Genomic DNA, 88223 nt, shown 5'->3' on the forward strand with positions numbered 1-88223 from the left:
ATCCTCATCGATAGCCGCGAGCTCAACGCCTTCGCGGCCCCTGGCGGCATTGTCGGGGTCAACGGTGGGCTGTTCCTCAACGCCCAGAGCGAAGGCGAGTATGCCTCGGTACTGGCGCACGAACTGGCGCACTTGTCCCAGCGCCACTTTGCCCGTGGCGTCGAAGCCCAGCAGCGCATGCAGCTGCCGATGATGGCTGCGCTGCTGGCCGGTATCGTGCTGGCTGCAGGTGGCGGCGGCGATGCCGGTATCGGCGTGATTGCCGGCACCCAGGCAGCGGCCATCCAGGAGCAGCGGCGCTTCTCGCGACAGAACGAGCAGGAAGCCGACCGCATTGGTATCCAGAACCTTGAGAAGGCAGGCTATGACCCGCGCAACATGCCTTCGATGTTCGAGCGCCTGGCGCGTCAGTACCGCTACGACGCCAAGCCACCAGAATTCCTCCTGACTCACCCGGTGACCGAGTCGCGTATCGCCGACACCCGCAACCGCGCCGAGCAGGCGCCCAAAGGCGGCGTGGAAGACAGCCTGCGCTACCAGCTGATCCGCGCCCGGGTGGCGTTGACCTATGAGGGCACACCGGGCCTGGCGGCCAAGCGTTTCCGCGCCCAGCTCGACGAAAACCCGAACATGGACGCCGCCCGCTACGGCCTGGCCTTGGCCCAGATCAAAGGTGGCCAGCTCAACGAAGCGCGGGAAAACCTCAAGCCACTGCTGGCCAAGGCGCCCAACGACATCACCTACAACCTGGCGCAGATCGACCTGGACATCACCAACAACCGCCTGGCCGATGCCATGCAGCGGGTGGAGCGGATGCGCGGCCTGTACCCAGGCAATTACCCGTTGAAACAGGTACGCGCCGATCTGCTGGTCAAGCAAGGCAAGCCGGCCGAGGCGGAGAAGGTATTGGATGATCTGCTCAAAAGCCGCCCGGATGACCCAGACGTGTGGTACGACGTGGCCGAAGTGCGCGGCTTGTCTGGCAATACCATTGGCTTGCATCGGGCCCGTGCCGAGTATTTCACCCTGGTGGGCGATTTCGACCAGGCCATTCAGCAGCTCGATTACGCCAAGCGCCGCGCAGGTAGCAACTTCCCGTTGGCGTCGCAGATTGACCAGCGCCAGCGCGAGGTGATGGAGCAGCAGCGGATGGTCAAGGACATGATGGGGCGTTAAAGGGGGCTGCTATGCAGCCCATCGCCGGCAAGCCGGTTCCTACAGGTATTGCAGCCCTTCAGGGCTAGACGGCACCTGTGGGAGCCGGCTTGCCGGCGATTGTCCCTCAGGCGTTACCGGACAGCTTCAGACGCGCCGCTTGAGTGAAGTCCAGCATCCGGTTCAGCGGCTTGATCGCCTTTGGCACCAGCGCCGGGTCCACGAAGATTTCATTGCTGCCGTTGCGCAGACAGTCCAGCACCCGCTCCAGGGTGTTCATGGCCATCCACGGGCAATGCGCGCAGCTACGGCACGCGGCACCGTTACCGGCGGTGGGCGCTTCGACGAACTCTTTGTCCGGGCACAGCTGCTTCATCTTGTAGAAGATGCCGCGGTCGGTGGCGACGATGAAGGTCTTGTTCGGCAGGGTCTGCGCAGCCTTGATCAACTGGCTGGTGGAGCCCACCGCATCGGCCAGCTCGATCACCGACTCCGGCGATTCCGGGTGAACCAGAATGGCGGCGTCCGGGTACAACGCCTTCATGTCGGCCAGCTGACGCGACTTGAACTCTTCGTGGACGATGCAGGCACCGTCCCACAGCAGCATGTCGGCACCGGTCTGCTTCTGGATGTACCGCCCCAGATGCTGGTCCGGCCCCCAGATGATGGTTTCACCGTTGTCCATCAGGCTTTCGACGATTTCCAGCGCACAGCTGGACGTCACCACCCAGTCGGCACGCGCCTTCACGGCGGCGGAGGTGTTAGCGTACACCACCACGGTGCGCTCGGGGTGCTGGTCGCAAAAGGCGGAGAATTCCTCAACCGGGCAACCCAGGTCGAGCGAGCAGGTCGCTTCCAGGGTCGGCATCAGCACGCGCTTTTCCGGCGTGAGGATCTTGGCCGTCTCGCCCATGAAGCGCACGCCAGCGACAATCACGGTTTCGGCCGGATGGTTCTTGCCAAAGCGGGCCATTTCCAGGGAGTCGGACACGCAGCCACCGGTCTCTTCGGCCAGCGCCTGGATGACCGGGTCGCAGTAGTAATGGGCAACCAGAACAGCGTTCTGGGCCTTGAGCTCGGCAGCGATGGCCGCACGGTATTCGGCCTCCTGCTCGGCTGTCAGCGGGTTGGGCTGCTTGGCGTCAAGATGGGCCTGAACCAACAGGCGTTCGGAAATCTGGGTCATGATCGCTGGACCTGCAGGCGCGCATGCGCGTCATATCGAGTGTATCACCCGGCCCTGACAGATCGGCTAGGGGTGCCGGACGGCTGGCATGCCGCCACGGCCCTCTGCGGGCGCGGATTATTATCGGACGCCGAAGGCTACAGACAATCAAGGGAATTCAAAAGCGGTTTTTGTGTTACCTGCACTGGCATATCGCAGGCTGCGCCAGCTCCCACGGGGTTACCACAGCCCTGAAGCACTGTAGGTAATCCGTGGGAGCTGGCGAAGCCTGCGATGAGGCCGGCAGCAATAACCCAGTGAGAGGGTTCAGCCCTGAGGCTGCATCGCCGCGAAGTGCGCTGCCAGAATCATGGCGAACTCTTCAACGGTCATCTTCTTGCCGTTGAAGTCGACCATGCCATCGGCGTAGTGCAGGCTCGACACCACGTCGGTCCCTTGCACAGTGGCCATGCCGCTCTCCAGTGCCATCATGCCCAGCATTTCGCCGGCCTGACTGGACTGCATGGCGATGGCCTGGGCGTCGGTCTGGCCGTCGAGCAGCGCCTGCAGGGTAGCCAGGTCACCGACCATCGGCTTGGACAGCGACAGTTTGCTCTTCACCTCGGTAATCAACTGCTTGCCCAACTGGTCGGGCGGCAGGTCGAACGAGGCCGGCTTGGCGAAATCCATCGACAGGCTGAAACGGCTCTCGCCATTGGCGGTCTTGAACGACAGGTTCTCCAGGGCCACCTGTGGCTTGGAAGCCAGCAACTGCTGCACATCGCCCTGGAACTTGGCCTTTTCCGCCTCGTCCATCTCAATCACCGGCAGCGCCTGGCCGGCAGCCGCCGCCTGCTGGAATTCAGGCATGTGCGCCTGGTACCACTTCGACAGCGCCTGCATGGCCGGGGCATTGAACGACTTTAGGCTGACCGCCATTTGCGCGCTGCCTACCGCACGGCCATCCCAGGTGATGTCCTGCAGCTTGTAGTCGACGCGCCCACCGATGGTGTCCGGGCCATCCAGGGCCTGCACGGCTTTCTGTTCAAAGCCCTTGAGCAGCAACACTTGCTGTTTCGGCCCCAAGGTAGCCTTGGCTTCGGCCAGCAACATATCGAAATTGCCGACGTAGATCGCGTCGTGCTCAGTGGCCGCAAGGTTGCCATCGACGGTCAGGCCCTTGAGTTCGAACGTGGCGGGCGGGTGATCGTCGCCTACCAGCTTCATCTCGAAACGCTCGGCAGTGCCGTGGAACTTCGATGCCTTGCCTTCCTGGTCACCACTGATCGCCAGGCGCATGCCGGAGAAATCCAGGGTGGAGCCGTTTTCTTCAGTCACTTTGACCGGTGCCAGGAGGATGTCGCCCTGCACACTGCCGTCAAAGCCGATGCTGGTTTGCGAGGTCAGGGGCGCTTTGTCCCCCGCCGCGGCGTACCAGGCCTCGGTAAAATCGTCTTTGTCCAGCGCACTGTTGCTGGCCGCCATGACTGGCAGCAGCTTGAACGCTTTTACCCGCGACCATGGAAACGGGCCATGCTCGATATGGTCGGTGACGCCCAGCTCGAAATTGACGGTCTCGCCATTGGAGAGGTGAATATCCTTGGCCTTGACGCGATAGTGCGCGGTGCTGCTGAAAAAGTGCTGCTCAAGCGAGGCCACTTCGACAGTCATGCTACCACCTAGGCCAATCAGGGCTTTTTGCACCTGTACGTTGGCCCGTTCGACGGAGCGCTCCAGCTCCGCTGGCAATTGCTTGCCGGTGTACCAGGCGCCTGCGGTGGTTGCGACGGCGATGGCGATAGCCAGGCCGGAAAGAATGCCTACTGATTTCTTCATGAATAGAACCGATTGATGTCCATATGGGCGTGCACGCAACCAAGCGCCGCGTGGCTGCGAAAGAATATCACCGCCACCCTCCCGTGGTGATGGCCAAGCGGGAGAAATCCCGTTTTTAGGAAACGCCTGACTGCGAAAATAGCAACGTCCTATTCGTCAATTTTTTCGAACATCGCAATTGATCAAAACCGCAAAAAAACGCGCAAAAAGCGAACAAACAGGGCTTTTGATCGATAAATATTTCAATTTCGTAACATCTTGTCATGTTTAACTTGACACCCACCCCGCCCATCGTTTTTTATTTTTCCCACCTTGCCCAGCGCCCGATCCACCAAGAAGAAAAGTCGCGCCGTGATCATGCCTTTCCGCACCAACCCGCACGCACCACCGTCCTAGCTCCAGGACTCGCCACACCCGACACCGGCGCCCGTCCGCGCCTATTCCTGCTCCACACAATAAAGGTGAACAACATGGAGCCCACCCGCTCGCCCTTGCCGCACGCGCAGCACGCCACGCCCGCCGTCCACGCTCAGCCGCAGGAGCCATGCCAGCATGCAGACTGACCACAGCGCCTCCGGCAGCCACCAGTTCCGCAAGTCCCTGCGTCTCTGGCACGTCGTGATCATCGGCCTCGCCTACCTGACGCCGATGACCGTATTCGACACCTTCGGCATCGTCTCGGGCATTACCTCCGGGCATGTACCTAGCGCCTACCTCCTCGCCTTGTTGGGCGTGCTGTTCACCGCCGTCAGCTACGGAACCCTGGTAAAACGCTTCCCACAATCGGGCTCGGCGTACACCTACACCCAACGCGCCATCAACCCACACGTGGGCTTCCTGGTGGGCTGGTCGTCGCTGCTGGACTACCTGCTGCTGCCCATGGTCAATGCCTTGCTGGCCAAGCTGTACCTGTCGGCGATGTTCCCCGAGGTACCGGAATGGATGTGGGTGGCGGGCTTCGTCAGCCTGATCAGCCTGATCAACATGCGCAGCATCAACCTGGTAGCGCACTTCAACCTGCTGTTCGTGTTGGTGCAACTGGCGATCATGTCGGTGTTCGTCTACCTCTGCGTGCGCGGCTTGAATCAGGGCGAAGGCGTGGGCACCGTCTGGAGCCTGACACCGTTCACCGACCCTCAGACTCAGTTCAGCGCCCTGGCGGCCGGCGCGACCATCCTGTGCTTCTCGTTCCTGGGCTTCGACGCGGTTACTTGCCTGTCCGAAGAAACCAAAGAGCCTGGCAAGATCATCCCTCGGGCGATCTTCCTTACCGCGCTGATTGGTGGCGTGGTGTTCATCTCCGTTTCGTACTTCATGCAAGCTTATTTCCCGAGCAATGCGCGCTTCCATGACCCGGAAGCGGCCCTGCCGGAAATTGCCCTGTATGTCGGCGGCAAGCTGTTCCAGTCGATCTTCATCGCCTGCACCGTGATCAACACCATCGCCTCGGGCCTGGCCTCGCAGACCAGCGTATCGCGCCTGCTGTACGTCATGGGCCGCGACAACGTGATCCCGAGCAGCGTGTTCGCCCGCCTGCACCCACGCTACAAGACCCCGGTGGTCAACATTGCCGTGGTTGGCCTGATCTCGCTGTCGGCGATCTTCTTCGACCTGGTCACCGCGACGTCGATCATCAACTTCGGCGCCCTGGTCGCGTTCAGCTTCGTCAACCTGTCGGTGATCAGCCACTGCTACCTGCGCGAAGGCAACCGCCAGGGGCTGGCGAACCAGATGAAGTACCTGGTCATGCCAACCATCGGCTTCTGCATCATCGCCAAGCTCTGGCTCGACCTGAACGGGCATTCGCTCCTGTTCGGCGGCATCTGGGCGTTGCTCGGCCTGCTGCACCTGGCCTGGCTGACCAAGGCCTTCCGGGTTGCGCCACCGAACTACATCGCTGAATGACGCTTGCCACCGACAACGCCCGCGCCTGACCGCGGGCGTTGCCATTGAACGAAAAGGAAAGCACCCATGCCGCTGCGCCGCCTCTCCATCCAGTGGAAGATCACCCTGCTCGCCGGCCTGTGTTTGCTGGCAGTCGTCGCCCTGCTGGTCTCGACCTCGCTGACCCAAGCCCGACGCAGCGCGGCGCTGGTCAACCAGGCCAATACCGAGCTGCTGGACCACAGTGCGCGCCTGCGCCTGCAGGCCCACGCCGAGACCCAGGCCTTGCGCATCCAGCGCTACTTCATGGACGCCTACCAGTACGGCAATGGCTTCGCCCGCCTGGTGCAGGCGCTCAAGGCACGAGGGGACGCCGACCTGCGCGCCAGCCTCACCCAGCATGCCAAAACCGCACTGGCGGCAAACCCCGATCTGTTCGGCCTGTACCTGGTGTTCCTGCCCAATGCCTTGGATAACCAGGACGGCCAGCACATCGCGCGCAGCAGCGAAGGCAGCAACGAATCCGGTCGATTCTCGCTGTACTGGTCGCAGCCACGCCCAGGCGCCCTGGAACTGGAGGCCATGCCGGAGTCGATGCTGGCAGACACCACGCTGGGCGTCGCCGGCTTCCCCAGCAACCGCTGGCTGACCTGCCCCCTGGAAACAGCCAAGCCCTGCGTGCTCGACCCCTACTTCGACGAGGTCAACGGCCGCCAGGTGCTGATGACCAGTATCGCCCTGCCGCTACTGGAAAACGGCAAGGTGGTCGGCGTGGTCGGCGTGGACATCGGTCTGGACAACCTTCAGCAACTGGCCCTCGATGGCCGCAAGGAGCTGTTTGACGGCCAAGGCCAGGTCAGCATCGTCAGCCCGGCCGGCCTGCAAGCTGGTAACAGCCGCGACAGCAGCCAGCTTTCCAAACCCTTGAGCCAGACGCCTGCCGACGGCCTGCTGCGGATTGCCCGAAGCTTTGCCCCCATCCCCAACGCGGCGCCTTGGCAGGTCATGCTGGAGCTGCCCGAGGCGGTACTGCAAGCACCGGCAGTGGACCTGAATCAGCGCCTGGACGGGCACAACCAAAGCGCCAACCTCACCAGCCTGCTGATCGGCCTGGGCGCTGCTGTGGTCGGCCTGCTGTTGGTGTGGCTGACCGCCCGCGGCGTTACCCGGCCGATTCTGGCCGTGGCGGCGCGCCTTGAGGACATCGCCAGCGGCGAAGGCGACCTGACCCGTCGCCTGGACTATGCCCGTCAGGACGAACTGGGCCAGCTTACCGGCTGGTTCAACCGCTTCCTCGACAAGCTTCAACCGGTGATCGCTCAGGTCAAGGGCTCGCTGCAAGAGGCTCGCGGCACTGCCGACCAGTCTGCCGCCATTGCCAGCCAGACCAGTGACGGCATGCAACAGCAACAGCGGGAAATCGAGCAGGTAGCCACCGCCGCCAACGAGATGAGCGCCACCGCGCAGGACGTTGCCCATAACGCCGCCCAGGCGGCGCAAGCGGCACGGGGCGCCGACCAGGCCAGCCGTGAAGGCCTGCAACTGATTGCCAGCACGCGTCAGACCATCGACCAGCTGGCCGCCGACATGGACGCGGCGATGCACGAAGCGCGCACCCTGGAGAGCCGTAGCGAGCAGATCGGGTCGGTGCTGGAGGTGATCCGCGCCATTGCCGAGCAGACCAACCTGCTGGCACTCAACGCAGCCATCGAAGCAGCCCGCGCGGGTGAAGCCGGCCGCGGCTTTGCGGTGGTGGCTGACGAAGTGCGCAGCCTGGCGCAACGCACCCAGGTGTCGGTGGAAGAGATCCGCCAGGTGATCGAAGGCCTGCAGCAAGGCACCCAGGATGTGGTGGGTGCCATGCACGAAGGCCAGCGCCAGGCCAAGGACAGCGCCACGCGCATGGAGCAGGCGCTACCGGCGCTGCAGCGCATTGGTGAAGCGGTGGCCGTGATCAGCGACATGAACCTGCAGATCGCTTCGGCCGCCGAGGAGCAAAGCGCGGTGGCTGAAGAGGTGAACCGTAACGTTGCGGGTATTCGCGACGTTACCGAGTCGTTGTCGGGTCAGGCCGACGAGTCGGCACGGATCAGCCAGGCGCTGAACCGGCTGGCCAACCAGCAGCAGGCGCTGATGGAACAATTTCGCGTTTGATCAATACTGGCCCTATCGCCGGCAAGCCGGCTCCCACAGGTGCAGCGCTGTACCTGTGGGAGCCGGCTTGCCGGCGATAGGGCCATCACAGTCGAGCTCAACTCATGGAAACACCCAACAAAACCCCATTCTTCGACCTGGCCAGTGAACAGGGCCTGCTGCGCGCCTCGATCGCCGTCACCCTGTTCATCGCCACCATCGGCATCGCTTTCGGTGTGGCCTCAGGCTCGTTCTCGATCGTCTTCGACGGTGTCTATTCGCTGGTCGACGCCAGCATGAGCGGACTGTCACTGGTGGTGGTCAAGTTGATCACCTCGCACACCACCTCACTGAACATGTCGCGCAAGCTGCGCGAGCGCTTCACCATGGGCTTCTGGCACCTGGAGCCCATGGTGCTGGCGCTCAATGGCATTCTGCTGTGCAGCGTGGCGATCTATGCGTTGATCAACGCCGTGCTCAGCCTGCTCGAGGGCGGGCGCCACCTGGAGTTCGGCATCGCGATCGTCTACGCGCTGGTCACCGTGGCTGCCTGCGTGGCCATCGCCGTGATCGAGTCCCGCGCCAACCGCAAGCTGGGTTCGGACTTCGTGCGCATGGATGTCAAAGGCTGGATCATGTCAGCCAGCATCACTGCGGCGCTGCTGATCGCCTTCTGCTTCGGTTACGCCGTGCAGGGCACGGCCTGGGAGTGGATGTCGCCCTACATCGACCCGGCAGTGCTGGGCCTGGTCTGCCTGGTGATCATTCCGCTGCCTGTGTCGGTGATACGCCAGGCCTTCGCCGAAATTTTCCTGGTTACGCCAAGCGACCTGAAGCTGCATGTCGATGAGGTGGCCAAGAACTTCGTTGCCCTTCATGGGCTGCAGTCCTACCGCGCCTACGTCGCCAAGGTCGGCCGCTCACGCGAAATCGAACTGTTCTTCATCGTGCCGCCGGGCATGGCTGCGAAAACCATTGCCGAGTGGGATGCGTGGCGCGACGAGGTGGGCAATGCCATAGGCGGCGAAGGGCCGGATCGCTGGCTGACGGTAGTGTTTACCGGGGACAAGGAGTGGGCGGAATAACGGGCCGCCTTGCACCCAATCGTCGGCATGCTGCTGGCGATTTGGCCGGAAAATTCAACGGTAAAACGACAAAGCCCGCGACCATTTCTGATCGCGGGCTTTGACTTACTGCATATGGTGGGTCGTGTAGGATTCGAACCTACGACCAATTGGTTAAAAGCCAACTGCTCTACCAACTGAGCTAACGACCCGTTGGATGGCGCGTATAATACTGATTTCTAACGAGAAATCAACACCCCATCGCAAAAAACTTTAAAAATATCGAGTCGGATCCTGTACACCGGCCGACTTGAAGCCTTCGGCACGCAGACGGCAGCTATCACACTTGCCACAGGCACGGCCCTCATCGTCAGCCTGATAGCAGGAAACGGTCAGGCTGTAATCCACGCCACGGGCGATACCCGCCTGGACGATCTGCGCCTTGCTCATGTTCTGCAGCGGCGCCTGGATGCGGAAGCCCTGCCCCTCTACGCCCGCCTTGGTGGCGAGGTTGGCCATGCGCTCGAACGCCTCGACGAACTCGGGACGGCAATCGGGATAGCCGGAATAGTCCACGGCGTTCACACCGATAAAGATATCGCGGGCTTCCAGCACTTCGGCCCAACCCAGCGCCAAGGACAGGAACACCGTGTTGCGTGCCGGTACATAAGTCACCGGAATGCCCTCACCTGGCGTTTCCGGCACATCGATGCTGCTGTCGGTCAGGGCCGAACCACCGATACCGTCAAGGTTGAGGCCGATCACCTTGTGCTCGACCACACCCAGGTCACGCGCCACTCGCGCAGCGGCATTCAGCTCGGCACGATGGCGCTGACCGTAGTCGAAGCTCATGGTATAGCAGCTGTAGCCTTGGGCCTTGGCCATGGCGACCACCGTGGCCGAATCCAGGCCACCGGACAGCAGAATTACCGCGCGTTTCTCAGTCATGTACTGCTACTCCTTCAATCAACGTCCGGGTTCGTCGTTCCACAGCAGCTTGTGTAGCTGCATCTGGAAACGCACGGGCAGGTTGTCGGCGACGATCCAATCCGCCAGGTCGGTGGCGCTCACCTGATGATGGCTTGGCGAGAACAGCACTTCACCCGCACGCTCGGCAAGGTTGTACTGGATCAGCTTCGACACTGCCCAGTCGTAGTCCTCGCGGGAACAGATGACGAACTTGACCTGGTCGTTGCGGGTCAGTTGCTCGATGTTCTCGTAGCGGTTGCGGTGAGACTCCTCGGAGCCTGGGGTCTTGAGGTCGACAACCCGGCTGACGCGGGTATCGGTGCCAGCGATGTCCAGGGCACCACTGGTCTCCAAGGAGACCTCATAGCCGGCATCGCACAGGCGCTGCAGCAGCGGCAAGGCGTTTGGCTGGGCCAATGGCTCGCCACCGGTTACACATACGTAACGCGGCTTGAAACCGGCCACCTGCTCAAGAATGTCGTCAAGGGTGCGGACAGTGCCACCACTGAAAGCATAGGCACTGTCGCAGTACTGACAGCGCAGGGGGCAACCGGTGAGGCGCACGAATACCGTGGGCAGCCCAGCCGTTCGCGTTTCACCCTGCAACGAGTAAAAGACTTCGGTGATGCGTAATGTGTCTTGCATGATCGCCACGGGCGTGACAGCTAAACAGGCTGTCCGCCTCCGTCAGGCACTGACGCGGACTCGACATGGCGTTATCCGCAGCAGCGTGTTTACGAAAAAAGGGCAGTGATTCTAACGAAGAACCGGGCAATTAGTCCAGAAGCCTTGATTTTATTGGGCTTGAGCCGTTTGTCAGTTCGTCGCGGCACGTCCGGTGCACAGGGCTTGTGCCCCTTGATAGCAGATAGCCGCTATGGTTTGATCAGGCCCCGACCTTACAACGCATGGGACGCACAATGAGCAAGGCAGAAGAACTGGCGAAAGCAATGCAGGCGAAGCAGACGCAAGCAGTCGATCAAGAGCAACAGGTAAAGACCTCCATCGCACGCTGGATCACCGATGTGCAGGAACTGCTCCTTGATATCGAGCGCTGGATTGATCCGCTGGCAAAGGCCGGTCTTAAGGTAACACGGCAGATGACGCATAAAAGTGAGTCACCACTTGATAAGCCGGTTAGTTACAACATTGAACGAATTCAACTGCAGTTCAACGGTAAGACAATCACCTTTGATCCCATGGCCAGATTCATCTTCGGCGGCAAGGGTCGAATCGACATTAGGGCCGACAAACAAGAGCTTATCCTGATCCGCTCCGCATCTGATGACACGGAAGACCAATGGGGCATCTGGTCAAAACCGGTACGCGGCGCAGTACGTCCCGATGTGATTCCTTTTGATGAGGACTACGTGCTCGACCTGATCCAAAAGACATTCAATCTATGATCAAGGGCGCCGATGGCGCCCATTCATTATCTGATGGAATCAGCATAAGCATTGAGCCCACCGCCGTGCACGACGCGGCGGCTCCGGTCCAGAGAGCTGTTGCCCACGGCAGCCTCCTGGAATCGGTGTGGCGTCCGGGCCAGGCGCTCGCTCACTTCACCCTGCAACTGCTCCAGGGCATCCGGGCTCAGTGCCACGAGTACACTGTGCGGCAGGACAACACGGCCCCCTTGGGTTTCGGCCTCACGGTAGAGGACGGCGCCACGGGTGCCCACCTTCACCAGCGACGTACCGGCACGGAATGCCAGGTCAGCGGCGGCCAGGCCAGCGCCAGGCAAGGTGGCCGGGATGATCTCGATCCCCGCCAGCGCTACCAGCACCTCAAGGTCGGTCAGCACCAGTTCAGCGGGATCAACGCCAGCGGCAAGGAGCACCATAAGGCCACGCCCAGCGGCCATGACAGGCAGATCGGCAGCACCAGCGGTGTTCAGCTTCTCGCGGGCTACGAGGTCCAGGGCGGTCGCCGCCATGGTCTTGTTACCAGCGGCAGCGGCATCCTGCACCAAGTCATCACCGAGGACTTCGCGAACGCTCAGCACGGCCAGCAGGTCGGCCAGCCAGGTCTGGATAGCCTCGGCCTGGCAGGCAGCGTGAGCGTCACTGGAGCGCAGATACTGTTCCTGCTGGCCACGGTATTGCACCATGGCGGAATCGTGGTCCAGGGCGGCGGGCAGGTCAGCCAGTGGCATACCCGAGCGGGCGGCTTGAGCGAGCACAGCACCCAACTCACGGGCTACGTCATCAGCGCCAGTACGCTTGCCTTCGGCTCGGGCCGGATCAATGAAGCGCTCAGCCATACGGCTGAGTCCGGCTTTCACGTCGGCATAGTTGCTGGGGACAGCGGGCGCGGTCAGCTCCGGCACCTCCAGGCGGTCCAGTGTAATGGCCGTGCGCAATGCGCCCAGCAGAGCCTGGGTGCGCGGGGATACGGTTGCGTTGATTACTGGCTTGTTGGTCTTGGTCATTTGTGGTCTCCGGTACGTGTTCGTCTACGTGGTTTGAATCGAGGTCGCTAATGCAGCAGGTCAGGTGTTAATGCCGAGCGAGGAGCCTGGGCGCTGGCGGCGAGTGTTAGCAGCGTTGCCCCCGGCCACCACCTCCAGGGTGTACTGCTCTACCGCTGCGCCGGTTGGGACCGATTGCGCAGCTTCGCGGGCTTGCCTAAGTTGGAAGGCCTGGGCCTGGAGGTCGGCTAGGTCCGCGTCAGTCAAGCCACGTTGCCGCCGGGCCTGGGCCGGTGCCCTGGCAGCTTCTGCCTCGGGTGTTTCCTGTAGCTGTGGGATGCCAAATAGCTGGTGGATCATGCGGCCACCGCTGGCGAGCGCTTCCATCTGCCGCGCTGGTTGATGTCGTTGCCCTCAAGCTGGAGCTGGGCCCGTGTGCAAAGCAGCCAGGCGATTGCCTGGGCCTTCTCCCCGAACGGGAACTCCTTTTGATGCAGCACGCCGTTACGCTGGACGTGGGCAACCCAGCACAAGCGGCGGGTAAGCGACAGGCCGCGTACTTTCTCTTGCGTCATCATGCCGAGGGCGACGGCCAGCGCCTTGTGGTTGAGGGTCATGCTGGCGGTAGGGTCGTCCTTGACGATGCGGTCGTATCTGGTAGCCATAGTGGTTCTCCTTTGGAATGGCGCCCACAGCCGCGCCTGAGCGTCTTTGGCTCATCGGCTGGGCGGTGGGGTAGGTTCTTGGTGGGTGCGCTGGAGCGCGCTGTGCGGGCCTGTGGCGGGCCTTGGTGGGTGGTCAGTTATGAGGCAGTGGCGGGAGTACGGCGGGTACAAAGGAGTACATGTACCCCCCTTAAAACTCGGTTTTGTGTAGAATTAAAAGACTACTAGCAGCCCTTGTTTTGGCGCTTGAGGTACACCTTCACAGTGTTCAACTTCTGGCCCGTGGCTTGTGCAATGGCTGACGGGCCTTGCCCTTCCGAACGCATGCGACGGGCTACGGTATGCCAATGCTCGCCAGCTTCGACAATCTCCAACCGCTTATTGGTTGCGGCCTGCTCGGCCACAAGGCTAGCCGTGGCCTTGGCGACTTCACGGCGTACCTGTTCCGTCAGCTTCTCGGCGTTGATGTAATGCGCCGCTACATTCTTGAGGCAACCGGACAGAGTTCCACGGTGCATGGCTGATACCTCCAATGCCGATTCGTCGATGGTGCGCAGTACCGTGTGCCCGGCCAGGCTTTGCAGCGCCTTAGCATTCTGGCTATCGTTGCGCAGGCTGCGCACCTTGTTGACGTACTCGACGCCCTTGCCTCGGTTGCGCAGATAGCGAGTACCGCTGGGTGCCCTGCCCAGGGCGATATCATCCAAGCCTTCGAGAATGCACAGGTCGGTATCCTTCTGGCTGAGCCAGTGAGCCTTGCGACCATGCTGCCGCGCCAACTCCCGAGCCTCCTCCTTGTGCCGCTGGTGCATCTTGAATCGTTCTTGCTGGAAGGTGTTCTGCGGGGCGGTATACGAGCCGGTTGCCAGGTACAGCGCCTTGACTTGCTCGACAGCGCTTGACAGCGCCTGGCCATCCAAGCCGGGGTTCGCCTGGCGCACGAGGCGCACGGCGTACAGGTAGTCGAAGGGCTGCACGTCTGGCTGTACCTCAGCGCCAGCCTGGCCGCGTTGTTTCAACTCTTCTAGGTTTGTGGTCATGGTTCCTCCAGTCGAAGGCGCCAGGCCGTCGGTCAAGTAGTGGGATCGGTAATGCCGTACTCTGCGAGCAAGGCGGCACGGTCGGCGGGTTCATTTTGTGTTGGGGGTGCAGGGGTTGCAGGCGACGTGCGCTTCTCGGCGAACTGCGCCCGCAGTTTCTCTAGCTCGGCGGCGCTGTCGTCAGCACGGGCAGCCTTTGCCGCTTCGATAAGCTTGAGCAGGGATACGGACGCACTGATGGTCGCCGCATCTACGGGGTAGCCCCCTTCCTTCGCATCCTTGTAGCGTTGTTGAGTACCGTCAATAGTGGACGCCAGTAGCTCCAGGCCCAGCCGGTCAAGGTTGATCTTGCGTGGTCGAGCCATCAGCAGCCCCCGCGCTCATTCAACGCATCAAGCAATCGCGCCTCTGTCCAGGCATGCCGCCCTTGCTGTTCACGGTCCAGCATTCGCCAAGCGTTGAACGCCTGGGAGCCGGGGCAGTATTCGCGGATGTGGGTTCCGGGGAGGTATCGAGCTTGAAGACCGGCACGCCGGATGAGCGCTGCAATGGCATTCATCAGGCTACTACGTGGCACCTCGGGGAACGCCTCGCGGAGCACTGTAGTGGTGATTGGTTTCGGTGCAGGAAGGGCATAGTTAAGCCGCATAAAGCGGATGATTCGGGCAGCCGTGAGCGCTGGCCTGCCCTGCAACTGAGAGCTGTGGGTCATGGTCACTCCAATGGGATCAGGTAACAGTGTGCGTGAAGTCGAAAGCGTTCCCGCCCAGAGATTCAAGGTCTCCAGACAGGTAGTGTTTCGATGTGTACGGGAAGTATTCGGGCAGGCCTGGGTGTACCAGATGCCAGGGAAACTGGGCCGGATAGTCCACGCCCTTGCAGGTCTGCGCAGACAGCGACGGTGTTCGATGCGGGAAGTAAAAAGCACGGCGCCCACTTGGGGTGGCAGGCGCCGCGAATCACGTAGGTGTAACGTACAGCACCGGTCGAGATAGATTGACAGGTGTCTAACTATCTCTGGTGTATGGAACATTTACAAAATCTATCAAAGAACAAAACCTAATAGCCTTATGGAGTTGGTAATATCTGGCGGGCATTTAGCCCAGGAAGGGCCAGTAGAGGCCGCCAGGCGCGAGTCCTGCGCGGATTGGGCCGTGAGTGCAGGACCGCGACAACTGGCCCTGCAGCCGCTCCCAGGGCCTAGAAACGACAACGCCCAGGCTGCATGCCCAGGCGTTGTAGTCATACGGGCGAGGCTGCCTCAGGCGCTGGCTGTGCGCTCCCGCTTGACCCGCTGGACGGTGTTAGTCGAGCAGTCGAGCAGGTCAGCGATACCGCGCACCGACTTGCCGTCGTCCAACAACTGCGTGATTCGGCGGTGCAGGTCGGTATCCACCTGGCGCCCCTTATAAGCACCAGCCGACTTTGCTTTCTCGATGCCCTGCGCCTGCCGACGGCGCCGGTCCTCATAATCCTTTCTGGCGACTGCCGCCAGCATATCCAGCAGCATCGTATTGATAGCCGCCAGCATACGGCCTGTGAAGTCGTCGCCAGCCTTCGCCTGGTGCATCGCTTGATGCGAGGTCGGCAGGTCCAAGGCAACGACAAGCACACCTTTCGCCTGGAGGGTGGCCCGCAGAGCTGCCCAGTCAGCCTCATTCAATCGCGCCAATCGGTCTACCTGCTCGACCAGCAGAATGTCGCCAGGCTCGCTATCTGCCAACAAGCGGAACAGCTCCGGGCGCTGCAACGTGGCGCCGGATTCGTTCTCTACGTAGTAACCCGCAATGCGGTGGCCATGCTGCTGGGCGAACTCTCGCAACTGTTCCTTGGCGCGGCTGGCGTCCTGCTCGGCAGTAGAGGCACGGAGGTAAGCACGAATCATCATGATAGTCGCCCTGTAGCGGTTTGGATGTAGCGACTATATGTGTAGCGTTTAGATACGTCAAACAACAATATCGCTACACCAACACTTGATTGATGAACGGTAGCGCTTGAGGCATACCAATAACGCTACACAAAAAGGCGCAGCCAAAACATCTAGCCGCGCCATGAGGCTTTACTTCTTCTTAGGCGGAGACTTTGGCTTAGGCTTGTCAGTTTCCTTCACCGACTCCCGAGGATTGCGTTTAGCTTTGTCCTCGGTGATGTATTCACCAGTTACCGCATCACGATATCTCGTAGGCATATCAGCTCCTTGATAGCTCATCGCCACATGGCGACCCTTTCAAGGTAGCCCAGACAGCGGTGGGCGCAATCGATTCCCGGCAGTCGCCTGGCCAGCAGCGCACCAAGCCCCTACGGGGGATTCTGCACGTGATCGGGTCAGACCCTCCCCTCGCACGACTACAACAAATTTAGGCCGCTGGGCTTTCGAGCAACTGGCGCACCTTGTCCAATAGCTCCCGCTGGTCCTTCAACGCAGACTTGCCACCATAGATGCTGGTCATGCTCTGTTTACCAACGTGCCCAAGGATTGCCCCGGCTTCATGCTCAGAGGCACCGGCATGCCGCATCAGGTCAGCCACTGTATGCCGAACGCCATACAACGTGTAACCGGCAGGCAGGCGACGCCCCAACAGGTCATGCAATCGACGGACACGTTGCTCAGTCCTACGGCCCAGGTCGGCAGCCTCTCCCCTTTCGGCCAGCACCAGCCGGAACAGCCGGGCGTCATCGGCATGCACCGGGAGGTCACGGCGGCTGGCATCAGTCTTCCTACCGGATAACCCTGCCTGGAACACCAGTTCCTTACCGCCCATGATGTCCTCCCGCACCGTCAATGCCTCCGGTCCCTCCCGCAGTAGTTCAGACGGGCGCAAGCCGTACCGGGCCAGGATGAGCAACGCCGCACAGTCCACCTCGGGTGCCGTGTCCTGCATGTTCTGGATACAAGCCTTGAGCATTGCAACGGGGATCGGCTGGCGGGCCTCCTTCCTGGCGCCAGCACCGGAACGAATCGTCTTGGCTGTGGCATCGAGCTTCGGCAGCTTGATCCCCTCCCACCCAGGCATGCAGCGAAGTACGGCCAGAATGGCATTGGTGCTGGTATTGAGTGACGACGCTTTCATGCCCTGCTCAAGGCGCCGTTGGCCATAGTCGAGAATGCTTTGGACCTGCTCCGCTGGGGTGGCTGGCCAACGTAGGGCGTCCCGGCACAGCGTCTGCACCTGCTGTCCACGTCGGGGTGTAGCCTGGGCCAGGTACTTATCCAAGGTCCGCTGAAACTCGGCGGCGGTGGTCTGCCCATGCCGCGCCCGTTGAGCAGGGATTGCAGGTACAGAGTGCTCTGGAACAGGAGCAATAGAAGGCACAGCGTTAGCTGGCTCAGGCGTTGAGGGCTGCCCTAGCGTGGGCACCTCGCCCCTCTCCAGGGCCTCCAGGGCGCGCAGGGCGGCCAATGCCTCCATCGGGCTGTAGTCAGCCGCGCCGGGATGCTTCCCGTCGGCAATCGCCTGTAGTGCGGCCTTGCGCCATTCAAGCTCTGCCGCCCAGGTCGGGGCCTGCCGCTGGCTCGGTTCAAGGGCTTCGACAGCCGACCGGGTAGCATCGTCTACAACGGCCCGCAGACGCTCTAGGATGCGCTCTGCCGTTACCGCTGGGACATCCCCGCCAAGGGCCTGCATCGCCCCTGTACCGCCACCGCAGGCGCTCCCTGCCAGGGCTTCGGCGCAGGTACGGTCGAAGTCAACCGACACCACACGGGCAAGCTGTAGCGCTTCCTTGCGGTCGCTGGTGCCAAGCGCCTTTCGGAACTCGGTACGGCCCACAATGCTGGCAACTTCGACAGGGAAGCGGCGGCGGTAGATGAACCGCCCGTCTCGCTTCATCAGATGATCCGACATGGCGCAACTCCTGGTAGTGGGTCACGTGCACCGGTCATGCGCCCCGGTGAAATGGCCCTCTAAACGGCTGTTGTGCCCCGGTCAACCCAGGGCTGCAAGGCCCGCAGAATGCGGCCTGCGCCATAATCCGGCAAGGAGTTTGTGCACCATCCCTCTAACGAAAAAACCCGCGACAGGCGCGGGTTTCTTTCAAATGATGCAGCTTAGAGCTTCTGCAGGTCACGCTGAGCCAGTTGCGCGGCGGACGTGCCAGGGTACTGGGTGATGACTTGCTGCAGGATGCCCTTGACCTTGTCGGTGTGGCCCATGCGGCGCTCGACGTCAGCCAGTTTGTACAGCGAATCCGGCACCTTGCTGTGCTTGGGGTACTTCTGACCCACCTGGGCGAAGGCCTGGCTGGCACCTTGCAGGTCGCCCTTGGCCAGGTTGACCTCACCAAGCCAATACTGGGCATTGCCGGCGTACTGGCTGTTGGGGTACTTGCGCAGGAAGGCACCGAAGGCTTGTGCGGCCTTGTCGAAGTCCTTCTGCTTGATCAGGTCGAAAGCAGCATCGTAGTAGAGCTTCTCTTTCGCCGGATCGCCCGGCTCGCTGCTGGCGGCCGGTTGTTGTGCAGCAACGCCAGCGGCGCCAGCTGCAGCATCGACGGCAGCACCAGGTGCACCGCCGGTAGAAGAATTGTCAGGGGTCGCGGCAGGCGCGGCACCACTGTTGATGCGACGGTCCAGATCCTGGTAACGCTCCAGGTTTTCCTGCTTCATGCGGGCTACATCGTTCTGCAACTCTTCGATGATGCCCTGCTGGCGGGAGAGCTGGTCCTGCATCTGTTGCAGCTGCATGAACAGCTGGCCCTGTGCAGAGGCAGGGGTTGAAGCCCCTGCCCCGGCATAGGCGCCGCTCGTGCCATAACCCGAAGGTGGGTAAGCACCTGCGTTGTCATCTACCACAGGAACCTCAGCCCAGGCCGCGAGCGGCAGGCTGAGTGCGAGGACGGTTACTACACGGCGGCACATACGCATAAGAACTTACTTACGCAGTTCTACGCGACGGTTCTGAGCCCAGGACTGCTCGTCGTTGCCGGTGGCAACTGGACGCTCTTCGCCGTAGGAAACCAGTTCCAGCTGAGCAGGGGAAACACCCTGCAGAACCAGGTAGCGCTGAACGGCCTTGGCACGACGCTCACCCAGAGCCATGTTGTACTCGCGGGTGCCGCGCTCGTCGGTGTTGCCTTCCAGAACAACGCGGTTGCCGTTGGCTTTCAGGTCCTTGGCGTGAACGTCCAGGGCGCGCATGGCTTCTGGCTTCAGATCCGAGCTGTCGTATTCGAAGTAGAAGGTGGTGATTGCGCGCAGGGCAGCTTCTTCGCTCAGGGAGCCGTCGACAGCGCCAGTGTTGGCACCGTAGCCAGCGTTCGGGTCAACAGCGCCTTCACCAGCGTTGTCACCGCCCTTCGAGGAGCAACCTACAGCTACGGCCATGGCCAGAGCCAGCGCAGCAAATTTACCAAACTTCAGCATTTCCATCGTGAAACTCCTAATGAAACCCCAGTGTGTTAAGCAAAAGTATTACGCCGCAATCAGTTCAGGTAAGGGGACCAGGACGGTTCTCTGACTTCGCCTTGAGCGGTAGGAAGTGGGAGCCTCACGCGGCCATTAAGCGACACGAGCATCAAGACTCCCCGGCCCTGCTGGCGGGTGGCGTAGATTAGCATGGTGCCGTTTGGCGCAACAGTGGGAGACTCATCAAGACTTGTTTCCGAGAGAATCTTTACACTTCCACGTTGCAGGTCTTGTGCAGCCACTTTGAAGTTGGTGAAGCCCTGCTGACGATGAATCATGACCAGGGTCTTTTCATCCGCCGAAAGTTTCGGGTTGGCGTTGTAGTTACCCACGAAAGTTACGCGCTCAGCACCACCACCACCGACCGACTGCTTGTAGATCTGCGGTTTGCCGCCACGGTCGGAGGTGAAGTACAGGGTGTTGCCGTCTTTACCCCAGAACGGTTCGGTATTGATGCCTGGGCCGGCAGTGACGCGGCTGATCTGGCGCGAGGCGACGTTCATCACGTAGATGTCCGGGTTGCCATCCTTCGACAGAACGAACGCCAGGCGGGAGCCATCCGGCGACCAGGCCGGCGCACCGTTCAGGCCTTCGAAGTTGGTCACCTGCTCGCGGCGGCCGGTATCGATGTTCTGCACGAAGATGCGCGGGCGCTTCTGCTCGAACGAAACATAGGCGATACGCTTGCCATCCGGCGCGAAGCGCGGCGACAGGATCGGCTCACGCGACTGCAGCAGGGTCACTGCACGGGCACCGTCGTAGTCCGAACGCTGCAGCGTGTAGCGAGTGTTGTTGGCCGAGAAACGCTCAGCGGTCACGTACAGCATGCGGGTAGAGAACGCACCCTTGATGCCGGTAAGTTTCTCGAACGACTGGTCGGCAATGTAGTGCGCCATGTCGCGCAGCTGGTCAGTGCTGCCTGCCACGCTGCCGGTCAGCACTTGCTGTTCGGTGGCGACGTTGAACAGTGCGTACTGCACCTGCAGGCGACCGCCCGACGGCACGATGCTACCGACCATCACGTACTGGGCACCCAGCGCTTTCCAGTCACGGAAGATGACTTCGCTGCCCTGGGTAGGCTGGCTGATCATGTTCTGACGCGGAATCGGCGAGTAGTAGCCCGAGTTGCGCAGGTCGTTACCGATGATATCGGCCATGTCTTCTGGCAGCACACTGCCACCCTGCAGACCGAACGGCACTACCGCGATGGGCGTGGCCCGATCGCTGCCGCTGGTGACCAGGATGTTCTTTTCCTCTGCCATGGCCATACCAGCCACGCAGCAGAGCATGACCAGCATTCCTCGAAGGAGTTTAATCACAACGCTAGATCCTCAGGTGTAAATGTCATCTTGAACGAACGATAACGGTTGAAATCGCTCGGCTTCATACCCTGCATCTCGGTCAAACGACCAATGTTCTTCACTGCTGCCACCGCCGAACTGTCGAACGGACCGTCGCCACTGGACTTGATCACGTTGACACCGGTGATGGTGCCGTCCGGCAACATGTTGACCTGCAGGGTCACCGTCATGCCCTTTCGCGCGGAAGGCGGACGAGCCCAACCCTCGGCCGCGCGCAGACGGATCAGGTCGTCGAAGTCGCCGGCCACCTGGTCACCCTGCTCGTCGGCCAGGGCCTGCTGCCGCTCGGTGGTGTCGGACAACAGCTCGGCCAGTGCCTGAGCTTTCTTGTCTTCCGCTGCCTTGCGAGCCGCTTCCTGTGCCTTCTTCTTCTGGGCATCTGCCGCGGCCTTTTTCTTGGCCTCTTCAGCTGCCTTCTTCTTCGCTTCCTCGGCCACCGCTTTCTTCTTGGCGTCCTCGGCTGCTTTCTTCTTCGCCTCTTCGGCCGCCTTTTTCTTGGCGTCCTCGGCGGCTTGTTTCTTGGCTTCTTCCTCGGCCTGTTTCTTGGCCTCTTCCTCAGCCTTCTTCTTGGCGATGTCAGCCTGCTGCTTCTCAGCGGCCTTCTTCGCTTCCTCAGCCTTCTTCGACTCGGCGGCTTTCTTGGCCTCAGCGGCTTTGGCCGCTTCCTCGGCCTTCTTCGCTTCGGCGGCTTCGCGGGCCTCCTCGGCCTTTTGAGCGGCGTCGGCTTTCTTTTGTTCCGCAGCCTTCACGGCTTCCTGTTCAACCTTCTTCTGTTCCAGCTGCTCGACTTCGGTCTGGCGCGACGCGGTCTTCTTGGCTTCCCCGGCAATCTTCTGATTGGTCTGGGTGGTCGCCTGGCTCTTGGACTTGAGCTGATACAGCGTCGCCTGGACGATCGGCTTGGAAGGCGGCAGCTCAGGCGTCATCGCAAAACTGACGAACAGCATGGCAAACACCAGCACATGCAGGCCGATGGCCCAGACACTGGGCCAGAAGTAGCTTTCCGAGGCGGATGGCTCTCGCTGCTGCATCAGGGCGCCTCGGTAATCAGGCCAACGTTACCGACACCGGCCTTCTGCAACCCGCCCATGGCGCCCATGACGGCGCCGTAGTCGACAGCCTTGTCGCCACGAATGAAGACCTGGGTCTGTTTGCCCTGGTCGCGACCGGCGGCGATGATCTTAGTCACCGCGCTGGTCATTTCCGGCAAGGTCATGGCCTTGTCCATCTGCTTGTCGGTATCGACTTCACTGCCGAGGTTCCAGTAATAGGTTTTGTCGGCCTTGATGGAGATGGTCAGGACCTGGACGTTGTTGTCCTGCGGCAAGGCTTCACTGGAAACCTTGGGCAGATCGACCTTCACGCCCTGGTTGAGCATGGGGGCCGTCACCATGAAGATGACCAGCAGCACCAGCATCACGTCGATGTAGGGCACCACGTTCATCTCGGCGACCGGCTTGCGTTTGTGGCGAACTCGGGCCATGGGCTTCTACCTGATTACTCTTCGCTGGTGTGCACTTTGCGGTGCAGGATCGCCTGGAACTCGTCGGCGAAGGTGTAGTAACGGCCGATCAGCACTTCGCTGCGGGCAGCGAATCGGTTGTAGGCGATAACCGCTGGAATCGCTGCGAACAGGCCGATCGCGGTGGCGATCAGGGCCTCGGCGATACCCGGGGCAACGGTGGCCAGGGTCGCTTGCTGGGCACTGGCCAGGCCGCGGAAGGAGTTCATGATGCCCCATACGGTACCGAACAGGCCGATGTACGGGCTGGTGGAACCGACGGTGGCCAGGAACGGCAGGCTCTGCTCGAGTTTTTCTTCCTCACGGGAGATGGCGACGCGCATGGCACGACCGACACCTTCCATGACCGCGTCCGGGTCGACACCCGGCTGCTGGCGCAGACGCGAGAACTCTTTGAAGCCGGCACGGAAGACCTGCTCGACACCCGAGTCCGGGTCAGGGTTGCTGCCAGCCTGACGGTACAGCTTGGACAGGTCGATACCCGACCAGAAACGCTCCTCGAAGGCGTCCAGCGCACGACGACCGGCACGCAGCATGGTGCTGCGCTGGAAGATCATGATCCATGAAGTGACCGAGGCAGCCACCAGGGCCAGCATGACCAGCTGCACCACGATACTGGCATTGCTGACCAGACTCCACATGGAGGTATGGTCGACGACGTTAGCTTCCACGCTTATTCTCCTGCATTCGATTGAGTACCCGTGCCGTCCGCCAGGAAGGCGTCACGCAGCTCTGGGGGTATGGCCCGGGGTTTGAAAGTGTCGGCGCGCACGGCGGCCACCAGAAACTGCCCTTCGCAGAGCAGCGTTTCATCCTTTTCCCGCCAGACCTGCTGCACGAAACGCAGGCTGGCGCGATTGAGTTCAAGTACTTGCGCGGTGACCCGGAGTTCGTCATCCAAGCGCGCCGGCGCGTGATAGCGCGCTTCGCTGGAGTGGACCACGAACAGGAGGTTTTCCCCGGCCAGCTGCGCCTGAGAAAAGCCCAGGTGGCGCAACCGTTCAGTGCGCGCACGCTCCATGAATTTCAGGTAATTGACGTAATACACCACGCCACCGGCATCGGTATCCTCGTAATAGACGCGACAACGGTGTGCGAACGGTTCCAGGCCATTTTGCGCGCGCATACTCTAGTGCTTACTCCTCAGCTTGCCAATCCGCTGTGGCAACTGTTTTTTCTTCATTAATGTCTTATTGCCAGCAAGCCTGCGGCATGCCAGCGGTAGGACCACGAAAAGCCGGTTTTGATCTGTCATTCATCGGCTGGTGCGGAAAAGTCCGCTCCCTCCCCCAGCCTTCCGGGCACATTCAGGCCGAAATGCAGGTAGGCATGTCGGGTGACCACACGCCCGCGAGGGGTGCGCATGATGTAGCCCTGTTGGATCAGGTAAGGCTCAAGCACGTCCTCGATGGTATGGCGCTCTTCGCTGATGGCCGCCGCGAGGTTGTCCACGCCCACCGGGCCACCGTCGAACTTCTCGATCATGGTCAGCAGCAAACGACGGTCGGAATGGTCGAAACCACGCTCGTCGACATCCAGCAGGTTCAATGCCATGTCAGCCACGGCCTTGGTGATCTGCCCCTTGCCACGCACTTCGGCGTAGTCACGCACCCGGCGCAGCAGGCGGTTGGCGATTCGCGGGGTGCCGCGGGCGCGCCGGGCAATTTCGAAGGCGCCCTGGTCTTCTATCGAAAGGCCCAGGATATTGGCCGACCGGCTGACGATGGTTGCCAGGTCTTGGTTGTTGTAGAACTCCAGACGCTGGACGATACCGAAACGGTCACGCAACGGGTTGGTGAGCATCCCGGCGCGGGTGGTGGCGCCCACCAGGGTGAACGGCGGCAGATCGAGCTTGATCGAGCGGGCGGCGGGCCCCTCGCCGATCATGATGTCGAGCTGGAAGTCTTCCATGGCCGGGTACAACACTTCTTCGACTACCGGCGAAAGCCGGTGAATTTCGTCGATGAACAGCACGTCATGGGGCTCAAGGTTGGTCAGCATGGCCGCCAGGTCGCCTGGCCGCTCGAGAATCGGGCCCGAGGTGCTCTTGACCGACACCCCCATCTCTTGGGCGATGATGTTGGCCAAAGTGGTCTTGCCCAGCCCGGGCGGGCCGAAGATCAGGGTATGGTCAAGCGACTCGTTGCGACCGCGCGCAGCCTGGATGAACAGGGCCATCTGCTCGCGCACGACGGGCTGGCCGATGTATTCGTCCAGGCGTAACGGTCGAATCGCACGGTCCTGGACTTCTTCACGGTCGCGGCCACTGGCGGCGATCAAGCGGTCGGCTTCGATCACTTGGTAATCATCCCTTTAAGACTGCGGCGGATCAGTTCTTCGCTGCTCAGGCCAGCCTTGTCCTTGATGGCGGATACGGCCTTGCTCGCCTCCTGAGGCTTGTAGCCCAGGGAAACCAGCGCGCTGACCGCATCGGCCTCGGCACTGGATGCACCGCTGACCGGCACCGGGCCATCGGACACCAAGGTGAACATGGCCGGCGAGGTTTCCCAGGCCTTGAAGCGGTCCTTGAGCTCGACCAGCAAACGCTCGGCGGTTTTCTTGCCGACGCCGGGCACGCGCACCAGAGCGGAAGCGTCCTGAGCCTGGACACAACGCACCAGCTCATCGACCTCAAGGCCGGACATCAAGGCCAACGCCAGCTTCGGCCCTACGCCATTGAGGCGGATAAGTTCGCGAAACAGCTCGCGCTCGCGCTTTTCATGAAACCCGTACAGCAGATGCGCATCTTCGCGCACCACCAGATGGGTGTGCACGGTCACCGGCTCGCCCACCTTGGGCAGACGGTACAGCGTGGTCATTGGCACTTCCAGCTCATAGCCCACGCCATTGACGTCGATAATCAGGTGCGGCGGCTGTTTTTCCGCCAGGGTGCCACGCAAACGTCCAATCACGTTCCGATCCTTCCTCTCGGGGAGCCGATCAAAGACCGCTCAACCCTATCAGCAAAAGCAGCGGGTGAACGTTTCACCCGAGCAAAATGTGTATCAGCGCATGAAGCGCTTACAGACGCAAGCGTCCACCACGCCGCCGAGCCGTAGCCAGACCGTGGGGCACCAGGCTGGAGCGGGTATGGGCATGGCATAAGGCAATGGCCAGGGCGTCGGAAGCATCGATCTGCGGTTTTTGAGTCAGCTTGAGCAGGTGCATGACCATCATCCTCACCTGCTCCTTGTTGGCACCACCGGTACCGGCCACGGCCTGCTTGACCTGGGTGGCGCTGTACTCGGCGATTTCCAGGCCTGCCTCGGCGGCAGCGACGATCGCCGCGCCACGGGCCTGGCCGAGCTTAAGCGCAGAGTCGGCATTACGCGCCATGAACACCCGCTCGATGCCCATGGTCACCGGGCCATGCTGGCTGATGATTTCGCTTACGCCACGAAAGACGATCTGCAAACGCTCATGCAGCTCGCCACTGCCTGTGCGGATGCAGCCCGACGCCACGTACTCGCAACCACGCGCGGTTTGGCGTACCACGCCATAACCGGTGATGCGCGAGCCTGGGTCGATACCAAGAATCAGAGTCATAACACCTGCAGAGCTTTACAATTTTCACCGACCTATTCGCGGGCAAGCCCGCTCCCACATGGGTCGCACGGACACTGTGGGAGCGGGCTTGCCCGCGAATAGGCCCTCAAGGCCAAAGCAGGAACCTTAGCCAAGTTTCTCCATGATCTCGTCAGAAATCTCGGCGTTGGAATAGACGTTCTGCACGTCATCCAGGTCCTCGAGCATGTCGATCAGCTTCAGCACCTTCTCAGCGCCATCCTGGTCCAGTTCGGCACTGGTGGTCGGCTGCATGACGATTTCAGCGTCCGCGGCCTTGAAGCCAGCTTCTTCCAGGGCATTACGCACGGCATAGAAGCTGTTGAACGAGGTAAACACATCGAACGAACCATCTTCGTTGGCCACGACGTCATCGGCATCGGCCTCCATGGCCGCTTCCATGAGCGAATCTTCGTCAATACCCGGAGCAAAGCTGATTTGCCCCTTGCGCTCGAACAGGTAGGCCACCGAACCGTCGGTACCCAGGTTACCGCCACATTTGGTGAAGGCATGGCGTACGGCCGCTGCGGTACGGTTGCGGTTGTCGGTCATGGCTTCGACCATGATGGCCACACCGCCCGGGCCGTAACCTTCGTAGCTCAGCTCTTCGACGTTATCGTTTTCGTTGGTACCCGCACCGCGGGCAACCGCCCGATCGATGATGTCGCGGCTCATGTTGGCGCCCAACGCCTTGTCCAGCGCCAGACGCAGGCGTGGGTTGGAGGCCGGATCAGGCCCGCCTTGCTTGGCGGCGACCGTCAACTCGCGGATCCACTTGGTGAAGATCTTGCCTCTCTTGGCATCCTGGCGCTCTTTGCGGTGCTTGATGTTCGCCCACTTGGAATGACCAGCCATATCGACTCCAAAATCCTTGAAACAGAAACAAGTTCCGCCCCGTAGGGCGGAACGCGTGAGATCTTGCGCCGAAGCGCATGGGCGCAACCTTGCGGGTGCGCCCGCGGCCCGCTTACTCGACCTTGGTCTGCTCGCGCAGACGAATGTGCAGCTCGCGCAGGGCCTTGGCGTCGACCATGCCAGGGGCCTGGGTCATGACGCACGCGGCGCTCTGGGTTTTCGGGAAGGCGATCACTTCACGGATCGACTGGGCGCCGGTCATCAGCATGACCAGACGATCCAGACCAAAGGCCAGGCCGCCGTGTGGCGGAGCACCGAACTTCAGGGCGTCGAGCAGGAAGCCGAACTTCTCTTCCTGTTCTGCAGCCTCGATGCCCAGCAGGCGGAACACCGCCTGTTGCATCTCTTTGCGGTGGATACGAATAGAACCGCCACCCAGTTCGGTACCGTTGAGGACCATGTCGTAGGCACGGGACAGGGCCGTGGCCGGGTTGGCCTCGAGCTCTTCCGGGGTGCACTTCGGCGCGGTGAACGGGTGGTGCAATGCGGTGAAGCTGCCGTCTTCGTTCTCTTCGAACATCGGGAAGTCGACCACCCACATCGGTGCCCACTCACAGGTCAGCAGCTCGAAGTCGTGACCCAGGCGGATACGCAGCGCGCCCAGGGCTTCGCTGACGACCTTGAACTTGTCGGCACCGAAGAACACGATGTCGCCGTCAACCGCGCCAACGCGATCGAGGATGTTGTTCAGGTTGGCCTCAGGAATGTTCTTGACGATCGGCGACTGCAGACCTTCGACGCCCTTCGCACGCTCGTTGACCTTGATGTACGCCAGGCCCTTGGCACCGTAGATGCCAACGAACTTGGTGTACTCGTCGATCTTGCTGCGCGGCATGCTGGCACCGCCCGGCAGGCGCAGCGCGGTCACGCGGCACTTCGGATCGTTGGCCGGGCCGGCGAAGACCTTGAAGTCGACGTCTTTCAGCTGGTCGGCAACGTCAACCAGTTCCAGCGGAATACGCAGGTCCGGCTTGTCGGAACCGTAGCGACGCATGGCCTCTTCGAAGGTCATGTGCGGGAACTCGCCGAACTCCAGGTCCAGCACTTCCTTGAACAGCTTGCGGATCATGCTCTCGGTGAGGCCCATGATCTCGGCTTCGTTCAGGAAGCTGGTTTCGATGTCGATCTGGGTGAATTCCGGCTGACGGTCGGCACGCAGGTCCTCGTCACGGAAGCACTTGGCGATCTGGTAGTAGCGGTCGAAACCGGCCACCATCAGCAGCTGCTTGAACAGCTGCGGCGACTGCGGCAGGGCAAAGAAGCTGCCAGCGTGGGTACGGCTAGGTACCAGGTAGTCGCGCGCGCCTTCCGGAGTGGCACGGGTGAGGATCGGCGTCTCGACGTCGAGGAAGCCGTTCTCGTCGAGGAAGCGACGGATGCTGCTGGTGATGCGCGAACGCAGGCGCAGCTTGTCGGCCATTTCCGGACGACGCAGGTCGATGAAGCGGTAACGCAGGCGGGTTTCTTCGCCCACGTCGGAGTATTCGTTCAACGGGAACGGCGGGGTTTCCGCTTCGTTAAGCACGTTGAGCTGGTAGCCGAGGATCTCGATGGCGCCGGACGCCATGTTGGCGTTCACCGCACCTTCCGGACGCTTGCGCACCTTGCCGGTGATCTGCACGACGTACTCGCTGCGCACACGGTCGGCAGCGGCGAAGGTTTCGGCGCGATCCGGGTCGAACACGACCTGGGCCATGCCTTCGCGGTCACGGATATCGAGGAAGATCACCCCGCCGTGGTCGCGGCGACGATGGACCCAGCCGCAAAGGGTGACTTCCTGGCCGTCCAGGCTCTCGTTCAGTTGGCCGCAATAATGGCTGCGCATCATGATGGTGGTTTCGCTTCTCGTGATTCGTGTATTCGGTGGAGGCCTTGGCCGCCCAGAGGGCTAATACTGCAAGACCCGACTACTGCAATTCAACTCAGTCGGCCTTGTCGCCGCCTGCCAGATTCTTTTTTGCCCCGGTCTTGAAGTCGGTTTCGTACCAACCGTTACCGCTCAGGCGAAAGCCGGGTACCGACAGCAGCTTCTTCAACGCTGGCGCCTGGCACGCCGGGCAATCGGTCAGCGGCGCGGCGCTGATCTTCTGCAACACTTCCATCCGGTGATCGCAGGATGCACATTGATAGTCATACAGGGGCATGGGTGTCTCTCGTCAACCACAACGCAGGCTGCCGGGGCAGCAAAAAGCGGGATTATATATGGTTAACAGGCGCTGCGCAGCCCGCCCGGCGATCAGCGTACGTTGGGCGGCTCAAGCAGCCAGGCGACACAGATCACCCGAATCAGGCCACTGAAGTTCCTGACACCGCCCTGACGCAGGTGCACTTCGCGGTCAACGTACGACAGCACGGCACTCACCGAACAGCCATTGGCCTCGGCAATACGCTCAAGGATACGCCAGTAGACAGCCTCGAGGCGCAAGCAGGTGGAAAATCCGTTGAGCCGCACCGAACGTGATACCGGCCTGACCTGCAACATGTCGAAATCGGCCTTGAACGGGTCAACGCACTGCCTCCCCGGCCACCGCCCCTGATTACCCCCTCGCTTTATCACTTGCGTCACATCTTGCATCGGGCCACTCCACCGTCACGGGAACTCACCCGCAATGAAGCCCGTGACATCTGGCGCAGAGCAGCGGCAAGGGTTTCCCGTCAAAACGAAAAAGCCCGGCTGTGCATGACACAACCGGGCCTGGGTAACGCTCCGACGCAGAAAAGCGACTATTTGCCGTCCAACAAAACCCGCAGCATCCAGGCAGTTTTCTCGTGCACCTGCATGCGCTGGGTCAACAGATCGGCGGTTGGCTCGTCACTGACTTTGTCCACGACCGGGAAGATGCTGCGCGCTGTGCGCACCACCGCCTCCTGCCCCTGCACCAGCTGTCGGATCATCTCGTCCGCCGCAGGCACCCCTTCCTCCTCCTTGATCGAGGAATGTCGAGCATAAAAGGCATAGGAACCCGGCGCCGGGAAGCCCAAGGCGCGAATTCGCTCGGCGATCGAGTCGACGGCCAGCGCCAACTCGTTGTACTGCTCCTCGAACATCAGATGCAGGGTACGGAAGGACGGCCCAGTGACGTTCCAGTGAAAGTTATGGGTTTTCAGATACAACACGTAGGTATCGGACAACAGGCGGGAAAGCCCTTCGACGATGGATTTACGATCTTCTTCAGAGATACCGATATCGATTGCCATGAAGTTCCCCTTTCCATAATGGCTTGATGAACAAGCGGGCCCGACACACTGTACCAACACTTCGCACAACCCGCATGTGACGCACGGCAATGGATCGGTGGCAACCGCCCGCGGTTTGAGAAGCCCCCGCCTTTGCTGTTAAATAGGCACCGTGCCACCCGTGCGGACTGTCATTGCCGGGTGCATAGGCTGGCCTGCCACGTGTTCGCGCTTTACACCTCATGCGCACCGTGCCGCCAGCTCTTCCTGTGATCGGCCTTATCAACTGTGAGCCAAACCATGTTCAAGATCGTCCATCTGGTGACGGGCGTAGCGGCTTTGCTGCTGTCGCTCATACCCGGCCTGAAAACCGATGCAACACCTTTCCTGCAACAACCCGACGCTGTCTACCTCGCCCTGCTCGGCCTGCTCAACCTGCTGCTCGCCCCGGTCGTGCCGCTGTACTACCGAGGTGCTCGCCAGCAATTGCAACACCTGGCGTGCGCCCTGCTGGTGGTCGCCGTGGTCCTGCAGACCCTGACGCTGCTGGCACGCCCGGAAATGGGCAACCTGGCCGCCCTGGTCTGCGCGGCACTGGCCGTCGCCCTGCACCTGGCCGCCGGCTTCGCCCGCAGCGGCCGAAAAAGCCGCAACACCCAGCAAGCACCCCAGGATGGCGGCAAGCGCGATACCGGCACCGTCAAGTGGTTCAATACCTCGAAGGGGTTTGGCTTCATCTCCCGCGACTCGGGTGACGATATTTTCGTGCACTTTCGCGCCATTCGCGGCGAAGGCCACCGCATTCTGGTCGAAGGCCAGCGCGTGGAATTCTCGGTGATGCACCGCGACAAAGGCCTGCAGGCCGAAGATGTGGTCGCGGTCACCCGCCGCTGACCAAACACGGCCCTGGCGCAAGTCCAGGGCCGTTCTGCTTCAATAGTGTGGCGGCGGCGCTTCTTCACCTTCGCTGCCATACTGCCCGACCATTTCCTCGTAGCGCTTGAGCAGCTCGGCCATCTGCAATTGCAGGCGTTCGATCACCCGCCCCTGCTCGACCACCACATCATTCAGCGCCTGGATAGTGTCATCCTGGAAAGCCTGACGGGTTTCCAGTTCGATGATGCGCGACTCTGCCAACATGTCAGGCCTCCTGATATCGGTCATCGAGCCGTGCACGCAGGCGCTGACGAATGGCATCGAGTTGGTCGGGGGTGTACTCGAGCGCAGGCACCTTGCCCCACACTGGCGCTGGCCAGGCCGCATCGCCATGTTGACGCACGATGACATGCATGTGCAGCTGGCTGACCACGTTACCCAACGTGGCGACGTTCATCTTGTCGGCAGCGAACTCACCCTTGAGCATTTCGGCCAGATAGGTGGTTTCCGTCCACAGCTGGGCCTGGTCTTCCTGACTCAAATCGAACAGCTCGCTCACCCCTACGCGCCTGGGCACCAATATGAACCAGGGATAATTGGCATCCTTGCTCAGCAGCACGCGGGACAGTGGAAAGTCCCCCAGCACCAGGGAATCCTGCTGCAAACGCGAATCCAGGACGAACACGGCAAACCTCCTAAGAAAACAGCCCCGTCGAATGCGGGAAAACCTGCGCAAGGATACCCTGCTTCGCCCCTCACGACATGCAACAGCTTGAATCGCGCCCACTTTCAGCTCACGTGAACGCTGCCCTTGCACGCATGCGGTAACACCGCGCTACTTTTCGCACCAAAATGATGCCAAAAACGTGAATGCCACCACACTTCCCCCACGCAAACGACTCAACTTGAACAATTGCCGGTAACACATTGACTTTTCAGGCAGCTTTTAAAAAATAGCCAACGGCCTTTTGTGGCACACCATCAGACACTTTTCACCCCGTGTTTGCGGGGCTTTCCCTCCCCCGGCACGAGGTTTTGTGAAAAATTCATGAAACGTTGCGAATTTTGAGCACGGTTGTTGCATTCCTTTCACGCCAAGTCGGCACGACACCTGCATTGACCAGGTGGACGCGACAAATAACAACAGCGGCATTGGAGGCACCAGGGAGTTTCTCGGACCGGGCTTTCTTATTACAGATTGGTTACGGCGACAGGAACAGCGCTGGCGTTATACGCCTCACTTGGGGAGGCGTGATTTGCGACATGGAAATACCTAAAAGCGACATGGGCATAAAGTTACCGAAAGGATGTTTATTCCCATATCGCCAACAACAGTCAGCGTGCTATACATTTTCGCCGACATAACAAGAAAGAGCTGTCCCATATAACTAAAAAACTTGGGCACAGCGGTACTCTTCCTAAAAACCAAAGGAGCAAATCACGATGCGCGTGATGAAGTGGAGCATGATCGCCCTGGCCGTTGCGGCAGGGACCTCGCAGTTGGCAGTAGCTTCCTCGCAAGACGAGTCCAAGGGCTTCATTGAAGATAGCTCGCTGACCGTCAAAATGCGTAACCTGTACTTCAGCCGTGACTATCGCAGCCAAGAAACGGCCGCCAACCGCGCCGCTGGCGTTCGCCACGACCAACGTGAATGGGGCCAAGGCTTCATCGGTACCTTCGAGTCGGGCTTCACCCAAGGCACCATCGGTGTTGGTGTCGACGCCATCGGCCTGCTCGGCCTGAAACTCGACAGCGGCCGCGGCTACGCAGGCACTGGCCTGTTCCCTACCGGCTCGGACGGTCGTTCGCAAGATGATTACTCCGAAGGCGGCGGCGCCATCAAGTTCCGTGTCTCCGACACCGTACTGAAAGTCGGCGACCAGTTCACCGCACTGCCAGTCTTCGCCACCGACGACAGCCGCCTGCTGCCAGAAGTTGCCGAAGGTGCATTGATCACCAGCAACGAAATCAAGGGCCTGACCCTGCACGCCGGTCGCTTCACCGGCATCAACGCCCAGGACCAGACCGATAGCGACAGCCTGCACCTGAAGTCGGCAAACGTCTTCGGTGGCACCTACGCCTTCACCGACAATCTGAGCACTAGCCTCTACTACTCGAAAGTAGAAGACTACTGGCGCAAATACTACGCCAACGTCAACTGGGCGCTGCCGATCTCCGACAAGCAAGGTCTGGTATTCGATTTCAACATCTACGACACCAAGAGCGAAGGCAGCAATGCTCGCGCCGCGTTCGATGGCGACAAACTCGATAACCGCGCATACAGCCTGTCGGGTGCATACAACATTGGCGCCCACACCTTCACCGTTGCTTATCAGAAAGTGTCCGGTGACGGTGAATACGCTTACGGCGTAGACGGTGGCGGCACCATCTTCCTGGCCAACTCCATCGCCCGTTCCGACTTCAACGCCGAAGACGAGAAGTCCTGGCAGCTGCGTTACGACCTGAACTTCGCCGAGTTCGGCGTGCCAGGCCTGACCTTCATGACGCGTTACGTCCGCGGTACCGACGCCAACGTCAACGGCATCACCGACGGCAAAGAGTGGGAACGCGACGTCGACATCAAGTACGTCCTGCAGGAAGGCCCGGCCAAAGACCTGAGCTTCCGCGTTCGTCAGGCCACCTACCGCTCCGGAGATTCGGTCTACTCCGACTCGCTGGACGAACTGCGTCTGATCGTCGAGTACCCGCTGAGCATCCTGTAAGCCTGGCTTATAGTGCCCCGCACCTGAAAAAGCCCGGCAAATACGCCGGGCTTTTTCTTGGCTGACAATCGTCACGCCCTGGGGCATCCTGTACGCCTTCGTTTCGCCCCCGTACAATGCGGGGTCATTTCAATGTCTTAGGCAATCGACACGGCCCACCATGCGCACCAGTCAATATTTGCTCGCCACCCAGAAAGAAACCCCTGCCGATGCAGTGGTCATCAGCCACCAGCTCATGCTGCGCGCCGGCATGATCCGCAAACTGGCCTCCGGCCTGTACACCTGGCTGCCGATGGGCCTGCGGGTAATGCGCAAGGTCGAAGCCGTGGTTCGCGAAGAGATGAATGCCGCCGGCGCCCTGGAAGTGCTGATGCCCAGCATCCAGCCCGCCGAACTGTGGCAGGAGTCCGGCCGCTGGGAGCAATACGGCCCCGAGCTGCTGCGCCTGAAAGACCGCCACCAACGCGACTTCTGCGTGGGCCCGACCCACGAAGAGGTCATCACCGACCTGGCACGCAACGAGCTGTCCAGCTATAAACAGCTGCCACTCAACATGTACCAGATCCAGACCAAGTTCCGTGACGAGATCCGCCCGCGCTTCGGCTTGATGCGCGGCCGCGAGTTCATCATGAAGGACGCCTATTCCTTCCATGCCGACCAGGCTTCCCTGCAGGAAACCTACGACCGCATGCACCAGGCGTACACCAACGTATTCACCCGCCTGGGCCTGGACTTCCGTCCAGTGCAAGCCGATACCGGCTCGATCGGCGGCAGCTACTCCCATGAATTCCATGTACTGGCCGAGTCCGGTGAAGACGACGTGATCTTCAGCGACAGCTCCGACTACGCGGCCAACATCGAGAAGGCCGAGGCGATCCCGCGCGAAACCGTGCGCCCTGCGCCGACTGAAGAACTGCGCCTGGTCGACACCCCGAACGCCAAGACCATCGCCGAGCTGGTGGAAAACTTCGGCCTGCCGATCGAGAAGACCGTCAAGACCCTGATCGTACGCGGCGCCGAAGAAGGCAAGCTGGTCGCCCTGGTTGTCCGTGGCGACCACGAGCTGAACGAAATCAAGGCCGCCAAGCTGGAACAGGTCGCCGACCCGCTGGTCATGGCCACCGACGCCGACCTGCGCGCGGCCATTGGTGCTGGCGCTGGCTCCCTCGGCCCGCTGAACCTGCCGCTGGAGTGCGTCATCGACCGCTCGGTCGCCCTGATGAGCGACTTTGGCATCGGTGCCAACATCGACGACAAACACTACTTCGGCGTGAACTGGGAGCGTGACCTGCCGGTCCCTCAGGTAGCCGACCTGCGCAACGTCGTCGAAGGCGACCCAAGCCCGGATGGCCAGGGCACCCTGGTGATCAAGCGCGGCATCGAAGTCGGCCACATCTTCCAGCTCGGCACCAAGTACAGCGAAGCGCTGAAGTGCCAGGTACTGGGCGAGAACGGCAAGCCGGTCACCTTGTCCATGGGCTGCTACGGTATCGGTGTATCGCGCGTGGTCGCTGCTGCCATCGAGCAGAGCTATGACGACAAAGGCATCATCTGGAACGACGCCCTGGCACCGTTCCAGATCGCCCTGGTTCCGCTGCGCTATGAAACCGACGTGGTACGCGAGGCCACCGACAAGCTGTACGCCGAACTGACCGCCGCCGGCTTCGAAGTGCTGCTGGACGACCGCGACAAGAAGACCAGCCCCGGCATCAAGTTCGCCGACATGGAGCTGATCGGCATTCCGCACCGCATCGTCGTCAGCGATCGTGGCCTGGCCGAAGGCAACCTGGAGTACAAGCACCGCACCGAGCAAGAAGCACAGGCACTGCCGCTCAATGAAGTGCTGGCCTTCCTGCAGGCCCGCGTTCGCCGCTGATAACCAATGCACGAGTGATCATGTCCAAGCGAAGTACCTTTACCCTGGGGGGCGCCGCACTTTGCGGCGCCCTGCTCGTCAGCGGCTGCGCCAACCAGATGTCTCAGCGCAGCGAGCATGAGGAGCGCGTCGAGCGCAAACTGCTCGAACACAGTCTGCAGATCGATGTCGGCGAACCGAAGGTGATGGAGCTTCCGCAACGGCGCGTACGCGTCAATGAGCAGAAGCGTTTCGAAGTCACCGAGTTCGAAGTCACCCGTCGCTACGACCGCTACACCCCCTACCAGCCCTGGCGGGAAATCTACGAGATTCCGCTGGGTGCGGTAGCCGTGGTGGCTGGAGTCGGCGCCAACGTGGTCAACGTCTTCGCCTTGGGCAACCTGCCGGACAGCGTCACCCACGACTGGCTCGACTACGGCGTGGCCGGTATCAACCCGTTCATGAACGTGCAGTCCAATGGTCGCGCCCAGCAGAACCTTGCGGGCATCAGCGAAGTGCAGAAGGGCAAACGCGAGGAGTTCACCAGCATGCCCTGGAGCGAACGCCTGGTGGAGGTGAAAGCCGGTAAGCAAACCCACGAGCTGACCACCGACAGAAGCGGCGTACTGCGCCTGAATCTGCTGGACAGCCCGTTCTCCGAGCAGAACCTCAACCACGTCGGCACCCTGCACCTGCATGTGGCCGATGAAGAGAACGCCGTGCGTGGCGATGCCAGCCTGCTGGTCAGCGCCACGCTGCGCAATAAGCTGCTCGAAGCCCATGAGCTGATCTTCGACGACCTGGAAGACGATGACGTCGGCCAGTGGGTACACCGGGTCAAGCGCCTTTCGGAGCTGGGCCTGGAAGAAGAAGCCAGTGAAATGGAGCAGAGCCTGATCGAGTTGACCCGCAACGATCCGGAGCTGCAACAGGAGTTCCTGCAGGCATTGACCAAGGCCACCGGCCGGTTGGTCGCCGACCCTGGCGTGCAGTAACTAAATGAAGGGCCGCTGTGCGGCCCTTTTCATTGCCCCGGAAAAAGCTCCAACTGCTCATGGGCGCCGCGCAAGTCCCGCAACCTCACTCCAACCCCCAGCAAGCGCACCGGCTTCCCTCCCCGGGCAAAAGCCTGGCTCAGCAACTGTCGATAGCTCTCCAGATCCCTCCCCGCCCCCGCCTGCTCCAGAGTGGTCTGGCTGAAGTCATGGAACTTGACCTTGACGAAGGGTTTGTCCGGGCGATAGCTGCTGTCCATCCGGGCAATTCGCTCATTCAAGCTGGCCAGCAGTTCAGGTAGACGCTCCAGGCAACTGGCCAGGTCCGGCAGGTCGGTATCGTAAGTGTTCTCTACACTGACCGACTGCCTTCGACTGTCGTTGTGCACGGCCCGTTCATCGACCCCTCGCGCCAGCCCCCACAATCGCTCGCCGAAACTGCCGAATTCGCGCACCAGCGCCAGGCGCGGCCACTCACGCAGCTGCTCACAGGTTTCAATACCCAGCCTCGCCAGCTTATCCGCCGTGACCTTCCCAACTCCGTGCAGCCTGGCGACCGGCAAGACCGCGACGAAAGCCTCCACCTCATCGGGCGTGATCACGAACAGCCCGTTGGGCTTGCGCCAGTCGCTGGCAATCTTGGCCAGAAACTTGTTTGGCGCCACGCCCGCCGACACCGTGATGTGCAGGGTGCGGGCGACCCGTCGGCGGATATCTTCGGCAATCCGCGTGGCACTCCCGGAGAACCACTGGCTGTCGCTGACATCCAGATAGGCCTCGTCCAGCGACAACGGCTCGATCAGTTCGGTGTAGTCACGAAAGATGGCGTGAATCTCCCGTGATGCCTCGCGGTAGGCTTCAAAGCGCGGCTTGACGATCAACAGGTCAGGACACAGCTTGAGCGCATGCCGGGAGGACATGGCCGAGCGTACGCCATAGGCACGAGCCTCATAGTTGCAAGTGGCGATAACCCCCCGCTGCTCGGGCTGGCCACCCACCGCCATGGGGCGACCTGCCAGGCGCGGGTCGTCACGCATCTCGATTGCGGCATAAAAGCAATCGCAGTCGATGTGAATGATCTTGCGCTGAGACATGGCCTACCGTCGGCACTGTAAATTCATACAGATAGTACCGTAAGCCACCCTTCTGGAGACAGCCTGCAGGCGAAGACGCACGACAATCGGCCTGAAACCCACGCCAAACCTGAGCTGCGGACTAATTGCTATCGCTAAGAGATTGAACAAAAACGGTTTTTTTCACGAAACAGCTTGACATAGGGAAGCAAATCCGTAGAATTCGATCTCACAGGCGCGGGATGGAGCAGCCTGGTAGCTCGTCGGGCTCATAACCCGAAGGTCGTCGGTTCAAATCCGGCTCCCGCAACCAGATTCGAGAAAAGGCCACTGTTAACGCAGTGGCCTTTTTCTTTTGCCCATGGAAAATGACGCAGAAGAAAAGTGACGAAAATCAATGCTTAATGCTTGACCGGCACCCTTAAAGCTGTATAGTGCGCACCACTGACGCGGGATGGAGCAGCTTGGTAGCTCGTCGGGCTCATAACCCGAAGGTCGTCGGTTCAAATCCGGCTCCCGCAACCAGATTCGATAAAAGGCCACTGTTAACGCAGTGGCCTTTTTCTTTTGCCCTGGAAAATGGCGCAGAAGAAAAGTGTCGAGAAATCAATACCTAACGCTTGACAGCCGCCCTTGAAGCTGTAGAATCCGCACCACTGACGCGGGATGGAGCAGCCTGGTAGCTCGTCGGGCTCATAACCCGAAGGTCGTCGGTTCAAATCCGGCTCCCGCAACCATATTCGTCAGAACAAACCCCGCCTGTTTAACAGCAGCGCGGGGTTTGTTGCATTCGCCCCCCAAGAAATCCCTGGCCCTCCCCCTCTACGCCAGGACACGCCTTTTGGATGAACTATCTTTAACCCTCTCGGACGGCTAAAAGCGACGCCGCCCGGAGTAATATCTGGATACGTTTTCCAAAGGGACTTTCTCTTGGCCGCACCTTCCGCCCACCTCGCGCTGCATGCACGGGGTACCCCATGACTTCCCACAACCCTGAGCCCCAGGCACCGATCGCCTCGACCCTGCCCAGCGCCGCACAGCGCCTGACGTGGCTGGAGCGCATAAGCCGCTATCGTCAGCCCATCGGCCTGGCGGTAACCTTGCTGCTGTTCGCCATGGGCCTGATCGCCTGCCGCCACCTGCTGAGCGAGCTGGACATCTACGCCTTGCACGACGCCATGCTCAGCGTGCCGGCCAGTGCCTTGCTCGGCGCCTTTCTGGCCACAGTGGCTGGCTTCGTGATACTGCTCGGATACGAGTGGTCAGCCAGCCGTTACGCGGCCGTGAAACTCCCGGCACGCACCCTGGCGCTGGGCGGGTTCAGTGCATTTGCGATCGGCAATGCCATTGGCCTGTCGATACTCTCTGGTGGTTCGGTGCGCTACCGCTTGTACGCCCGCCAGGGTCTGGGCGCCGCTGAAGTCGCGCGGATGACGGTGTTCGCCAGCCTCTCCCTGGGTTGTGCGCTGCCGCCCCTGGCGGCACTGGCAACCTTGAGCGACCTTTCCGCCGCAGCCACCGCACTAAGTCTGCCACCTGCGCTATTGGCAGGCATTGCCATAGCCGTGCTGGTCGCATCCGCCGTTCTGGTGATCGGGCTGTACCGCCGGCGCCAGGCCGAACAACCCTTCGTCGATAATTTGCTGGTGCAGGTCGGACGCCGCACACTGCGTCTGCCTGGGGCCCGTCTGACGCTGCTGCAACTGCTGATCACCGCCCTGGACGTCGCCGCCGCAGCGACCGTGCTTTACCTCTTGCTACCGGAAGCACCACCGTTTGGCGCCTTCTTGCTGGTCTACCTGCTGGCCTTGGCAGCCGGCGTGCTCAGCCACGTACCGGGGGGTGTCGGGGTCTTCGAAGCCATTCTGCTGGCGGCCTTTGCCGACCAACTGGGCGCCGCACCGCTGGCAGCGGCGCTGCTCCTGTACCGACTGATCTATGTCGTGCTGCCGTTGTTGCTGGCATGCGTACTGCTGCTGGCCAATGAAGCCCGGCGCTTGCTGTTCGCCCAGCAGGCAATCAAAGCCGCCTCCGGGCTGGCGGCGCCGATCCTGGCGATTCTGGTGTTTCTCTCCGGCGTGGTGCTGCTGTTTTCTGGCGCCACACCGGAAATCGACACCCGCCTCGAACACATGGGCTTTCTGGTCCCCCACCGGCTCATCGACGCCTCGCACTTCGGCGCCAGCCTGATTGGCGTCCTCTGCCTGCTGCTGGCCCAAGGCTTGCGCCGCCGGCTGTCGGCAGCCTGGCTGCTGACCACCGTGCTGCTGCTAGTCGGCGCCCTGCTATCACTGCTCAAGGGCTTCGACTGGGAAGAGGCAAGCCTGCTGACCACCACTGCCGCACTGCTGGCGTTGTTCCGGCGCTCGTTCTACCGACCCAGCCGCCTGCTGGAACTACCGTTCTCGCCTATCTACCTGGTGGCCAGCGCCTGTGTGGTCGGCGCATCGGTTTGGCTGCTGCTGTTCGCTTATCAGGATGTACCCTACAGCCATCAACTGTGGTGGCAGTTCACCCTCGACGCCGATGCGCCACGCGGTCTGCGAGCCGCGATGGGCAGCGCGGTATTGCTGGTAATCGTATCCCTGACCTGGCTGCTGCGTACCGCCCGGCCGGTAATCCACTTGCCCGACGATGATGAACTGCAGCGCGCCAACCAGATTCTGCTGGCTTCCGACCAACCCGATGGCGGTCTGGCCCTGACCGGCGACAAGGCGCTGCTGTTCCACCCAAGCGACAAGGCCTTCCTTATGTACGCCCGCCGTGGCCGAAGCCTGGTGGCCCTGTACGACCCAATCGGCCCGGCGCAGGAGCGTGCCGAGATGATCTGGCAGTTCCGCGACCTGTGCGACCTTCACCACGCCCGCCCGGTGTTCTACCAGGTACGTGCGGAGAACCTGCCGTTCTACATGGATATCGGCCTGACCGCGCTCAAGCTCGGCGAGGAGGCCAGGGTCGACCTGCGCCGCTTCGACCTCGAAGCCAAGGGCAAGGAAATGAAAGACCTGCGCTACACCTGGAACCGCGGGGGCCGGGATGGCCTGAGCCTGGAGATCCATGAGCCTGGGCAAGCGCCCCTGGCCGAACTGAAGGAGATTTCCGACGCCTGGCTCGGTGGCAAGAACGTGCGCGAGAAAGGCTTCTCGCTCGGGCGGTTCAGCCCCGAGTACCTGCAACATTTCCGCATCGCCCTGATTCGCTTCCAGGGTCGGCCGGTAGCCTTCGCCAACCTGCTGGAAACCCACAGCAACGAACTGGCCAGCCTCGACCTGATGCGCGCACACCCAGAAGCGCCGAAGCTGACCATGGAATTCATGATGATCGGCCTGATCCTCCATTACAAAAGCCACGACTACTCACGTTTCAGCCTGGGAATGGTGCCGCTTTCCGGCCTGCAACCCCGTCGTGGCGCCCCACTGACACAGCGCTTGGGCTCGATGGTGTTCCGGCGCGGCGAGCAGCTTTACAACTTCCAGGGGCTGCGCCGCTTCAAGGATAAATTCCAACCGGACTGGGAACCTCGTTACATGGCCGTGCCGGCCGGGCTCGACCCGCTGGTGGCACTGGCTGACACTGCCGCCCTGATTGCCGGCGGCCTGACTGGATTGGTGAAACGTTGATGATCCGACGCTATTGGCTGTACGTACTGATTCCCTTGCTGCTGGCCGCACTGTGCGGCGCAGTGGCCTTCTGGCTATGGACCCGCCCGGCGCCCGAGGCACGCCTGGAACAACTGACCCTCAACGGCACCAGCATCACCCGCGTCACCCCTGGTGTTCACGCCAAGGCCAGGGTCGCCATCGGCGTGCCCCAGGACCAGGCCCTCACCGACAAACAGCTGCTGGACCTGAGCCAGGCCGGCGAAGCCCAGCTGGTGCAGGTGATTCTGCCTCCGAGCGATTGCGGCAAACAGCAACAGGCCCTGGACCAGGCCTTGAGCCAACTGTCCGACAAGCCGACCCTGGTCGCCGGCATCGGCCCAGGTGCCGCCCAGGCCTGGCGCTGGCTGGCCAGCCAGAGCGACGACAAGGCCCGGGCCATCTCCGTCGACTTCAGCCTGGAACAACCGGGCTGCCCCACTGCCCTGCCGAAGGCAGCCGCCCACGGCCACTGGAACGTGGCCTGGAACGACAACCCGGATGACGCCAGCGCCGCGTTCGTGCGCGACCAGGCCAATGCCGAGACCAGCATCAGCGACTATGACATCCACCTGCCGCAGGTACTCAAGGCCCAGTTGACCCAGGCCCTGGTAGGCCATGACGGCAACGCCCTGGCTATTCCTGTGGTGGAAGTGCCTGCTGGCCAGACCACCGATACCGTTACCCTGTTCCTCTCTGGCGATGGCGGCTGGCGCGACCTCGACCGCGACGTGGCGGGTGAAATGGCCAAGCTCGGCTACCCCGTGGTCGGCATCGACACGCTGCGTTACTACTGGCAGCACAAGACTCCGGAACAAAGTGCCGCCGACCTGTCCGAACTGATGCAGCACTACCGTCAGAAATGGGGCACCAAGCGCTTCGTACTGACCGGTTATTCGTTCGGTGCAGATGTGCTGCCAGCCATCTACAACCGCCTGCCTGTCGAAGACCAGCAGCGCATCGATGCCGTGATGCTGCTGGCGTTCGCCCGTAGTGGCAGCTTCGAGATCGAGGTGGAAGGCTGGCTGGGCAAGGAAGGCCAGGAAGCGCCGACCGGGCCGGAAATGGCCAAGTTGCCGGCGTCCAAGGTGGTCTGCGTGTATGGCGTGGAGGAAACCGACGAAAGCGGTTGCACCGACAAGACCGCTGTGGGGGAGCGCCTGAAACTGCCAGGCGGCCACCACTTCGATGAGAACTACCCGGCACTGGCCAAGCGTTTGATTGGCGAGATTGAAACGCGCCAGGGGAAGTCCAGCGTGGCTGAACAGAACTGAGGTTCAGCCAGGGCCGCACCGCGGCCCGCCGCTGCGGCAAGCCAGCTTCCAAAGGTACAACGGTGATCTCAAGATCGGTGAGGTCCTTGCGGGCAACTGTCTTGTGATGCCTGTTCTGGCCTCATCGCCGGCAAGCCGGCTCCCACATGGACCTCGCCAATCCTGAGATCACTGCTGTACCTGTAGGAGTCGGCTTGCCGGCGATGAGGCCGGCACAGGCAGCACAAGACAGTTGCTCCATGGACCGCGACAACCTTGAGTTCACCGCAGTACCTGTGGGAGCCGGCTTGCCGGCGATAAGGCCGGTACAGGCCCCTTCAAATCTCGACCTGGGTCCCCAGCTCGATCACCCGGTTCAACGGCAAGTTGAAGAACCGCAGGTTACCGTTGGCATTCTTCAGCAAGAACGCGAACAAGTTACCCCTCCAACGCGACATCCCCTCCAGGCGCGAAGCAATCACCGTCTCACGGCTGAGGAAGTAGGTCGTGCGCATCGGGCTGAAGTCCAGCTCGTCCAGATGGCACAACTTCAGCGCTTCAGGCACGTCCGGCTCGTCCATGAAGCCGAAATGCAGCAACACGCGGAAGAAGCCATCACCGTAGGCCTCCACCTCGAAACGCTCCTGTTCCGGTACCCGCGGCCGGTCTTCGCTGACCACGGTCAGCAGCACCACCTGGCTGTGCAGCACCTGGTTGTGCAACATGTTGTGCAGCAGCGCATGGGGCACCGCGTCCGCCCGCGCAGTCAGGAACACTGCTGTGCCTTCGACACGATGCGGGGGCTGTACACGAATACTGCTGATGAAGATCGGCAACGGTAGTGCGCCTTCATCGATACGCTCGACCAGAATCTGCTTGCCACGCTTCCAAGTGCTCATCAACAGCAGCAGCACGCCACCGGCCAACACTGGGAAGGCCCCACCTTGAAAGACTTTGGGCACGTTAGCGGCGAAGAACAGGCCGTCAACGAAGAGGAAGCCCAGCAGGATCGGCACCGCCAGCAGCGGCGACCACTTCCACAACAGCAACATGACCGCCGCCACCAGTATGGTGGTCATCAGCATGGTCCCGGTCACGGCCACACCGTAGGCCGCAGCCAGGGCGCCAGACGACTCGAAACCGATCACCAGCAGCACCACCGCAGCCATCAACGTCCAGTTCACCGCGCCGATGTAGATCTGCCCCTGTTCATCGCTGGAAGTGTGCTGGATCTGCATGCGTGGGATATAACCCAGCTGGATGGCCTGACGGGTCAGGGAGAACGCCCCTGAAATCACCGCTTGCGAGGCAATCACCGTGGCCATCGTAGCCAAGCCGACCATCGGCAGCAGCGCCCAACTTGGCGCCAGCAGGTAGAACGGGTTGCGTGCGGCATCGGGGTTCTGCAGCAGGATCGCGCCCTGGCCAAAGTAATTGAGCACCAGCGCTGGCAGCACCAGTGCGAACCAGGCACGGGCGATCGGCTTGCGGCCAAAATGGCCCATGTCGGCGTACAACGCCTCGGCACCGGTCAGCGCCAGCACCACCGCCCCCAGAATGGCCACTCCCATGCCGGGGTGGACAACGAAAAAGTTCACTGCCCACGCCGGGTTGAACGCTCTCATTACTTCCGGACTTTGCGCAATGCCATGCACGCCCAGTGCCGCCAGGGCGAGGAACCAGACGACCATTATCGGCCCGAACAATTTACCAATCTTGTCGGTACCGTGCTTCTGCACCAGGAACAGTGCCACCAGCACCACCAGGGATATTGGCACCACCCAATGGTCGATGCCTTCGAATGCCAGCCCCATACCCTCCACCGCCGACAATACCGAAATCGCCGGGGTGATCATGCTGTCACCGTAGAACAGCGAAGTGCCGATCAGGCCGCAGATCACGATCAAGGTACGCAAGCGCGGATAGTCCGCTGTGGCCCGCCGCGCCAGTGATATCAGTGCCATGGTGCCACCCTCGCCCTGGTTGTCGGCGCGCAGGATAAACATCACGTACTTGAACGACACCACCCACAACAACGACCAGAGGATCAGCGACAGGATCCCCAATACGCCATCATGGTTCACCGGCACCCCGTATCCACCGGAGAACACCTCTTTGAGTGTGTACAACGGGCTGGTACCGATATCGCCATAGACCACCCCAACAGCTGCCACGAGCAGGCCCAACGACCGGGCCGCGCCCTGTTTCTCGCCGTGCCCGCTTTCGGCATGACTGCTTGCCTGAACCATCGACCACTCCCGCAGACGGCCCCGAAGGCCGATAGAATTCACCCCCACGCCAGGGTATTGCAGAAACCCGGACGTAATGGCGCGAAGCATAGCGCAGCGTTCGTCGTATTTCTGCTGGTCAAGCGACCTTGCGCTCGCTAGAATTGCGCACTTTTTGATCAGAGGCGCCAAAAACGCCCACCTGGATCGCCCCGCCACAGGCTGGGGTGGCCTGTTTCAATACCGAGGTTAGCCATGTCCACCACTCCCGCCACGCCGAAGGTCGGCTTTGTTTCCCTGGGTTGCCCCAAGGCCCTGGTCGATTCCGAGCGCATCCTGACCCAACTGCGCATGGAAGGTTATGAAGTCGTGCCCACCTACGAGGACGCCGACGTAGTGGTGGTCAACACCTGCGGCTTCATCGACAGCGCCAAGGCCGAGTCGCTTGAAGTGATCGGCGAAGCGATCAAGGAAAACGGCAAGGTCATCGTCACCGGCTGCATGGGTGTCGACGAAGGCAACATCCGCGACGTGCACCCGAGCGTGCTGTCGGTCACCGGCCCGCAGCAGTACGAGCAGGTGGTCAACGCCGTGCACGAAGTAGTGCCGCCGCGCCAGGACCACAACCCGCTGATCGACCTGGTACCGCCGCAGGGGGTCAAGCTGACCCCGCGTCACTACGCCTACCTGAAGATTTCCGAAGGCTGCAACCACAGCTGCAGCTTCTGCATCATTCCATCGATGCGCGGCAAGCTGGTCAGCCGCCCGGTGGGTGAAGTGCTGAGCGAGGCCGAGCGCCTGGTCAAGGCCGGCGTCAAGGAGATCCTGGTGATTTCCCAGGACACCAGCGCCTACGGCGTCGACGTCAAGTACAAGACCGACTTCTGGAACGGTCGCCCGGTCAAGACCCGCATGCTCGAGCTGTGCGAAGCCCTGAGCAGCCTGGGCGCCTGGGTGCGTCTGCACTACGTCTACCCGTACCCGAACGTCGACGACGTCATCCCGCTGATGGCTGCTGGCAAGATCCTGCCGTACCTGGACATCCCGTTCCAGCACGCCAGCCCCAAGGTACTCAAGTCGATGAAGCGCCCGGCCTTCGAAGATCGCACCCTGGCGCGCATCAAGAACTGGCGCGAACAGTGCCCCGAGCTGGTAATCCGCTCGACCTTCATCGTCGGCTTCCCAGGCGAAACCGAAGAGGACTTCCAGTACCTGCTGGACTGGCTGACCGAGGCCCAGCTCGACCGCGTAGGCTGCTTCCAGTACTCGCCTGTCGAAGGCGCCCCGGCCAACGACCTGGGCCTGGAAGAAGTGCCGGATGACGTCAAGCAGGAGCGCTGGGACCGCTTCATGGCCCACCAGCAGGCAATCAGTGCAGCACGCCTGCAACTGCGCATCGGCAAGGAAATCGAAGTGCTGATCGATGAAGTCGAAGAGCAAGGTTCGGTTGGCCGCAGCTTCTTCGATGCACCGGAAATCGACGGCAGCGTGTTCATCGACGGCGACCACGGCTTCAAGCCGGGCGACAAGGTTCGTTGCCGCGTGGTCGACGCCGACGAGTACGACATGTGGGCAGAGCCCATCTAAGGCATGGCCACCGAAAATACCCCGCCCACTGGCGGGGTATTTTTTTGCATCTATGGTGATCTCAATGGCCTTTGAGGATACCCGCGATGCCGCTGGCAATGACGCTCCACACACCACGTTTGAACGACTACCCCGAACTGGTCCAGGTCTGGGAAGCCTCTGTTCGCGCCACTCACGACTTTCTGCCTGAGCACTACATCCTGCTGTTGCGTGAACATGTCCTGCACCGCTACCTCGATGCTGTGATGCTGATCTGCTGCAAAGACAAGCACCAGCGCATTCTTGGATTTGCCGGCGTGGCCAATGGGCAGGTCGACATGCTGTTCGTCGCACCCGAAAGCCGAGGCATGGGCGTCGGCAAGCGGCTGCTGCACTACGCCATCGACGAGCTGAATGCCGAGCGTCTGGATGTCAACGAGCAGAACCCGCAGGCCTTGGGTTTCTACCTGCACGAAGGGTTTGAAGTCATCGGACGCTCGGAAACCGACGGGCTGGGGCAGCCTTACCCGCTGCTGCACATGAGGCTGATTCGTACAACGTCCTAAGACAAGCGACGACCATTGCGTGCGATGCTTCCGAAAAGGCGGAATTGACATAGATTCCCATCATCTGGCGTGCACAGGCAGGTACAATGGTCGCCTTTCCCCGTTTTTGCGAATTACAGCCATGTCTGAACCCGTCCGCCTGTCCAAACGCCTGATCGAGCAACTCGGCTGCTCACGCCGCGAAGCCGAGCTGTATATCGAAGGTGGCTGGGTCACGGTCGATGGCGTGGTGGTCGAGCAGCCCCAATTCAAGGTCGACAGCCAGCGCATCGAACTGCTGCCCGGAGCACGCGCCGAGGCGCTGGAGCCGGTCACCCTGTTGATGAACCAGCCGGCCAATGTCGACAGCGAAACCGCGCGCGCCAGCATGAACATGGGCAACCTCAGCGAAGCCCACCGCGAAGGTGTGCGCCCCTTGCACGGGCACTTTTCCCGGCTCTCCTGCATCGCACCACTCGAGCGGGGTGCCAGCGGCCTGCAGGTATTCACCCAGGACTGGCGGGCAACCCGCAAAATCGACGCCGACCTGCGTCGCATGGAACAGGAATACATCATCGAAGTTCGCGGCGAGACCACGCCACAGGCGCTGGAACGCCTGGCCCGTGGCGCCACGCGCAATGACCGGGAGCTACCCAAGGCCAAGGCCAGCTGGCAGAACGAGACCCACCTGCGCATGGCCCTGAAGAACCCGCAACCAGGGCAGATCGCCGAACTGTGCGCCTACCTGCGCCTGGAGGTGCTCGGCATGCGCCGCATCCGCCTGGGCGGCGTGTCCATGGGCAAACTACCACTGGGCCAATGGCGCTATCTGGCCGGTACCGAACGTTTCTAAGCAATGCGCCGCGCCTTGGCGTGGCTTTGAACAGGATTTAGCAACAATGAACCACAACGACGTCCTGCGCAGCCTGCGCTACATGCTCAAGGTGAACGACGCCAAGATGGTCGAGATCATCGGGCTGTCTGGCCTCGAAGTGCACCCGGTGGTACTCGCCACCTACCTGAAGAAAGAGGACGAGGCAGGCTTCGTGCGTTGCCCCGAGCGGGTCATGGCACATTTCCTCGACGGCCTGGTGATCTACCGTCGCGGCAAGGACGACAGCCGCCCACCGCTGCCAGTCGAGCTGCCCGTGACCAACAACACCGTCCTCAAGAAGCTGCGGGTGGCCTTCGAGCTCAAGGAAGAAGACCTGCACGCGATCCTCAAGTCGGTCAACTTCCCAGTGTCCAAACCTGAACTCAGCGCCCTGTTCCGCAAGGTCGGCCATGACAACTACCGCCCTTGCGGCGACCAGTTGCTGCGCAACTTCCTCAAGGGCCTGACCCTGCGCGTGCGCGGCTGAGTGGCCATGCAACATACGGTTTCGCCCGTTGGCATCGTGCGCTCCTGCTTCAAGGAGAAGTTCGCGATTCCCCGCCAACCCCGCCTGGCACCCGCGGCGAGGGGCGTTCTCGAGCTGCTGCCACCCTACGATCAAGGCGAGGCAGTGGCAGGCCTGGAACAGGTAAGCCATGTCTGGTTGCTATTCCTGTTCCACCAGGCGCTGGAGGACAAGCCCCGCCTGAAAGTGCGCCCACCCCGCCTCGGCGGCAACAAAAGCATGGGCGTGTTCGCCACCCGTGCTACCCACCGGCCCAATGGCATCGGCCAGTCGGTGGTTCGTCTGGAAGCCGTGGAGCCAGGGCGCCTGCTGCTGTCGGGAATCGACCTGCTCGATGGCACACCTGTGCTGGACATCAAACCCTATGTGCCCTACGCCGACAGCATTGCCGAGGCGCAGAACCTGATGGCTGGCGATGCGCCTGAGGCCATCGACGTGAGCTGGAGCGACAGTGCGTTGCGCCAGGCCAGGGAGCATGCTTTGCGCTTGGGAGAGCCTCTGGTCGAGCTGATAGAGCAGTGCCTCGGGCAGGACCCACGGCCAGCGTATCAGGTACCGCCGCCGGAACGGGTGTATGGGGTAAAGTTCTGGGATGTGCAGGTCAGGTGGCAGTATCCGCAGCCGGATGTGATCCGGGTGCAGGAGGTTGTGCTGGACTGCTGAATACTAGCCCAGGCCAATGGGGCAGCTCTGCGCCCCTATCGCCGGCAAGCCGGCTCCCACAGGGGCCGTGCAGACCTTCAGAACACCGCAGAACCTGGGGGAGCTGGCTTGCCGGCTATAGGGCCAGTGAAATTCTCAGGCATAAAAAAACGCAGGCCAAGGCCTGCGTTTTTCGTTCCAGCGTACGCCTTACTTCTCGACGAAGGCACGCTCGATCAGGTAGTCACCTGGCTCACGCATACGCGCGGAGATCTTCAGGCCGAAGCTGTCCAGCACTTCGCTGGTCTCGTCGAGCATGCTCGGGCTGCCGCAGATCATCGCGCGGTCGTCCTGCGGGTTGATCGGTGGCAGACCGATGTCGCTGAACAGCTTGCCGCTGCGCATCAGGTCGGTCAGGCGGCCCTGGTTCTCGAACGGTTCACGGGTAACGGTCGGGTAGTAGATCAGCTTGTCACGAACCGCTTCACCGAAGAACTCGTTCTGCGGCAGGTGCTCGGTGATGAACTCGCGGTAAGCCACTTCGTTCACGTAACGCACGCCGTGGACCAGAATCACTTTCTCGAAGCGCTCGTAGGTTTCCGGGTCCTGAATGACGCTCATGAACGGCGCCAGGCCAGTGCCGGTGCTCAGCAGGTACAGGTGCTTGCCTGGGTTCAGGTCATCGAGTACCAGGGTGCCGGTAGGCTTCTTGCTGATGATGATCTCGTCGCCTTCCTTCAGGTGCTGCAGTTGGGAGGTCAGCGGACCATCCGGCACCTTGATGCTGAAGAACTCCAGATGCTCTTCCCAGTTCGGCGAAGCGATGGAATAGGCGCGCATGAGCGGACGGCCGCTGTCCTGTTGCAGGCCGATCATCACGAACTGACCGTTCTCGAAGCGCAGGCCCGGGTCACGGGTGCACTTGAAGCTGAACAGGGTGTCGTTCCAGTGGTGCACACTGAGGACACGTTCGTGGTTCATGTTGCTCATCTAAGGGGCTCCTGAAGAAAAACGCAGCGCGCGCAAGGCGTACAGTTGCGCGATAGTTTAGGGGCAGCGACAATATCTGTTAACTGAATTATCAAGATATGTGTTATCGGTTATATCGATATGCGATTCACACTACGTCAGCTACAGGTCTTCGTCGCCGTCGCTCAGCACCAAAGCGTGTCGCGCGCTGCGAGCTTGCTTGCGCTATCGCAATCAGCTGCCAGTACCTCGATCACTGAACTGGAGCGTCAATCCAGTTGCCAGTTGTTCGACCGTGCCGGCAAGCGCCTGAGCCTCAATGCCTTGGGCCACCAGCTTTTACCCCAGGCTGTCGCTCTGCTCGACCAAGCCAAGGAGATCGAAGACCTGCTCAATGGCAAGTCCGGTTTTGGCTCTCTGGCTGTCGGCGCGACGCTCACCATCGGCAACTACCTGGCAACCTTGCTGATCGGCAGCTTCATGCAGGTGCACCCAGAGAGCCAGGTAAAACTGCACGTGCAGAACACTGCGCATATCGTGCAACAGGTTGCCCATTACGAAATTGATCTGGGTCTAATCGAAGGTGACTGCAACCACCCGGACCTCGAAGTGCAGCCCTGGGTCGAGGATGAACTGGTGGTGTTCTGCGCCCCCCAACACCCACTGGCCAAGCTTGGCCGCGCAGATGTCCAGACGCTCTCGCAGGAAGCCTGGATTCTCCGCGAACAGGGCTCCGGCACCCGGCTGACGTTCGACCAAGCCATGCGCCATCACCGCGCCAACCTGAACATTCGCCTAGAGCTTGAGCACACCGAGGCGATCAAACGTGCCGTGGAGTCGGGGCTGGGCATCGGTTGCATCTCACGCCTGGCGCTGCGCGACGCATTTCGTCGAGGAAGCCTGGTGCCGGTGGAAACCCCCGAGCTGGACTTGATGCGCCAGTTCTACTTCATCTGGCACAAGCAGAAATACCAGACCTCGGCCATGCGCGAGTTTCTCGAACTGTGCCGCAATTTCACCGCAGGCTTTACCCGCAGCGACGAAATCGTCCTGCCGCCGATCGCTTAAAGCAGAATCACACCCCAGACCACCGCCACCATGGTCAGCGCTACCAGTTGTGCGGCGCTGCCCATGTCCTTGGCGTTCTTCGACAAGGGGTGGCGCTCCAGCGAGATACGGTCGATCGCAGCTTCCACCGCCGAGTTGAACAACTCGACGATCAAGCCCAACAGGCAGACCGCAATCATGATTGCCCGCTCTGCACGAGTAACCGGCAGCCAGAAAGCGATCGGAATCAACAGCACATTGAGCAGTACCAACTGGCGGAACGCAGCCTCGCCCTTGAACGCGGTGCGCAGGCCATCGAGCGAGTAACCGGCAGCATTGACGATACGTTTGAGGCCAGTCTGGCCTTTGAATGGCGACATAAGTGTCACTTCACCGTTAAAAGGCCAGCAGGCTAGCCGAGCAGGAGTCAAAAAAGCGTGAAGCAGCAGGCGATTAGCTAGCCGCAACTGATTCCAGTTGTTGCAACAGCAATGCAGCCTGGGTTCGAGTACGCACGCCCAGTTTACGGAAGATCGCCGTGACGTGGGCCTTGATGGTGGCCTCGGACACATTCAGCTCGTAGGCGATCTGCTTGTTCAGCAACCCTTCGCAGACCATGGTCAATACGCGGAACTGCTGCGGGGTCAGGCTGGCCAGACCTTCACTTGCGGCCTTGGCTTCGGCAGAGACATCGACCTTTTCGAACGCTTGCGGCGGCCACCAGACATCACCGTCGAGCACTTTCTGCACAGCTTCCTGGATCTTGCTCAGCTCGCTGGACTTGGGAATGAAACCACTGGCGCCGAATTCTCTGGACTTCACCACCACGGCCGCTTCTTCCTGGGCCGAAACCATCACCACTGGAATTTGCGGGTACTGGCCGCGCAGCAGCACCAGGCCGGAGAAGCCGTAAGCACCGGGCATGTTCAGGTCCAGCAGGACCAAATCCCAGTCGGCTTTTTCGCTGAGGCGGGTTTCCAGTTCGGCGATGCTCGCTACTTCTACCAGGCGTACGTCCGGGCCCAGGCCCAGCGTTACCGCCTGGCGCAGAGCGCTGCGAAACAGCGGGTGGTCATCGGCAATCAGGATTTCGTAAGTGGCCATCGATCTATGGATCCTGTTCTGTGCCAGGCGCATGCGGGGTAAGGGAGCGCCCGGCGGGGAATCGGCGCCAAGGATGCCGAGCGCGGTCGGGGGTGGTCAAGCCAAACACCCTGCCGCCTCGCCCACCCTGGCTGCCAGCTCCGTCATTATGAACCATCGGGGCACTGTTGCCCCTTGGACTATAGGAAGGTATGCAAACGCTGATGGGTGTCATCCTGCTCATCCAGCGGCAGGCGACGCTTTCCGCTCAGGTAATGCAGACTGAACACGTCCAGGTAGGCGTCCAGGGCCTGGGAGGCCTGGCTGTCACCCGCGAGCTCCAGGCACATGGCCGCCACTTCGGCGGTACAGAAATGATCGTCACGCTTGGAGCGGCGCAGGCGATAGCGCGACATCTGCTCGGCCTGAAGGCTCAGGACCGGGAAGCGATCAAGGTAGGGGCTCTTGCGAAACATCTTGCGTGCTTCGGTCCAGGTGGCATCGAGCAGAATGAACAGCGGGCGCTTGCCCGGTTCTCGCACGACTTCGCTGACCACACGCTCTTGCGCCACGAATTCGCCTGGAAACACGATGTAGGGCTGCCATTGCGGGTCTTCGAGCAGCGCCAACAGACGGTCGTCAACCGATGTGCGCAACCAGCCAAACGCGGACGTGTCTTCGATCAGGTCGGCGATCAGCCAACCGGTATTGGTCGGTTTCAGTGGCTCGGTATCGTGCATCAGCAGGCACACGCCAGAGTCGGCGTCGACCCGAGGCTTCCAGGCGCACAGGCAGTGGGTGGCGATCACCCGGCAGTCGGGACACCGCTCGGCACGTGAACCACGGGCGATGAAGGGTTTGTTGCTGCGTGCCAGGCGTTCGGCGCGCAGGCGCGCTACCGCATGGCTCATGCTGGCAGGCCTTTGGACAGGTTGGAAATGAACACTGCAACGACTCGGCGAAAACAAAGCGCCAGTCTACCAGAGCAGGTGCCATTTGCCGTGCAGGTATGCCGGCCGCTCCCTTATAATCGACGTTTTGGCGCCCTAAATATTACCGGCAAAGACGCGGGTTACAGGGAACGCCACCTGCCGGCGCAGGTCAAAGCGCCAGTCATCGAACCAGGAGAGATTCATGCTGCGTCTTATTGTCCCGACCCTGAGCCTGTTGCTCACCCTGCCCCTGGCTGCCCAGGCGGCGTCCAAGCAGGAGTTCGAGCTGAACAAGCTGCTGCAGAAGGTCGCCAAGGAAAGCAGCGTAGGCACACCTCGCGCCATCAACGAAGACATCCTCGATCAGGGTTACACCGTCGAAGGCAAGGCGCTGGTCAACCACCTAAGCGTGCGCGCCGAACACGCCGCACGCATGCAGGAAAACCCGGCGCAAGTGCGCAGCCAGCTGGGTGACAGCGTGTGCCGCAACAGCGGCTACCGCAATCTGATGTCCAAGGGCGCGGTGATGGTGTATCGCTTCACGGTCTACAAGACCAACCAACCCGTCATGGACCAGGCATTCGACGCCGCCAGCTGCTCCGCCGGAAACAAGAAGAAGTAATCAGACGACCCGTTCACCCTGTGCGCGCTGCGGTTCATCGTCGGCGCGCATTTCCGCCAGCAGCGCCTGCAAGTAGCGTGACTGGCACTCCAGCGTCGCCAACCTGCGACGGCACTCCGTCTCCAGGCTTACATGGTGATCCTGCGCCGCATTTTCCAGCTGCTGATAGAGCTGGGAGTCCACCTCGATAACCAAGCGATGCATACCGCCACCTCCTGCATCGACACGATTCGCTTTCCCAGTTAACCAAACCCTCACCGCCATTGGCCATGTGCCGACGAATGGCCAGTGCGCGCCTTCCAGCAGGAACGAGCGCGAGGGTCTAGATTGATAGCGAGGGTTCTGAAATCAACTAGATGGATTGATTGCCACTGCACCACGGCCTTGAAGGCCTACTGCAATGCTCGGGATGCACACTCGAGCCACAGCAGCCAGCGACACACGCAGTGTCGCGACCGAGCCACGCCATCGGCCCGGTCAGGGGTTTTGCTGCAGAAGGAGACGTTGAATGCCTTACCAACCGAACGAGCTCTTGTCCAAACACTTCAGGGACAGCGGCATCGACCTGAACAAGATCGACGAACAACTGCAACTGGTCGCCCCCGACAGCCCCAACATGCCCTTGTATCGCGACATGATGTTGACCGTCCTGCGCATGGCCCACGATGACACTGATCGCTGGAGCGCCAAGATCACCCTGCAAGCCCTGCGCGAACTGGACCATTCCTTCCGTACCCTTCAACACTACAAAGGCCGCCGCAAGGTCACGGTGTTCGGCTCGGCCCGCACACCGCTGGAACACCCGATGTACGCGCTGGCTCGCGAGCTCGGTGCTACCTTGGCCCGTTCCGACATGATGGTCATCACCGGCGCGGGAGGCGGCATCATGGCCGCAGCCCACGAGGGCGCTGGCAGTGAACACAGCCTGGGCTTCAACATCACCCTCCCGTTCGAGCAGCACGCCAACGCCACAGTGGGCGGCACCGACAAGCTGCTGCCATTCCACTTCTTCTTCATTCGCAAACTGTTCTTCGTCAAGGAAGCCGACGCCCTGGTGCTGTGCCCAGGTGGCTTCGGTACGCTGGATGAAGCACTTGAAGTGCTGACCTTGATCCAGACCGGAAAGAGCCCACTGGTTCCGGTGGTGCTGCTTGACTCGCCAGGTGGCAGTTTCTGGCACGATGCCCTGGACTTCTTTAGTCGCCAGCTGGAAGAGAACCGCTACATTCTGCCCAGCGACCTGAAGCTACTCCGGCTTGTCCACTCTGCCGACGAAGCGGTGGAAGAAATCAACCAGTTCTACAGCAACTACCACTCCAGCCGCTGGCTGAAGAATCAGTTCGTGATTCGCATGCATCATGCGCTGAGCGATGCCGCGCTGTATGAAATCCAGGAGGGGTTCGCCGATCTGCGCCTGAGTGGCAAGTATCACCAACATCCCGACAGTGGTACTGAACACGAGCCAGGCAAATTCAGCCATTTGACGCGGCTGAGCTTCGCCTTCAACGGCCGCGACCAGGGCCGCCTGCGCGAGCTGGTGGACTTTATCAATCTGCCGGAAAACTGGGCCAAGCCTGAGCCGATGCACACGACCCAACGGGCCAGGGAGGCCTTGAAGGTAAGCTGAAAAATTTGGTGATGTGTTGTGGCAATGGGCGTCATCGCCGGCAAGCCGGCTCCCACATGGACCGCGTCGACCTCGATATCAACGCATTACCTGTAGGAGCCGGCTTGCCGTGGCGACGAACCGCGGCGATGAGGCCGGTACAGGCAGCACAAGACAGTTGCTCAGTAATCGTCCAACCCGCGTCCGCTCAGCAGTCGGCCGATCATCTCCATGGAGAAACCACGGTAGGCAAGAAATCGGGTCTGCTGTGCACGGCTGCGAGGGTCGTGGGGTAGTTGCCCGGCAAACTTGCGCTGCCAGACATCCTGCAATCGCTCCGACCAATTCACTTCGCTATCGCGCAGTGCCTGGTCGATGTCGCTGCGGTCCAAGCCACGCTGGCCTAGCTCCTCACGAATACGTGCGGGGCCATAACCAGAGTTGGAACGGTATCGGATGAAACTTTCGAGATAGCGGGCTTCACTGAGCAGCCCCTCTTCAGCGAGTCGATCGAGTGCAGGCTCGATCAGTTCATCCGGTGCGCCGCGCTGACGCAGCTTGCGCGTCAGCTCGACACGACCGTGCTCGCGACGCGCGAGCAGGTCCATGGCTGTCCGCCGAACGGCGACGGGAGTGTCGAGTACGACGGACATAGGGCCAATCAATAACCGGCGTCGGCGTCAGCCATATCGTCGGCATCGGCTTCAGCGGCCGCGGCCTTGCCAGCGGCGGCAACAGCACCTGCATTCAGCAGTTTCTCGCGAATCAGCTTCTCGATCTCGGCGCCAACGGCCGGGTTCTCTTGCAGGAACTTGGCGGCGTTAGCCTTGCCCTGGCCAATCTTGTTGCCCTGGTAGCTGTACCAGGCACCGGATTTTTCCACCAGGCCTTGGGAAACGCCCAGGTCGATGATTTCACCGTTGCGGTAGATACCCTTGCCGTAAAGGATCTGGAATTCGGCCTGACGGAATGGAGGCGAGACCTTGTTCTTGACGATCTTGACGCGGGTTTCGCTACCGACCACCTCATCGCCTTCCTTGACCGCGCCAGTACGACGGATGTCCAGGCGCACAGAAGCGTAGAACTTCAGGGCGTTACCACCCGTGGTGGTTTCCGGGCTACCGAACATCACACCGATCTTCATACGGATCTGGTTGATGAAGATGACCAGGCAGTTGGCATTCTTGATGTTACCGGTAATTTTACGCAGGGCCTGGGACATCAGGCGGGCTTGCAAGCCCACGTGCATGTCGCCCATTTCGCCTTCGATTTCAGCCTTCGGTACCAGGGCTGCAACGGAGTCGACGATGATCACGTCAACGGCATTGGAGCGCACCAGCATGTCGGTGATTTCCAGAGCCTGTTCGCCGGTGTCCGGCTGCGAGACCAGCAGGTCGTCGACATTGACGCCCAGCTTGCCAGCGTATTCAGGGTCAAGGGCGTGTTCGGCGTCGACGAAGGCGCAGGTGGCGCCGTTCTTCTGGGCTTCGGCGATGACCGACAGGGTCAGGGTAGTCTTACCCGACGATTCCGGACCGTAGATTTCGACGATACGGCCTTTTGGCAGGCCGCCGATGCCAAGGGCGATGTCCAGACCCAGGGAGCCGGTGGAGATAGCGGGGATGGCCTGACGCTCATGGTCGCCCATACGCATGACCGCGCCCTTGCCGAATTGGCGTTCGATTTGACCCAGGGCCGCAGCCAAGGCGCGCTTCTTGTTGTCGTCCATTGAAATCCTCACGTGATCGACCGGCCCTGACGGCCCGAATAACTGTATAAGTAGCCAGTATTATTCCACAGGGATTCGCTTGAGCAAACCCCTGTCGTCGATTTAGTCGCCGCCAAGCTGTAACAAGCCGTCTAACGCGGCGATCACCGTTTGTCGGCGCACCGCTTCACGGTCGCCATCGAAGTGTCGGTGCTCGCTGCGCACATGCTCGCCATCGGCCCAGGCCAACCAAACGGTACCCACCGGCTTGGCGACGGAACCCCCATCAGGCCCGGCAACGCCGCTGACCGCGACCGCGAAGCGCGCCCCGCTGGCAGCCTGCGCACCACGAACCATGGCTTCGACCACTTCCCGGCTGACGGCACCAACCTGGGTGAACAAGGCTTCGGGCACATCCAACTGACGGGTTTTCTGGGCATTGGAATAAGTCACGTAGCCCGCCTCGAACCAGGCCGAACTGCCCGGCACACGGGTGATGGCCTCGGCAATGCCGCCGCCGGTGCAGGACTCGGCAGTGGTGACCTGAGCGCCGAAGCGTCGCAGGTGCTCGCCCAGGCGTGTGGAAAGCGTGGTAATTGGGTCCATGAAGGGTTCCTCGACAAGACTGGCCACAACCCTAGCACCCGTGCGCGCCGAACGGGACCCCAAAGCCCTTCGCCAACATCAGGGCGCGCCTGCATCTCGAAGAAAAAGCCTGTACCATTGCCCGTTTCACAATCGCCAACCAGATCACCCCGCTGTAAGGCCCTGAATGTCTGATCTTTCCGCACACACCCCGATGATGCAGCAGTACTGGAAGCTGAAAAACCAGCACCCGGACCAGCTGATGTTCTACCGCATGGGCGACTTTTACGAGATCTTCTACGAAGACGCGAAAAAAGCCGCAAAACTGCTGGATATCACCCTGACCGCGCGTGGTCAGTCGGCGGGCCAGTCGATCCCCATGTGCGGGATTCCCTTCCACTCGGCCGAGGGCTACCTGGCCAAGCTGGTCAAGCTCGGCGAGTCGGTAGTGATCTGCGAGCAGATCGGCGACCCAGCCACCAGCAAGGGCCCGGTCGAGCGCCAAGTAGTGCGGATCATCACCCCCGGCACCGTCAGTGACGAGGCCCTGCTCGACGAGCGCCGCGACAACCTGATCGCCGCCCTGCTGGGTGACGAGCGCCTGTTCGGCCTGGCGGTGCTGGATATCACCAGCGGCAACTTCACCGTCCAGGAAATCAAGGGCTGGGAGAACCTGCTGGCCGAGCTCGAACGCATCAACCCGGTTGAGTTGCTGTTCCCCGATGACTGGCCACAGGGCCTGCCAGCGGAGAAACGCCCAGGCGCCCGACGCCGTGCACCGTGGGACTTCGACCGGGAGTCGGCACGCAAGAGCCTGTGCCAGCAGTTCGCGACCAAGGACCTCAAAGGGTTCGGCTGCGACAAACTGACCCTGGCCATCGGCGCGGCCGGCTGCCTGCTGACCTACGCCAAGGAAACCCAGCGCACCACCCTGCCCCACCTGCGCAGCCTGCGTCACGAGCGCATGGATGACACGGTGATCCTCGACGGCGCCAGCCGCCGCAACCTGGAGCTGGACATCAACCTGGCAGGTGGGCGTGACAACACCCTGCAGTCGGTGATCGACCGCTGCCAGACCGCCATGGCCAGCCGCCTGCTGACCCGCTGGCTGAACCGCCCCCTGCGCGACCTCAAGGTGCTGCAGGCACGCCAGGACTCGATCCGCTGCCTGCTTGACGGCTACCGCTTCGAAAAGCTGCAGCCGCAGCTGAAGGAAATTGGCGATATCGAGCGGATTCTTGCCCGTATCGGCTTGCGTAACGCCCGCCCACGCGACCTGGCACGGCTGCGCGATGCCCTCGGTGCCCTGCCCGAGCTGCAAAACGCCATGGCCGAGCTGGAAGCGCCGCATCTGGCGCGCCTGGCTGTCATCACCGGCACCTACCCGGAGCTGGCGAGCCTGCTGGAGCGTGCGATCATCGACAACCCGCCAGCGGTCATCCGCGACGGCGGCGTGCTCAAGACCGGCTACGACAACGAGCTGGACGAGCTGCTGGCAATAAGCGAGAACGCCGGCCAGTTCCTCATCGACCTCGAAGCCCGCGAGAAGGCGCGCACCGGCCTGGCCAACCTGAAGGTCGGCTACAACCGCGTGCATGGCTACTACATCGAGTTGCCGACCAAGCAGGCCGAGCAGGCCCCGGGCGACTACATCCGCCGCCAGACTCTCAAGGGCGCAGAGCGCTTCATCACTCCGGAGCTCAAGGCCTTCGAGGACAAGGCGCTGTCGGCCAAGAGCCGCGCCCTCGCCCGCGAGAAGATGCTTTACGACGCCCTGCTCGAAACCCTGATCGGCCACTTGGCACCGCTGCAAGACAGCGCCGCAGCGCTGGCCGAACTGGATGTGCTGAGCAACCTCGCCGAGCGTGCGCTCAACCTTGACCTCAACTGCCCAAGCTTCGTCGACGAGCCTTGCCTGCGCATCGACCAGGGCCGTCACCCAGTGGTCGAGCAGGTGCTGACCACACCGTTCGTGGCCAATGACCTGAGCCTGGACAACAGCACCCGCATGCTGATCATCACCGGCCCGAACATGGGTGGTAAATCCACCTACATGCGCCAGACCGCACTGATCGTGCTGATGGCGCACATCGGCAGCTTCGTGCCTGCAGCGCGTTGCGAGCTGTCGCTGGTCGACCGCATTTTCACCCGTATCGGCTCCAGCGATGACCTGGCCGGTGGCCGCTCGACATTCATGGTCGAGATGAGCGAAACCGCGAACATTCTGCACAATGCCACCGACCGCAGCCTGGTGCTGATGGACGAAGTCGGCCGCGGCACCAGCACCTTCGACGGCCTGTCGCTGGCCTGGGCAGCTGCCGAGCGCTTGGCGCAACTGCGTGCCTACACCCTGTTCGCCACACACTACTTCGAACTGACCGTGCTGCCGGAAAGCGAGCCTTTGGTGGCCAACGTGCACCTGAACGCCACCGAGCACAACGAGCGCATCGTCTTCCTGCACCATGTGCTGCCCGGCCCGGCCAGCCAAAGCTACGGCCTGGCCGTTGCGCAACTGGCTGGCGTACCAGGCCCGGTCATCCAGCGCGCCCGCGAACACCTGGGGCGTCTGGAAACCGCAAGCCTGCCCCACGAGCCGCCAGTGGTGAAGAAAGCCAAGGACGAACCGCACGTTCCGCACCAGAGCGATCTGTTTGCCAGCCTGCCACACCCAGCCATCGAGAAGCTGGGCAAGCTGGACCTGGACGAGATGACGCCTCGCCAAGCTATCGAAACGCTATATCAACTAAAGAACCTGTTATAACGGCGCCCACAACAAGCTGGTAGAATCCGCCGCGGTTTGCTGGTGCTGCAGGTTATTAGCCTGGCCTGCAGCCAAACACCCGCAAACCGCGCGGCCCCGAGAGGAAGGGCCGCCGCCGTCGCCTGAGGAGAGAACTAGAAATGACCTTCGTCGTCACCGACAACTGCATCAAATGCAAATACACCGACTGCGTGGAAGTCTGTCCGGTGGACTGCTTCTACGAAGGCCCGAACTTCCTGGTCATTCACCCGGACGAGTGCATCGACTGCGCTCTGTGCGAGCCTGAGTGCCCTGCGCAAGCGATTTTCTCGGAAGACGAGATTCCCGCGGGCATGGAAAACTTCATCGAGCTGAACGCCGAGCTGGCAGAGATTTGGCCCAATATCACCGAGCGTAAGGACGCCCTGCCAGACGCTGAAGAGTGGGATGGCAAAACCGGCAAGATTGCCGATCTGGAGCGTTGATCGCAGCCAGACAAGAAAAAGGCCCGAAAGGGCCTTTTTTCATTTTCAGCAGGCAAAAAAAGGGGCGGTTTGACCCGCCCACATTTTTTCCGTAGTCCCTGCTTGTCCCAAACATCATCCTGATGAAATCGCTTCTTGCGATGTCCCTGGCCTTCATCCTGAAAGCCTGTGCATGTCCCTGTGCACAGTTCGAATACTAGCGATTTGAGCCGGGCGAGCAACCGCGAAACCTCACAAGATATTGCGGGGGACACATTTCCTCACAGCCGAATAAACTATGTTTTTCAAGGAGTTAGAAAAAGGCAGGCGCTGGAAACGACATTAATTTACTGAGACTTCCATAGATAGCTTACAAAACAAGTAAGCAAAGGCTTACACGTGATGTTACTGGGCTAGCGCGGTACATATTGCTTGGACAGGGCCTTTTGCAGTGCGTGTGCTGGCAGGGGCTGCGCAGCAGCCCAATCTCTGGCAAGCCAGCTCCCACAGATGGCATCTCCCATACCAGTGGGAGTCCCGTCTGCGAGCGATCAGGCCCCACAAGTCAAACAAAAACGCCCCGAGGTCATCGGGGCGTTTTGCAATGCAGCCTTGGCTACTGGAACAACGACTCGCTGGATAGGCCGTTCTTCTCAAGGATCTCGCGCAGACGCTTGAGCCCCTCCACCTGGATCTGCCGCACACGCTCACGGGTCAGGCCGATCTCCAGACCCACATCTTCCAGGGTGCTGCTCTCATGACCACGCAGACCAAAGCGGCGTACCACCACCTCACGCTGCTTGTCGGTAAGCTCGCCCAACCACTGATCGATGCTCTGCGACAGGTCGTCATCCTGCAGCAGCTCGCACGGATCGGTTGGCCGATCATCGGTCAGCGTATCGAGCAGGGTCTTGTCCGAATCCGGCCCGAGGGAAACGTCCACCGAGGAAACCCGTTCGTTGAGGCCGAGCATGCGCTTGACCTCGGCAACCGGCTTCTCCAGCAGGGTGGCGATTTCTTCGGGTGACGGTTCGTGGTCAAGCTTCTGGGTCAGCTCCCGCGCGGCGCGCAGGTAGACGTTGAGCTCCTTGACCACGTGGATCGGCAGGCGAATGGTGCGGGTCTGGTTCATGATCGCCCGCTCGATGGTCTGGCGAATCCACCAGGTCGCGTAAGTCGAGAAGCGGAATCCGCGCTCAGGGTCGAACTTCTCGACCGCGCGAATCAGCCCCAGGTTGCCCTCCTCGATCAGGTCGAGCAGCGACAGCCCACGATTGACATAGCGACGGGCGATCTTCACAACCAAGCGCAGGTTGCTTTCGATCATGCGTTTACGGCCAGCGGGATCGCCCTTTTGCGACAGGCGCGCAAAGTGCACTTCCTCTTCTGGCGAAAGCAGAGGCGAGAATCCTATCTCGTTCAGATACAGCTGGGTGGCATCGAGCGCCCGGCTGTAATCGATGTACTTGTGTTGCTTGAGCGTAGAGCCTGATTTGGCCCTGGTCCGAACCGAAGGTACAGCAGGTTCGTCTGACACCACATCCGTTTCCAAAACGATGCCCGTCTCCATCAGGAGGACGTCATCGTCGATGTCAAACTCCGGCGCTTCTTTATTGAGAGCCATTGTTATAGTCCTTTGCTGAGTTCGAACTCAGACTCGAGCGGCACCTGTTTCCCTGGCAGCGCTGGAGCCTGTCCCCTCTACATCACAGGAACAGGCCGGGTACAACGATCAACGGCGTGGCAGGAACTGGAGAGGATCGACGGGTTTGCCCTGGCGGCGAATCTCGAAATGCAGCTTCACCCGATCAGTGCCCGTGGACCCCATTTCAGCAATCGACTGCCCTGCCTTGACCTGCTGCCCCTCCCGAACCAAAAGCCTGCGGTTGTGACCGTAGGCACTGACGTAGGTATCGCTGTGCTTGATGATGATCAGCTCGCCGTAGCCCCTCAAGCCACTGCCGGCGTAGACCACCGAACCATCAGCTGCAGCAAAAACAGGCTGTCCCAAATCACCGGCGATATCAATGCCTTTATTCAAACTACCGTTTGAAGCAAATTTACCAATCAAGACACCGTTCGCCGGCCAGGTCCAACCGCCCACGGCGCGCTCTGCGGCAGGCACGGTAGTGACTACCGGCGCCGGAGTTGCGGGCGTTGAGGTCGCCGGTTTGCTACTGCTGGCAGGCGGCGTGGCGGTGCTGCCAACGGGGCGGCGAATCACCGTTGTCTTGCTCGAAGACGATGGGTTGGAAACCACGGTGGTACTGCTGCTGGAGCCGCTGCTGAAACGTATCGCCTGGCCGGGACGGATGGTATAGGGCGCCGAGATGCCGTTACGTGCCGCCAGCTCCTTGTAGTCCCAGCCGTAGCGGAAAGCGATGGAGAACAGCGTATCGCCGGGCTTGACGATGTACTGGCCCGAGGTCACCGCCGGTCGCTTGGGTGCCGTGGTGTTGCGGTCGACCACCCGTGCGCCGCTCGAGCCGGTGCTCGAACACCCGGTCAGCAGGCTGCCCATGGCCAGTGCGATCACCAGAAGCTTCAAACCCGACCGATCCCTGCGCTGCTGAACGACTGTGTGACCCACCCGCGCTCCCCTCATGGTGCCGTAAACGATAAGACGAAATGAAATGCAATATTGTTGCAATTATAACTGAGCCCGTCCGCCTTGGGAGGGCTCAGCACAGCCTGAGATGCAACTCGGCCGCACCGCAGATAGACAGGGCGCTACGGCAAGAATTCGACGCCCGCGCAAATATTCCGTACGGCTCAGGCCAACGGGCCATTCAGCAGAGGCACGAAGCGCACCGCCCCCAGTACGCGGCGGGAGAAACCATGCTCTTCACGGACGATCAGCATCAGTTGCTGCACCTCGCCTGCCGGGCCCACGGGTATCACCATGCGACCGCCAGGCGCCAATTGATCGAGCAGCGCCTGCGGGACTTCCGGCGCCACGGCAGTGACGATGATGCCATTGTAGGGCGCCAAGGCCTGCCAGCCTTCGCAGCCATCGCCCCAGCGAAATACCACGTTGCGCAGGTTGAGCTCGACCAGGCGCTCTTTGGCGCGGTCCTGCAGAACCTTGATCCGCTCCACCGAAAACACCCGCTCGACCAACTGGGCCAGAATCGCCGTCTGATAACCCGACCCAGTGCCAATCTCCAGCACTTTGTCCAGTGGGCCAGCCTCCAGCAGCAGCTCACTCATGTGCGCCACCATGAACGGCTGCGAGATCGTCTGGTTGTGCCCGATCGGCAACGCAGTGTCTTCATAGGCGCGATGTGCCAAGGCCTCATCGACGAACAGGTGGCGCGGCGTACGACGGATGGCGTCGAGCACCTTGGTGTTCGATACGCCTTCCTCGCACAGACGCTGGATCAGCCGTTCCCGGGTACGCTGGGAAGTCATGCCGATGCCGCGGCGCAGCAGATCGTCGTGTTCGCGCATCAGAGTACGCCCTCCAGCCAGCCATCGAAGCGCTCGAAGGCATCGTTGAAGGTACGGTCCAACTGCAGTGGCGTAATCGACACGTAGCCTTGCATCACCGCATGGAAGTCGGTACCCGGCCCGCCATCCTCGGCATCGCCAGCCACGGCAATCCAGTAGCCTTCCTTGCCACGAGGGTTCACCACCTTGGTAGGCGCAGCCGCCCGCGCCCGATGACCGAGACGGGTGAGCTGAATGCCACGGATATGCTCCAGCGGCAAGTTGGGAATATTGATGTTGAGCACCGTGCGAGGTGGCAGCTCGAGGCGCGACTGTGCCTCCACCAGCCGACGTGCGATGTACGCCGCAGCCGGCAGGTTGTCGGTCTGGCGCGACAGCAGCGAAAACGCCAGCGACGTCCCGCCGAGGAAGCGGCCTTCGAGCGCTGCGGCAACCGTGCCGGAGTACAGCACGTCGTCCCCCAGGTTGGCGCCCAGGTTGATACCGGAAACGACCATGTCTGGTGTTTGCGGCAGCAACCCGTTCAACCCAAGGTGCACACAGTCGGTTGGCGTGCCGTTGAGGCTGATGAAGCCATTGGCCAGGGTTTGCGGGTGCAATGGCCGGTCGAGCGTCAGCGAGCTGCTGGCGCCGCTCTTGTCTTGCTCCGGGGCGATCACCACACACTCGGCGTAATCCGCCAGCGCAGCATGCAGCGCAGCAATGCCCGGGGCGGTAACACCGTCATCATTTGAAATCAGAATACGCATGGGCTGTCCGTCTGCCCTCCCGGCACCAGATCGACGATTTCGCGCACCACCACGGTGGCGAAGCATCCGGCCGGAAGGACGAATTCCAGTTGCAGGATATCAGGCTCGGGATAATGCCACGACAAGCCGCCAATAGGGAGCCGCAGGATACGTCGTTCGTGACTCATTCCCGCTTGTGCCAGCCATTGGCAAAGTGCCATGTGCTGCCCGGCGATAGCCGACTCCAATTCAGAGGTCGCGCCCGCGGCGGGCGACGGGCCTTCACCCCACATAGGGCCGGTAGGATGCAAGTCGAGAATGGCCAGTCGAGGATCGGAACATTCCTGCTCGCCTGCCGGAAAGAAACTACGGCTGTCGGTGAACGCCAACAGATCGCCAACCTGCGCACGCTGCCAACTGCCATCGGCAACACGGGCCGCCAGCACTTGGTTGAAGACGTAACTGCGCGCCGCCGACAGCAGCCGAGAGCGCACATTGCGCTGTTCCGGTAGCGCCTTGCGTTGCGCCCAGTCCTGGGCGTCATGCACATTGCCGCCGCCGTGACCAAAACGTTGCGTGCCGAAGTAGTTGGGTACGCCTTGCTGCTTGAGCTGCTCCAGCCTTGCATCCAGCGCCTGGTGGTCTGCCGCCAGTGCAGTCAGACGCAAGGTGAAGCCGTTGGCGGAATGGGCACCACGCTGCAACTTGCGCTGGTGGCGTACCTGCTTGAGCACACGCAGCGTGTCGTCTTCGGCGCGGGACAGGTCAGGGTCGGCCTTGCCCGGCAGGTGCAGGCTGAACCACTGGCGTGTCAGCGCCTGACGGTCCTTGAGGCCGGCATAGCTGATGGCACGAACCGGCACGCCGGCCGCGCGTGCCAGGCGACGGGCAGCCTCTTCGGTATTGAGGTCACGCTTTTCAACCCATAGCCACAGGTGCTCGCCCTGACCGGACAGCGGGATGTCCAGCACTTCGTCCACCTGGAAGTCTTCGGCTACCGCCTTGAGCACTGCGGTGCCCAGAGATTGGCCCGATGCACGCGGGCCGAGCAGGTCTTGTTCGATCATGCTGGCAGCAACAGGGCAACCGAATGCACGGCGATACCCTCCTCACGGCCGGTGAAGCCCAATTTTTCGGTGGTGGTGGCCTTGACGTTGACCTGGTCGAGTTCGACTTGCAGGTCCTCGGCGATCAGCAGGCGCATGGTTTCAATGTGCGGCGCCATTTTCGGTGCCTGGGCCACGATGGTGGCGTCGACATTGCCGACTTTCCAGCCCTTGGCCAGCACGATGCCGACCACATGGCGCAGCAGAGCGCGGCTGTCGGCGCCCTTGAATTGAGGGTCGGTGTCGGGGAAATGCTTGCCGATGTCACCCAGCGCTGCCGCGCCAAGCAAGGCATCGCTCAGCGCGTGCAGCAGCACGTCACCGTCGGAATGGGCCAGCAGGCCGTATTTGTGGGGGATACGCACCCCGCCCAGGGTAATGAAATCACCGTCGCAAAAACGGTGCACATCGTAGCCGTGGCCAATACGCATAGAAAAACGCCCTGTTTGAGTCAGGGCGTGATTCTACCTGCTTTACTGGCGATTAGGCTGGGTATTGCGGCCGCTACGCGCCCGATCGCCGGCAAGCCGACTCCCACATGGACTCCGACGACCTTGAGATCACCGCAGTACCTGTAGGAGCCGGCTTGCCGGCGATCAGGCCAACACCGCTGCTACGCCCGTCCCAACGCCAGTGCGTGATGGCGCAGGTGTTCATCGATGAAGCTGGCGATGAAGTAGTAGCTATGGTCATAGCCCGGCTGCAGCCGCAAGGTCAGCTCATGCCCCCCCTTGCGCGCCGACTGCTCCAGTGCCTCAGGTTTGAGCTGCTTCTCGAGGAAGTCATCCCGGTCGCCCTGGTCCACCAGCAAAGGCGGACACTCACCGGACGGCGTCTCGGCCAGCAGCACACTGGCATCCCACTCGCGCCAGCGTGCACGGTCGTCACCCAGGTAACGGCTGAAGGCCTTCTCGCCCCACGGGCAATCCATTGGATTGCTGATGGGCGAAAACGCCGATACCGAGCGGTAGCGCCCCGGGTTGCGCAATGCGCAGACCAAGGCACCGTGCCCACCCATGGAGTGGCCGCTGATGCTGCGCTGGTCGGAGGCTGGGAAATGCGCCTCGATCAGCGCCGGCAACTCCTCGACCACGTAATCATGCATACGGTAGTGCTTGGCCCAAGGTTGCTGGGTGGCATTGAGGTAGAAGCCAGCACCGAGGCCGAAGTCCCAGGCGCCATCGGGGTCGCCGGGCACCTGCTCGCCACGCGGACTGGTGTCCGGGGCGACGATGATCAGGCCAAGCTCGGCGGCCAGGCGCTGGGCGCCGGCCTTTTGCATGAAGTTCTCATCGGTGCAGGTCAGGCCGCTCAGCCAGTAGAGCACCGGCAGCTTCTCGCCTTGTTCAGCCTGCGGCGGCAGGTACACGGCGAACACCATGTCACAGCCCAGCACCTTGGAGTGATGCCGGTAACGCTTGTGCCAGCCGCCGAAGCTTTTCTGGCAGGAGATGTTATCCAGGCTCATGACTGACCTCAGAAGTGGATCACGCTGCGGATGCTCTTGCCTTCATGCATCAGGTCGAAGGCCTTGTTGATGTCCTCCAGACCCATGGTGTGAGTGATGAAGGTATCCAGCGGGATCTCGCCTTTTTCGGACATTTCGACGTAGCTTGGCAGCTCGCTGCGACCGCGCACGCCGCCGAACGCCGAACCGCGCCAGACGCGACCGGTCACCAGCTGGAACGGACGGGTGGCGATTTCCTGGCCTGCGCCAGCCACACCGATGATGACCGACTCGCCCCAGCCCTTGTGGCAGCACTCCAGGGCCGCACGCATCAACTGCACGTTACCGATGCATTCGAACGAGAAGTCCACACCACCATCGGTGAGGTCGACGATTACTTCCTGGATCGGGCGATCGTAATCTTTCGGGTTGACGCAGTCGGTTGCACCCAACTGGCGGGCGATTTCGAACTTGGCCGGATTGATGTCGATGGCGATGATGCGCGAAGCCTTGGCCTTGACTGCACCAATGACCGCCGAAAGACCGATGCCGCCCAAGCCGAAGATGGCCACGGTGTCACCTGGCTTGACCTTGGCGGTGTTGAGCACAGCACCGATACCGGTGGTGACGCCACAGCCCAGCAGGCAGACCTTTTCCAGCGGAGCTTCTTTCTGGATCTTGGCTACGGAAATTTCCGGCAGCACGGTGTACTCGGAGAAGGTCGAGGTTCCCATGTAGTGGAACAGTTGCTGGCCTTTGTACGAGAAGCGGGTGGTGCCGTCAGGCATCAGGCCCTTGCCCTGGGTGGCACGGATGGCCTGGCACAGGTTGGTCTTGCCGGAGCGGCAGAATTTGCACTGGCCGCACTCGGGGGTGTACAGCGGGATGACATGGTCACCGACGGCCACCGAGGTGACACCCTCGCCGATGGCCTCGACGATCGCGCCGCCTTCATGGCCGAGGATCGACGGGAAGATGCCTTCCGGGTCGGCACCGGACAGGGTATAGGCGTCGGTGTGGCAGACACCGCTGGCGACTACGCGCAGCAACACTTCGCCCGCCTTGGGCATGGCCACGTCGACTTCGACGATTTCCAGGGGTTTCTTGGCTTCGAAGGCTACAGCAGCACGGGACTTGATCATCATAGGTCTCCTGACGAGGTGTCGATTCAGCTTCTCAGTGTAATTCAGGCCTATTTGATTAATAATCCAGGCAAAGACAAAACATTATTGCTGTACAGGGATAATCAATGAGCAGTCGCTGGGAAGGCATCGACGAGTTCGTCGCCGTGGCCGAGTCAGGCCAGTTCACCGCGGCGGCGGAACGGCTGGGGGTGTCGTCGTCGCACATCAGCCGGCAAATCGCCCGTCTGGAAGAGCGCCTGCAGACGCGCCTGCTGTATCGCAGTACCCGCCGAGTGACGTTGAGCGAAGCAGGCCAGACATTCCTGCAGCACTGTCAGCGCTTGCAGGACGGCCGCGAGGAAGCGTTGCGAGCCATGGGTGACCTGGCCAGCGAACCGAAAGGGTTGTTGCGCATGACTTGTGCGGTGGCCTACGGCGAGCGCTTTATCGTGCCGTTGGTCACCCGCTTCATGGCGTTGTATCCGCAATTGCGGGTCGAGGTGGAGCTGAGCAATCGGACGCTGGACCTGGTGCACGAGGGAATGGACCTGGCGATTCGGCTGGGGCGTCTTCAGGACTCGCGACTGGTCGCCGCTCGCCTGGCGCCACGGCGCATGTACCTGTGTGCTTCGCCGGCTTATCTGGAGCGTTATGGTCGACCGCATAGCCTGTCGGAGTTGGCGCGGCACAACTGCCTGATCGGCAGCTCAGACCTTTGGGCGCTGCAGCAGGATGGTCGGGAAATCAGCCAGCGGGTGCAGGGGAATTGGCGGTGCAACAGTGGCCAGGCGGTGCTGGATGCTGCGCTACAGGGGATGGGGTTGTGCCAGTTGCCGGATTATTACGTGCTGGAACATCTTAAGAGCGGGGCGTTGGTCTCACTGTTGGAGGCGCATCAGCCGCCTAATACAGCGGTTTGGGCGTTGTATCCGCAGCAGCGACATCTTTCTCCGAAGGTGAGGCGGCTTGTAGATTTCTTGAAAGCCGGGCTTTCGCAACTACCGGAATATCGCTAGACACCATTCCACTTACTTACAGACCCTGTCTTGCTCTTTGCTCTTTGCTCTTTGCTCTTTGCTCTTTGCTCTTTGCTCTTTGCTCTTTGCTCTTTGCTCTTTGCTCTTTGCTCTTTGCTCTTTGCTCTTTGCTCTTTGCTCTTTGCTCTGTTTTAGCTTCTAAGCGCGCGATAGACCAGACACCACCAATTGCGACTTCAGGAGGCCGAGTGGAGGTCTTGCGGAGGGAGGTGACGGGCATGGATGCCCGTCAAGCGCTGCGGCCCAGGATGGGCCGTACAGCGCGGTCCTCCCGGGAGCAAGACCGGAGCGAGGGAACCCCGGAGCGAAGCGTAGGGGCCGGATGTAGGAGCCAGCCTTTTTTGGTTACTTTTTGGGGCGTTTGCCAAAAAGTGACCCGCTGTAAGAGCGGAAAGGTGATTAGGCGTCACCTTGGCAAATGGATATTCTCACAAGCTTTAAAACCCACTAAACTAAAAAACTAAAAACTAAAAACCAAGCGGCGGCATTTAAACAGCGTGAATATCCATTTGCCATGGAGGCGCTTATTCACCTTTTCGCCTTTACGGCGACCTACTTTTGCTCTTGGGCAAAAGTAGGCAAAAACCGCTCGCTCCTACATCCGGCCCCTACGCTACGCTCCGGGGTCCCCTCGCTCCGGTCTTGCTCCCAGGAGGACCGCGCTGTACGGCCCATCCTGGGCCGCAGCGCTTGACGGGCATCCATGCCCGTCACCTCCCTCCGCAAGACCTCCACTCGGCCTCCTGAAGTCGCAATTTGCTGCGTCTGAACTATCGCGCGCTAGAAGCAAAAGCAGAGCGAGAGCGAGAGCGAGAGCGAGAGCAGTTAGATTCTGCTTGACCAGCGCTGACGCAACCACTCCAGATCTTCCGGGCGAGTCACCTTGATATTGTCACTACGCCCCTCGATCAACCGCGGCGCCTGACCAGACCACTCAATGGCGGACGCCTCATCAGTCACCACCACATCGGAAACAAGGCACTCGGCTAAAGCCCGATGCAACACCCCAAGGCGAAACATCTGCGGCGTATAGGCCTGCCAGATGGTGCTGCGATCCACGGTAGCGCTGACGCGACCATTGGCATCGGCCCGCTTGAGCGTGTCACGCGCCGGCACCGCCAACAAACCACCTACAGGGTCATCAGCCAACTCAGACAACAGGCGGTCCAGATCGGAACGCGCCAGGTTCGGCCGCGCCGCATCATGCACCAGCACCCAATCGTCGTCCGCCGCCCCCTGGGCATGCAGCAACAACAAAGCGTTCAGCACCGAGTCGGCGCGCTCGCGCCCACCCGCCGCGCGCTGGATGCGCGAATCGCTGGCGCAGCGCAGGTTCGGCCAGTAAGGGTCATCGGTAGCAATGCTTACCACCACACCCTTGAGCGTCGGATGGCCAAGAAAACAGTCGAGGCTAAGCTCGAGAATCGTCTGCCCGGCCAGTTCCAAGTACTGCTTGGGACGGTCGGCAGCCATGCGGGCACCCACACCCGCAGCAGGAATCACGGCCCAGAAGGCCGGTAGCGTATCAGTCATTTTTGCGGCAGCTGGAAGAGGGTTTCGCCCTCTTTGACCATTCCCAATTCATGACGAGCCCGTTCTTCGACGGTCTCCATACCTTTCTTCAACTCCAGGACCTCCGCGTCGAGCACGCGGTTACGCTCGAGCAATCGCTCGTTCTCTGCGTGCTGCTCGGCGATCTGCTGCTTGAGCTCGGCCACTTGCGCCAGGCTGCCATTACCAACCCAGAGGCGGTATTGCAGGCCACCGAGCAGCAGGAGCAGGACGAGGAACAACCAATAGGGACTGCGCATCAAGGTATCCAGGGTTAAAAAGACGCCGCACACGGGCTCCGAATAGCACGAAGCCTGGCCGAGGCCAGGCTTCGTCGACAGAAACCCGTTGGAAGCGTCAGAACTTTCAGTAGGAAAGGTCCGACAGCCTCGGCTGCTGTCTTTTTACCATCTCTTGCTTAACCGCGAAACTCGGCACGGCCACGGTAAACCGCTTTGGCGCCCAGTTGCTCTTCGATACGCAGCAGTTGGTTGTACTTCGAAACGCGGTCGGAACGGCACAGCGAACCGGTCTTGATCTGACCAGCAGCGGTACCAACGGCCAGGTCGGCGATGGTCGAATCTTCGGTTTCACCGGAACGGTGCGAAATGACCGCGGTGTAACCAGCCGCCTTGGCCATCTGGATGGCTTCCAGGGTTTCGGTCAGCGAACCGATCTGGTTGAACTTGATCAGGATCGAGTTACCGATACCCTTCTCGATACCTTCTTTCAGGATCTTGGTGTTGGTCACAAACAGGTCGTCGCCAACCAGCTGAACCTTGGCACCGATCTTGTCGGTCAGGATTTTCCAGCCAGCCCAGTCGGACTCGTCCAGGCCGTCTTCGATCGAGATGATCGGGAAGCGCTCGGTCAGGCCTTTCAGGTACTCGGCGAAGCCTTCGGCGTCGAACGACTTGCCTTCGCCAGACAGGTTGTACTTGCCGTCTTCGTAGAACTCGGAAGCCGCGCAGTCCAGTGCCAGGGTCACGTCGGTGCCCAGCTTGTAGCCAGCCTTCTCGACCGCTTCGGCGATAGCAGCCAGAGCGTCTTCGTTGGAAGCCAGGTTCGGCGCGAAGCCGCCTTCGTCACCTACAGCGGTGTTCAGGCCACGGGCCTTGAGCACGGCTTTGAGGTGGTGGAAGATCTCGGTGCCCATGCGCAGGCCGTCGGAGAAGGTCTTGGCGCCAACCGGCTGAACCATGAACTCCTGGATGTCGACGTTGTTGTCGGCGTGCTCGCCGCCGTTGATGATGTTCATCATCGGAACCGGCATGGAGTACTGGCCTGGGGTGCCGTTCAGGTTGGCGATGTGCGCGTACAGCGGCAGGTCCAGGTCCTGGGCAGCGGCCTTGGCGGCAGCCAGGGACACAGCCAGGATGGCGTTGGCGCCCAGCTTGGCCTTGTTCTCGGTACCGTCCAGTTCGATCATGGCGCGGTCCAGGGCCTTCTGGTCAGCCGGGTCCTTGCCCAGCAGCAGGTCGCGGATCGGGCCGTTGATGTTGGCGACGGCCTTCAGCACGCCCTTGCCCAGGTAACGGCTCTTGTCGCCATCACGCAGCTCCAGCGCTTCGCGCGAGCCGGTGGAAGCACCGGACGGCGCGCAAGCGCTGCCGATGATGCCGTTGTCGAGCAGTACATCGGCTTCCACGGTGGGGTTGCCACGCGAGTCGAGAACTTCACGACCTTTGATGTCGACGATCTTTGCCATTGTTGTAAGCACTCCAGAATTGACGAAAACAACGCAGCTTAAGGAAATCCTTGCACTTCACCCGGTGGGGCACAGCAGGCAGACCGGGAGAAAGCGCTCCCTGACCAAACGGTCAGGGAGAGAACGGGCGGTACTTTACCCGAGAAATGAGCTTTACGCGGTTTCTACCGTCGGAAAACTTTTCACCAGGTCGTCCAGTTGCTTGAGCTGAGCCAGGAACGGCTCCAGCTTGTCCAGGCGCAGGGCGCAAGGACCATCGCACTTGGCGTTGTCCGGGTCGGGGTGGGCTTCGAGGAACAGCCCCGCCAGGCCCTGGCTCATGCCGGCCTTGGCCAGGTCGGTGACCTGGGCGCGACGGCCACCGGCGGAGTCGGCGCGGCCACCCGGCATCTGCAGGGCGTGGGTCACGTCGAAGAACACCGGGTACTCGAACTGCTTCATGATGCCGAAGCCGAGCATGTCCACGACCAGGTTGTTGTAGCCGAAGCTCGAACCACGCTCGCACAGAATGAGCTGGTCGTTGCCGGCCTCAACGCACTTGTTGAGGATGTGCTTCATTTCCTGCGGCGCGAGGAACTGGGCCTTCTTGATGTTGATCACCGCGCCAGTCTTGGCCATCGCCACGACCAGATCGGTCTGGCGCGACAGGAAGGCTGGCAGCTGGATGATGTCACATACCTTGGCAACCGGTTCGCACTGGTACGGCTCGTGCACGTCGGTGATCACCGGCACGTTGAAGGTCTGCTTGATCTCCTCGAAGATCTTCAGGCCTTCCTCCATGCCAGGGCCACGGAACGATGTCACCGACGAACGGTTGGCCTTGTCGAAGCTGGCCTTGAACACGTACGGGATACCGAGCTTCTCGGTCACCCGCACGTACTCTTCGCAGACCTTCAGGGCCAGATCACGAGACTCGAGCACGTTCATGCCGCCGAACAGAACGAACGGCTTGTCGTTGGCGATCTCGATGTTACCGACGCGAATGATCTTCTGGGTCATGGATCAGGCCTTGTTCTTCTGTGCCAGGGCTGCCTTGACGAAACCACTGAACAGCGGGTGGCCGTCGCGCGGGGTGGAGGTGAACTCCGGGTGGAACTGGCAGGCCACGAACCATGGGTGATCCTTGGACTCGACCACTTCCACCAGCGCGCCATCTTCGGAGCGACCGGAAACCACCAGGCCGGCGTCGACCAGCTGCGGCAGCAGGTTGTTGTTGACCTCGTAGCGGTGGCGATGACGCTCGGTGATGATGTCCTTGCCGTAGCAGTCGTGCACCTTGGAGCCGGCAGCCAGTTGGCAGTCCTGTGCGCCCAGGCGCATGGTGCCGCCCAGGTCAGAGGCTTCGGTACGGGTTTCGACCGCGCCGGTGGCATCGGCCCACTCGGTGATCAGGCCGACCACCGGGTGACCGCTGTTACGGTCGAACTCGGTGGAGTTGGCGTCTTTCCAGCCCATAACGTTACGGGCGAACTCGATCACGGCAACCTGCATGCCCAGGCAGATACCCAGGTATGGCACCTTGTTTTCGCGGGCGTATTGTACCGCGGTGATCTTGCCTTCCACGCCGCGCAGGCCGAAACCGCCAGGAACCAGGATGGCGTCAGCGCCTTCCAGCAGGCTGGTGCCTTGGTTCTCGATGTCTTCGGAGTCGATGTAGCGCAGGTTGACCTTGGTGCGGTTGGTGATGCCGGCGTGGCTCATCGCTTCGATCAGCGACTTGTACGCGTCCAGCAGCTCCATGTACTTGCCGACCATGGCGATGGTGACTTCTTTTTCCGGGTTCAGCTTGGCATCGACAACCTTGTCCCATTCGGACAGGTCGGCGCTGTTGCACTGAAGGCCGAAACGCTCGACGACGAAGTCGTCCAGACCCTGTGCGTGCAGCACGCCCGGGATCTTGTAGATGGTGTCGACGTCTTCCAGAGAGATGACCGCACGCTCTTCAACGTTGGTGAACAGCGCGATCTTGCGGCGCGACGAAGCATCGACCGGGTGGTCGGAACGGCAGATCAGCACGTCCGGCTGCAGGCCGATGGAGCGCAGCTCCTTGACCGAGTGCTGGGTCGGCTTGGTCTTGGTCTCGCCAGCGGTGGCGATGTACGGCACCAGGGTCAGGTGCATCAGCATGGCGCGCTTGGAGCCCACTTCGACGCGCAGCTGGCGGATAGCCTCGAGGAACGGCTGCGACTCGATGTCACCGACGGTACCGCCGATTTCCACCAGGGCCACGTCGGCATCGCCGGCACCCTTGATGATGCGACGCTTGATTTCGTCGGTGATGTGCGGGATGACCTGGATGGTCGCACCCAGGTAATCACCACGACGCTCCTTGCGCAGTACGTGCTCGTAGATGCGGCCGGTGGTGAAGTTGTTGTTCTGGGTCATGGTGGTGCGGATGAACCGCTCGTAGTGGCCCAGGTCGAGGTCAGTCTCGGCGCCGTCGTGGGTGACGAATACTTCACCGTGCTGGAACGGGCTCATGGTGCCAGGATCGACGTTGATGTACGGATCCAGCTTGAGCATGGTGACCTTCAGGCCCCGCGCTTCCAGGATGGCCGCCAGGGAAGCCGAGGCAATGCCTTTCCCCAATGAAGAAACAACACCGCCCGTGACGAATATGTAGCGCGTCATGAAAAACCCTAGAAGTCTGCGTTAAGGCGGCCAGCGCCGCCGGAGAAAGCGAAGGAAGGCCGAAGCCCCCGATCACCTGCGTCAATCACAGTGCATCTCGAAAAACTGCCGCGTCTGTACAGACCAGGGGTATCCCCGGCATGGAGCTCGCTCGTCATTTCCAGAATCAGCCCAGCAAAAAACTGCTTGGTAATCGGCAACTCCTGTGTTTTCGCGGAACCCACAGAAGCTGTATCAAGAAGGGAGGGTAGTCTACCCGAATGTACCCTTCAGCTCAAACCTTGTGCGTTCGTCGGAGGTAGCCAGTGAAGCTGGCAATCCGCCTGCGCCAGCTCGGGCAGGTTGGCCACCGCCAGCAAGCGCTCGCCACGGTACAGCAGCGGTAGGCGTGGGCGCACGAAATGCGGAACCTGCAACTCGTTCAGCAGGCGCTTGAGGTCGCGCCGCCCGCGGCCGGGAATGTCCAGCACCTCGCCGCCCTGACGATAAGCGATGCGCAGATTGTCTGCGGGTTCTGTTGCAAGCAGACGAACGCAGCCATTGCCCGGCAACGTCAACGCGCTGTCGGGAGCCGCCCAGGCGAGCCCGGCGCCAGGCATCTGCAGCCAATCGCCACTCAACCACCAGATGCGGCCATGGCTGCGCATCAGCCGACCATCGGCAAGTCGCCAGATCGGCTGCGCATCCGCAGCCGCGTCACGCAACCCTTCCCACCCCGCCCAGTGCCGGCTATCGGGCAGCCGGGTTCGTCGGCCGAGCCAATACTGCAGCGCGTTGCGCTGACGCGCAGGCGACAACGTGATGAGCGCGGCCAGATCGAGTGAATCCAATGCAAGCCAAGGGAGTACTGCCCCGGCTTGTGCCTTGGCCAAGTCGTCTTGAGCCAACTCATCGAGCAACCCCTGCGCCTCGCTCAGATGCTCGGCGCAGCGCGCCATGTTCGCGCTGGCTTGCGGCCAACGTTGCTGCAAAAGGGGGAACACCTCGCCGCGCAGGTAATTGCGGTCGAAGTCCGTATCGGTGTTCGAGGGGTCCTCGATCCATTCAAGTCGGTGGGCTTGGGCGTAGTCGTGCAATTGCTGGCGCGATGTGGCCAGTAACGGCCTGACCAGGCAGCCCTGCCCCAACGGTCGCTGCTCGGGCATCGCGGCCAAGCCACGCAGGCCGGCGCCGCGCAACAGGCGGAAAAGCAGGGTCTCGGCCTGGTCTTCGCGATGCTGGCCGGTAAACAGGATTTCGCCAGGGCCAAGCACTTGCTTGAATGCCGTGTAGCGGGCATCGCGAGCAGCCTGTTCGAGGCTCGCACCGGGTGCGACCTGGACGTGGATGATGGTCAGCTCGATGCCCAGCCGTTCACAGACGCTGCGGCAATGCGCTGGCCAGGAATCGGCGGCGGGTTGCAAGCCGTGATGGATGTGGATGGCATGCAGCGGAGGCGTTGCGTGGTGGCGGGCGTAATCGGCCAGCAGGTGCAGAAGGACAGTGGAGTCGAGACCGCCGGAGAAGGCGATGTGCCAGGCGGGGGCGTTGAGCCAGGGGGTGAGGTTGATCATGAGGGCCTCACACGTTCAAAAATCGCCGGGGCCGCTTTGCGTCCCAATCGCCGGCAAGCCGGCTCCCACAACGTTCGCGTCGCCGCAAATACCTGTGGGAGCCGGCTTGCCGGCGATTGGGCCGCAAGGCGGCCCCAGGGTCGATCAGAGACCGTAGCTCATCAGGCGCTCGTAACGGCGCGCCAGCAGTGCGTCATTGTCGAGCTTGCCGAGCATGTCCAGCTGCTGGACCAGGTCGGCACGGATGCTTTCGGACATCTTTGCAGGGTCACGGTGGGCGCCGCCGAGCGGCTCCTGGATGACCTTGTCGACGATGTTCAGGCTCTTCAGGCGCTCGGCGGTGACGCCCATGGCCTCGGCCGCGTCGGCCGCACGGTCGGCGGTCTTCCACAGAATCGAAGCGCAGCCTTCCGGCGAAATCACCGAGTAGGTGGAATACTGCAGCATGTTCAGCTGGTCGCACACGCCAATGGCCAGTGCGCCGCCGGAACCACCTTCACCAATCACGGTGGCGATGATCGGCGTTTTCAGGCGCGCCATGACACGCAGGTTCCAGGCGATGGCTTCGCTCTGGTTACGCTCTTCAGCGTCGATACCTGGGTAAGCACCCGGGGTGTCGATGAAAGTCAGGATCGGCATCTTGAAGCGTTCGGCCATTTCCATCAGGCGGCAGGCCTTGCGGTAGCCTTCCGGACGCGGCATGCCGAAGTTGCGGCGCACCTTCTCACGCACTTCGCGACCTTTCTGATGGCCGATGACCATCACCGGCTTGCCATCCAGACGCGCAGTACCACCAACGATGGCGGCGTCATCGGAGAAGTGACGGTCACCGTGCAGCTCTTCGAACTCGGTGAAGATGTGCTCGAGGTAGTCCAGGGTGTAAGGACGACGCGGGTGACGGGCCAGGCGGGCGATCTGCCAGCTGGTCAGGTTGCCGAAGATGCTTTCGGTCAGGGTGTTGCTCTTGTCTTGCAGACGGGCAATTTCATCGCTGATGTTCAGCGAGTTGTCGTTACCCACCAGGCGCAGCCCTTCGATCTTGGCTTGCAGGTCGGCAATCGGCTGTTCGAAATCGAGAAAGTTCGGGTTCATAGGCATCCGTCTTGGGTCTACGGCCAGGCGGCCGGCCGGTTGATCCGTTTGGCGCCCTACCTTAAGGGATCGGGCGCATTCAGGTCGAGATTAAAATTTTGTCGGTTCAACGATATTGCAGGAAGACGTTCTCACGCCCGAACTGGTCACGCAGTGCTTGAATCAAGCCATCGGCCGGGTCGATCGCCCACTCGTCGGCGAACTGCAGCATAGCCTTGGCGTCGCTGCCGGTGTATTCGAGGGTGATCGGGCAACCACCGCGATGACGGGTGATCAGCTCGCCCAGCCACTTCAGTCGGTCACCCTTGAGCGCGTCATGAGCGACCTTCAGGCGCAGGCTTTCGGCCAGTTTGGTGCGTGCATCCTCCATGGTCATCACTTGCTTGACCCTCAGGCGCAAGCCGCCAGAAAAGTCGTCGTTACTGACCTCGCCTTCCACCACCACCATGGCATCGGCCTGCAGCAGCGACTGGGCCGCCATGAAGGCGTCGGCAAACAGCGAGGCCTCGATACGCCCTGAACGGTCATCCAGGGTGACGAAGCCCATCTTGTCGCCCTTCTTGTTCTTCATCACACGCAAAGCAACGATCATGCCGGCGATGGTCTGGGAATCGCGCGACGGCTTGAGGTCGATGATGCGCTGACGGGCGAAACGACGGATCTCGCTTTCGTATTCGTCGATCGGGTGGCCGGTAAGGTACAGGCCCAAGGTGTCCTTCTCGCCTTTGAGGCGCTCCTTGAGTGTCAGCTCACGCACCTTGCGGTGGTTGGCATAGACATCGGAGTCCTCTTCGACGAACAACCCGCCAAACAGGTCGACGTGGCCGCTGTCGGCGGTGCGGGCCGTCTGCTCGGCGGACTTGATGGCCTCTTCCAGCGCGGCCAGCAAGGTCGCGCGGTTGCGGTCGATGTTGGCCTGGTAGGCCTTGATTTCGTCGTGGAAGTGCGGACCGAGGCGATCCAGCGCACCACTGCGGATCAGCGCATCCAGGGTACGTTTGTTGACACGCTTGAGGTCAACACGTTCACAGAAGTCGAACAGGTCCTTGAACGGCCCACCCTGGGCACGCGCTTCGACGATGGCCTCCACCGGCCCCTCGCCCACACCCTTGATCGCCCCCAAACCATAGACGATGCGGCCATCGTCGTTGACCGTGAACTTGAAGTCGGAGCTGTTCACGTCCGGCGCGTCGAGGCGCAGCTTCATGCTGCGCACTTCCTCGATCAGCACGACCACCTTGTCGGTGTTGTGCATATCCGCCGACAGCACCGCAGCCATGAATGGCGCCGGGAAGTGGGTTTTCAACCAGGCAGTCTGATACGAGACCAGGCCGTAGGCGGCGGAGTGGGATTTGTTGAAGCCGTAACCTGCGAACTTCTCTACAAGGTCGAAGATGTTACCCGCAAGATCCCCATCAATGCCGTTATTGGCGCAACCTTCGATGAAACCGCCACGCTGCTTGGCCATTTCCTCCGGTTTTTTCTTACCCATGGCTCGACGCAGCATGTCGGCGCCGCCGAGGGTATAGCCGGCCATGACCTGGGCAATCTGCATCACCTGTTCCTGATACAGGATGATGCCGTAGGTGGGCGCCAGTACCGGCTGCAGGCCATCGTACTGGTAGTCCGGGTGCGGGTAGGCCAGCTCGGCGCGGCCGTGCTTACGGTTGATGAAGTCATCCACCATGCCTGATTGCAGCGGGCCCGGACGGAACAGGGCCACCAGTGCGATCAGGTCTTCCAGGCAGTCGGGCTTGAGCTTCTTGATCAGCTCCTTCATGCCCCGGGATTCAAGCTGGAACACGGCCGTGGTCTCGGCCTTCTGCAGCAGCTCGTAGGTCTTCTTGTCATCGAGCGGGATGAAGTCGATGTTGACGTCCGGCAGGTTCTTCTTGGCCTGCTCGCGGTTGATCGTCTCCATCGCCCACTTGATGATGGTCAGCGTGCGCAGGCCGAGGAAGTCGAACTTGACCAGGCCGGCAGCCTCGACGTCGTCCTTGTCGAACTGGGTCACCAGGCCGCCGCCCTCTTCGTCACAGGCGATCGGCGAGAAGTCGGTCAGCTTGGTTGGTGCAATCACCACACCGCCGGCGTGCTTACCGGTACCGCGGGTGACGCCTTCCAGCTTCAGGGCCATGTCCCAGATCTCGCGGCCATCCTCGTCGGTCTTGAGGAAGTCGCGCAGGATCTCTTCCTGCTCGTAGGCCTTTTCGAGGGTCATGCCGACTTCGAAGGGGATCATCTTCGACAGACGGTCGGCCAGGCCGTAGGACTTGCCTTGCACCCGCGCCACGTCGCGCACCACCGCCTTCGCGGCCATGGTGCCAAAGGTGATGATCTGGCTGACCGCATTGCGCCCGTAGGCATCGGCCACGTACTCGATCACCCGGTCACGGCCATCCATGCAGAAGTCGACGTCGAAGTCGGGCATGGATACACGTTCAGGGTTGAGGAAACGCTCGAACAGCAGGTCGTAGGCCAGCGGGTCGAGGTCGGTGATCTTCAGCACATAAGCCACCAGCGAACCGGCACCCGAACCCCGGCCCGGGCCGACCGGCACGCCGTTGTTCTTCGCCCACTTGATGAAGTCCATAACAATCAGGAAGTAACCGGGGAAGCCCATCTGGATGATGATATCCAGCTCGAACTTCAGGCGGTCCAGGTAAACCTGACGCTTTTCTTCATAGTTGGGCGTGGTCTCCTTCGGCCAGAGCACCGCCAGACGCTCCTCAAGGCCTTCATGGGAGACATGGCGCAGGTAGTCGTCGATGCCCATGCCGTTGGGCGTGGGGAAGTCGGGCAGGAAGTGCTTGCCCAACTGTACCTGGATGTTGCAGCGCTTGGCGATCTCGACAGTGTTGGCGATGGCGTCGGGCAGGTCGCTGAACAGCTCGGCCATTTCCTCCGCACTTTTGAGGTATTGCTGATCGCTGTAGGCGCGAGGACGACGCGGGTCATCCAGGGTCCAACCCTCGCCAATGCAAACGCGAGTCTCGTGGGCGTCGAAGTCGGACTGTTTGATGAAACGCACGTCGTTGGTCGCCACCAGCGGCGCGCCCAGTTTGTCGGCCAGGGCCACGGCGGCGTGCACGTATTCTTCGTCACCGGCGCGGTTGGTACGCTGCACCTCGACATAGAAACGGTCGGGGAACATGGCCATCCAGTCGCGCATCAGCGCCTCGGCCTCATCGCTGCGACCTGCCAGCAGGGCCGCACCGATATCCCCCTCCTTGCCGGCGGACAAGGCAATCAGGCCTTCGCTTGCCGGGGCGATCCATTCACGCTGGAGAATCACCAGGCCATTGCGCTGGCCATCGGTCCAGCCGCGCGAGATCAATTCGGTGAGGTTGCGGTAGCCCTTTGGGCTCATGACCAGGAAGCAGATACGCGACAGCGGTGCTTCAGGGTCGGCGCCGGCCAACCACAGGTCGGCACCGCAGATCGGCTTGACCCCGGCACCCATGGCGGTCTTGTAGAACTTGACCAGCGAGCACATGTTGCTTTGGTCGGTGATCGCCACTGCGGGCATGTTCATCCCGGCCAGTGCCTTGGCCAGCGGCTTGATCCGCACCAGGCCGTCTACCAGCGAGAATTCGGAGTGGACGCGCAGGTGAACGAAGGGAACCGACATGGATGATCCTGTAGCAGTGCTTAACGACAAGGGCGGGATTGTAGCGTAATTGTTCAATGAGTTTGGGGCCGCTGTGTGCCCCTTCGCGGGTAAACCCGCTCCCACAGGATACGACGCCGCCCTTGACGACGGTGTGGGAGCGGGTTTACCCGCGAAGGGCCACACAGCGGCCCCAACACATCAGATCAAGGAATCGGTAACGCCTTCACGCGCTTCCCAGGCGGCCCGCACCGGCCCGAAGGAGCGCCGATGAATGGGCGTAGGCCCAAGGCGCGCCAGTGCTTCAAGGTGCACTGGGGTCGGATAGCCCTTGTGCCCGCCAATGCCATAACCCGGGTACATCAGCTCGAAAGCGCTCATTTCCCGGTCACGGGTAACCTTGGCCAGGATCGACGCAGCCGCAATGGCCGGCACCTTGCTGTCGCCCTTGATCACCGGCGCGGCAGGTACCGCCAGCTTCGGGCAGCGGTTGCCGTCGATCAGCGCGAGCTTGGGCGTGACACTCAAACCCTCGACCGCACGCTGCATGGCCAGCATGGTGGCCTGAAGAATGTTCAGACGGTCGATTTCCTCGACTTCGGCGCGGGCGATGCAGAAGCTCAGGGCTTTTTCGCAGATTTCATCGAACAGCGCTTCGCGCTTGGCTTCGGTAAGCTTTTTCGAATCGTTCAAGCCCAGAATCGGGCGCTGCGGGTCGAGAATCACCGCTGCGGTCACGACCGCGCCGCACAGTGGCCCGCGACCGACCTCGTCGACGCCCGCGACCAGGTCCTCGACCAGGTTGAAATCCAGTCCGATCTGCATGTCAGCGGTCCTTGAGCAAAGCTAGCACCGCTTCGGCCGCCTGATTGGAGGCGTCGCGGCGCAGGATGCGGTGAATCTCGTCGAAACCTTCAGTCTGCCGGCTGCCGTCGGCCACCAACGGCGCCAAGGCTTGCGCCAGGGCCTCACTGGTAGCCGCGTCCTGCAGCAGCTCAGGCACCAACTCGCGCTGGGCGAGCAGGTTTGGCAACGACACGTAGGGGCTCTTCACCAAGCGCTTGAGAATCCAGAAGGTCAACGGCGCCAGACGATAGGCCACCACCATCGGGCGCTTGTAGAGAAGCGCCTCAAGAGTGGCGGTACCCGAGGCAATCAGCACCGCATCGCAAGCGGCCAAAGCCTGATGCGACTGACCATCCAGCAGGGTCAGCGGCAGATCACGGCCTTCGAGCATCTGCTCGACCTGGGCGCGACGCGTGGCATTGGCACATGGCAGCACGAAGCGCACACCTGGTATGCGCTCGCGCAATAGCTGAGCGGTATCGAGGAACAACGCGCCCAGGCGACCCACTTCGCCACCTCGGCTGCCGGGCATCAACGCTACCAGCGGGCCGTCAGGCAGGCCAAGGGAGGTGCGCGCGGCCTGTCGATCGGCCTCGAGCGGGATGGTGTCAGCCAGCGGGTGACCAACGAACCGCACCGGTACGCCCTGCTCTTCGTAAAAGCGCGCCTCGAAGGGCAGCAGCGTCAGCATCAGGTCACAGCCTTCGCGGATCTTCAGCACACGCTTCTGCCGCCAGGCCCAGACCGAAGGGCTGACGTAGTGCACGGTCTTGATACCCGCCTGGCGCAGCTTCAACTCGATGTTGAGGGTGAAGTCAGGGGCGTCGATGCCGATGAACACATCCGGTTTCTCGGCGATCAGCGTCTGGATCAGCACCTTGCGCCGCTTGAGCAGTTCGCGCAGGCGCCCGAGCACCTCGACCAACCCCATGACCGCCAGACGCTCCATGGGGAAGTAGGACTGCAGGCCTTCGGCCTCCATCAGCGGGCCGCCCACACCGATGAAGCGAACCTCTGGGTGGCGCGCCTTGAGGGCGCGCATCAGGCCGGAGCCGAGAATGTCGCCGCTGGCCTCACCCGCGACCAAGGCTACACAAAGCTGCGCCATGTCAGCGGGTGATGCCGCGAGCGGAGTTCAGGATCGACTGACGGAACAGCTCGACCTCAGGGTGTTGCCCAGCCAGTTCATCCAGTTCCTTGACCGCTTCTTCGACGGTCAGACCCTGACGATAAACGACCTTGTAGGCACGGCGCAGCGCGTGGATGACCTCGTCGCTGAAGCCACGTCGACGCATCCCTTCGAAGTTCATGCTGCGGGCTTCTGCAGGGCTGCCGAACACCGTGACAAACGCCGGTACGTCCTTGCCGATAGCCGTACCCATACCGGAAAACGCGTGGGCGCCGATGTGGCAGTACTGGTGCACCAGGGTGTAGCCCGACAGGATCGCCCAGTCCCCCACGTGCACATGGCCCGCCAACGCGGTGTTGTTGACCAGGATGCAATGGTTGCCGATGACACTGTCATGCCCGATATGGGCATAGGCCATGATCAGGTTGTGATCGCCCAGGGTGGTTTCCGAACGGTCCTGCACGGTACCCCGGTGGATGGTTACACCTTCACGGATCACATTGTGATCACCGATTACCAGACGAGTTGGCTCACCCTTGTACTTGAGGTCAGGGGTGTCTTCGCCAATCGAGGAAAACTGGTAGATACGGTTGTGCTTGCCAATACGGGTTGGCCCTTTGACCACCACGTGCGGACCAATGACGGTACCCTCCCCGATTTCGACATCGGGGCCGATGATCGACCAAGGGCCGACTTCGACGCCCTCGGCCAGCTTGGCCGACGGGTCGATGATCGCCCGAGGATCAATCGAATTCATAGGGAACGTTCCGCACAGGTGATCTCGGCCGAGCAGACCGGCTTGCCGTCAACCAGCGCACGGCACTCGAACTTCCAGATCATGCTCTTGCGGCTGAGGAACTTGGCCTCGAGCACCAGTTGGTCACCCGGCAATACCGGCTGACGGAAACGCAGTTTGTCGGAACCGACGAAATAGTACAGCGTGCCATCGGCCGGCTTGGCGTCGAGCATCTTGAAACCGAGAATACCGGCCGCCTGGGCCATGGCCTCGATGATCAAAACGCCCGGCATGATCGGATGCGCCGGGAAATGGCCATTGAAAAACGGCTCGTTGATGCTGACATTCTTGTAGGCACGAATGCTCTGGGCCTCGAAGTCCAGATCCGTCACACGGTCCACCAGCAGGAACGGGTAACGGTGAGGCAGGTATTCGCGAATCTCGTTGATGTCCATCATTTCGGGGGGAAGCCTGTAATAAGAATAGGGAGCGCAGGTGCTGACCACACGCTCCTTTTGCAAATCCAAAGAGGAGCCAGCTAGCGACTGTTCACGCTCGCTCAGGAAATGGTATCAGCCTTCTGATGCCGGCTGATCACCTGAGGTCACGGTATCGACACGTTTTTCCAGCTGCTGGAGACGCTTGGACATGTCGTCCAGCTGGCGGATACGCGCCGCACTCTTACGCCAGTCAGCCAACGGCTGCATGGCTGTGCCGGAAGAATAGGCGCCCGGTTCAGTGATCGAACGGGTAACCATGGTCATTCCAGACACGAATACGTTGTCGCATACATCGATGTGGCCGACCATGCCGACCCCACCTGCGATGGTGCAGTGCTTGCCGATGCGCGTGCTGCCGGAAATCCCGACACAGGCCGCCATGGCCGTGTGTTCGCCGATCTGCACGTTGTGGGCGATCTGGATCTGGTTGTCGAGCTTGACCCCATCGGCGATGCGCGTGTCAGACAGCGCACCACGGTCGACCGCAGTGTTGACACCAATTTCGACGTCATCACCGATGGTGACACCGCCAATCTGGGCAATCTTGCGCCAAACACCCTTCTCGTTGGCGAAACCGAAGCCTTCACCACCGATCACGGCGCCGGACTGAATGACCACACGCTTGCCAATGGTCACATCGTGGTACAGGGTGACGCGAGGCGCCAGCCAGCCACCCTCACCCACCACGCACCGTGCACCGATGACGCAATGCGCGCCAATGCTGACATTGGCACCAATGCGTGCGCCACTCTCGATGACCACAAATGGCCCGATACTGGCACTGACATCCACCTGAGCGTCCTCGGCCACCACGGCGCTGGGATGAATTCCCGCCTCAGCCTTGGGTTTGGGATCGAACAGGTGGGAAATGCGGGCGTAGGCCAGATACGGGTCGGGTACGATCAAGGCGTTACCGGCAAAACCTTCGGCGTCCGCAGCCTTCAGCAACACCGCTGCAGCCTGGCTGTTATCCAGGTATTTGCGGTATTGCGGATTGGCAAGGAAGCTCAATTGACCGGGGCCGGCCTCCTGCAAGGTGGCCAGTCCGGTAATCTGCAGCGCCTCGGGCCCCTTGAGGGTCGCCCCGAGCGCTTCGGCCAATTGGCCGAGCGTCATGGTTTCGGTCATATCAACGGGCTTGGTTCATACGCTCGATGACTTGGCGGGTGATGTCGTACTGAGGTTTGACATCGATGACCGCGCCACGCTCCAGAACCAGGTCGTAGCCGCCCTTCTTGATCACTTCCTCGACGGCACCGTCCAGCTTCGGCTTGAGCTGCTTGAGCATGTCGCGGTCAGCAACGGCCTTGGCTTCGTTCAGTTCCTTGGACTGGAACTGGAAGTCACGGGCTTTTTGCTTGAATTCGAGCTCCAGGCGCTCACGCTCCTGCTGCTGCATCTTGTCGCCGCCCTTGATCAGACGGTCCTGGATGCCTTTGGCGCTGCTTTCCAGGGACTTGAGCTTGGTCAGCTGCGGGCCGAACTTCTTCTCGGCATCGACCGCGTACTTCTTGGCGGCATCGGATTCGAGCAGGGCCATCTGATAGTTCAGCACGGCAACCTTCATTTCGGCGAAAGCCGGGGTGGCGACCAGCGCCGCGGCCAATACGGCCAGTTGAGTCAACTTACGCACGATGCACTCCTGGATAAACCGTTGTCGTTAAGCAAGGGCCGACCTTAGAAGGTCTGGCCCAGAGAGAATTGGAACACCTGGGTATCGGCATCGTCCGGCTTCTTGACCGGCATTGCCAGGCTGAAGCTCAACGGGCCCAGGGCAGTGATCCAGGTGACACCCAGACCGACCGAGCTGGCCAAGCCGGAGAAGCCAACCTTCTCGCAGTCAGGCTTGCTGCCGCAGTTGGTGTCGAACACGTTACCCACGTCCCAGAACACGGAGGTGCGCAGCGAACGCTGGTCCTTGACGAACGGCAGCGGGAACAGCAACTCGACACCACCTTGTACCAGCACGTTGCCACCGAACGGCAGCGGGTCTTGGTCCGGGTCCTTCAAAGTGCCCGGATTGGTACCGTCGCTCGGCGTGCTGCGCGGGCCGAGGCTGCTGTCTTTGAAGCCACGAACGGAGTTGAAGCCACCCGCGTAGTAGTTCTCGTAGAACGGCAGGCCGGAAGTGCCACCGAATCCATCACCATAGCCCAATTCGGTGTGCAGGCGCAGGGTGTAGTCGTTGGTGATCGGCTTGAACAGCTGGCCACGGTAGTCGAGCTTGTAGAACGACAGGTCGCTGCCCGGAATGGTGGATTCCAGGGTCAGGCTCTGGGAGTGACCACGGGTAGCCAGCACACCTTTGTTCAGGGTCGATTCGGACCAGCCAATCGAGGCCTTGAAGTTCAGGAAGTTGTCGCCTTCCTGCTCGAGGAAGTCGAAGATCTCGTCGACGGTGTAGCGACCGGTCTTGATCTTGTCCTGCTGTACGGTCAAGCCGTAGGTCAGGCGCGAGGTTTCGCTGATCGGGTAGCCGAGGCTGACACCGGCACCCAGGCTGTCGACCGCATAGCTGGCCACGTCGACATCGAGGTCGTCGTAGTCGGTGCTGCGGTAGAAGGCGTTGTAACCCAGGCTGACGCCATCGGCAGTGAAGTAGGGGTCAACGAAGCCGAAGTTGTAGCGGGTCTGGTATTCCGAACGGGTCAGGCCGATGGACACCTTGTTACCGGTACCCAGGAAGTTGGTCTGGCTGATCGAGCCACCGAGGATCAGACCGGCGCTCTGGGCGAAACCGACGCTGGCGGTGATCGAACCGGAAGCTTGTTCTTCGACGCTGTAGTTGACGTCGACCTGGTCGTCGGTGCCAGGCACCGGTGGAGTCTCGACGTTTACTTCCTTGAAGAAGCCCAGACGCTCCAGACGGGTCTTGGACTGGTCGATCAGGTAGGTCGACGCCCAGCCGCCTTCCATCTGGCGCATTTCGCGACGCAGCACTTCGTCTTCGGTCTTGGTGTTGCCGCGATAGTTGATGCGGTTGACGTAGGCGCGCTTGCCCGGGTCGACCACGAACATGATGTCCACGGTGTGGTCTTCGTCGTGCGGCTGCGGCACGCCGTTGACGTTGGCGAAGGTGTAGCCCTCGTTACCCAGACGGCGGGTGATCAGGTCGGAAGTGGTGGTCATGACCTTGCGCGAGAACACCTGGCCCGGCTGC

General features: G+C 61.4%; 84 protein-coding genes, 4 tRNA genes and 1 pseudogene (1 of these 89 only partly in view). 26 read left to right on the forward strand and 63 right to left on the reverse strand.

Translation table 11 applies throughout. The features are described 5' to 3' along the window. A protein-coding gene (locus PspTeo4_RS15965) for a M48 family metalloprotease (RefSeq protein ID WP_322364705.1) crosses the window boundary here: on the forward strand, positions 1-1176 show its 3' portion. Its footprint begins 261 nt before the window's first position; the window shows 1176 of its 1437 coding nt (coding positions 262-1437); its start codon lies beyond the left edge, outside the window; its stop codon occupies positions 1174-1176. Between the two features lie 106 nt (positions 1177-1282). On the opposite strand, the gene nadA is transcribed toward PspTeo4_RS15965, so the two are convergent. Next, the gene (gene nadA / locus PspTeo4_RS15970; protein ID WP_322364706.1) at positions 1283-2341 is read right to left on the reverse strand and encodes a quinolinate synthase NadA; all 1059 of its coding nucleotides are present in this window, start codon (positions 2339-2341) and stop codon (positions 1283-1285) included. 306 nt (positions 2342-2647) lie between these two features. Continuing rightward, the gene (locus PspTeo4_RS15975; protein ID WP_322364707.1) at positions 2648-4156 is read right to left on the reverse strand and encodes a YdgA family protein; all 1509 of its coding nucleotides are present in this window, start codon (positions 4154-4156) and stop codon (positions 2648-2650) included. A 552-nt stretch (positions 4157-4708) separates the two neighbouring features. Here PspTeo4_RS15975 and PspTeo4_RS15980 point away from each other — a divergent pair. The 4 genes and pseudogenes from PspTeo4_RS15980 (at position 4709) to PspTeo4_RS15990 (ending at position 9258) form a co-directional block, all read left to right on the forward strand. Then, positions 4709-6061 (forward strand): APC family permease, encoded by a 1353-nt coding sequence (locus PspTeo4_RS15980; RefSeq protein ID WP_322364708.1) that lies wholly within the window; start codon positions 4709-4711, stop codon positions 6059-6061. 285 nt (positions 6062-6346) lie between these two features. After that, positions 6347-7336, forward strand: a pseudogene (locus tag PspTeo4_RS29970) (HAMP domain-containing protein); the annotation flags it as partial. Positions 7337-7438: 102 nt separating this feature from the next. Next, complete coding sequence (locus PspTeo4_RS29975; protein WP_416196958.1) at positions 7439-8194, forward strand: methyl-accepting chemotaxis protein; 756 nt, start codon at positions 7439-7441, stop codon at positions 8192-8194. Between the two features lie 104 nt (positions 8195-8298). After that, positions 8299-9258 (forward strand): cation diffusion facilitator family transporter, encoded by a 960-nt coding sequence (locus tag PspTeo4_RS15990; protein ID WP_322364710.1) that lies wholly within the window; start codon positions 8299-8301, stop codon positions 9256-9258. Between the two features lie 115 nt (positions 9259-9373). Here PspTeo4_RS15990 and PspTeo4_RS15995 read toward each other — a convergent pair. The 3 genes from PspTeo4_RS15995 to queE all read right to left on the reverse strand — a co-directional run bounded on the left by PspTeo4_RS15995 (position 9374) and on the right by queE (position 10851). After that, positions 9374-9449: transfer RNA gene (locus PspTeo4_RS15995), tRNA-Lys, on the reverse strand. A gap of 61 nt (positions 9450-9510) precedes the next feature. Then, positions 9511-10185 (reverse strand): 7-cyano-7-deazaguanine synthase QueC, encoded by a 675-nt coding sequence (gene queC / locus PspTeo4_RS16000; RefSeq protein WP_322364711.1) that lies wholly within the window; start codon positions 10183-10185, stop codon positions 9511-9513. Between the two features lie 18 nt (positions 10186-10203). Then, positions 10204-10851, reverse strand: a complete 648-nt coding sequence (gene queE, locus PspTeo4_RS16005; RefSeq protein ID WP_322364712.1) for a 7-carboxy-7-deazaguanine synthase QueE — start codon at positions 10849-10851, stop codon at positions 10204-10206. Between the two features lie 275 nt (positions 10852-11126). Here queE and PspTeo4_RS16010 point away from each other — a divergent pair, with 275 nt between their 5' ends. Next, a complete protein-coding gene (locus PspTeo4_RS16010; protein ID WP_322364713.1) occupies positions 11127-11612 on the forward strand; it encodes a hypothetical protein in 486 nt (161 codons plus the stop codon). Positions 11613-11638: 26 nt separating this feature from the next. Here PspTeo4_RS16010 and PspTeo4_RS16015 read toward each other — a convergent pair whose 3' ends face one another. The 22 genes from PspTeo4_RS16015 to PspTeo4_RS16120 all read right to left on the reverse strand — a co-directional run bounded on the left by PspTeo4_RS16015 (position 11639) and on the right by PspTeo4_RS16120 (position 30285). Beyond that, on the reverse strand, positions 11639-12637 hold the full coding sequence (locus tag PspTeo4_RS16015) for a hypothetical protein (protein WP_322364715.1): 999 nt from the start codon (positions 12635-12637) through the stop codon (positions 11639-11641). Positions 12638-12972: 335 nt separating this feature from the next. Beyond that, entirely contained in the window at positions 12973-13281 is a 309-nt protein-coding gene (locus PspTeo4_RS16020) for a hypothetical protein (protein ID WP_099593803.1), read from the reverse strand. Positions 13282-13505: 224 nt separating this feature from the next. Continuing rightward, positions 13506-14321, reverse strand: a complete 816-nt coding sequence (locus PspTeo4_RS16025; protein ID WP_322364716.1) for a hypothetical protein — start codon at positions 14319-14321, stop codon at positions 13506-13508. A 32-nt stretch (positions 14322-14353) separates the two neighbouring features. Next, complete coding sequence (locus PspTeo4_RS16030) at positions 14354-14686, reverse strand: hypothetical protein (RefSeq protein ID WP_099593807.1); 333 nt, start codon at positions 14684-14686, stop codon at positions 14354-14356. Next, entirely contained in the window at positions 14686-15033 is a 348-nt protein-coding gene (locus tag PspTeo4_RS16035) for a hypothetical protein (RefSeq protein ID WP_023381902.1), read from the reverse strand. The genes PspTeo4_RS16030 and PspTeo4_RS16035 overlap by 1 nt, the downstream gene beginning before the upstream one ends. Positions 15034-15582: 549 nt before the next feature. Then, on the reverse strand, positions 15583-16209 hold the full coding sequence (locus PspTeo4_RS16040) for a recombinase family protein (RefSeq protein ID WP_023381903.1): 627 nt from the start codon (positions 16207-16209) through the stop codon (positions 15583-15585). Positions 16210-16678: 469 nt separating this feature from the next. After that, complete coding sequence (locus PspTeo4_RS16045; RefSeq protein WP_322364717.1) at positions 16679-18166, reverse strand: DUF6538 domain-containing protein; 1488 nt, start codon at positions 18164-18166, stop codon at positions 16679-16681. Positions 18167-18369: 203 nt separating this feature from the next. Continuing rightward, on the reverse strand, positions 18370-19185 hold the full coding sequence (gene ybgF / locus PspTeo4_RS16050) for a tol-pal system protein YbgF (RefSeq protein ID WP_322364718.1): 816 nt from the start codon (positions 19183-19185) through the stop codon (positions 18370-18372). Positions 19186-19191: 6 nt separating this feature from the next. Further along, positions 19192-19689, reverse strand: coding sequence for a peptidoglycan-associated lipoprotein Pal (pal, locus tag PspTeo4_RS16055; protein WP_023381906.1), 498 nt, complete (start codon positions 19687-19689; stop codon positions 19192-19194). A 53-nt stretch (positions 19690-19742) separates the two neighbouring features. Further along, positions 19743-21023, reverse strand: a complete 1281-nt coding sequence (tolB, locus tag PspTeo4_RS16060) for a Tol-Pal system beta propeller repeat protein TolB (RefSeq protein ID WP_322364881.1) — start codon at positions 21021-21023, stop codon at positions 19743-19745. Between the two features lie 17 nt (positions 21024-21040). Then, positions 21041-22117, reverse strand: coding sequence for a cell envelope integrity protein TolA (gene tolA / locus PspTeo4_RS16065; protein WP_322364719.1), 1077 nt, complete (start codon positions 22115-22117; stop codon positions 21041-21043). Beyond that, the gene (gene tolR, locus PspTeo4_RS16070; protein ID WP_023628694.1) at positions 22117-22569 is read right to left on the reverse strand and encodes a protein TolR; all 453 of its coding nucleotides are present in this window, start codon (positions 22567-22569) and stop codon (positions 22117-22119) included. The genes tolA and tolR overlap by 1 nt, the downstream gene beginning before the upstream one ends. A gap of 14 nt (positions 22570-22583) precedes the next feature. Then, entirely contained in the window at positions 22584-23279 is a 696-nt protein-coding gene (gene tolQ, locus PspTeo4_RS16075) for a protein TolQ (RefSeq protein ID WP_023381909.1), read from the reverse strand. A gap of 2 nt (positions 23280-23281) precedes the next feature. Continuing rightward, positions 23282-23734, reverse strand: coding sequence for a tol-pal system-associated acyl-CoA thioesterase (ybgC, locus tag PspTeo4_RS16080; RefSeq protein ID WP_023381910.1), 453 nt, complete (start codon positions 23732-23734; stop codon positions 23282-23284). 125 nt (positions 23735-23859) lie between these two features. Continuing rightward, positions 23860-24906 carry a Holliday junction branch migration DNA helicase RuvB gene (gene ruvB, locus PspTeo4_RS16085; protein ID WP_322364721.1) on the reverse strand — a complete coding sequence of 349 codons (1047 nt, stop codon included), beginning with the start codon at positions 24904-24906 and terminating at the stop codon, positions 23860-23862. Then, a complete protein-coding gene (gene ruvA, locus PspTeo4_RS16090; protein ID WP_322364722.1) occupies positions 24903-25520 on the reverse strand; it encodes a Holliday junction branch migration protein RuvA in 618 nt (205 codons plus the stop codon). The genes ruvB and ruvA overlap by 4 nt, the downstream gene beginning before the upstream one ends. A 109-nt stretch (positions 25521-25629) precedes the next feature. Further along, complete coding sequence (ruvC, locus tag PspTeo4_RS16095; protein ID WP_322364723.1) at positions 25630-26154, reverse strand: crossover junction endodeoxyribonuclease RuvC; 525 nt, start codon at positions 26152-26154, stop codon at positions 25630-25632. 126 nt (positions 26155-26280) lie between these two features. After that, complete coding sequence (locus PspTeo4_RS16100; protein ID WP_322364724.1) at positions 26281-27027, reverse strand: YebC/PmpR family DNA-binding transcriptional regulator; 747 nt, start codon at positions 27025-27027, stop codon at positions 26281-26283. A gap of 112 nt (positions 27028-27139) precedes the next feature. Continuing rightward, entirely contained in the window at positions 27140-28915 is a 1776-nt protein-coding gene (aspS, locus tag PspTeo4_RS16105) for an aspartate--tRNA ligase (RefSeq protein WP_322364725.1), read from the reverse strand. A 94-nt stretch (positions 28916-29009) separates the two neighbouring features. Continuing rightward, complete coding sequence (locus PspTeo4_RS16110) at positions 29010-29231, reverse strand: FmdB family zinc ribbon protein (RefSeq protein WP_043209521.1); 222 nt, start codon at positions 29229-29231, stop codon at positions 29010-29012. A gap of 92 nt (positions 29232-29323) precedes the next feature. Further along, entirely contained in the window at positions 29324-29653 is a 330-nt protein-coding gene (locus PspTeo4_RS16115; protein WP_322364882.1) for a ribbon-helix-helix domain-containing protein, read from the reverse strand. Positions 29654-29811: 158 nt separating this feature from the next. Beyond that, positions 29812-30285, reverse strand: coding sequence for a Dps family protein (locus tag PspTeo4_RS16120; RefSeq protein WP_023381917.1), 474 nt, complete (start codon positions 30283-30285; stop codon positions 29812-29814). Between the two features lie 279 nt (positions 30286-30564). Here PspTeo4_RS16120 and PspTeo4_RS16125 point away from each other — a divergent pair, with 279 nt between their 5' ends. Beyond that, positions 30565-31158, forward strand: coding sequence for a cold-shock protein (locus PspTeo4_RS16125; RefSeq protein ID WP_322364726.1), 594 nt, complete (start codon positions 30565-30567; stop codon positions 31156-31158). A gap of 39 nt (positions 31159-31197) precedes the next feature. Here PspTeo4_RS16125 and PspTeo4_RS16130 read toward each other — a convergent pair whose 3' ends face one another. Both PspTeo4_RS16130 and PspTeo4_RS16135 read right to left on the reverse strand, forming a co-directional pair. Beyond that, positions 31198-31404, reverse strand: a complete 207-nt coding sequence (locus PspTeo4_RS16130) for a SlyX family protein (protein ID WP_322364728.1) — start codon at positions 31402-31404, stop codon at positions 31198-31200. Position 31405: 1 nt separating this feature from the next. Then, the gene (locus PspTeo4_RS16135) at positions 31406-31825 is read right to left on the reverse strand and encodes an HIT domain-containing protein (protein WP_322364729.1); all 420 of its coding nucleotides are present in this window, start codon (positions 31823-31825) and stop codon (positions 31406-31408) included. Positions 31826-32583: 758 nt separating this feature from the next. Between PspTeo4_RS16135 and PspTeo4_RS16140 the strand changes: the two genes are divergently transcribed. The 3 genes from PspTeo4_RS16140 to PspTeo4_RS16150 all read left to right on the forward strand — a co-directional run bounded on the left by PspTeo4_RS16140 (position 32584) and on the right by PspTeo4_RS16150 (position 36714). Next, positions 32584-33864, forward strand: a complete 1281-nt coding sequence (locus PspTeo4_RS16140) for an OprD family porin (RefSeq protein ID WP_322364730.1) — start codon at positions 32584-32586, stop codon at positions 33862-33864. A gap of 160 nt (positions 33865-34024) precedes the next feature. After that, entirely contained in the window at positions 34025-35740 is a 1716-nt protein-coding gene (locus PspTeo4_RS16145; RefSeq protein WP_322364731.1) for a proline--tRNA ligase, read from the forward strand. Positions 35741-35760: 20 nt separating this feature from the next. Continuing rightward, positions 35761-36714 carry a hypothetical protein gene (locus PspTeo4_RS16150; protein ID WP_322364732.1) on the forward strand — a complete coding sequence of 318 codons (954 nt, stop codon included), beginning with the start codon at positions 35761-35763 and terminating at the stop codon, positions 36712-36714. 29 nt (positions 36715-36743) lie between these two features. On the opposite strand, the gene dinB is transcribed toward PspTeo4_RS16150, so the two are convergent. Further along, complete coding sequence (gene dinB, locus PspTeo4_RS16155; RefSeq protein WP_322364733.1) at positions 36744-37808, reverse strand: DNA polymerase IV; 1065 nt, start codon at positions 37806-37808, stop codon at positions 36744-36746. A 215-nt stretch (positions 37809-38023) separates the two neighbouring features. Between dinB and PspTeo4_RS16160 the strand changes: the two genes are divergently transcribed. The 5 genes from PspTeo4_RS16160 to PspTeo4_RS16180 all read left to right on the forward strand — a co-directional run bounded on the left by PspTeo4_RS16160 (position 38024) and on the right by PspTeo4_RS16180 (position 42699). Next, positions 38024-38100 (forward strand) — tRNA-Met (locus PspTeo4_RS16160). Between the two features lie 135 nt (positions 38101-38235). Then, positions 38236-38312 (forward strand) — tRNA-Met (locus tag PspTeo4_RS16165). A gap of 135 nt (positions 38313-38447) precedes the next feature. Next, positions 38448-38524 (forward strand) — tRNA-Met (locus tag PspTeo4_RS16170). A 240-nt stretch (positions 38525-38764) separates the two neighbouring features. Beyond that, positions 38765-41407 carry a bifunctional lysylphosphatidylglycerol flippase/synthetase MprF gene (mprF, locus tag PspTeo4_RS16175; protein ID WP_322364734.1) on the forward strand — a complete coding sequence of 881 codons (2643 nt, stop codon included), beginning with the start codon at positions 38765-38767 and terminating at the stop codon, positions 41405-41407. After that, positions 41407-42699: a virulence factor family protein gene (locus PspTeo4_RS16180; protein ID WP_322364735.1), complete on the forward strand. Its 1293-nt coding sequence runs from the start codon at positions 41407-41409 to the stop codon at positions 42697-42699. Before mprF ends, PspTeo4_RS16180 begins: the two co-directional genes overlap by 1 nt. Positions 42700-43016: 317 nt before the next feature. On the opposite strand, the gene PspTeo4_RS16185 is transcribed toward PspTeo4_RS16180, so the two are convergent. Next, positions 43017-44927 carry a potassium transporter Kup gene (locus PspTeo4_RS16185; protein ID WP_322364736.1) on the reverse strand — a complete coding sequence of 637 codons (1911 nt, stop codon included), beginning with the start codon at positions 44925-44927 and terminating at the stop codon, positions 43017-43019. Between the two features lie 234 nt (positions 44928-45161). Between PspTeo4_RS16185 and rimO the strand changes: the two genes are divergently transcribed. From rimO to tsaA, 5 genes are all read left to right on the forward strand, one after another. After that, positions 45162-46493 carry a 30S ribosomal protein S12 methylthiotransferase RimO gene (gene rimO, locus PspTeo4_RS16190; RefSeq protein ID WP_322364737.1) on the forward strand — a complete coding sequence of 444 codons (1332 nt, stop codon included), beginning with the start codon at positions 45162-45164 and terminating at the stop codon, positions 46491-46493. An 86-nt stretch (positions 46494-46579) separates the two neighbouring features. After that, complete coding sequence (locus tag PspTeo4_RS16195; RefSeq protein ID WP_322364738.1) at positions 46580-47038, forward strand: GNAT family N-acetyltransferase; 459 nt, start codon at positions 46580-46582, stop codon at positions 47036-47038. Positions 47039-47159: 121 nt separating this feature from the next. After that, on the forward strand, positions 47160-47870 hold the full coding sequence (locus tag PspTeo4_RS16200; protein WP_322364739.1) for an rRNA pseudouridine synthase: 711 nt from the start codon (positions 47160-47162) through the stop codon (positions 47868-47870). 46 nt (positions 47871-47916) lie between these two features. Beyond that, positions 47917-48378: a DUF1456 family protein gene (locus PspTeo4_RS16205; protein ID WP_322364740.1), complete on the forward strand. Its 462-nt coding sequence runs from the start codon at positions 47917-47919 to the stop codon at positions 48376-48378. Positions 48379-48384: 6 nt separating this feature from the next. After that, positions 48385-49080: a tRNA (N6-threonylcarbamoyladenosine(37)-N6)-methyltransferase TrmO gene (gene tsaA / locus PspTeo4_RS16210; RefSeq protein WP_322364741.1), complete on the forward strand. Its 696-nt coding sequence runs from the start codon at positions 48385-48387 to the stop codon at positions 49078-49080. A gap of 189 nt (positions 49081-49269) precedes the next feature. Here tsaA and fpr read toward each other — a convergent pair whose 3' ends face one another. Further along, positions 49270-50049, reverse strand: coding sequence for a ferredoxin-NADP reductase (gene fpr, locus PspTeo4_RS16215; RefSeq protein WP_322364742.1), 780 nt, complete (start codon positions 50047-50049; stop codon positions 49270-49272). 120 nt (positions 50050-50169) lie between these two features. Here fpr and finR point away from each other — a divergent pair, with 120 nt between their 5' ends. Beyond that, on the forward strand, positions 50170-51096 hold the full coding sequence (gene finR, locus PspTeo4_RS16220) for a LysR family transcriptional regulator FinR (RefSeq protein ID WP_322364743.1): 927 nt from the start codon (positions 50170-50172) through the stop codon (positions 51094-51096). Here the strand turns inward: finR and PspTeo4_RS16225 are convergent. The 3 genes from PspTeo4_RS16225 to PspTeo4_RS16235 form a co-directional block, all read right to left on the reverse strand. Next, a complete protein-coding gene (locus tag PspTeo4_RS16225; protein ID WP_322364744.1) occupies positions 51093-51455 on the reverse strand; it encodes a diacylglycerol kinase in 363 nt (120 codons plus the stop codon). The genes finR and PspTeo4_RS16225 overlap by 4 nt on opposite strands. A gap of 73 nt (positions 51456-51528) precedes the next feature. After that, positions 51529-52179 (reverse strand): response regulator transcription factor ErdR, encoded by a 651-nt coding sequence (erdR, locus tag PspTeo4_RS16230; RefSeq protein ID WP_322364745.1) that lies wholly within the window; start codon positions 52177-52179, stop codon positions 51529-51531. Between the two features lie 179 nt (positions 52180-52358). Continuing rightward, complete coding sequence (locus PspTeo4_RS16235; protein ID WP_322364746.1) at positions 52359-53069, reverse strand: tRNA-uridine aminocarboxypropyltransferase; 711 nt, start codon at positions 53067-53069, stop codon at positions 52359-52361. Positions 53070-53292: 223 nt separating this feature from the next. Between PspTeo4_RS16235 and PspTeo4_RS16240 the strand changes: the two genes are divergently transcribed. Next, positions 53293-53712, forward strand: a complete 420-nt coding sequence (locus PspTeo4_RS16240) for a quorum-sensing-regulated virulence factor family protein (RefSeq protein ID WP_322364747.1) — start codon at positions 53293-53295, stop codon at positions 53710-53712. Here PspTeo4_RS16240 and PspTeo4_RS16245 read toward each other — a convergent pair whose 3' ends face one another. Beyond that, on the reverse strand, positions 53713-53916 hold the full coding sequence (locus PspTeo4_RS16245) for a hypothetical protein (RefSeq protein ID WP_322364748.1): 204 nt from the start codon (positions 53914-53916) through the stop codon (positions 53713-53715). Positions 53917-54220: 304 nt separating this feature from the next. Between PspTeo4_RS16245 and PspTeo4_RS16250 the strand changes: the two genes are divergently transcribed. Further along, positions 54221-55339 (forward strand): LOG family protein, encoded by a 1119-nt coding sequence (locus PspTeo4_RS16250; RefSeq protein WP_322364749.1) that lies wholly within the window; start codon positions 54221-54223, stop codon positions 55337-55339. Between the two features lie 161 nt (positions 55340-55500). Here the strand turns inward: PspTeo4_RS16250 and recX are convergent, their stop codons facing one another. From recX to PspTeo4_RS16265, 3 genes are all read right to left on the reverse strand, one after another. Next, the gene (recX, locus tag PspTeo4_RS16255) at positions 55501-55971 is read right to left on the reverse strand and encodes a recombination regulator RecX (protein ID WP_322364750.1); all 471 of its coding nucleotides are present in this window, start codon (positions 55969-55971) and stop codon (positions 55501-55503) included. A gap of 8 nt (positions 55972-55979) precedes the next feature. Beyond that, on the reverse strand, positions 55980-57047 hold the full coding sequence (recA, locus tag PspTeo4_RS16260; RefSeq protein WP_322364751.1) for a recombinase RecA: 1068 nt from the start codon (positions 57045-57047) through the stop codon (positions 55980-55982). A 102-nt stretch (positions 57048-57149) separates the two neighbouring features. Continuing rightward, positions 57150-57632: a nicotinamide-nucleotide amidohydrolase family protein gene (locus tag PspTeo4_RS16265; RefSeq protein ID WP_322364752.1), complete on the reverse strand. Its 483-nt coding sequence runs from the start codon at positions 57630-57632 to the stop codon at positions 57150-57152. Positions 57633-57798: 166 nt separating this feature from the next. Between PspTeo4_RS16265 and mutS the strand changes: the two genes are divergently transcribed. Further along, positions 57799-60372, forward strand: a complete 2574-nt coding sequence (mutS, locus tag PspTeo4_RS16270; protein WP_322364753.1) for a DNA mismatch repair protein MutS — start codon at positions 57799-57801, stop codon at positions 60370-60372. A 140-nt stretch (positions 60373-60512) separates the two neighbouring features. Continuing rightward, positions 60513-60836 carry a ferredoxin FdxA gene (gene fdxA, locus PspTeo4_RS16275; protein ID WP_051097441.1) on the forward strand — a complete coding sequence of 108 codons (324 nt, stop codon included), beginning with the start codon at positions 60513-60515 and terminating at the stop codon, positions 60834-60836. A gap of 595 nt (positions 60837-61431) precedes the next feature. On the opposite strand, the gene rpoS is transcribed toward fdxA, so the two are convergent. From rpoS to PspTeo4_RS16315, 8 genes are all read right to left on the reverse strand, one after another. Beyond that, complete coding sequence (rpoS, locus tag PspTeo4_RS16280) at positions 61432-62439, reverse strand: RNA polymerase sigma factor RpoS (protein WP_012315872.1); 1008 nt, start codon at positions 62437-62439, stop codon at positions 61432-61434. Between the two features lie 108 nt (positions 62440-62547). Next, positions 62548-63405 carry a peptidoglycan DD-metalloendopeptidase family protein gene (locus tag PspTeo4_RS16285; protein ID WP_322364883.1) on the reverse strand — a complete coding sequence of 286 codons (858 nt, stop codon included), beginning with the start codon at positions 63403-63405 and terminating at the stop codon, positions 62548-62550. 182 nt (positions 63406-63587) lie between these two features. After that, complete coding sequence (locus PspTeo4_RS16290) at positions 63588-64226, reverse strand: protein-L-isoaspartate(D-aspartate) O-methyltransferase (protein ID WP_322364884.1); 639 nt, start codon at positions 64224-64226, stop codon at positions 63588-63590. Positions 64227-64264: 38 nt separating this feature from the next. Further along, positions 64265-65014, reverse strand: a complete 750-nt coding sequence (gene surE, locus PspTeo4_RS16295; protein ID WP_322364754.1) for a 5'/3'-nucleotidase SurE — start codon at positions 65012-65014, stop codon at positions 64265-64267. Then, the gene (gene truD / locus PspTeo4_RS16300) at positions 65002-66060 is read right to left on the reverse strand and encodes a tRNA pseudouridine(13) synthase TruD (protein ID WP_322364755.1); all 1059 of its coding nucleotides are present in this window, start codon (positions 66058-66060) and stop codon (positions 65002-65004) included. Before truD ends, surE begins: the two co-directional genes overlap by 13 nt. Next, a complete protein-coding gene (gene ispF / locus PspTeo4_RS16305; protein WP_322364756.1) occupies positions 66057-66530 on the reverse strand; it encodes a 2-C-methyl-D-erythritol 2,4-cyclodiphosphate synthase in 474 nt (157 codons plus the stop codon). The genes truD and ispF overlap by 4 nt, the downstream gene beginning before the upstream one ends. Before the next feature lie 182 nt (positions 66531-66712). Then, positions 66713-67567 (reverse strand): S-formylglutathione hydrolase, encoded by an 855-nt coding sequence (gene fghA, locus PspTeo4_RS16310; protein WP_322364757.1) that lies wholly within the window; start codon positions 67565-67567, stop codon positions 66713-66715. A gap of 8 nt (positions 67568-67575) precedes the next feature. Next, entirely contained in the window at positions 67576-68688 is a 1113-nt protein-coding gene (locus tag PspTeo4_RS16315) for an S-(hydroxymethyl)glutathione dehydrogenase/class III alcohol dehydrogenase (RefSeq protein WP_213657989.1), read from the reverse strand. A gap of 107 nt (positions 68689-68795) precedes the next feature. Between PspTeo4_RS16315 and PspTeo4_RS16320 the strand changes: the two genes are divergently transcribed. Beyond that, positions 68796-69686, forward strand: coding sequence for a LysR substrate-binding domain-containing protein (locus tag PspTeo4_RS16320; protein WP_322364758.1), 891 nt, complete (start codon positions 68796-68798; stop codon positions 69684-69686). 16 nt (positions 69687-69702) lie between these two features. Here PspTeo4_RS16320 and PspTeo4_RS16325 read toward each other — a convergent pair whose 3' ends face one another. From PspTeo4_RS16325 to bamA, 16 genes are all read right to left on the reverse strand, one after another. Continuing rightward, complete coding sequence (locus tag PspTeo4_RS16325; protein WP_322364759.1) at positions 69703-69927, reverse strand: hypothetical protein; 225 nt, start codon at positions 69925-69927, stop codon at positions 69703-69705. A 605-nt stretch (positions 69928-70532) separates the two neighbouring features. Further along, on the reverse strand, positions 70533-71240 hold the full coding sequence (ispD, locus tag PspTeo4_RS16330; RefSeq protein WP_322364760.1) for a 2-C-methyl-D-erythritol 4-phosphate cytidylyltransferase: 708 nt from the start codon (positions 71238-71240) through the stop codon (positions 70533-70535). Then, positions 71237-71518 (reverse strand): cell division protein FtsB, encoded by a 282-nt coding sequence (gene ftsB, locus PspTeo4_RS16335; protein ID WP_023381955.1) that lies wholly within the window; start codon positions 71516-71518, stop codon positions 71237-71239. Before ftsB ends, ispD begins: the two co-directional genes overlap by 4 nt. 158 nt (positions 71519-71676) lie before the next feature. Continuing rightward, positions 71677-72966, reverse strand: a complete 1290-nt coding sequence (gene eno, locus PspTeo4_RS16340; RefSeq protein WP_322364761.1) for a phosphopyruvate hydratase — start codon at positions 72964-72966, stop codon at positions 71677-71679. A 153-nt stretch (positions 72967-73119) separates the two neighbouring features. Next, positions 73120-73965, reverse strand: coding sequence for a 3-deoxy-8-phosphooctulonate synthase (gene kdsA, locus PspTeo4_RS16345; protein ID WP_322364762.1), 846 nt, complete (start codon positions 73963-73965; stop codon positions 73120-73122). A 3-nt stretch (positions 73966-73968) separates the two neighbouring features. Further along, a complete protein-coding gene (locus tag PspTeo4_RS16350) occupies positions 73969-75597 on the reverse strand; it encodes a CTP synthase (RefSeq protein WP_322364763.1) in 1629 nt (542 codons plus the stop codon). A 269-nt stretch (positions 75598-75866) separates the two neighbouring features. Beyond that, positions 75867-77150 (reverse strand): tRNA lysidine(34) synthetase TilS, encoded by a 1284-nt coding sequence (gene tilS, locus PspTeo4_RS16355; RefSeq protein ID WP_322364764.1) that lies wholly within the window; start codon positions 77148-77150, stop codon positions 75867-75869. A 144-nt stretch (positions 77151-77294) separates the two neighbouring features. After that, positions 77295-78242, reverse strand: a complete 948-nt coding sequence (locus tag PspTeo4_RS16360; RefSeq protein WP_322364765.1) for an acetyl-CoA carboxylase carboxyl transferase subunit alpha — start codon at positions 78240-78242, stop codon at positions 77295-77297. A gap of 106 nt (positions 78243-78348) precedes the next feature. Beyond that, positions 78349-81873: a DNA polymerase III subunit alpha gene (gene dnaE, locus PspTeo4_RS16365; protein WP_322364767.1), complete on the reverse strand. Its 3525-nt coding sequence runs from the start codon at positions 81871-81873 to the stop codon at positions 78349-78351. Between the two features lie 180 nt (positions 81874-82053). Continuing rightward, on the reverse strand, positions 82054-82677 hold the full coding sequence (gene rnhB / locus PspTeo4_RS16370) for a ribonuclease HII (protein WP_322364768.1): 624 nt from the start codon (positions 82675-82677) through the stop codon (positions 82054-82056). A 1-nt stretch (position 82678) separates the two neighbouring features. Continuing rightward, positions 82679-83806, reverse strand: coding sequence for a lipid-A-disaccharide synthase (gene lpxB / locus PspTeo4_RS16375; protein ID WP_322364769.1), 1128 nt, complete (start codon positions 83804-83806; stop codon positions 82679-82681). A gap of 1 nt (position 83807) precedes the next feature. Then, a complete protein-coding gene (lpxA, locus tag PspTeo4_RS16380) occupies positions 83808-84584 on the reverse strand; it encodes an acyl-ACP--UDP-N-acetylglucosamine O-acyltransferase (RefSeq protein ID WP_322364770.1) in 777 nt (258 codons plus the stop codon). After that, positions 84581-85021: a 3-hydroxyacyl-ACP dehydratase FabZ gene (fabZ, locus tag PspTeo4_RS16385; RefSeq protein WP_003252314.1), complete on the reverse strand. Its 441-nt coding sequence runs from the start codon at positions 85019-85021 to the stop codon at positions 84581-84583. Before fabZ ends, lpxA begins: the two co-directional genes overlap by 4 nt. 114 nt (positions 85022-85135) lie before the next feature. Beyond that, positions 85136-86191 carry a UDP-3-O-(3-hydroxymyristoyl)glucosamine N-acyltransferase gene (gene lpxD, locus PspTeo4_RS16390; protein ID WP_322364771.1) on the reverse strand — a complete coding sequence of 352 codons (1056 nt, stop codon included), beginning with the start codon at positions 86189-86191 and terminating at the stop codon, positions 85136-85138. A 1-nt stretch (position 86192) separates the two neighbouring features. Next, a complete protein-coding gene (locus PspTeo4_RS16395; protein WP_322364772.1) occupies positions 86193-86696 on the reverse strand; it encodes an OmpH family outer membrane protein in 504 nt (167 codons plus the stop codon). 44 nt (positions 86697-86740) lie between these two features. After that, on the reverse strand, positions 86741-88223 hold a 1483-nt coding region (gene bamA, locus PspTeo4_RS16400; protein WP_322364773.1), incomplete at its 5' end, for an outer membrane protein assembly factor BamA.

The organism is Pseudomonas sp. Teo4 (genome assembly GCF_034387475.1).
Classification (GTDB): domain Bacteria; phylum Pseudomonadota; class Gammaproteobacteria; order Pseudomonadales; family Pseudomonadaceae; genus Aquipseudomonas.

Excerpts from the sequence above, each read along its gene's own strand:
- PspTeo4_RS16140 (WP_322364730.1), top strand. The coding sequence starts at position 32,584 with ATGCGCGTGATGAAGTGGAGCATGATCGCCCTGGCCGTTGCGGCAGGG.
- PspTeo4_RS29975 (WP_416196958.1), top strand. The coding sequence starts at position 7,439 with ATGCAACAGCAACAGCGGGAAATCGAGCAGGTAGCCACCGCCGCCAAC.
- tolR (WP_023628694.1), bottom strand. The coding sequence starts at position 22,569 with ATGGCCCGAGTTCGCCACAAACGCAAGCCGGTCGCCGAGATGAACGTG.
- PspTeo4_RS16360 (WP_322364765.1), bottom strand. The coding sequence starts at position 78,242 with ATGAACCCGAACTTTCTCGATTTCGAACAGCCGATTGCCGACCTGCAA.
- queE (WP_322364712.1), bottom strand. The coding sequence starts at position 10,851 with ATGCAAGACACATTACGCATCACCGAAGTCTTTTACTCGTTGCAGGGT.
- eno (WP_322364761.1), bottom strand. The coding sequence starts at position 72,966 with ATGGCAAAGATCGTCGACATCAAAGGTCGTGAAGTTCTCGACTCGCGT.
- PspTeo4_RS16130 (WP_322364728.1), bottom strand. The coding sequence starts at position 31,404 with ATGTTGGCAGAGTCGCGCATCATCGAACTGGAAACCCGTCAGGCTTTC.
- rimO (WP_322364737.1), top strand. The coding sequence starts at position 45,162 with ATGTCCACCACTCCCGCCACGCCGAAGGTCGGCTTTGTTTCCCTGGGT.
- PspTeo4_RS16020 (WP_099593803.1), bottom strand. The coding sequence starts at position 13,281 with ATGGCTACCAGATACGACCGCATCGTCAAGGACGACCCTACCGCCAGC.
- recX (WP_322364750.1), bottom strand. The coding sequence starts at position 55,971 with ATGTCCGTCGTACTCGACACTCCCGTCGCCGTTCGGCGGACAGCCATG.
- mprF (WP_322364734.1), top strand. The coding sequence starts at position 38,765 with ATGACTTCCCACAACCCTGAGCCCCAGGCACCGATCGCCTCGACCCTG.
- lpxD (WP_322364771.1), bottom strand. The coding sequence starts at position 86,191 with ATGACCGAAACCATGACGCTCGGCCAATTGGCCGAAGCGCTCGGGGCG.
- PspTeo4_RS16250 (WP_322364749.1), top strand. The coding sequence starts at position 54,221 with ATGCCTTACCAACCGAACGAGCTCTTGTCCAAACACTTCAGGGACAGC.
- PspTeo4_RS16185 (WP_322364736.1), bottom strand. The coding sequence starts at position 44,927 with ATGGTTCAGGCAAGCAGTCATGCCGAAAGCGGGCACGGCGAGAAACAG.
- PspTeo4_RS16265 (WP_322364752.1), bottom strand. The coding sequence starts at position 57,632 with ATGGACCCAATTACCACGCTTTCCACACGCCTGGGCGAGCACCTGCGA.
- PspTeo4_RS16195 (WP_322364738.1), top strand. The coding sequence starts at position 46,580 with ATGCCGCTGGCAATGACGCTCCACACACCACGTTTGAACGACTACCCC.
- PspTeo4_RS16350 (WP_322364763.1), bottom strand. The coding sequence starts at position 75,597 with ATGACGCGCTACATATTCGTCACGGGCGGTGTTGTTTCTTCATTGGGG.
- erdR (WP_322364745.1), bottom strand. The coding sequence starts at position 52,179 with ATGGCCACTTACGAAATCCTGATTGCCGATGACCACCCGCTGTTTCGC.
- PspTeo4_RS16015 (WP_322364715.1), bottom strand. The coding sequence starts at position 12,637 with ATGACCAAGACCAACAAGCCAGTAATCAACGCAACCGTATCCCCGCGC.
- fghA (WP_322364757.1), bottom strand. The coding sequence starts at position 67,567 with ATGAGCCTGGATAACATCTCCTGCCAGAAAAGCTTCGGCGGCTGGCAC.
- PspTeo4_RS16245 (WP_322364748.1), bottom strand. The coding sequence starts at position 53,916 with ATGCATCGCTTGGTTATCGAGGTGGACTCCCAGCTCTATCAGCAGCTG.
- queC (WP_322364711.1), bottom strand. The coding sequence starts at position 10,185 with ATGACTGAGAAACGCGCGGTAATTCTGCTGTCCGGTGGCCTGGATTCG.
- PspTeo4_RS16240 (WP_322364747.1), top strand. The coding sequence starts at position 53,293 with ATGCTGCGTCTTATTGTCCCGACCCTGAGCCTGTTGCTCACCCTGCCC.
- aspS (WP_322364725.1), bottom strand. The coding sequence starts at position 28,915 with ATGATGCGCAGCCATTATTGCGGCCAACTGAACGAGAGCCTGGACGGC.
- PspTeo4_RS16235 (WP_322364746.1), bottom strand. The coding sequence starts at position 53,069 with ATGAGCCATGCGGTAGCGCGCCTGCGCGCCGAACGCCTGGCACGCAGC.
- fdxA (WP_051097441.1), top strand. The coding sequence starts at position 60,513 with ATGACCTTCGTCGTCACCGACAACTGCATCAAATGCAAATACACCGAC.
- ruvC (WP_322364723.1), bottom strand. The coding sequence starts at position 26,154 with ATGACTCTGATTCTTGGTATCGACCCAGGCTCGCGCATCACCGGTTAT.
- lpxA (WP_322364770.1), bottom strand. The coding sequence starts at position 84,584 with ATGAATTCGATTGATCCTCGGGCGATCATCGACCCGTCGGCCAAGCTG.
- PspTeo4_RS16040 (WP_023381903.1), bottom strand. The coding sequence starts at position 16,209 with ATGATGATTCGTGCTTACCTCCGTGCCTCTACTGCCGAGCAGGACGCC.
- truD (WP_322364755.1), bottom strand. The coding sequence starts at position 66,060 with ATGATCGAACAAGACCTGCTCGGCCCGCGTGCATCGGGCCAATCTCTG.
- PspTeo4_RS16180 (WP_322364735.1), top strand. The coding sequence starts at position 41,407 with ATGATCCGACGCTATTGGCTGTACGTACTGATTCCCTTGCTGCTGGCC.
- PspTeo4_RS16150 (WP_322364732.1), top strand. The coding sequence starts at position 35,761 with ATGTCCAAGCGAAGTACCTTTACCCTGGGGGGCGCCGCACTTTGCGGC.
- kdsA (WP_322364762.1), bottom strand. The coding sequence starts at position 73,965 with ATGACCCAGAAGATCATTCGCGTCGGTAACATCGAGATCGCCAACGAC.
- PspTeo4_RS16035 (WP_023381902.1), bottom strand. The coding sequence starts at position 15,033 with ATGACCCACAGCTCTCAGTTGCAGGGCAGGCCAGCGCTCACGGCTGCC.
- PspTeo4_RS16325 (WP_322364759.1), bottom strand. The coding sequence starts at position 69,927 with ATGCCCGTCACCTCCCTCCGCAAGACCTCCACTCGGCCTCCTGAAGTC.
- ybgC (WP_023381910.1), bottom strand. The coding sequence starts at position 23,734 with ATGCGCGCGCAAAATGGCCTGGAACCGTTCGCACACCGTTGTCGCGTC.
- PspTeo4_RS16125 (WP_322364726.1), top strand. The coding sequence starts at position 30,565 with ATGTTCAAGATCGTCCATCTGGTGACGGGCGTAGCGGCTTTGCTGCTG.
- PspTeo4_RS16290 (WP_322364884.1), bottom strand. The coding sequence starts at position 64,226 with ATGACTTCCCAGCGTACCCGGGAACGGCTGATCCAGCGTCTGTGCGAG.
- surE (WP_322364754.1), bottom strand. The coding sequence starts at position 65,014 with ATGCGTATTCTGATTTCAAATGATGACGGTGTTACCGCCCCGGGCATT.
- mutS (WP_322364753.1), top strand. The coding sequence starts at position 57,799 with ATGTCTGATCTTTCCGCACACACCCCGATGATGCAGCAGTACTGGAAG.
- tsaA (WP_322364741.1), top strand. The coding sequence starts at position 48,385 with ATGCAACATACGGTTTCGCCCGTTGGCATCGTGCGCTCCTGCTTCAAG.
- PspTeo4_RS16025 (WP_322364716.1), bottom strand. The coding sequence starts at position 14,321 with ATGACCACAAACCTAGAAGAGTTGAAACAACGCGGCCAGGCTGGCGCT.
- PspTeo4_RS15980 (WP_322364708.1), top strand. The coding sequence starts at position 4,709 with ATGCAGACTGACCACAGCGCCTCCGGCAGCCACCAGTTCCGCAAGTCC.
- PspTeo4_RS16205 (WP_322364740.1), top strand. The coding sequence starts at position 47,917 with ATGAACCACAACGACGTCCTGCGCAGCCTGCGCTACATGCTCAAGGTG.
- tilS (WP_322364764.1), bottom strand. The coding sequence starts at position 77,150 with ATGATCAACCTCACCCCCTGGCTCAACGCCCCCGCCTGGCACATCGCC.
- PspTeo4_RS16120 (WP_023381917.1), bottom strand. The coding sequence starts at position 30,285 with ATGGCAATCGATATCGGTATCTCTGAAGAAGATCGTAAATCCATCGTC.
- PspTeo4_RS16315 (WP_213657989.1), bottom strand. The coding sequence starts at position 68,688 with ATGATCAAGTCCCGTGCTGCTGTAGCCTTCGAAGCCAAGAAACCCCTG.
- lpxB (WP_322364769.1), bottom strand. The coding sequence starts at position 83,806 with ATGGCGCAGCTTTGTGTAGCCTTGGTCGCGGGTGAGGCCAGCGGCGAC.
- ybgF (WP_322364718.1), bottom strand. The coding sequence starts at position 19,185 with ATGCGTATGTGCCGCCGTGTAGTAACCGTCCTCGCACTCAGCCTGCCG.
- PspTeo4_RS16100 (WP_322364724.1), bottom strand. The coding sequence starts at position 27,027 with ATGGCTGGTCATTCCAAGTGGGCGAACATCAAGCACCGCAAAGAGCGC.
- finR (WP_322364743.1), top strand. The coding sequence starts at position 50,170 with ATGCGATTCACACTACGTCAGCTACAGGTCTTCGTCGCCGTCGCTCAG.
- ftsB (WP_023381955.1), bottom strand. The coding sequence starts at position 71,518 with ATGCGCAGTCCCTATTGGTTGTTCCTCGTCCTGCTCCTGCTGCTCGGT.
- dnaE (WP_322364767.1), bottom strand. The coding sequence starts at position 81,873 with ATGTCGGTTCCCTTCGTTCACCTGCGCGTCCACTCCGAATTCTCGCTG.
- ispF (WP_322364756.1), bottom strand. The coding sequence starts at position 66,530 with ATGCGTATTGGCCACGGCTACGATGTGCACCGTTTTTGCGACGGTGAT.
- PspTeo4_RS16200 (WP_322364739.1), top strand. The coding sequence starts at position 47,160 with ATGTCTGAACCCGTCCGCCTGTCCAAACGCCTGATCGAGCAACTCGGC.
- pal (WP_023381906.1), bottom strand. The coding sequence starts at position 19,689 with ATGGAAATGCTGAAGTTTGGTAAATTTGCTGCGCTGGCTCTGGCCATG.
- ispD (WP_322364760.1), bottom strand. The coding sequence starts at position 71,240 with ATGACTGATACGCTACCGGCCTTCTGGGCCGTGATTCCTGCTGCGGGT.
- fpr (WP_322364742.1), bottom strand. The coding sequence starts at position 50,049 with ATGAGCAACATGAACCACGAACGTGTCCTCAGTGTGCACCACTGGAAC.
- PspTeo4_RS15990 (WP_322364710.1), top strand. The coding sequence starts at position 8,299 with ATGGAAACACCCAACAAAACCCCATTCTTCGACCTGGCCAGTGAACAG.
- rpoS (WP_012315872.1), bottom strand. The coding sequence starts at position 62,439 with ATGGCTCTCAATAAAGAAGCGCCGGAGTTTGACATCGACGATGACGTC.
- tolA (WP_322364719.1), bottom strand. The coding sequence starts at position 22,117 with ATGCAGCAGCGAGAGCCATCCGCCTCGGAAAGCTACTTCTGGCCCAGT.
- tolB (WP_322364881.1), bottom strand. The coding sequence starts at position 21,023 with ATGCTGGTCATGCTCTGCTGCGTGGCTGGTATGGCCATGGCAGAGGAA.
- dinB (WP_322364733.1), bottom strand. The coding sequence starts at position 37,808 with ATGTCTCAGCGCAAGATCATTCACATCGACTGCGATTGCTTTTATGCC.
- PspTeo4_RS16010 (WP_322364713.1), top strand. The coding sequence starts at position 11,127 with ATGAGCAAGGCAGAAGAACTGGCGAAAGCAATGCAGGCGAAGCAGACG.
- rnhB (WP_322364768.1), bottom strand. The coding sequence starts at position 82,677 with ATGCAGATCGGACTGGATTTCAACCTGGTCGAGGACCTGGTCGCGGGC.
- PspTeo4_RS16225 (WP_322364744.1), bottom strand. The coding sequence starts at position 51,455 with ATGTCGCCATTCAAAGGCCAGACTGGCCTCAAACGTATCGTCAATGCT.
- PspTeo4_RS16320 (WP_322364758.1), top strand. The coding sequence starts at position 68,796 with ATGAGCAGTCGCTGGGAAGGCATCGACGAGTTCGTCGCCGTGGCCGAG.
- nadA (WP_322364706.1), bottom strand. The coding sequence starts at position 2,341 with ATGACCCAGATTTCCGAACGCCTGTTGGTTCAGGCCCATCTTGACGCC.
- PspTeo4_RS15975 (WP_322364707.1), bottom strand. The coding sequence starts at position 4,156 with ATGAAGAAATCAGTAGGCATTCTTTCCGGCCTGGCTATCGCCATCGCC.
- fabZ (WP_003252314.1), bottom strand. The coding sequence starts at position 85,021 with ATGATGGACATCAACGAGATTCGCGAATACCTGCCTCACCGTTACCCG.
- PspTeo4_RS16145 (WP_322364731.1), top strand. The coding sequence starts at position 34,025 with ATGCGCACCAGTCAATATTTGCTCGCCACCCAGAAAGAAACCCCTGCC.
- PspTeo4_RS16045 (WP_322364717.1), bottom strand. The coding sequence starts at position 18,166 with ATGTCGGATCATCTGATGAAGCGAGACGGGCGGTTCATCTACCGCCGC.
- PspTeo4_RS16110 (WP_043209521.1), bottom strand. The coding sequence starts at position 29,231 with ATGCCCCTGTATGACTATCAATGTGCATCCTGCGATCACCGGATGGAA.
- recA (WP_322364751.1), bottom strand. The coding sequence starts at position 57,047 with ATGGACGACAACAAGAAGCGCGCCTTGGCTGCGGCCCTGGGTCAAATC.
- PspTeo4_RS16030 (WP_099593807.1), bottom strand. The coding sequence starts at position 14,686 with ATGGCTCGACCACGCAAGATCAACCTTGACCGGCTGGGCCTGGAGCTA.